Source organism: Gilvimarinus gilvus (assembly GCF_030518155.1).
Classification (GTDB): domain Bacteria; phylum Pseudomonadota; class Gammaproteobacteria; order Pseudomonadales; family Cellvibrionaceae; genus Gilvimarinus; species Gilvimarinus gilvus.
On record NZ_JAULRU010000418.1, the window covers coordinates 57672 to 173014 of the forward strand.

Genomic DNA, 115343 nt, shown 5'->3' on the forward strand with positions numbered 1-115343 from the left:
CCCGTTGGGGGAAGATCGCGAGGCGGGTACACCGGAACGATTTTCCAGCCACCATCATTGCCCCCGTTGCGATGTTAGCTTTGCCAAGGTAACCCCCAGTCACTTTTCGTTTAATTCGCCGATAGGGGCCTGCGACACCTGTCGTGGCTTTGGTCGCGTCATCGGCGTGGACTGGGGGCTGGTGATTCCCGATGAAAACAAAAGCCTAAAAGAGGGCGCCATCAAGCCCATCCAAACCCCGAGCTACGCAGAAGTGCAGCGCGACTTACTCAAGTTCGCCAAAAAGCGCGGCGTACCCATCACCACAGCCTGGAAAGACCTGTCTGCCAAAGATCGCGCCTGGGTCCTCGAAGGTGAGGGCAGTTGGAGCAAAGGGGTTTGGTACGGGGTTCGAGAATTCTTCGACTGGTTGGAATCAAAAGCCTACAAAATGCACATACGAGTGCTGCTATCCAAGTACCGCGCCTATACACCATGCAAAGCCTGTGATGGTGCCCGATTAAAGCCAGACTCATTGTGGTGGCGCATTGGCACCCAACAATCCGCTGAGGCTGCGCTTGCCGGCCGCGCGCATTTCAAACCAGTTGGCAGCGCATTAAGTGATACGCAGTTTGCAGATTTACCCGGGCTTAATATTGCCGATACCATGCGGTTGCCTTTAGCCAATGCACTGCAATTTTTTACCGAGCTGAATGGTGCGACACGCTCGGCGCAAGACGAAGCCACCGAACTTTTGCTTACCGAGATTCGCTCGCGCTTAAACTATTTATGTGAGGTGGGCCTCGATTACTTAACGCTCGATCGACAATCGCGCACATTAAGCGGTGGTGAAGTGCAGCGTATTAATTTAACCACGGCACTGGGAACGTCGCTGGTTAACACATTGTTTGTATTGGACGAACCCAGTACCGGTTTGCACCCGCGCGACATTGATCGCCTGGTCAATGTACTGCACCGCTTGCGCGATGCCGGTAACTCGCTGTTAGTGGTGGAGCACGACCCCCAGGTGATCATGGCGGCCGATCGTATTCTCGATATCGGCCCTAAGCCCGGTCGCAACGGTGGCAACATTGAGTTCTTTGGCACCCCTAAAGCGTTATTGCAGCGCAAAAACAACACCACCGCGCGCTATTTAAACGGTACGGAACAAGTTGCTGTGGTGGCCGCCTCGGTCAATGCTAATGCCGCAGAATTAAACGAGGGTAAGACCGGGCGTGTCGCCGAGGTAGCCGCTCGCTATTTGCCCGCGTTAACCGAACATAAAAAATCCGCGAGTAATTCGGCTGCAATACACATCACAGGCGCGCGCGAGCACAATCTCAAAAATATTGACGTCACCATTCCTTTGCACCGATTGGTGTGCCTCACCGGAGTGAGCGGCTCCGGCAAATCAACCTTAATGCGACAAATACTCTATCCGGCGCTGCTAAAACATTTTGGCGAGCAAACCGAAGCGCCGGGTGAATATTCAGCAATAACCGGGCTCGAGGCGATTGACAAAGCCGTACTGGTTGATCAAAGCCCTATCGGTAAAACCACGCGTTCCACACCCGCCACCTACGTTGGTGCATTCGAGGCAATACGCAAGTATTTTGTGGCCACGCCTCAGGCGAAGGAGCGCAACTACAAACCGAGCATATTCAGTTTTAATGCTGGCAACGGACGCTGCCCCAGTTGCCAGGGCAACGGGTTTGAGCATGTGGAAATGCAGTTTCTGAGTGATGTTTACCTGCGCTGCCCCGAGTGCAACGGCAAACGGTTTCGCGATGAAATACTGGAAATAAAACTGGTTAAAGATAAGCAAGCGGTATCCATTGCCGATGTGCTGGCCATGACTGTCAGTGAAGCCATCCACTTTTTTGCTGACAAGCCCGATGTGTTGCGCACCTTACAACCGCTGGCCGATGTTGGCCTTGAGTACATACAGTTGGGGCAGGCCGTGCCCACGCTGAGTGGGGGCGAAGCGCAACGCTTAAAACTGGCGGGGCACTTAGGGGCAACCCGCAGCAAAGCGCACGAGCACATACTGTTTTTGTTTGACGAGCCTACCACCGGGCTGCATTTTTCCGATGTTGCCACCTTAATGCGCGCCTTTCGTCAGCTGCAAGACGCCGGTCACTCGCTATTGGTGATTGAGCACAATCTGGACGTCGTCCGTTCCTCCGATTGGGTCATTGATATCGGCCCGGAAGGCGGCGATGCCGGCGGCGAGCTTATTGTTGCCGGCACACCGCAGCAATTCATTGAGCAGGGCGGCGATAGCGCGGCTACCACCAGCTTTACCGCGAAGGCGCTGGCGGAATACGTCGCAACCCTGGAACAGGGCGCCGCGCTCAGTGCGATTAACGCATCAACCGCCAGCAACAAGGCCCGCAAAAAATCGAACAACGTGATTAGCGTGCACCATGCCCGCGAACACAACTTAAAGAACATTGATGTCATCATTCCGCGCGATAAGCTCACGGTAATTTCCGGTGTCAGCGGCAGTGGTAAAAGCACTCTGGCGTTCGATTTAATTTTTGGTGAAGGCCAGCGCCGCTACCTGGAATCGTTAAACGCGTACGCGCGCCAGTTTGTGCAGCCGGCCTCGCGCCCGGATGTCGACGCCATTTATGGCATTCCGCCGGCGGTCGCCATTGAGCAGCGCACCAGTCGCGGCGGGCGCAAGAGCACTGTCGCCACCTTAACGGAGATTTACCACTATCTGCGTTTGATGTTTGTAAAACTCGCCACGCAATATTGCCCCAGTTGCGATTTACCCATTGAACCCCAAACCGAGGCGGCCATTGTCGCGCGCCTGCAAAAAGATTTTCGCGGTAAAGAGGTTACCGTGCTCTCTCCTATGGTAGTTGCGCGTAAGGGTATTTATCGCGAACTGGCGCAGTGGGCAGCAGACCGAGGCTTTACCGAGCTGCGCGTGGACGGCCAGTACCAACCAACGGCCGATTGGCCCAAACTGGATCGCTACAAAGAGCACGACATAGAATTACCGCTCGCCACTGTGAAGGTCGGGCCCAGTCAGGTGCAAGCTTTGCAGCAGGCGTTACATCAAGCGTTGGAGCTGGGCAACGGTGTGGTCATCATAGCGCCGGCAAGCAAAGCCAAAGAGCGGCTGTTCTCTACCCAGCGCGCCTGCCCGGGTTGTGGTTGCGGCTTTCCAGAGCTGGACCCGCGCTTATTTTCCTACAACTCTAAGCACGGTTGGTGCACGGGTTGTTTTGGTACTGGGTTAACACTCAAAGGCTTTGACGAAGAGCAAACCGGCGAGGAGTCGGGTTGGCAACCCGAAGACGATGGCATAGAGACTGTCTGTAAAAAATGCGACGGCCAGCGCTTGAACCCCACGGCACTGTCGGTGCGCTTTCGCGACAAAACCATTGCCGAGCTGGCAGCATTGCCTGTGGATGACGCGGAAAAATGGTTTGGCAAACTCAAGCTCAATACCTCAGAGCAGGCCATCGCCCGCGACCTGCTCAGTGAAATGCACAACCGACTGCACTTTTTGCAGAAGGTGGGGCTCAATTACCTCACCCTCGATCGCGCCGCTCCCACGCTCAGTGGCGGTGAGGCCCAGCGCATACGTTTGGCGGCGCAGCTTGGGTCAAGCTTGCAGGGCGTGTGTTATGTGCTGGATGAACCCACCATTGGTTTACACACGCGGGATAACCGCAAGCTTTTAGAAACCCTGCGCGAGCTGCAACAACAAGGCAATACGGTACTGGTGGTTGAGCACGACGAAGACACCATGCGCGAGGCCGACCATATTATCGACATCGGCCCGCGCGCCGGCGTTAATGGCGGTACCGTGGTGGGCGAGGGCAGCGTAGCCAAGCTTATAAAAAACAAACAGTCGCTGACCGGGCAAATGCTGGCTAAGCCCCTGCGCCACCCAATGCCGGGCTTGCGCAACAGCGAAATGCGCAACTTGTGGGACAAGGAATCGCTCGATTTACACGGCGCGACCCAAAATAACCTGAACAATATCGATGTTGCGATACCGCTGCATCAGTTAGTCGCCATTACCGGTGTCAGTGGTAGCGGTAAGAGCACGTTAGTGAGAGGTGTGCTTTACCCCAACCTAAAAACGGTCGTGAGCGGCAAACGCAAAACCAACACAAGTTGGCAGGGCGTAGAGAGTATTGAAGGGTGGCAGTCCATTGACCGCATTCTGGAAGTGGATCAAACCCCCATTGGTAAAACACCGCGCTCGTGCCCGGCGACTTACATCGGTATTTGGGATGCCATTCGTAAACTCTTTGCCGGCACCGTCGATGCCCGATTGCGTGGCTATACGCCCGCGCGTTTCTCCTTCAATGCCGGTGATGGCCGCTGCGACGCCTGCGGCGGTAACGGCATGCAAAAAATCGAAATGAATTTTTTGCCGGATGTACGGGTGCCCTGTGATGTTTGCCAAGGCTGGCGTTTTAACGACGAAACCCTCAGCGTTAAATACAAGGGCAAGCATATCGGTGATGTGCTGGCCATGAACATCGACGAGGCCGCCGAGTTTTTTAAACCAATCTCAAAAGTGCACCACGCCCTGTGTTTATTGCAGGATGTGGGCCTGGGCTATTTAACCCTGGGCCAACAGAGCCCGACCTTAAGCGGCGGGGAGGCGCAGCGCATTAAGCTTGTGGCCGAACTCGCCAAAGCCCGCATGACGCCGGAAGATGCCAAAGGCAAACGCTTTCAGCACAATCTGTATGTGCTGGACGAACCCACTGTGGGCTTGCATATGGCGGACGTGGACAAGTTGCTGCACGTGCTGCATCGGTTGGTGGATGCCGGCAACTCGGTGCTGGTGATTGAGCACAACCTGGATGTGGTGGCCGAGGCGGACTGGATCATAGATATGGGGCCGGAAGGGGGTTCAGGTGGGGGGAGAGTTGTGGCGCAGGGCACGCCGGCGACCGTGGTTAAGCGTAAGAGGTCGTTGACTGGGCGGTTTTTGGGGGAGGTTTTTAAAGGGGGGTAACTTGTTTGTCAGTCGTCCGACTGCAGACATCTAGCTTTGTATTTATGCCCTATTTCGCCGGGCGGGCGAGCTACTTCTTTGATGAGCAAAGAAGTAGCCAAGAAACTCACCCCGCATATCTCAGCCCTGCGGGTTCCCTCACTCCGGCAAATTTGAGCGGTCGGAAAAAATCGCGTTCCCCCGCGCTTTTCCTTAATCGCGCGTCCATGCGCGATTAACCACTCAAATTTACCTGCGTTCGGCTGGATATGATGGGGAAGGGGACTTCGTAGTTTAGTTTGTTTCCATGCCGTCAGACGTCAGCTATCTGTAGTGGCATACTGAATTTGGCCACCTGAGGAATGGTAGATTTGACTTCAGTAAGAGGTTTACCGACGAGGTTAGAGTTTATAACCACAGCATGCAATATGTACCATATGGTGCATGTCAATCTTTCTCATTGCTTGCTAGATTGACCAAGTTTTTGATTGGGCGTCGCATATTCGTATACGACTCAAGCTTGTCTCATATTTCAAGACATTATATCGCGTGTAGCCATGATCCAACAGGTAAATACGTTGCTTCCCATAGGGAGCTAATGACGAAATTTTCGCGTGGTAAAATGTAGCCAATTGAGCCCGATAGATTATTATATGTATAGGGAACGTTAATATGCTTAATTTTAAGATAATTCTAGTGCTACTTTTTGGTTTGGGAGTTCTTAGCCAAAGTGCATTGAGTGGCGAGTATCATGATCAGTATAGTATCCGCTTATTGGGTGGGTTTAACTCCCGTATGCCAAGTGAGGATCTGGCAAATTCAGGTTGTTATCAGATTGAAGTTGCTCTACCTGGAGAGAAGACCCGATTACTGACACCAGATGACGTTGATCGCATAAATAACACCGTTGGCAAAACTCCCCCTCAAGTGAGATTTGTTGATATAAGTGAAATTAGCACGAATGAAAAACTTTATGAGGCTCTGGGGTTATCTATAACTGCCGCTGCAAAGTTTGGATTCGGAAAGGGTTCACTATCAACTGAAATTGAAAGAACTAGTTCGGTTTTAGATCAAACTCTAATTTATCATCTGGGGGCAATAGCCGAGTTTCCCGTAGAGCATTTGGGTAATCGTCCAATTAAATTATCGAAAAATGGTAAATTTGTTCTAGATCTAGCAATTGAGAAGGGAAATCCAGAAGTCTTCTACGCTGCCTGTGGTACCCATGTTGTTACCAGTGTAACTCGTGGTGCTAGGGCGTCTCTTCTATACCAGTTTTTCGCATATCATAGTTCTTTGAAGGAAAAACTAAAATCTTCAGTTGATGCGTCTTTTAAAACTTACAGTGGCTCAATTGACTACCAAAAAGAGGCTCACAGGGTATCGGACAGAATTGACTTTGAGCTTAAAGCGAGAGTTGTAGGGGGAGGGGTAGCTGATGATCAAGAATTGTATGATCTTATTGAGTTAGATCCTGGTGATCTTAAGGGGGCAAAAGCTATTCTTAGTAATGAGGCTAAAAGTTTTGCTAGAAAAAATTCAAAAATAATTGATTTCAATACTCGATCCGTGACTACTCTGCCTGAGTTCATAAGTGCTTTTGGAGTGCAGCCTATTGTATATCAAGGCGAGGACGTTCTTAGGCGCCTGTATGATCTATTTGTTTCGGCTAAATACAATGAAGATCTTGCTGACAAAATTCTTGATTTGAATAGCAGTGATGGGGTGTTTTCTGATATTGAAAATACCCTTGAGAGTAAAGCGCAAATGTATTTCATAAAACAAAAAGAAGTTATGGCTGCTGGACAAAAATGTATAGCGGAGGGAATTTGTCAGTTGCCCTTTAGAAGATTGAGAAATATTGAGCCACAGGAATATATTGAGAAATTCATCATTTTTCGCGGATGGAACAAGGAGGCTCTGTTCGTGCCAGATCGAAACCACCAGGCATACAATTTCAAGGGCCGCATTCGATTGAGTGCTGTATTGAGGCCAACTTTTCCCGAATTTGTTAAATCTGTGGAGTTTCAAGTGGGGGATGAAATTCTGTCGTACGATGTGTCAGATACAATTTTACTTTCAAGTTCTGGAAAAAATATGAAAATATTGGCATATGAAGATAGTGATTTTCCATGGCGTTGGTGTGAGTGGAATGCTCCACGTAAGTGCCAGAATAATTCGGTAAAAGATGCAGAGAGCAGACTCCCTCTACTTTTCGACGGAAGTCGCACTATGAAGATGACAGCGGTGCTACTGAACGGCAAAAGTATTGAAGTAGAATTGCCCAACGAGTAATGCTCTAATTCAGACGCGGCCGGATTAATCAGGCGAAACCAGTCAACGATCAACAGGGTTAAAGTCGATTGACAAACACTAGGACAGCCAGTGCGCCAAGCAAAGCTGGCGCAAAGATTGGAGGTGCAAGTCCTCTATTTGGTAAGGCTTAGCAAGCCGCCAAAGCTTCGAGTCATGGGCGATAAGGGGTAACCCTTATGGTTAAGCGTTGACAGAAGAACACATAGGCGCAGTATTGAGCTCCGAAATCACAGGTTAAGACCGCCGACCATGTTGGGTGAATGGGAAGGCAATAGATGGCGTTGCGTTAAGCGAGTGATGTCATCGGTCTTCGGCAAAACACTAGGACAGCCACAAACTGAAAGAAAACTTTGATTTCGCCATGCCCTGTTTTCAATAGGTCGTTAAATTTAGGGAATGCTTAAAACTCAGCGCCTGCAAAGAGAATTTCAATCAATTCGATGAATTTCAGACATACGGCGCTCTACCTTTCGGCATAATCGTTGATTTTTCGGAAAAGGTTTATATTTAAGCGGGAAACAGTCGTCGGCAGCTTTGAATGCCGCGCATCCATTTTTGATTCAGGGATTCGCAAAGCTCCGTGATTTTGGTGGCAGAGCCTATGGCTTGACTGAATTTTCTTTCAATATGGCAGCAGCTTTCCAGCCAGTCGGTTGAGGGAATGTTGAGTCTCTCAAAAGTTGAGGGCAGTGAGTTGATTATCGCACCGTGCTTGTCATTGCACACCCTTTTTGGTGTCTATCTATTTAAGGACAGACTCCCGTTGTACGGTTGTGTGAGGCGCATAAGGCTAACCATAACGGCGGGATTTCGATTGAATTCTTTGTTATAGTTGTCCATCTGCAACAACTGCTTTGACCTTATCTTATTTATATTATATATCCGCCCCGGCAATAATGGTTAGTTCAGATTCCCCAGTTTGTTAACAGAACAACAAATTTTAGGTAGTAAAGCGCCTAGATTGATGGTCATCAATCAATTAGCGTTATCGTTTTAAGGAGTAATGGATGGAACAAGAAAGTAGTTTTTTGGCAGGAGCTTTAGATCTTAGTGTTGGTAGTATCGTCGCCGGGCTTATCGCGGCGGCGGTTTTGTTTCGTCTATTTTTTAATGACTTCGAGTCATTTATTGAAAGTATCAAATATTGGATAAGCCCAGAATATAGATACGATAGAAGAGAAATGTTTTCGAGTGAGTGGTGGGGGTCCACACGCATTGTGCTGTGGGTAGGGCTGAGTATTGCATAGCCTACGGCGTGAACAGTTTATAAGGGCTATTGAGAGTGATGGGGCGGTCAAGGGCACCGTGTCGCCAATGTCACGTCTTCGTTAGGAGTACACTTACATCACGCCAAAGTATCAAAAGTAAGGCCCGAGCCCCTATGGTCCGGTGGGCCTTACTGAACAGTGAGTGTCCATTTCCTTGCGTATTGTCAATCGCTATCGGGCTCGTCTCCGCGCAGTAAGCTTTCAAAATCGTCGGCTGTAACAGGGCGGCTAAAATAGAACCCTTGAGATTGGTCACAATTGTTGTCGCGTAAAAACGACTCCTGCTCGACCGTTTCGACGCCCTCGGCGATCACGGTAAGGCTCAGGGTTTTTCCCATCGCGATAATGGCCTGGGTGATAGCTTTATCTTCATAATTTGACGGTATATCTCTAATAAACGAACTATCCACTTTTAGCGTATCAATAGGAAACTTCTTAATTTGCGCCAGTGATGAGTAACCAACGCCGAAATCATCAATGGCAAGACGTACACCCAATGCTTTTATTTTTTTCAAAATATCGATAGCCCGCTCGGTGTTTTGCATTACCATACTCTCGGTAATTTCTAGCTCGAGTTTTTCGGGTGGAAGGCCGGAATCCTTCAGGGCAGATTCTATGTCGGAGATTAAATACTCGTCATAGAACTGACGAGGCGACAGGTTAACGGCAATACAAACTGGTAACAGGCCCTGTTGCTGCCAATATGCGCTTTGCTGGCAGGCAGTCCTCAACACCCAGCGGCCAATCATGACAATAAGCCCGGTCTCTTCGGCTAAGGGAATAAAATCAGCGGGGGAGACCACACCCAAAATGGGATGTTGCCATCGCACTAGAGCTTCTACACCGGCCACACGGCCTGTTTTTAAATCGCGTTTGGCCTGATAATTCAAAAACAACTGATCTCTATCTACGGCTAAGCGTAGATGATTTTCTAAATCTAAGCGCTCTAAAGAGCGCGCCTGAAGATCGGGCGAGTAAAATTGGTAGGTGTTTTTACCTTCTTCTTTCGCCCGGTACATGGCTATATCGGCATTTTTCATTAAGCTTTGAGCGTCTAGTGCTTCGCCCGGATACATGCACACCCCGACGCTGGCGGTAATGCGACAATCCTGTCCAAGAATAGTAATAGGGTCGACTGCGGTGGCAATTAACTTTTCTGCGATTTTGCGGGCGTCTTGCTCGGAGTGAATTTCCTGTAACAGCACAACAAACTCATCCCCTCCCAGTCGTGCGACAACATCGCTGGCGCGTAGAGTTTTAGTAAATCTCTGGCCAATTGTTTGCAGTAATTGGTCGCCGGCGTCGTGCCCCAGAGTGTCATTGATATTCTTAAACCGGTCAAGATCAATAAACATGACCGCAAAAATCCGATTGTGTCGTTCGGCTGATTTAATCGCCACCTCTAAAATTTCATGAAACATTAAGCGATTTGGCAACTCAGTCAGACTGTCGTGTGTTGCCAGAAAGTGAACCTTCTCTTCAGATTGGCGTCGCGCTGTAATGTCCTGGCCAATCCCTCTGTAGCCGGTAAACTTACCTCTATCATCAAATACAGGAAGTCCGTTAAGGCTAACAAATCGCGGGGCATCGCCAGATGTATTGCAACGCAGTTCAAAATTTCGAAATGGCTCGTGCCGTTGCTGTGCTGCTTCCACTTCAGTCCAGCTTGCGCTTAAAGGGGCGCAATTGGGTAGCGTAGCAATGGTATGCCCAAGAATCTCGGCTTCTGTGAAACCAGATTTGTTGTTCGGATCAGTAAGGCCGGTAAATTCGCCATTATTGTTTTGCTCCCAATACCAATCCGATGAAAGTTCTGTCAGGCTACGGAATCGGGCTTCGCTATCTCTTAGTGCTAATTCAGCAACACGGCGGCGGCTAATATCGCGCCCGATACCTACCAAACCAATAATTTCTTCACTGTCGTTGTAAATTGGGATTTTAGTGGTAAGCAGCCACCGAGTGCGACCGGAAGACTTATCGAGGGCCGGCTCCTCACGCTCGCGCAAGGAATCACCGCTAAAAAGGACTTTCTTCTCATCTTCCAGATACTGTTGTGCCAACGGAGCAGGAAAATAGTCAAAATCAGTATGCCCTACAATATCTACAGGTGTGGTCCCCATGCTTTCAGCAACAGCGCGATTGGCTAATAGAAAGCGACTACTAAGGTCCTTAGCATAAATGTTGTCGGGTAGGGCATCGATCAGTGTTCGCATCAACTGCCGCTCTTTTCCCAGCGTAGCGGCCAACTGCTCGAGCTCTGCGGTGCGTTTGGTGACTCTTTTCTCCAACTCGCGATTGAGCTCCTGCGTCCTCGTTGTGCTAGCGCGATTGGTGGTAATGTCGCGAGTAATCCCCATCAGGCCGATTATTGTTCCCTCACTGTCACGCAGTGGAACCTTGGTGGTGGAGTACCATCGATACTGGCCGGTTTTGATGTCGAGCATCTTCTCTTCACGATCGACAATAGCCTCACCTGACTGAATAACGCTCTGATCATCTTGATAGTAGGCTTTGGCGAGTTCTTCCGGGTAAAGGTCGAAGTCGCTTTTTCCGAGCATTTCGTCGGTGGAGGCGAGACCATAGAGGTTGGCAAGCGCGACATTGACAAACAAGAAGCGGCTATCAAGATCTTTGGCGTATACCAGATCCAGAGAATTTGCCGCAAGGGTGCGCAACAGAAGTTGATCCATAGAGGTGGTTGCAGTTGGGGGCATCAGATCCTCAGTTGCTTATTAGAATAGTTGAAATATCCTGCCTGATAGCGTGTGTTTTGTCATTACTATTTCGTGGTTTATATGTATTTAATCTAAGGAATCTCTGATCAAGTATCCAGCGGTCTCTGTAAGCCCCGCTGTGCGCGGCCAAAACACTCCCTTCGTTGCGTTGTTTTTCTTGCCAAGGGCGACGGCCATTACCTGCGAAGCCCGGTCTTAGGTACTGAGCGTTTTGGACTCGCGCACAGACGACTGGAGACTTACGAGAGGATCCCTCAATGCGGAGCGAGAAATTACGCGAAATTGATAACAGAGGCCGTGGCGAGCTTTGAGATATGCCGAAAAAAACCGGCGTCTTCTCAGGCGCCGACCTTAGTTACTCTGTGAAAGAGCAGTGCTTGCTAGACAATATTACTGGTACTCAACACGCCACAATTGTGGTGCGCCGCTCCAGTATTCCCACTGACGAATGTCGCCGCCGTCTTCGGTACTCCACTCGAACACGTCCAGGGCTTTGCCACTGAAACGGGAAACAATACCAAAGGTGCCGTTGCCCTCGTCGATGATTTGCCATTGCTGGTTTTCACCGCCGAAGTATTCCCACTGGCGAATTTCACCGCCGTCTTCAGTACTCCATTCGTAAACATCCAGCGATTTTCCGCTGTGTGCTGCGCGAATCGAATAGTAACCGTTGTTGAGATTCACGATATCCCACTCTTGGTTGGCGCTGCCGTTGTCTTCCCATTGCACAACATTGGCACCATCGTCATGGCTACCAGAGGCAACCTCTAGCAATTTGCCGCTGTGTACAGACGAGAATGATACACGGCCATTGGGTAGTATGCCGCTTGGCTCATCAGCCAGGGTGAAGTTGCGTGTGAATGTTGGCCAGCCATTGGAGAAATTGATTTGCATGATATCCATGCGGGCGGGCCAGCCGTTAGCGGTTGTACCGTCGTAGTAGTGGAAGTTTGCCAAGTGTTGGCCGTAGTTGTTCAGGTAACCAAAATGACCGGGGCCAATGTAGACGCCTTCGGTGGCGAGAACAGTGCTGCCGCCGTAATTCCACAGGTCAACGCCGCCGCGGTCACGAAATGGCCCGGTTGGGCTGGTAGAGCGTCCCATAACGACATAATAGTTGCTGGAGTTGCCTGCACAGCAATCGCCCAGGTTGGCAAACATGTAGTAGTAGCCATTCATATATTGAACTTGCGCGGCTTCAAACTCGTGCCAGGCGCCGTTGTTGCCAACCACAGGGTAGCGGTTACCGTTCAGCAAGTGGCCCGTGTTTGGGTTAATTGGGCGTACGTAAATCCCCGCGTAGTGCGAGCCATATACCATCCACACGTTATTGTTGGCATCGCGGTACAGACCGGCGTCAATAACGTTAACGGGTTGGCCACCAGAGTAAGGCTCGTCAACGGTTGAGACAACCATACCCAAATCTCGCCAGTTCGGATTGTTGAGCGAGTCGGTTACCATTACACCAATTGCCGACTTCATGCCGGTGGCGGTTGAAAATGCCGAATAGTACAAATAGTAGCGGCCATTCATTTCAATGATATCGGGTGCCCAGAAGTTTCCGTCAAAGCCCGGAACTTTACTGTTAATCCAGCTGGGATATGTGTTGGGTGGCACCGGTGAGGGGCCGCGCGACCAATTTACCAAATCGGTCGAGTAGAGGGCATTAATTGGAAAATTGGATGCTCCGGCACCAGTGCCGAATGTCCAATAGGTATCACCATCTTTAACAATGGTGGAGGGATCGTGGATGTCAGTTGTGCCGTTTAAATTAATTGCTTGGGCTTGCAGGGCAACGAGAAACCCAAAGCATAGGCATGCGAATTTTGACATGTAGTTCGTTACTTTCATTGTACTCTCCGTAATTAATTATTGTGTCGGGAGCACGCGGTACCTATAGCGTGATCATTACCCATCGAAGATAGGTACTATTATCGTACAATATATTTGAAGTAATCGTAATGCTCCGGGTGCGAATTTCTCCCGCTGCATATATCGTATTGACATATACGGCGCGAGCCTGGTGAGTAGAATTGGCATATAAGCGCTTATATTTGTCTCGATTTACTGCAACCCCACCTAAATCCTCACAACCAAGGAGGTTGGCCGCGCTCGTTGCTAATTTCCCAATTTAACTAATCACAACTTATATATATTAATATAGTACTAGTGACCATATGGCTTGTTGGCGCTTGCAGTCAAAGTCACAGCTTTCCGTTGAATCTAACAGGAAGCTTCGGGTAGTGTGAGTCGGGTTGCCATTGGAGCAACACATTAGAAATACGACAAAAAACAGGAAGTGAAACAGCATGATGGAACCCGTGCACCGAATAGACGGAGTCGATGCAAGCCCCGTTAGGGGACGTGTCGTGTATGACCGTCCCAAAATGTTGTGGAATTTATCGATAATTGCCGGCGCCGTGGTTTTTGCACCACTTACGTTTAGCTGGTCGATGTTTCTAATATTTATCGTCTCTACTTATCTTACCCTGCTGATCGGTCACAGCGTCGGCTTGCATCGCATGATGATCCATCGCGCGTTTGATGGCAGCAAGACCGTAGAAAGACTGCTGATATATATTGGGGTAATAGTCGGTATGGCGGGGCCCTTTGGGGTCGTGCGCATTCACGATCAGCGTGACTGGGCTCAACGACAACCGCGGTGTCATCAGTTTTTTTCTCATAAGGCGGGCTTTATTAAAGACCTGTGGTGGCAATTAACCTGTCACTTCGAATTTGATGCGCCGCCTCGGTTTAAGATTGAATCGAAATTCGCGGATGATCAATTCTTGCAGGGGCTGGAGTCTACCTGGCGACTGCATCAATTGGTGTTGGCGATTGTGTTGTTTCTTGTGGGTGGCTGGGCTTTGGTCGTATGGGGCGTCTTCGCTCGTGTCGCAATATCTATTGTCGGTCACTGGACAATAACTTACTTTTGCCATAATCCCGGTGCGGGGCGCTGGGCTGTCAAAGGGGCGTCTGTGCAGGCTTCGAATTTACCCGGCCTTGGAGTGCTCACCTACGGAGAATGCTGGCACAACAACCACCATGCATTTCCAGAGTCTGCGCGTATAGGGTTGGAACCCGGACAAACAGATCCCGCTTGGTGGTTAATTTGTGTACTCAATCGGTTGGGCTGGGTTTTCAATGTAAAACAACCTCGCGACCAATCACAGCGTGAAGATTTAGTTAATAAATACTGGCAATAGATCTGAGAACAAACACAATGTGAGCTTACCGCTCAGTAACGGATGGCAATATATATGGGTTTTTGTGAGGAAGAGAAATCGGCACTGCTAGCGCTAAAGGGCGTTGGCCCTACAGTGATTCAACGCTTTGAGGAAATTGGCATCAATTCATTTCAAGAGCTGAGCGCCTATAGCGCCGAGGATATCGCGGAAATGGTCGCAGGTATGCTCAATACAACCTGCTGGAAGAACAGCCCACAAGCAAAAAGTGCGATCAATGCCGCCATTGCACGGGCAAAACTTCAAGCCCAATAGAGGAAGGTTTACACCAGGACAAGTACCGAGAGAGCCAAAGTTCAGGTGTCATCGGCGTGAACCTTAGCGTACTGATTACCCGTCGTTTGAAATAAGGATTGTGGGCTTTACTCTCATCGTCACCATCGACCAAATCAAGCTCAGTAGGTTTTTAACTTGCGCGGTCTAAAAAAGTAGGGGCGTAAGACATGTGGGCCATCCACAAGCGTGATTGTGGCTAAAACAGTGCTACTAAGGGCCTGGGCGGTGGTTTTGGCGGGCAGGTACGATCGATCCTTAGGCTTAAACAGGTAGCTGCCAACACAACTCTATTATCCTATAATATTAAACATGGTTGCGCTACCATGGTATGATCAGAACATGAGTATGTAAGGGTGTTTTCTCAAAGCCTCCTGTAAGTAAGGATTACAAATAATAAGGTATAAAAATGAGCCAACCCAAAATTAGCACTAAAGAAAAGTTCGGCTATGGCCTAGGTGATGCAGGTAGCAACATCGTTTATCAGGCCGTACTCAACATGCTGTCCTACTTCTACACCGACATCTTTGGTATTGAGGCGGCGGCTGTCGGCACTTTGATGTTGGTGGTTCGACTGTTTGATACTTTTACCGACCCTGCCATGGGTGCCATTGCTGATCGGACGCGAACTAAACACGGGCGCTACAGGCCCTGGCTATTGTGGATCGCCATTCCCTATGGGATTTTGGCGGTTGCCGCTTTTGTGACGCCCGATTTTGAAAGCGCCAGAGACAAATTGATCTACGCCTACATCTCCTATGGCTTATTAATGACGGCCTATACCGCCATTAACATTCCTTACTCCGCCCTGGCGAGTGTGATTACCTCCGATAAGGATGAGCGCTCCAGCTTGCAATCCTGGCGTTTTGGTCTGGCGATGATGGGTGGCTTCCTTGTCACTTCAATCACTTTGCCTCTCGCGAGATACTTTGGTGGTGGCGGAGAGAACCCAGACATGCAGTACGGAATGCCCATCGCAATGGGTATTCTCGCAGCGGTTGGGATCTTATGCTTTATCGGTTGTTTTAAATTTACCAAAGAGCGCGTGTACCCAGAGGATATCGCGCAAACGGCCGGTGAAAAACAAGGCATCTTCAGCGATATTAAAATGATGTTTTTCAATAGCCAATGGGTCATTGTGACCTTGGCAATGTTTATTATTCAAATTCGTGGTGGATTGTTTGGCGCCATCAAACCCCATTTCACCAAGTACTACATGATTCATGACCTCACGGGTTTTTGGGGCCAGAACGAAAACTTTATTGGCCTTGTGCTTGGCTTGACTATGTTGGCAGGGGTGGCGGGTGTTATTGCGGCTAACCGCCTATTTATGGTCTTGCAGTGGTGCAAAGTGTCTGTCATGAAGTTGGCCCTATTTGGCTCGCTGATACCTTACGGTTTGATTTTCTTTGTACCGCGCGAATGGTGGGAAGCAACTTTATTTTTGATTTTGCTCGCTAACTTCTTCCATATGATGTTTATCCCCTTGTTGTTCGCAGCAATTCCAGATGTTGTGGATTACGGTTTAAAAGTGGTCGGTAAAGCGGCAATCGCTATGTTTTTTGCAGGTCAGCTGTTTGCACTCAAAATGGGTGGCGCCATCGGCGGCTCGATGGCCCTGTGGATTATGGCTTTGTTTGGCTTTCAGCCGAATGTCGCACAATCGGAGGATGCGCTGCTAGGCTTACGGATTGCTTTTGCTGGCATTCCTTTTATCGCTGCAATTGTTGTGGCGATTATTATTCATTTTTACAAGTTAAAAAAAGGCTGGGAGAATCGCCAAAGCGTTATCGGGCCTGGCGTTGAGCCTCAAGCGTAAGAGAAGAGTTGACTATGATTAAAAATCCTATCCTGCCAGGATTTAACCCCGACCCGTCAATAGTGCGGGTTGGGGATGACTATTACATCGCCACCTCTACCTTTGAATGGTATCCGGGTGTGCAAATTCACCATTCCAGAGATTTAGTGAACTGGCGCTTGGTAACTCAGCCCTTAAACCGCGCGGAGTTACTGGATATGCGCGGCAACCCCGACTCTGGTGGTATTTGGGCGCCGTGCCTAACCTGGCACGAGGGTTTATTTCACCTTGTCTATACGGATGTGAAACGCCATGAAGGCAGCTTTAAAGACACGCACAACTATCTAACAACTTGCGCCACGATTGATGGCGAGTGGTCGAATCCCGTTTACTTAAACAGCAGCGGTTTTGATGCCTCAATGTTTCATGACGACGATGGGCGCCAGTGGCTGATCAATGTCGACTGGGATTATCGGCCGGGCATTCACCCCTTTAATGGCATTTTGTTGCAGGAGTACTCGGCAGAGCAGAAAAAGCTGGTGGGCCCGATAAAAAATATATTTCGCGGTAGTGAACTACGTTTGACCGAAGCCCCGCATATCTACAAAAGAAATGGTTTTTACTACTTACTGACGGCTGAAGGCGGTACAGAATATAATCATGCGATGACGATGGCTCGCTCGAAAAACATTGACGGGCCCTACGAGCTTGACCCGATTAGCCATATTGTGACCTCAAAAGATGACCCCACGTTACCGCTACAAAGATCGGGGCACGGCGACTGGGTCGAAACCCCTAACGGCGAAATTTATATCGTTCATTTAACGGGGCGACCACTTTCCCTCAATGGTTGCGAACAAAAGCGCTGCCCGCTCGGGCGAGAAACCGCCATTCAAAAAGGCATGTGGACCAGTGATGGCTGGTTGCGGCTCGCCAACGGTAGCAATAAGCCAGATTTGGAAACGCCTGCGCCGAGCTTAGCTTTGCACCCGTGGCCTCAAGCGCCCGATAAGACGACCTTCGATAGCGGTGAGCTTCCGATTGATTTCCAGTGGCTGCGCGTACCTTGGGACGAGCAAATGTTCACACTCAAGGATAGGCCAGGGTATTTGCGCTTATATGGGCACGAGTCCATTGGCTCCTGGTTTAAACAATCTTTGATTGCACGCCGCCAACAAGCATTTCGTTTTACCGCGAGCACCAAAGTGGAGTTTGACCCATACACCATTCAGCAGCAGGCGGGCTTAATTTGTTACTACAACGCCCATAAGCTGCATTATCTGCATATTGGTTGCCAAGAAAACGGTGAGCGATATTTATCTGTGGTTTCGGTAGCCGGTGACGAGCGTTGGAATTTTAGTTATGACAATGATGCGGCTAATATTAGCCTACCTAAGCAGGGCGCGATTTACCTTAAAGCGGATGTAGACTTTGACAGCCTGATTTTCTCTTGGTCGTTAAACGGCGAAGATTGGCAACAGGCGGGCGGGAAGCTAGATTACAGTCTTATTTCTGATGAAGCGGGGCGGGGTGCCGGTAAAAGTTTCACCGGAGCCTTTGTCGGCATGGCTTGTCATGACATCAGCGGTAGCCGTATTCCAGCAGACTTCGAGTTTTTTGAGTATGTGGAGCGGGATGCGTAGTTTGATCGCTAAAACCTTCCGCGAGATCTGTTCGGCACCTGGCAACAGATTAAGGCTAGCACTTGCGTAGGCTTGTCCCCTAGAGAATAAAAATCAAATAGGGGGCAAGCTTATTCTGATTTTCAGTGAAGTCAGGTTCTACGTTAGTCAATATCGCTAAGATGTTGCGGTTAATGAGCTAGCAGGCTGTGGAAACCCCCAGCGTACTCAGGCTTTACCGCAGGTTAAATTTCTCCCATCCATTGAAATAGATTGACTTTACCTGCAAAGGCCTATACTGTGGATGCAGCTTGAAAGTAATTCAAATTTTATGACCTCCATTTCGTTGCGTTCTTAGTAGTTCCTCGTCCTGTAGCTTTTAAAACTCGGTTTATATTTCCCGCTTATTCGTGCCTAACGAAGGCACTCTTATATTTTTTCTACAGGATAATTATTATGTCTAATTCAACGACTGGCACCGTAAAATGGTTTAACGAATCTAAAGGCTTTGGTTTTATTGAACAGAAGTCTGGCCCAGATGTATTCGCACACTTCAGTGCCATTGTAAGCTCAGGTTTTAAAACCTTAGCCGAAGGCCAATTGGTAGAGTTTAACGTGTCTCAAGGTCAAAAAGGCCCCCAGGCAGAGAACATTGTAGCTATCTAATAGCGCACTGTTTCTTATAAAAAAGGCAAGCCATAGCGGCTTGCCTTTTTTTGTGGCCAAAATATAGTAAACCTCAAATTCAATAAACACATAACCTGATGCAATCGTTATGTTTTTTGTGCTGATCAACCTGAGTTTGAGTAAGCACAGAGTTATGAGGGAAACACAAACACTGCAGCGCAGCGGAAAAAACCGGCCTTTTTAGGGGCCGGATCTTTCTCAACTATTTTTCAAGTAGTGTTTGTGCGGCATGGGTTAGGAATAAGTAACGGCTTCCCATCGGAATCACATACTCATTTTGCCCCCAAAAGAACGGCCAGTTGCTTTTGTTTTCCGGTAAATCTGGTGGCAGTACCAACACCCCCGGAACTACGCCGCCCGGTATATACGAAAAGTCGGCACGGTTTGCGCCGTAGGCTGCGGTTTGCGATTGGGCGCCAATGCCCGATGCAAAAGAGTAGTTGGAGTCTGGGTGGGTACCGAAAATATAATTAAGGCTGCGGTATACCAGCTCTTCTTCAACAATGTCAGGGAAGGCCTTGTTCAGCCAATAATTACTGATACCAAAACTCATCACCGATCCATTGCCTGCCCAGCCACCGCGGGTGATAGGTACACCGTAAGGATTGTCTTTTTCAATATCAGCAACCTGCTTCCGGTACTGCACCGTCAGAGCTTTTAGTTTGTCCGAATAGGCGTCATTCATATGGGGCAGGGCGCCGACGAGCATGGCAATATTCTCGCCGCGGAAGTTGTCTTCGATTTCAGGCAATAACTCGTTAATCGAGTGGGCGTACTTGTCTTCCTTGGTCGTAATGAGCAGTTCTACGGCGGCTTTCAGCTTTTCTTCTTCCAGCCGGCCGCCGGTTGTATTGCCAAACCGATAGGTATTGGGTTCGCGGTTGGCTTCATACTCCCATACTTTTTTCGCCGTTGTTAAGCTTTCGTCAGCTAAGTCTTGATTAATCGGCCCGAGTACACGGCTGGCCGCTGCCAGTGCTGCCGCCGAACCGTAATTAAGCGCAGTGCTATTGGTTGTAAAAGCCCAGCGGTCATCAAACCGGCCGCTGTGCGTGCCATTCTCAGGCATTAAATCTTCACCGGCCGTTGGATCAACCGTCGATGGCTCGTACATTTTGCCAACGCCACGTTCGCTCGCGTGTGGGTCCATACTCGCGTCGTACACCATGTTGTCGGTTTTGGTAGAGCCGTCTCCCAAATGCGGATACTGGTACAAGCGACCGGCGACAATACCCGGAATGGCGTGGCCAATGGCGCGGTGTTGGGCGATTAACGCCAAGGTACCGTGTTCGATTTGTTGCAGTATGTCTTGCTTGCCATCCGGGCGGTTAATTTGCGTGAATTTTTTCGCCTGATCAACCGTGGTGTTGTCGCGTTCAATGCCAAACTCTTCTACGGCATGCACTAAACCTTGCACGGTGTGGTATTGCGATTGGGTGCGAATGTCGTAGTCCCCGGCGTCGTACCAGCCACCGTAATCCAGTCCGTCAATATGCTCGAAGGGTTTGAACTCTGTGTCCAGGTTTTCGCCATGGGCGTAGAGATCAAAATGTTCGTAGTTGGGCGGCGCTTGCAGAGCGTCGTCCATATGCGAGCGACCATGCCATACCCGGTAGGCTTCACGCACCAGCATATGGTCCATTTGCACAGGGAAGAAAAAATCCAAGGTTGGCTGCCACGCTTTGGCGAGTACATCGGTATCGATTGGGAAGGCCGGTGTTGTTTGATTGCCGTAGCGCAGCTGATAAAGCCCGGGCGCTGTAACACCAGAGAAATCAAAGGTTATATAATTGTAGCGCAGGTAGCTTCCCCAGCTCGCAGGCTTGCTTTGTAAAACTTGTTCGCTACTGCCATCGGCATTGATGCGCAATAGCTCAACGGTAGACTCCGGCGCATCGTTTACGTCTAACTCAATAACGGCTTGTTTGCTTTGCGATGGGTGATACCCCACCTGAGAAAAGCCGATGACCGGTTCGCGTACCCAGCCAGGTTTAGCGTTAATATCTAAGGTCCACTCAACCACTTTGCCGGTTTTCTCGGCGGGAATCATGTCGCGCACCACATACCAGCCGTTTTGTGCCTTGGTGCGGCCATCAAACAACATAAGCTCGCCATCGCCCAGTGTTTCGGTGATGGTCACGCGGCGCTCAGGGTCGCCCGGTGCAAATACAAAGCTATTGGCGGAGGCAAAAGCCGTTGGCTCTGTTAGCCCTTGTTCATTGGTAATCATGCCGTAGGGAGTAGATGCTGAGCGCGGGAACTGGCCTGGCTTACCATCGGCTAGGTACGATTTATCCCAGTACTCGGCTGGCACAAACTCCATGTTGAATCCCGCTTTGCCGACCAGTTCTGCCGGTAGCGGGCGATCTAAATGAACGCTCACAACCAGATGTTTGTCCTCTACGGTTGCCTTAACCGCGTAGGAGAAATCCAGCTCGGGGTAGGCGAGTTGGGTGGTTATCGTACCGGTCTCTTGGTTGACTTCTCTGGAGACAAACTGGCCCATGCCGTCCCACTGTTCCGGCGTATGTAAGAGGCGCACATCGCCATTAGTGGCTGTGCGTTCACCGTGATGAATAATTTCAATGCCGGCAGTTTTGGAGTCGAAGAATAGGCCGCCGGGTTTGCTCGAGAACGCAAGCACATCGACTGCATCGGATTCGAAGTACTCTTTCGTATTGAGAGTCAAGGCGCTTGGTGAGTCGGTTTGAGAGTAGGTTGTGCATGCCGACAGTATGGTTGAGCACGCAATTGCGGCGGCTATTGGACGCCAGGAAAAACGTTGGTGCATGAGTGGCTCCTCTTATTATTTGGCTTTATGGCAGCTCCGGGACACCGCCATATATTCATTAGGACTATAACCTGCGATTAAGATACCCCAAATTAAGGGAATATGCGAGTTCATCCCACACTATAGGCAACTGACCTGAACACCGCAGAAATAATGGGAGTGGGCGCATCTTGCCTGCCGTTTACGCTATAAGTATTTGTAAATATTTATCGGGTTTGCGTAAATAATCCGTTGCGGGCCTACCAAACTTGCTCATAGGCAACGCTGGTAAATTCAAAGGCTTGCTTGGTCTACTGCTAGGCTTGGCGACGCAATCCAAGCGCGTTGTTACAAATCAAGGATTTTGGCGAAGTCTTTTTAAACGCCAGAAAAGCGTTAAATGTCAGTGCGTGGTGCGTCCGGTGAGATTTGCGTCGCCACACATTGTTCAAAATGTAGAGATTGTACTGCACTGATTATTTAGGTCGCATTGCACGACTCGGGTTTGTGTTCAGTCTGTCAGCGCGATTATCTCTATGCCATAGGCACCTTGCAAAACCACTTTAACCAGATAACGGTATAGATCCCGATCAAGCATCGGCAATTCAGCTTCGGTCGATTTGAGCATTTCTTGAACACCCCGAGCGGTGATCGGACCTTCCCCCTGATGTTGTTGTAGCACGCACCAGTTATCGACAAGAAATACCGTATATTGTGTAGCTGCATCTGGCGTAATTTGATTTTCTAGCAGTGCAACCGGGCCATCATAGGGCCATGCTTGCAATGCTAGCGCCCCTAACGCTTCCATTAGCAGCACGTTGTGTTGTAAAAAATTGAACTCGCCGGTGCATAAGCCACGGCAACGATGCAGTTGTTTTCCCATACAAGGTGAGTGGCTAATATCCGCATAGGATTTTTTTGAGTTGCTCTCGCCAAAATTTACTAGTACATGGTCACACAGGCCGTTTGATTTTGCGCAATCATTCAAGGCACTCTTGGCTTTTTTAACAGAGGGAAACAACCCATACATTTTTAAACCACGAGATGCATCTTGTGCCTTTGTCACACGGGGCCAAAGTAAGCCTGAGGGGTCTTCACGTAATTGTATTGTGTAGAGTGTACTCAGTCGACGTAGGCGCCGGTTATACAAAGGCTGCTTTGATTTTATTTCATTCGATTCGAGTAAAAGGGCACTTAACTCGCCAGTGGTGGTTTGAGTTTCGATATGGCGTATTTGTTGGCACATGGCCATGGCTTTTTCGCTGGCTTTGTCACCGGTAAAATGCGACATAACACGTTTGCGAATATTAATACTTTTACCGATATACAGAAGGCTGTCGTTCTCGCCAAAAAAGTAGTACACGCCAGCGCAGGTTGGTAGCTCGTCTAACGCCGTAGCGGAGAGCCCCGGCGGCAAGCTGGGGCGGCGCGTTTGTTGTTGAACCGCGGCCATAAAGTCTTCCGGCGACTTGTCCTTTTGCGCGGCACACATAAACTGATAAGTCGCGCGGGCGTCTGCCAATGCACGATGGCGCGCGTCGGTTGCAATATTAAACCTATCTATTAAGGTTTCCAGGCTGTGGCGCTTGTGCTCAGGGTAAAGCGCTCGCGACAATTTTACTGTACATAACAACTCCAGTTTAAGTGGGTAGCCTAAACTGGCAAACGCGTTGCGGATAAATCCGTAATCAAAGCGAACATTGTGAGCAACGAACGTTTTACCTTCAAGGCGCGTGATAATGTCTTTAGCCACTTCCTCAAACAGTGGCGCATCGGCCACCATATCATCGGTAATACCGGTTAGCGATTGAATGGTGCGGGGAATGGGTACTTGCGGGTTGATAAATGTGCTCCACTCACGAACCCCATCGGCATCGACCTCGACAATGCCAATTTCGGTAATGCGGTCGCGGCCCGCGCTGCCGCCGGTCGTCTCGATATCGACAATAGCCAGTGGTTTGTCTAGCCCAGGAAATAGGTTTGGGATACGGGACAGTTCCATTGCGTCATCTTTAGTTGGCATACGGCGCTATCTAATTGTGACTGGATTAAGCCTAGGCCAATGTTTCATGCAACCACTTCAGAAACTCGGGGTAGGGTAGACTGCCTGCTTGCTGTGCGATGGGTTGCCCTTGCCTAAAAACCATCAGAGTGGGAATGCTGCGAATACCAAACTGGGCAGCGGTTTGTTGCGCCTGCTCAGTATCGACTTTGATAAATCGAGCCATAGGTTCGAGTGTTTGCGCGGCCTTGGCGAATGCCGGCGCAAAGCTCTGACATGGCCCGCACCAGGTGGCCCAGAAGTCGACCACAAGAGGCAGCTGTTCTCTATTTACCCAAGTGTTGAATTGGCTGTCATTGGCCGTAACCGGAGCGTGGGTGTAAATTGGCTCATGACATTTACCGCATTTGGGGCCGTCGTTAAGCCGAGCGGCGTCGATTCGGTTTGCCGTTAAGCAGTGAGGACAGAGTGTTTGAATTTTTTCCATTGGCAGGGGCTGTATACGTAGCGGAGAATGAACGCTCAGTCTATACCAATGACTGTGTCCATCGCTACAACCTCTACTGTATAGCCACCTCGAGCGCTGGCCCCAAGGGTTGCGCATAATAAGTATATGCGCAAGCCCAAGGGTGGTGGTGAGCAGTGTTACGAGTTACTGAGCGCTAACGTCTACGCCCACGGTATCCAGATAGTAATTGGTGTAGGTATTGAACTGCCCACGCGACCAAAGTATGAGTTTGGTGTCCCCTTCGCTGACAACCATGGGGCGAATATTGTGGCGTTTATCGTCGAAACTAATCCGTTGCCAGTCAACATTGTTTGTCGTGTCAGTATCGGCGATTCGCGCTTTAAAGATTTGATGTTTTCCGCCCAGAGGCTCGCCTGAGTTAGGATCGACATCGGTTGATATGACAACGTTTGATGGGTCAGTGGGGTCGAGAGTGATAAGCCCTGTGTAGCTTGCTTCACGCTCATACAACCGAGTACCGGCAAAGGCGACTTCGCGGTCAATCCATTGGCTGCCGTCCCAAGACGCTATACGGTAGCGTTGATCGGTGTTACTCAAATAAAGTGAGTAGGCGATATGTGGGTGGCCCATAGAATCGATTGCTACTGAGCTGGTCCAGGCACTTTTCTCCGCACTCAGTTTATGGCCTCTAAAGCCACCGCCTCCACCCGCGAATATTTTTTCGGCTTCGGATGGTTTCAGTGGGCCATCCTCGTTAAGGTTTTTAATGAAAGTGCCATCGGCCAGATAAAAGTTACCGTTGCGAAACTCGGCGTAGTAAATACTGGTACCGTAATCCCGCGGGTGGGCATCGGTAAACGAAATGCCAATCGTATCTTTGCCGTTGCTGGTGTAACGGGTGTAAGGGCGGTGGCGGCCTTCAACCTCATTTTGGATGAAATGTTGCTCTTTACCCCAAGTGGCACCGTGGTCAGTTGATACAACCATTGTGGGGTTCCAATCGATGCCCCGATAAAAATTGTATAGTTTGTCATCCGCACTCAAATGGTACAGGTTCATGTAGGTCACCGCATCACTGTACTCAACGGTTTGCTCTTCACCCCAGTTCAAATAATCCGACTTTTCGGAGATTCGGTAGTAGTGAATGTTTTCCGTGCTATGACGCGCATAAACGGTCAGTACACTGCCGTCCGGGCGGGCGTAAAATACGGGAGAATTGTGGTCGTCGTGATCGAATTGATCGTGGACAGTGGTTCGGCCGAGTAGGGCGTCGGCCTTCAAGTCATAAACACCAACAGCCGCGTCTCCGCGGCCGTTGCCGGCAACACCACCTATGAGCAGCTTGCCGTTGTGAATAATGGCTCGCGGGTCCTGAAACCAACACCAGCCGCTGTTGTACATATAGGTTTGTACATCAGTTATCTTTTTTTTTGGGCTTTCTCGGGCGTCAGCATTTTGTATAGCTCACTGCCGGCGGCGAGGAATGCACCAACGCCATACACTTCGGTGTAGTCAGCGAAAGAGTCGCCAGGCGCCGCGCCTACCGGTTGAACATGACCCAGTAGCCCTTCATCGGTAACGGCTCCCGTCAATGCTTGCCATGCCCGTAACACAGATGGCTCATAGGTATCGCGATCTAGTATGCCTTGATTGATACCCCAGCTGAGGCCAAAGGTAAAAAAGGACGTACCACTGGTTTCAATAATGGGGTAGCCCTCGGTGCCACCTAGCAAGCCCATCGACCAGGTGCCGTCTGCACGCTGAATTTCAAGCAGTCGAGCCGCCATTTTTTTGTAGAGCTCAACGTAGAAATCTCGACCTTCCCAGTCTTTAGGTAAATCCGGAATCATCAGTGCCAGGCCACCAAAAACCCATCCGTTGCCCCGGGCCCAAAAGATATCTTCGCCGTTCTCTTCTGAATGCTTGAAGAAGCTTGAGTCACGCCAGAACAAATGATCTTTCTCGCTCCACAGCAAATCATAGGTGGCGTGATATTCCCGGTCCATAAAATCGAGGTATTTTTGGTCGCCAGTAATTTTAGCCATGCGGGCCCAAACTGGAGGCGCCATAAACAAAGCGTCGCACCAGCCCCAGCGATCGTGTGCGTGGGTATTTTCTGCTTCCCACTCTAAGGTACCGGTTTTGGGGTTCGCCATAATCCAGTCTAATTGCTCCCGGGTAGGTTCGAGCATAGCGGGATCGTTAAAATCTTCGTACAGGGCGAGATAAAACTGGCCAACAGTGTGATCGTCGGCATGGTAAGGGCGTTTATGCAGTTTCCAATCATTGCGCTCGCCAATATCCTTAAGCCACTGGGTGTACTTTTCAGGATTATCGGCCACTTTACGCCACTGGTTCATGCCAGCGTACAGTGCGCCGTGATGCCACTCCAGGTCGTGATATTGCTCACGATTCGCCCAATCCGGTGGGTTTGTGGGTAGAGCTCGGTACTCACCTTGCTGGTAAAAAGTGTCGATTTGCCAATCCGCCACCTTTTGCGTAAGTGCTTTTACCGATTCAGGGGAGGGGGTATTTACTGTATCGGTAGGCATGGGGGAGCAGGCACAAACCATACTCCAAAGTAGCGTTAACAGCAGAATGCGCATTGGGTAACCTCATCGTTATTGCTTTTTATTTGATCCTCGCCCGTTTAAGCCAGGTCGATCGCATAGTGGTATTATATTACTAATGGGTCTTCAATATAACAATCGCAAATCTGTAATGCATCGATATCGTTCTGCGCCCACACACATTCGAAGGTCGGCTGTTGGTGTTAAATTCCGTTTTGTGTGAGTGAGCCGTGCCTGGCTACTCGTAGCCGCAGCCCTCGGCATACCGCGTAATTACAGGAAGAGCTACCCGAGTATATACACGCGGAACAACGCCATAAAGGGGCACTACTGCTGCTAACCATTCCCTGTAGCGATTGACCTTTCTTTACCTACAGAGGCTGAAAAACTATAACATTAACGGCTAGTATTGAAGCCCTAGTCACCCTTACCGCGATACGGGGCCGGGGTGAGGTGTGCTACTGGCTTCGGTAACATCCGCGGCCTTGGCACATAATAATTAAAACGATAATGGATTTTCTCATGTTTATACAATGGTTCCAGCGGCTCTTGCCCGGATTGCTCTTGTGCGTCGTCTCACACACCTACGCCGCCTCCGAAAACACACCCATGAATGTCATCTATATCCTCACGGATGACCAGCGTTACGACGAAATGGGTTTTATGAATAAGCGCCTTAACACTCCGAATATGGATAAGCTGGCAAACGAGGGCGTTCACTTTCGCAATGCGTTTGTCACCACAGCACTGTGCTCACCCAGCCGGGCGAGTATTTTAACCGGCCAGTACATGCACAATCACGGTGTGGTAGATAACAATAACCCCGCGCGTGAAGGTACCGTTTACTTTCCGTCCTATTTGCAGAAAGCCGGTTATGAAACCAGTTTTTTCGGCAAATGGCATATGGGGGGGCATGGCGACGAGCCACAGCCTGGCTTTGACCACTGGTTGAGTTTTGCCGGCCAAGGGCATTACTACCCCGTAAAAAGATCTAACGGTGAAGTAAATCAGTTCAACATCAATGGTACCCACGTGCCGCAAAAGGGCTATATTACTGATGAGCTAACCGATTACGCCTTGGGCTGGCTTGACAGCAGAGAAAGTAGTAAGCCGTTTTTTATGTACCTTTCGCACAAAGCCGTTCACGCCGATTTCAAACCTGCGCCGCGCCATAAAGACCAGTACGCCGATGTCGACATTGAAGTGCCGGCCAGCCAGGCAAACACGGAAGAAAATTATCACGGCAAACCGATGTGGGTTAAGAATCAACGCAACAGTTGGCACGGCGTTGATTTCCCATATCACAGTGAGCTTGATGTTCAGGAGTACAAACGCCAATACCATCGCACCCTTTCTGCGGTGGATGACAGCATTGGTCGCATCTTAACGTGGCTGGAAGACAACGGCATGGCCGATAACACAGTAGTGATGCTGATGGGCGACAACGGCTTTATGTTTGGCGAGCACGGCCTGATCGACAAACGCAATGCCTATGAAGAATCCATGCGCGTGCCACTGCTTGCCTACGCTCCTGGTTATCTACCAAAAGGAAAAAAGGTCGACAACATAGTGGCTAACCTTGATATTGCTCCCACTGTGCTGGACATCGCCGGCGTTACCACAATGCCAGAGCAATTCGAAGGCGCTAGCTTTCTTCCACTTGCGCAAGGCAAGAGCGTGGAGGATTGGCGCGAAGAATTAGTCTATGAATACTATTGGGAATTCAATTACCCGCACACACCGACCACCTTTGCCCTGCGCTCAGATAAGTACAAGCTAATTCAGTACCATGGCGTATGGGATACCGAAGAGCTTTACGACCTGGAAAACGACCCTAAGGAAATGAATAATTTAATCGAGTCGCCAGAGCACCAAGAACTCATCGCCCAAATGCGGCATGAATTGTTCTTAGGCATCACCAACTCCAACGGAGAGAATGTTATTCCCTACACGGAAAAATATACCCCCGGCGCGGTATACCGCGAGAAAGACCGCTCCGAGGCCGCCGATTTTCCCGAACGTTGGAAGCGCAAGGAGGGTGACAAAGTGCTTAGGGACTTCCTAAAACCTAAACCCAAGCATTTAGTAAATTAGCAAAGGAACAGGGCGCGTGAGCGCCCTGTATTCGTATGGCCAAGTTAATTTTATTCAGACCCGTCGCAATCCTTTACTTACTGATAGCAACAGGAACCTCTGCAATTGCGCAACAAGTACCTCCCAATATTCTGTTGCTGGTAGCTGAAGATATGGGCCCCAGAGTCGGTGCGTTTGGTGATCCAGTAGCTAAAACGCCTACACTCGATAAACTGGCCCAGCAATCTTTACGCTACCCAAACACCTTCACCACCGCGGGTGTATGCGCGCCTAGTCGTGCGGCATTAATAACCGGCGTAAATCAAGTCGAGCTTGGCGCTCAACATATGCGGACCAGCAGCTCCCCCATTGGAGAATATTTGGCCGTACCGCCACCAGAAGTGAAAGCATTTCCTGAGCTTTTGCGTAAAGCGGGATATTATACTTATATTACTGGTAAGCTAGATTATCAATTTAGCCGTTATGGAGCGAATACTGGCCCATTGACGATTTGGGATAAAGAAGGCGTTGCCTTAGATTGGTTGCCAGACAAATTGAGCCAGCCATTTTTTGGCATGTATCACTTTGGCATCACCCATGAAAGCAGAACTTTTGACAAACACTATAACGCAAACCTCGTTAAACAAAAGGTGCAGGACTCTACGGCTCAATCCGAAGTTAAGGTTCCTCCGTATTACCCCGATACAAAAATTGTACGGCGCGACATTTCCCGTATCTACAACAATATTCAAACCATGGATTTCCAAGTGGGTAAGTTGCTCGACCAACTTGAGTCTCGTGGTTTATCAGAAAATACAATAGTCATTTGGACTACAGACCATGGGGATGGTTTACCGCGAGCAAAGCGAGAGCTCTATGACAGTGGTATTAACGTCCCACTGATAGTGCACACGCCTAAGCGTTACCGGAGTTCAATGAGAAGTGATATCGGAGTAGACAACCAGCTGATCAGCTTCGTCGACATCGCGCCCTCCATACTCAGCATGGCGGAAGTTCCAACCCCGTTTTATATGGATGGTAAAGCTCGTTTGACTCATTCAAACGCGCCTAAACGAGAGTATATTTACGCAGCAAAAGACCGGTTAGATGAACACCTATTTCGTGAGCGCGCAGTGCGTTCAAAGCAGTACAAGTTAATTCGCAATTACTTACCCAATAAACCTGGCGCCGTTAGGCTTAGTTACCGCGAACAGCAAGCGTTGATGGGGGAACTTTGGCGCTATATGGACGAACACGCCATAAATCCCGCTCCAGCCATCGCCCATTGGTTTAATGCTCGCCCCGAGTACGAACTTTACGACGTGAGCATTGACCCACACGAGATTAATAATTTGGCGGCCAAGCCAGACTACGCCAACATTTTGCGGCAAATGCAAGGAGCACTTAACGATTGGCAGAGTAGGGTACTCGACAAGGGGCTAATTAGTGAATCAACATTAAGACAGGAATTTTGGCCAGGCGGCAAACAACCGGTAACGGCGGCCCCAACGGTTAGCCGAACCTCCGGTGGGGCGGTCGCGTTAACCAGCCATACCGAAGGAGCCTCCCTAGCGTACCAATTCGAAGGCGAAGATATTTGGCGTGTTTATACGCTCCCATTTACGGCACCAAAGAATGGAAAGGTGTTGGCAAAGGCGGTACGCTACGGCTATGGGCCCAGCGAGGTTGTCGTGGTTAAGGCTACCCGCTAGTGGTGACCATTCGTCGGCTAACGCTGACTGACACATATATGGAGCGTTGAGTCAAAGACATGTTTAATGCAGTATGACTAAGCGCTCTCGCAATACACATACGTATTGTGCAACATTGAATGAAAGCGTGTTGCTAACAAAATATATAATTTAAGTACTCCCGATTGAGGACAATTCGCCATGAGCACAGCCACTAACCCTGTACGCCTCGGCATTATTGGGCTTGGCAATATTGGGCAGCAGCATATTCAACACATTCAGACAGCGGTAACGGGTGGAGAGATTACCGCTTTGTGCTCCCGCCAGCCAACGTCAATCGCGGGTCTTGAGTCCGTCCAACACTTTAGTGACTACCGCCAACTTATAGACTCGGGGTTGGTCGATGCCGTTCTAATAGCCACACCCACCATGGCTCACTTTGAACAAGCAAACTACGCGTTGGCAAAAGGCCTGCATGTACTGATTGAAAAACCCATTGGATTATCCTGTCACGAAGGCGAACAACTTCTTAAACAGCATCAGTCGGAGCAACAGGTTTTTGCGCTCATGCTAAATCAGCGCACGGACCCCTTGTTTGTTGCTATGAAGGAACAAATGGATAGTGGCCGCATTGGCGCTATCCAACGCACACATTGGACCATGACCAATTGGTTTCGCCCCGAAGTCTACTTCCAGGTTAGCGATTGGCGCGCCACATGGAAAGGCGAGGGCGGTGGATTGCTCTTGAATCAGTGCATTCACAATTTGGATATTTTCCAATGGATCTGCGGCCTGCCTGTTTCGGTGCGAAGTTTTTGCAGTTTTGGTAAATACCATGACATTGAAGTCGAGGATGAGGCGACAGCGTATTTGCGCTACCGCAATGGTGCCAGCGGCCTATTTGTTGGCTCTACCGGCGAAGCACCGGGCATTAATCGATTTGATATCGTTGGCGACCTTGGCACCTTGAGTTTTGACGGTGACCGACTAACCCTTTTCACTAACAGCGAATCGACAAGCGGATTTTGTAAATCAACCCGTGACATGTTCGGCACTCCAGCCGTGACTCGCGAAGACATTACCCCAGACCGTCAGGTAAATCAGCACGCGCGGGTGATTCAAAACTTTATCGACGCGATTCGCGAGCAAGCACCTTTGATTGCTCCGGCTGAGCAAGGCCTGCACTCACTCGCATTGGCTAACGCCATGTTACTGTCAAGCTGGGAGAATACTGAGGTCGACCTACCGCTTAATAGTGCCCACTACCAAAAAGTCCTCGAACGACACATCGCGCAGTCTAGCCTGCGTAAAAAAGCGAACATTGACGTTTCGATCGATATGAATAAGTCTTATCGCTAAACACTCTAACAATAACAGCAGCGGAATTTTATGAGCGACTCTTCAACCGATTCAGCCACACTCGGTCAGTCCGACAACGAACAGTCTCAGCTACTCGCGGATATTGCCAAGCGTCCGCCTCTGGCGCGCGCAGTCGGCTATGTACGTCTAAGTGGCCCCGGTTGGCTGCAGGGGGCGATGACCCTTGGCGGTGGCAGCGCTATTGCGTCGCTAACCATTGGCGGTGTGTATGGTTACGAGCTGCTCTGGGTGCAACCATTGGCCATGTTAATCGGCTGCATCATGTTGTTTGCGCTTTCGCACCAAACATTGACCACCGGCGAGAGGCCTTTTAAGGCCATGTCCCGCATTCACCCAGCACTGGCTTGGGGCTGGGCACTGGCTGCGCTGGCATCCAGTATTATCTGGGGATTTTCGCATTACCCGTTAAGCGCCGGCATGGCAGAGGAAGTGGTCACGGTAACCACGGGCTTTCAGTTAGACGATGGCAACGCTCGGGAGTTGTACCTGTTTGCACTGGCCATTATTGTTTGGGCGTTTTGTGCCTACACCGCCTGGCACTACGGCAAAGGCGGAAGTACCGTAAGGCTGTTTGAAAACGGTATTAAATGGCTGAGTATCTTGACTGTGCTCGCCTTCGCTTTCGTCGTGGTGACCGCGAGTTGGAACGGGCAGGTCGATTGGTTGCGGGTATTGCACGGGTTTGTGCCCGGTAACCTACCAACAGACTCGGACGGGGTAATGACCATCATGGCGGCACTGGGCGCAGCCGTTGGCATTAACATGACATTTGTTTACGGCTACACACTTCTGAACCGAGGCTGGGGTAAAGCGCAGCGCGAGCTCTCGCGCTATGACATTATTATGGGGCTGGTATTGCCTTATGTGCTGGTGACAAGTCTTATTTCGATTGCCGCCGCAGGCGCCTTGAGCAGTATTGATACCGATATCAGTGGCAAGCTCAGTCCCGCGATGGCAAGTCAGATTTTTGTGCAGGCAGGGCTCGGTGAAGTGCCGGCTCGATTAATTTTTTCCCTGGGCATACTAGGAATGGCTGTGGGCTCGTTGGTTATGCACATGCTGACCTGCGGTTTTGCCGCAAGCGAAATGTTTGGTTGGCCTACTAATAGTCTACGCTATCGGCTGGCTTTGCTGCTGCCCACTCCGGCGGTACTCGGCGTATTTGTCTGGAGCAGTATGGGAGCTTATGTGGTATTGCCAACCTCGGCCATCTGCGGGGTACTTTTGCCCATCGCCTACATTGGCTGGCTGCTGTTGAATAACCGCCGCGACTACCTTGGCGATGACATGCCCGCGGGTCGCAAGCGGACTATATACAATGCCGCCATGTTGCTGTGTATTCTCACCGTTATTGCCAGTGTTCTGTATACCACCAGTGTAAAATTGGGTTGGCTGTAATACCGCGCAGAAAAGATATAAAGAGTAGGGTAATGAAAAAACATATCGACGTGAAAGACGGTGCTAACTACGCGCCTACAGCGGAAAGCGAAAAAGTCGTTGCCGAAGGCGAGTTTCAATTTGCAGTTGCGCACCTGGACCATGGCCATATTTACGGACAAACCAATGGCTTAATCGATGCGGGGGGGACTTTAAAATATGTATACGACACAGACCCCGCGCGAGTCGAGCAATTTGTCCAGCGCTACCCGCAAGTGCAAGTCGCGAGTGATTTTCAGGAACTGCTCGACGACCCAGATATAAAACTGGTCGCAGCGGCTGCAATCCCCAATCAACGCGCTAGCATCGGTATAGAAGTGATGCGCGCCGGTAAGGATTATTTTACCGACAAAAGCCCCTTTACGACCCTGCAACAGTTAGAACAAGTGGAGAAAGTTGTAGCGCAAACAGGGCAAAAGTACATGGTTTACTACTCCGAACGGCTGCACAACGATGCCGCCTGGCGAGCGGGGGAGTTAATTGCAGAAGGTGCCATCGGGCGCGTGATACAAGTACTCAACCTGGCGCCGCACCGGCTGGCAAAATCAACCCGGCCCGCGTGGTTTTTCGACAAGCAACAATACGGCGGTATTCTTACCGATATTGGCAGCCATCAGGTTGAACAATTTCTTACCTACGCCAACTGCAAAAGTGCCACTGTAAATTATGCCCGTGCAAGCAACTTGAATAATCCGGACCGGCCCGGCCTGGAAGATTTTGGTGAAATATCTCTGACTGGCGATAATGGCAGCTCCTTTTACACCCGTGTTGACTGGTTTACACCAGAGGGTCAAACCAGCTGGGGCGATGGGCGAACCTTTATTGTCGGTACTGAAGGTAGCTTGGAGCTGCGCAAGTATCTGGATGTAGGGCGGCAAACGCCCAGCTCGAAGCTATTACTGGTAAATGCAGAAAGGGAGCAAGAAATTGAATGCCTTGATCAAACCGGCTTTCCGTTCTTTGGCCAACTCATATTGGATGTAATGAACCGCACCGAGCACGCCATGACTCAGGCTCACGCCTTTAAGGCGGCCGAGCTTAGCCTACAAGCGCAACTCCTTGCCGACGCAACAACGCAAAACTAACGCAGCAAAGGCGCTTTGGCCCATTTTCTATGTCGTAGAAAGTAATCGCTTTGCAGCCGGCTGCCAGCAGCTTGAGGCCAGAAACCTCAATGTTCGCTCGGGTGGTAGCAGCAAACTGTTGGAGAGCGTCAATACCAAAGATGAGCACGAAATCACTTACGACATAGCCGCTGGCGTTTAATAAATTAGCCACCTTCGATAGCACCGGAGGTGGCTTTTTACTTTAGTGGGGTGCGTCGCACCGGGTGCACCGCGAGAATTCAAACTCTTCTATTGCAGATCATGCTTAACTCCCCGACGTTGCCATAGCCGTCCCCATAGATCCACTTCCCCAATCCCGCCTACAGAGCGACTGCGCGAGCGATCACAGTGGCAGAATTAGCAACCTTGCACCAATTCCAGCATTACTAGGCATAAAGGAAAATTTCTGTTAATGTTATTATTGTAGGACAATATGACAATAAAAGTTACGGACAACGAAACCTTACATAATGATAAAAGAGGTTGTTTATGCTTTCTTCCGTACGTGATATTGCGCGTAAAACGGCTCGAGTTGGACTTTTGAGCTTGATTAGCTTTAGCAGCATTGCCAGCGCGCTGAACCTATCCGGTATTACTAACTCTCACGATCCATCCACCCTGGTAAAAGACGGTGATACCTATTTTCACTTCACCACCGGTGACGGTGTCTGGTATTCGCGCTCTACCGATATGGTGAACTGGGGCAACCCGGGTACCGTATTCAACAGCGGTTGGCCTAGCTGGATCAATAATGCCGTCCCCGGGTTTGGCGGCCATTTTTGGGCGCCCGATATTATTCAAATGGGCGACTACTTCTACCTGTACTATTCGGCATCAAGCTTTGGTAGTTCTCGCTCTGCCATCGGTGTTGCGCGTACCGCCTCGCTAAAAAAACCAAATTGGGAAGACCTGGGGCCAGTGGTGCAGTCTTATGGTGGTAATAATGAGATTAACGCTATTGATGCGGCCTTATTTCGTGATCACGACGGTCGAGTGTATATGTCTTACGGTTCGTGGTTTGGTGGCTTAGGTGTCGCCGAGGTAAATCAGAGCACCGGTAAGTTGTCTTCATCGGTACAGCATATTTTTGGTGGAGGGCATCAATCCATCGAGGCGCCTTACATTACCCGCAACGGCGATTACTACTACCTGTTCTTTACCCGCGGCAACTGCTGTCAGGGCGTAAACAGTACCTACCGGGTACAAGTGGCGCGCTCAACCAGCGTGTTTGGCCCTTACACAGGCGAGCGCAACTTAATGCCCAATGTCAGCGGCAACCGTAAAGGCCCTGGCCACGTTGGTATTATTAAGCAAGACGGTTGTAACTACACCACCACGCACTACTACGACCTAAACCAGAATGGCACCGCTAAATTAGACATTCAGCGCATGGATTTTGTCGGTGGTTGGCCAACCATGACCAGCAACTTCAACTCGATCCACAGTTGTGGGGGTTACAGCGAAGGCCTGTACCAGTTGCAGTCGCGCAACAGCGGTAAGGCACTGGAAATTGAAGGAGCGGTTACCGACAACGGCACGACGGCGGTACAGTACGACTTTAACGACTGGCTGCACCAGAAGTGGTATTTGGTTGATCACGGTACGGGTACTTACAGCCTGATTAACGCCTGGAGCCAAAAGAGCCTGGACGTATGGGAGCAAAGCTCAGCCAACGGCGCTGATATCGCTCAGTGGGAATACTGGGGCGGCCCCGGACAAAAATGGCGCTTGAACTCAGTCGGCAGCAATATGGTTGAGATTGAGTCCGACATGAGTAACAAGCTGTTGGACGTCAGCGGGCGCAGTACCGCCAATGGCGCCAACGTGTTGCAGTGGCAGCGCACTGGGGCCAGCAATCAACACTGGCGCTTGTTACGTCAATAGTGGCAACGTCCTAAAAGTGCGATGAATTAGAACATTAGAAAAGGAGAAGGCCGCTCTTGCAAGATAGGAGCGGCTTTTTATCACCCAAGGGTAGCGCGCACTAGTGAGAACGTGCACAGCTAGAGGAGTCATAGACAACCTGTAACTTCAGCTGAAAACAAAACCAAGAGTAAATTCAGAAAAATGCTATAGTTTGAAAAAACTCATAATACCAAACACATAATTTAGCATGATTCAATAATGGCTTCAAAAAACAGTTATAGCGAGTTACTCGCATTCATCGAAATAGCTCGTGAGGGCAGTTTTACCCGGGCGGCGGCAAAAATGGGGATTTCAACCTCTGCATTAAGTCACGCCATTCGGGCATTGGAGACGCGGTTAGAAGTACGCTTGTTAACCCGCACCACCCGCAGCGTCTCGACCACCGAGGCGGGCGAGCGTCTGTACCAGCGGATCGCCCCGCACTTTGATGAAATTGATTTAGGCCTGGAGGCCGTGCGCGAGCAGCGTGAAAAACCCGCCGGCACGGTACGTATTACCACCGCCGAGCACGCGGCCAATAGTATTATCTGGCCTAAACTTGCCAAAATTCTGCCGCTGTACCCGGATATTACCGTTGAAGTATCTGTTAATTTCGCCCGTACCGACATCGCCGCCGAGCGCTTTGATGCCGGTGTTCGGCTGGGTGATGAGCTAGACAAGGACATGATTGCGGTGCGCATTGGGCCCGATCAACGCATTGCCGTCGTAGGCTCGCCGGATTATTTTGCCAAACACCCCAAACCCGCTACCCCTTATGAGCTAACCGAGCACAGCTGTATCAACCTTCGCTTGCCCACCCACGGTGGACTTTTGCCTTGGGTTTTTGATGATAAAGACCGACGAGAATTCAAGGTAAAGGTCTCCGGGCAGTGGATTTACAACAGCGTCAGTCCCATTGTGCGCGCGGCGCTGGCCGGACAGGGCCTGGCCTATGTACCGGAGGATACGGTACTGGAGCATATAAAAGCCGGGCGATTGGTGCGTACACTAGACGAGTGGTGTATCCCCTATACCGGTTATCACCTTTATTACCCCAGTCGAAAACAAGCCTCTGGGGCTTTTCCTATCATTGTTGAAGCGTTACGCCACAAAGAGCCATGATTATACAGTGGCAACTCGCATTAATGAGTTTTGCTCAACAACGTATCCCTATTTTTGATCTTGTCTGTTGCCGCCTTGGCTTCTACTATCTCTTAAACCCTTTAAGAGGAGCCAATGGTGCTACCAAGACGGCAACTATTAACACGGCTGATGTCGCTACCCCTATTGGGCGCACTGGGTACTCTGGCCAGCAAAACCACTGCTTTGCCTGATGTAAAGCCACGCCAAAGCACCACGTTAATCGCCTACTTTACCCGCTCGGGCAACACACGGGTGGTGGCCGAGCAGCTTGCACGGAAGCTAAACGCCAACATGTTTGTGATTGCGCCCGCCACACCATACCCCGCTGATTACGAGGCCAATGTCGAGCAAGCCCGCCGAGAGCGAGATGCGGGCTATCAACCACCACTCAAGCAACGGGTTCCCGGTTTCAGTGGTTATGAGCGGGTATTTATCGGGTTTCCGATCTGGGGGATGACCGCACCGCCGGTAATTCGCTCATTCCTGGCGCAGCATGATTTAACCGATAAAACCCTGGTACCTTTTATTACGCACGGTAAATACGGCTTGGGCGACAGCGTGACCGTGCTTAAGCAGCTCGCACCTCGGGCAACGATTCTTGATGCTTATTCACAAGAGTGCGACCAAGAAAGAGATACCATGAATCAGGTAAATTCATGGCTCTCCAGGTTGAGTGCCGACTCTAATCAACACGAACTTACTCATGCAAAATCTTGATAAACACGTTATTTCACAGGCGCTGCAATGGCTACACAACGATGAGCCGATCTGGCTGTGCACCGTACTGGCCACCTTTGGCTCGTCACCGCGCGAGCCCGGCTCGTTAATGGCGGCCACATGCGATGGTCAGCATGTGGGCTCACTCTCAGGCGGGTGCGTAGAGGAGGACTTTCTGCAGCAACTGGGTGACGGGCGCTTCCAAAAGCCGGTCGAGCGAATTCGCTACGGCGCCGAAGGTAATATGGGCAACAATCGGGTTACCTTACCCTGTGGCGGCAGCCTAGATGTATTAATAGAAAATCTCGCGTCCACGCCAGAGAATACCGAGCATCTGCAAAACCTATTGGCGACCCTAGATGGACAAACGGTCAAAACACGCCGAGTGATTCTCGATGATTCAAAACAAAGTAGCGGCGCATTATTACTGCACGATCAGCCCCAAAGCGAGCGCGTCTGGCTAGACCCGGATGAGCGGTTTGTGGATATCCGGGTGGGGCCGGTATCGCGCCTGATTATCGCCGGCGTCTCAAGCGTGTCTATCTATTGCGCCGAGTTTGCCTTAGCAATGGGGTTTGAAGTGATCGTTTGCGACCCGCGCGAAGAGGCCTGGGCGAATGTTAACGTTCCGGGAATACGCGCAGAATACCTACTCCCCTCACTGTTTATCGCAGCAGCGGATAACTGCCATCATGCGACCGCCATTGTTGGTTTAACCCACGACCCACGAATTGATGACTTGGCATTAATGGAGGCGATCCAGACACCGGCTTTTTATATTGGTGTGATGGGCTCTCATAAAACGTCACAAATCCGTGCCGAGCGTTTGCAGCGCATCGGCGGTTTAACCGCGGAGGAAGTTGCGCGTATTCATATGCCAATTGGCCTGGCGCTTGGCAGCAAAACACCCGCCGAAATTGCGTTGGCCGTTATGGCCGACATACTGCGAGTGCAGCGGGGCAAAGAGCGCCATGAGCTTTAATAATACCGATGCTCAAAACGATCAGGTGGTGGCTTTAATCGTCGCGGCAGGCTTCTCAACTCGTTTTGGTAATAACGATAAACGCGCTGCCAAACTTAACCGGCAACAAACGCTGCTGGCGGCCAGCTACCACTGTGCCGCCAGTTTTTTTAAAAACGTCCGGGTGATTATTCGCGATGACGATGATATGAGCACTCTGGGCTTAGCGCCCAATACGCCGGCATACCGAACACCGCATGCGCGACAAGGGCAGGGCGCCAGTATGGCGGACGGCTTTAGGGCACTACTGGCAGACAAGACTCTGAGCGATATGCAAATTGCCGCTGTTTGGCTGGGCGACATTCCCCGTATTACGCCAAACACCTTGATGCAATTATCTTGTAAAGCAAACGCAAATAACATTATTCGGCCAACCTACGCTGGCCAAGTGGGTCACCCGGTATTTTTTGGCCGCCGCTTCTGGCCCGAGCTTGCCGAGCTTGGCGGCGACAAAGGTGCCGTGGAACTGATCAAGCAACACCAAGCGTTTTACCGGAAGGTAGAAGTGGATGATTCAGGAATATGCCGTGACATTGATACACAGGACGATTTAAAAAGCTTTCAATTCCGTTAGCGTCAACCAGAGGAACACGCTATGCCAACTTACACCGTGACAATTAATGAGCAAAAACGAAACATCGAAGCCGATGCCGATACTCCGTTACTGTGGGTCCTGCGCGACGAACTCCAGTTGGTGGGCACTAAGTTCGGTTGCGGTATCGCTCAGTGTGGCGCCTGTACGGTTCACGTTAATGGCAGCGCCATCAGATCCTGTTCGTTTCCGATCTCAGCTATTGGCGAGAGTAAAGTCACAACGATTGAAGGCTTGTCAGAAAACGGCGACCACCCGGTTCAGCAGGCATGGTTAGAGTATGATGTGGCGCAGTGCGGTTATTGCCAAGCCGGCCAGATTATGTCGGCCGCTGCACTGCTGGCGCAAAACGCTAACCCAGATGATGCAGCCATCACTAGCGCCATGTCTGGCAATATTTGCCGCTGCGGAACCTACGGGCGTATTAAATCGGCCATTAAAACAGCGGCTAAAAGCTAGGAGGCACAAATGAACAGTGCAACACAAAATCTTGCAAGTAAATTAAAAACCTCACTAGGTCGCCGCAGTTTCTTAAAAGCCGGTGCTGCAGCGGGTGGTGGGTTAATGATTAATTTTAGCTGGGGCGTTGTGCCCACCGATGCCGGTGATGCCGCTGCTGGTATGATTCCCGACCAACCTTTCGAGCTTAACGCCTACTTGTTGATCGCCTCATCAGGCGAAATTACCGCCATGGTGCCGAACCCGGAATTTGGCCAAAACTTAATGACCTCTATGCCCATGATTTTGGCAGAAGAGTTGGACGCTGACTGGAAAAGCATTACCGCAAAACAAGCCAACTATGATGCCCGTGCCTACGAGCGGCAATTCACCGGTGGCAGCCAATCGATACGTCGCGCCTGGCAAAGTCTACGCATGGCCGGGGCCAGCGCAAGGCATATGTTAATACAAGCCGCCGCGCAGCAGTGGCAAGTACCCGCTGGCGAAATTGCGGCTAAAAACAGTACGTTAACCCACGCTAAAAGCGACAAACAGAGCAGTTACGGTGCGATGGCAGCTGCCGCATCGCAAATGCCCACTCCCGCCGAAGTCAACTTAAAAGACAAAAACAGTTTTAAGTTGATTGGCAAGTCACGTCACAACCAAGAAGGGCAAAAAATCGTCACCGGCCAGCCACTATTTGGTATCGACTATCAAGCCGAGGGCATGAAAATCGCCATGATCGAACACCCACCGGCTTTTGGGAAAACCATAGAGTCGGCCAACCTCGACGAGATCAAAAAAATGTCGGGTATTGTGGATGCCTTTATTTTTGAGTCCATGAAACCCGACTACCAAAAAAACTATTTTGATACCAACGCCTTTCCCCGCCTAATCGCCATTGTCGGTGATAAAACCTGGCAGGTTATGAAAGCGAAAAAAGCACTAAAAGCCCAGTGGAAAGATCTTTCCTCTCGCACAGAAACCATGAACGCCTTTGGCCGTGAGGTAAGCGTGACCATCCCCGGCGGGCTGGAAAACACCACTGATCACGGCAAGAAAATGGATCAGGCCTTGGCGGGTAAGCTGGATACTCTGCGCGAGGATGGTGACGTGAAAAGCGCTTTTGATTCGGCGGAAACCGTCATTGAACGCACCTACCGAGCGCCCTATCTGGCCCATAACACCCTGGAGCCGATGAACTTCTTCGCACAAATCACCGGTGACGGCGTGCATGTGGCAGGCCCTTTACAGGCACCGGTGTTTATTCAAGACACACTGGCGAGTCGTTTGGGTATCGTCAAAGACAAAATCCACATCGAGTTCACTCGCATGGGCGGCGGTTTTGGTCGGCGTGCCTACTCGCACTATTTAGTCGAGGCCGCCGTTATCGCAAAGCAAGTAAAGGCACCTGTGAAACTGATTTATTCCCGTGAAGACGATATGACCATGGGCATCTATCGCCCAAGCTATACCGTGCGCATTAAGGCCGCTTTAGACAAAGACAACAAGCTTGTCGCCTACCATGTGAGCGGTGTGGGTTTGGCCGAGCACTGCGTGCATGAAAACCGGTTTCCGGCCGGCGCGGTCGACAATTACCTGGCGGAGGGCAAAGCCATTGACTCCAACATCACCATCGGCGCATTTCGGGCTCCGCGCTCGAACTTTATGGCATCAGCCGAGCAATCGTTCTTAGACGAACTAGCTGAGGCCGCAGGTGAAGATCCTATCGATTTTCGCCTGGCGCTGCTGGAGCGAGCGAAAAACAACCCTGTGGGCGACAACAACGACTATGACCCGGCGCGTTATGCTGGCGTGCTAAAGCTGGTTCGCGAAAAGTCTGACTGGGACGCCATGCCCAACACAACCCACAAGGGCGTCGCAGCTTACTTTTGTCACAACTCCTACGCCGCGCAGGTTATTACCGTTAAGCGAAGGGAGGGCGAGCCTAAAGTAGACAAAGTATACAGCGCGCTCGATTGCGGCATCGTCGTCAATAAAGATTCCGCCATCAATATGGTAGAGGGGGCTGTGATTGACGGCATAGGCAATGCACTGTTTGGTGAGATGACGTTTACCAATGGCGTGCCAGACAAAAAGAATTTTGACCGTTACCGACTGATTCGTATGAATGAAATGCCAAACAGTATTGACGTGCACTTTGTAGATAATTCAATAGATCCAACAGGTTTAGGTGAACCACCTTTTCCACCGGTATTTCCGGCTCTTGCCAATGCGCTTTATCAGGCTCAGGGCGAACGTCTCTACCAGCAACCTTATTTTAAACCGAAGAAGCCATCGTAGGATCATAAGGAGCATTGAGTGCGAATTAAAACAAAGGTCTATAAAGTCCCGATAACAGCTATTGTATTGGCGGCTTCTGCCTGCAGCTGGGCAGCGTCTGAGCAAATTGTTAGTGCTAGCAATTCATTTACTGTGGTAGAGGCGCCTGCCGATAAGTTTACGGGTGAGGCAAGCTTTACGCGCTTTCCTGTGATGCCTTCAGCGGGTGATGTTGCCCCGACGGTAGTTAACTTTTCTGCCGGCGCCCGCAGCAACTGGCATATACACCCTAACGGCCAGTACTTGATTGTTATTGAAGGGGAAGGGCAGACGCAACAGTGGGGCAACCCCGTACAAACGATTCGTGCGGGCGATACGGTTTGGTGCCCACCGGGCGTTAAGCATTGGCATGGCGCCAGCGAACACAGCGCTATGCGCCACATTGCGATTAGCCCTGTGGCAGGCGAGGGTGAGTCCGTTACTTGGCTGGAAAAGGTAGAGCTAAAAAATACCGAAAAAGATATTGAAAAAAGTAAATATAAGGCTTTAAACGATCGACAGGCGGCGATCGTCCCCATTGCGGCGCTTACTGCGAGCGGTCAGCTCGACAAGCTCAGATTGGCTTTACACCGGGCGTTGGACCAGGGTTTGACGGTCTATGAGGCTCGTGAGGTAATGATTCAATTGTATGCCTACGCCGGCTTTCCTCGCAGTTTAAACGGTTTGAATACCCTGATTGCGGTTATTGATGAGCGAGCAGAGCAGGGGCTGGAGACAACCACAGGTAAAGACGCCAGCCCACTGCCTGCCGACTACGATGCCAACTCCGTCGGCAATAAGGTTCGCAACGAGATTACCGGCCGGGATATGACCAACAACCCCAGTGGTTATGCTCAGTTCGCGCCAATGATCGATGTGTTCTTAAAAGAACACCTGTTTGGCGATATTTTTGTACGCGACACCTTAAATTATAAAGACCGCGAACTGGTCACCATCAGTGCTCTGGCTGCCATGAGTGGCACCGATGCTCAGCTCAACGGCCACCTTCGGGTATCCTTAAATGTGGGTTTAACACGCGATCAGTTACAGGGTTTTGTTGACGTTCTACATAACACAGTCAGCGAGCAGTCAGCGCAACGCGCTCAAATTCTTCTCAACTCCATTCAGTAAGAAGCCCAGAAAATTTGTCGATGAGTGAAACATCTATGTCAGAGTCTTTGTCATCCCCCCTTAAGCGTATTAGCGCATTAGATGCACTGCGTGGCTTTGCCTTGCTTGGCATTATCGTTATGCATATGCTGCAACAATTCGGCTACAGGTTGCCCCCTTCAACGGAAGCGGTCCTCCATTTTCCGCAGCTAGATGCGGCAGTACAGTGGATCGGCAGTAACATCGTTATGGGCCGCTTTATCAATATTTTTGCTTTTCTGTTTGGCATGAGCTTGTTTATTCAAATTGATAAGGCCGCCCAAAAAGGCATAGACTTTCGAGGTCGTTTTGTCTGGAGAATGCTGCTTCTGATGTTTTTCGGCTTGTTCTGTCATTCGTTTTACAGCGTCGAAATCATCTCTGTCTATGCGCTGTTTGGCATACTCCTGCTCGCGCTGTACCGGGTAAAATCATGGGTGCTGCTGGTTTTATGTGCCGCACTCATTGTGGGGGCGCCTCGCATTGCTCAGGTCTACCATCACAATCAACAGCTACCCGATCAGCCGACTCTCATAGAGCAAGAGGGCACCACCGAGCCCAAGGTTACGAGAGAGCAGCCCGAGCACATCGCTAATCCATCTTTTATTAATTCGGCCAAACACAATTATGCCGAGCGCTTAGAAGGCAAGCTTAATTACCAGTTTGGTTTTATTGGCCGCGGCTATGTCACTTTTGCGTTATTTATTTTAGGTTTATTGGTAGGGCGCAGTCGATTTCTGGAACGGGCGCATCAACATCCAAAGCAATTGCTGCTGATGTTTGCGGGCTTCGCCGCGGCCACGGCCGCCATAAGCGTATTACAAGCATTGATGCCCGAGCAAAATACACGCGTGTTTTTTAGAGCCGAAGGCGTCTATTTATCGGGGTGGCTTGTTCTGGCGAAGACTCTTAGTGACATAAGCTTAATCACATTTTCCGGTGCTTTAGTGAGCGGTTTTCTGGCCCTGTATTACTCCGAGCGCTTCAACCAATACCTGGAGCTACTGGCGCCTTATGGTAGAACGGCCCTGACTAATTACATTATGCAAGGCGTCATCGGCTGTATTTTGTTTGCGCCCTGGGCACTGGGCTACACATTCGGCCGATGGGGGGCATTCGGCTTGGTCACTTTGGGGTTATTAATTTATATCGTTCAGGGTGTTTTTAGTTATGTATGGCTTAAGCACTACTTATACGGCCCGCTAGAGTGGCTGTGGCGCAGCGGCACCTATTTATCACTTCAACCCTTTTCAAGAAAGACACTCAATCGGTAAACTTTATTAATGACGGGAAATAATCATGTTAAAACACATTGCACCACTCTTACTGCTAACAATATTCGCGACCCACGCTATTGCCGAAGAACCTATAGCCACCGAACTTAAAGCGTTATCGGCGCAAAAGTGGGTTTGGATGGCCGATAAAGACGTAGAGAAATTGGAAATTCTTTTTCATGATAAAGCAAAGTTTGTCCATATGAGCGGCAGCTGGAAAAAAGATCGAGAATTAGAAATTATTAAATCCGGTAGCATTTGGTACAAGAACGCCAACGTGCACGACATTGCCGTTGAGCTATTTGGCGACACGGCTATTGTCTGGAACCGAATCACTCTGGTTGCCGTCGTGCGTGGCAAAGAGGTATCCAACGAGTTTACAGTGACAGAAGTGTATCAGCGGCAAGAAGATGATTGGAAAATGTTGGATTTAACTTTTAGCAGCGTAAGAGACTCCCACGCAATTGAACACTAGTAGGAACACGCCTTCTCGCTAGTAGCGACAAGGCGCCTTTCCCACTTTAGCTCGCCGATAAATCTGTATTTTTAATCGGAATATTTCGCACACGCTTACCGGTAGCGGCAAAAATAGCGTTGAGTACGGCAGGTGCCGCTACTGCAATCGTCGGCTCACCGACACCACCCCAGAAACCGCCCGACGGCATGGTAATCACTTCCACTTCAGGCATATCGCGCAATTGCATCACTTGGTAAGTGTGGAAGTTTTCCTGTTCAATTCGACCATTTTTTACAGTACATTCGCTGGATAACAAAGGCGATAAACCGTAGACAAACGAGCCGGCGACCTGCGCTTCAATCTGCTGGGGGTTAATGGCGTAACCTGGGTCAGTGGCCGCCACAATGCGGTGTATTTTTAGTTTGCCATCGGTTACGGAAACCTCCGCCGCTGCCGCGACGTAACTGCCAAAACCTTTCACCTGAGCAATGCCTCGGTAAATACCTTTGGCCGGCTTCGTATCCCAACCAATACCTTTGGCTGCGGCTTCCAGTACGGCTAAATGTTTGGGGTGGTTTGCCATTAACTTGCGACGAAATGCCAGTGGGTCTTGCCCCGCGGCGTGGGCCAACTCGTCGATAAAGCTCTCCATGTAGAGCGCGTTTTGGTTTAAGTTCACACCGCGCCAAAATCCGGGGCGAATGTGCGGGTTGACCATCACCTGATCCACCAATAAATTCGGTACGCTGTAGCCAATCGCCATGTCGCCTTCGGGGTCAACCCCTTGGTACATAACCGGGTCGCCTTTACCCCCGATCGCATTGGGGTTTACATGGGCCAGAATGGATTGACCGGAAATACGCATGTGCAGAGCCTGCACAGTACCATCGTCATCCAGCGTTGCGCGCATGCGGCACTGCGTGACCGGGTGAAAATGACCTTGGAGCATGTCTTCTTCGCGCGTCCATAAAAGTTTAATGGGCGTGTCGGGTATTTGCTTTGCGACCAGCGCCGCCTGACGCACGTAGTCTGTCGCTAAACGGCGGCCAAAACTGCCGCCAATACGCATGGTGTGTACTTCACACACTTCTTTGGGTAACTCAGCGGCTTCAGCCAATGCCCCCAACGCGGATTCAGGTACTTGGGTTGCGCCCCACATTTCGCAACCATTTTTCCGCCAGCGCACGGTTGCACTCATCGGCTCCATGGGCGCGTGATTCTGATACGGGTAACTGTAGTCCGCCTCGATAACGTTAGCGGCTTTTGACAAAACGTTGGCGGCATCGCCAATGTTATTGCCCACATAATCGGTTTTCGCACTCAGCCCCTCGTGCAGTTTTTCTGCAATGCTGGCGCTGGACACTTTGGCATTTTCGCCTTCATTCCATTTAACGGGTAGGGCGTCTATGGCTTTTTTGGCGTGCCAAAAAGTATCGGCCACAACGGCCACGGCGTTGTCATCCAGCGCTACCACTTTTTTTACCCCAGGCATGCTTAACACGGCTTTGGCATCAAAGCTTGCAAGCGTGCCGCCGTGCACAGGGCAGGCCTTGGGAATGGCGATCAACATGCCGGGCAGGGTGAGGTCAGAGGTGTACACCATCGAGCCGTCGACTTTTTCTTTCGTGTCTAATCGCTTGAGGGGTTTCCCCGCAATGGTCCACAAAGACGGATCCTTCAGTTCAATGTTTTCGGGTGCTTCAATGCCATTGGCTAGAGCGGCTACGGAACCAAATGTGGTCGAATTATTGGATGCCGAATGAGTAATAACGCCTTTATTAACTTTGCATTCTTGGGCGGGCACTTGCCACTGACGCGCGGCCGCCTCCACAAGAATCGCGCGAGCGGTTGCTCCGCCTTTGCGTAAATATTCGTGTGAGCCCCGTATGGCTGTAGAGCCACCGGTTGATTGCGATTTCCAGACATTATCGCGTTGCAGATTGGCTCCGGGCTTTACCAACTCAAAGCCTACATTGTCCCAGTCACACTCAAGCTCTTCGGCCACCAGTTGCGCCAGGCCCGTAAGCGAACCCTGGCCCATTTCAATCCGCGCAATGCGAATCAGTACGGTTTCATCGGGCTGCACAACGACCCAGGCGTTCACTTCATCGGAACCGGCCTGTGCCAGTGCCGTTTTTGCCAGCGGAAAACTAAAGCCAAATACAAACGCGCCGGTAGCGACTGTCGAGCCTTTCAGGAAATTGCGGCGTGATTCATTACTGGGTGAGTTCAGAAGATCATCCTTTTTACGCGTTGGCATCTTGGCCTCCTGATTCAGCATTGGCTCTGAGTTGTTTAGCCGCTTTCTTGATTCCCTCAATAACACGAGGGTAAGTGCCACAGCGGCAGATGTTGCCCATGCCACGGCGTATATCGTCATCGCTCGGGTCGCTATTTTGCGCAAGCAACGAGGATGCGGCCATAATCATGCCGGACTGGCAATAACCGCACTGAGGTACGTCAATCTCAGCCCAAACGTCCTGAACCGGATGAAACTGCTGAACACCAAGGCCCTCAATGGTGGTTATTTTTTGATCTTCGCGAACGGCGCTAACGGGAAGTACACAGCTGCGCTGAGCCACGCCGTCAATATGAACAGTACAGGCACCACACATTGAAATGCCGCAGCCGTACTTAGTGCCGGTTAGCCCCAGTTGCTCGCGCAACACCCACAACAGCGGTGTGTCGGATTCAACGTCAATATCTTGTGTTTTTCCGTTCACATTGAGCTTCATATTTATTCTCCGTAAGGTTCAGCCGCAATCGCGCACCGCATTACCGAATTTATTAGCTTGTCAGTATAGTGTGAATGGCCGGATTACTGGGCTTAAAAGGGCTAAATTATGTAAATTTGGCCGTGGTGGATGCCACCTAAAAAACGACTTCAATTGTGAGTCGCACAGCCACCACCGCCAATAGGCTGCTGGCGGTGGTAGGCACAAACCGCAATAAACTCGCCCAGAACCGCTAGAAGCAGAAAGCCAGCCAGGGCCAACAGGGCTTGCACCACCCCCGAAGAGGGAGTAGATTTGTGCCAAATGACCCCTAAAAGAACAGGCCACCCAGTACCAAAGGAATTGGACACATGGTGCAAAACACCCCCTCAGACGAGACTTATTCGCTGGCAGGCACGGCGTGCCGTCACTGGCTGTGGAGTGCCTTGAAGGCTTTTTCCATTACGCACAGTGTCAATTCTACCCAAATAGGTCGAGCCGACTTATCGTCAAGCACTAGCAGTAGGTTGTTCAAGGGCTTTTCCCTCCTTCACAACCTCGCCATGAAGTCGAATATTCAGAATTTTTTCTACCGAATATTTTCACTTGGCTCAGCAGACGTATCAGGTTAAAAAGGATTACTACTTTAATGGCATGAATTTTCGTAAACAATATTCAGCTTTCATACAGACATAATCAGCAATTTTTCTCACCGGGAAGAGAGGAGGTTTTTGTGCCCCCAAAGAACAAAAATCGTACAAAACCAAAAAGCACGAAGAAATTAAGTGTCGCCAAAAGAATAATTATTAACTCCAACAACAAAAGGAGAATGCTCGGAAGAAAGCCTGTTCCATTAAGCGTTCAAGAAAGGGAAACTTACGCTGTAGTTGAAATTTTTTCGTCATTATCCCCACAGCAAATTTACTTAAATTTTGACGAGATAGCAAAGAGCAATCTGATCCCCAAGGCCAGCAACTTAACCCTACATAGAGATATTGTTGATTTCTATAGCGCAGCAACACCAAGCGCTACATTAGAACAAAATCTTTCATGGGGTCTAGGACTAATTTCACATCATCGGGATAAATTACAGTTTTTTATCGAAAGACAGAATTTAATAACGAGGGCAATATTAGAGGGAGATAATCACCTGGTCGAATCAATCCTCAGAGAGGTTGACGATAGATGCGGCATATCACTCTGGTCCATAAAAATACGGGCTCAGTTAACATCTTGCATGCAAAATGGCGATCAAGAAGAAAAAAAATATTTGTCCAATGCAGTTGTTGAAAACAGACTGCTATCCTCTTTGGTTGAAAAATGCTCCTTCTTTTGCAACAAAGACTCATTCATTTTATTTTTGGGAACAGAAATAGCAAACATAGAAAGAATAAACAACGAATATGTGAAGAATATTGCATGGTACCACATCGCCCCGAAAACGTTCATACGCAGATGTGACTACTTTCAACTATTAAAAACAGAGAAAAACGCATCTATAATTGACCTGTTTCTAGCAATCACCTCTTATTCCGAATTGCTATCTGAAAAAAAGGAATTAGAGGAAAGCGATCAGTCGAAAGAACTTCTTAGAGTTTTAGATGAAGACTTCCAATCCGTAACCGCAAAAAATATCCGGTATTTAAACAAGCTTATTTGCTTTGATGACCTATCATTGAACGAGAACTTTTTCTTAATCTGCAGCCTACACGAAAAGGGATCACATAAAGAATGCATAGAGAAGGCAATAGATTACGGGCTAACTCGACTACCATTTCCGATTATTGAAATGGTGGCGAAGTCCAATGTAAGAGAAAACCTGTTAAATGGCAGCGGAATCATATACGAGTTAATTGAAAAAATGCAGAGCGTGCTACTTAAAGATAGTGACTGCAATAAATCAATACAAGATCTTGACTACATATCGTATGTTTATAGGTCTATCGACTGGTTCAACGATCTAAAAACATTTATTGATCGAGAAGGAAATTTCTCTAGCAGTGAAAAAATATTTTCCTCTGAAAAGATGCTAACTATACGAAACCCGATGTTTTCTCCATCTCAGTCAACAGTATTTGGAAGTGAATACCTAGTAGAATTAACGAAAACCTTCCCAAACATATGGTTTGTTAGATTTCTTTACGAACTTTCAGTTGAAAAGGGAAGTAAATTGAAACAACTTAACGTTCCTCAAGAAATTCTTTCTCGATACAAAATAAAAGGAATGATAGATAAAGGAATGCACTTCGCCGCCACCGAAAATTTGTACAACTCAGTATCCGGCGGCACGGACAGCTTGATAACACTGGAGTCATACAGACTACTTGTTGATTGCCTTATATATTCAGAAAAACATGACGAAGCCGTAAAAATATTTACCGAAGAAAGCGTGAAAAACTCTAACTACATACCAATATTTGACATCGAGAATGTTATATCTGCCGCACTATTAAAATACAAGCGATCAGAAAAAATTGATTATCCTATATCTTTAGCCATCTACTCAAAAGTCGTTGATGACAGATATGATTCAGATCTTAAGTATAGCTTTGAGCTCTTCCTGGAAAGGAATGGAATGAGTAGACCGGAAGAACTTTTTGGAAAAGAAGATTTCTTTGGGAAAGAAAAGCTGCATTATTTTCTTAGGTGGGTTTGTACCCCTGAGAACATGAGCTTACTCGAAACCTTTTCTGACTTAGACGACATAGAGCTAAGCCGAAGTAGAATATGTAAATATTTAATTAAAAAAACTAAAAACACAAGCTCACTTACACACGAACTTATAGAGATATCCAAAAAAGAGGCCCAACGATTAGCATCAGAAGACGTAGATAAAAGTAAAATATTTGTAGACACCAGCGTGTTTACAGGGAGAGATTCTGAAAAGTTCAGGATTCTTTTTGACCGTTACATTGAACTAAAATCTAAAACCTACCATGATAGCGAGGATGAATTATTATTTGAAGAAATATGCGAAACCACAAGAAGGAATGAATCGTTAAAAGATTCAAGCATTAGCTTTCCCAGCATACTCTCAAGCATCTACATTCAAGGCATGAACTTAAATAAGAAAAACTCGATGTTTTTAGGTTTATGCAAGTTATTTAGGGAGGAATTTGCCTATGGACAAAAAGGTTTAAATAGCCATCTAAGTACTCGGATTCGCCATGGCTATCTACCAACCGCTATTGAAAGACCCTTCAAAGATGAATCAATTCTATTTAAAGACAACCAAGGCAGTCACAGAATTTTCAAAAAGTCAAGATGGTGCGAAGGAAGATTTATATTTTCCGATAACCAGGCAGATCATGTTTACCAAGAGCTTTGCGAGTTCTCAAAACTTCTTCAGGAGCACATAGAGCTAATTAATGACCAATGGCTTCAAATATATACTCTTGACTCCGAAGTATCCCAGATTAAAAATATCGACGAGGGAACAATTGGAAAAATTAATTTTTCAGTATCCCCCATAGAATGCTTTTATGTTGAAAAAAAGCTTCCGATTTCCCCCACTTATGAAGATCTTGTCAAGGTCATGATAGACTGGCTCTGGCAGAAAGCTGACGATAGCTTCTTTGAGATACGAAATAGAATCGAAAATCAAAGCAGGACACACATAGCTTTATTGACAGAAAATCTATTAACAAACATTAAAAGCAAGACTGAAACTTGTTGGGCTCAACACGAACTTTGCAACAGTGTTGTTCGAGCAAAAAATAAAATTAACGCCCAGATTGATTTAATATGTTCATGGCTTGATCGAAAAAGCTCACCCGAAAGCAATCGAGAGCATGATGTTCGCGTAATCCTACAGATGGTTGCAGACTCATTATCAATAGATTTTACATATACAGAAGAATTCAAGTATAAGATATACGGATCATCTGTTAACTATTTTGTTGACATATTTCATATTCTTTTTGAGAATGCCATATCTAAATCTAGAGTTTCTCATGACGAGATTGACATAGAAATAAGTATTAGCGATCGAAAAAATGGAATTCTATTTTCAATGAAGAATAGTTGCTCTCACAACAACAAGGACGCTGAATCTCTCGTATTCTATAGCGATGCATATGGAGATGAGTCGCTAATCAATGACTCGATTCAGCAGGAGGGAGGGACAGGTTTTTTTAAAATATGGAAGATACTAGAAAAGGACATGGAAGTGGAAAGCAATATAAATCTCAGCTATGAAGAAAATCGGTTCGCGATTGTATTGGAAATCGACAACCTCGAAAAACACTTATCAAAATGAAGATTGCTATAATAGAAGATCAGCCAGAAAAACTTCAAGAAATTCTATATTTTTTAGAAGAATTCTATGAAGTTAAGCCCTGCATTAAGATTTGCGAATCGCTCAAGTCCGGATTAATACTTATTAAAAATGATCAGGATTTCGATCTTATATTACTTGATATGAGCATGCCCGTATTGGATGCAAAGCATGACTCTCACGGTCTAAAGCCCGAAAATTTCGCGGGAAGAGAGCTTATGAAACAAATGAAGATTCGAGGCATCTCTGTTCCCGTGGTGGTTGTTACTCAATATGCAGTCTTTGAAAAAGACAACATCACCTTGGCGGAGCTTAATGAAGAATTTGAAAAGAGTTATCAGGATTTCTATAAAGGGTGTGTTTACTTTCAATCCTCATCTGACGACTGGATGCAAGAACTCGCTGAAGTATTAAGAGGTTGTAATGAACAGTTATAGTGTTCTTATTGTAGATGATAGTTACGAAAATCAAAAAAACATATTTGGCGCCATGGAAGGCTGCGAGAGGTATTCACATAATTCCGTCATCTCTATAAAAGATGCCATTACGGCTATGAGAAATGAACAATATGACATAATGTTTTTAGACATCCAAATACCTATGCACCTTTCTGGAGAAATATCGAGTAATGGAGGCCTTGAGCTCCTTAAGCAAATTGGCTTGAGAGATGACATATATATCCCACACCATATCGTCGGTATGACCTCGCACTCCGACTCATACCATACCCATAAGGTATATTTTGAATCGCTAGGCTGGCCAATTTTTCTAAATGCTTCTATAGAAGAAGTTAGAGAAATTTTAAATATAAAGTCAAGGCACAGCCCAAGAAAAAAAATTAAGGTAGATGTGGCCATACTGACAGCACTGCGAAAAACTGAGCTGGATGCAGTTTTGAGCTTGCCCTGCAATTGGGAAAAACTACCCCATAAGGATGTGAATACAATATATTACGTTGGAATATTTAATGATCGCCATGGAGAAAAGAAAACAATATTAGCCACTTCTTGCCCCCGAATGGGTGCTTCTGCGTCCTCATCTATATCCATGAAAATATGCGAAGAATTTTCGCCAGAGCTTTTGGTGATGACCGGAATTGCCGCCGGCATCAAGGGAAAAGTAAATATCGGGGACATACTGGTGGCTGACCCATGCTGGGACTGGGGCAGTGGCAAGATCACCTACAAAAATGGTAAAATTGAATTTCTCAGCTCCCCCCATCAAATGCATATTGAACCCAGATTTAGAACTTTTTTTCAAGACGTTTCAGCCGAAAGAACTTTTTTAGATGAAATATATAGCAACTGGAAACACCCAGGAAAACCCAGTCATTTACTAAGTCTACATGTCGGTCCGATAGCCACTGGATCTGTTGTATTAGAAGATCCCGCTACTGTCGATGGTATAAAAAAACAAAACCGTGATGTAATAGGTGTTGAAATGGAGGGTTATGGTCTCTTTTCGGCTACAAAGTATGCATCTAATTTCGTAGAGCCACTTTTAGTAAAATCTGTTTGTGATTTTGCGGATCCAGACAAAGACGATAGCTGGCAGGCCTACGCGGCATACACTAGTGCAAGTTTAGTGTATAGATTTCTAACCACAAGCTACTAGGACGTAAGATAATTAAAAAAAGGTGAGAAATTATTTCCTACTATTATGGTTAAGTCTTTTCCTCTTTCTATAAAATCACCAAGTTTTTGAGTGGCGCAGCCTGAATCGATGCTCAAAGCGCTTCAGACAGAAATCTGGAATAACCTTAACCTCAAAATCAAACCCCGCCAGCCAGCTGACCTCAACCCCCTCCCAGTTGGAAGCTGGGGCAGGGGAGTGTGCTGCCCTCCCACCAACATCCGCCTATGCATAGAGTCGCATTCACCAGAGCGTTGGTTGCGCCTAGGATATAGTCAGTGGCACAATAAGGAACTAGTATACAAGTTGCGTTAAAGCCTTGCTGGCAACGGCGTGACTGAAGTCCAGTCGCTGAACTGGACTAGGATATCAATTGACCGCAAAGCGTGGTGTTTATGATTCAAATAACAAGGCTCCTAAAAACGCTTACCCTGAGCGTTTTCTCGCTGGCATTGGTGGCCCTGACGGCCTGCGCTGGCAACGTTAAGGAATCGAACTCTGTATCGAACGGGGATTCAAGGGCGCGAATGTTGGTGCTTACCGACATTGAAGCCGATCCGGATGATGCCCAAACCCTGGTCCGGCTCCTGTTATATGCCAACGAAATCGATCTCCAAGGCTTGGTGGCCACAACATCCGTTCACCAACAAACCATGGTGGCCCCCGAATCCATTCACACCATTATTGATGCCTACGAGAAGGTTTACCCCACACTCTCGCAGCATGCACCCGACTACCCCACGGCAAATGAACTTCGAGCCTTGGTCAGCCAGGGATTGCCAACATACGGTATGCAAGGTGTAGGCCCCGGCCATGACTCGCAAGGGTCAGAGAAGATAATCGAATTGTTAGAAAACGACGATGAGCGACCGCTGTGGATTTCCGTCTGGGGTGGTCCCAACACCCTGGCGCAGGCTCTGTACAAACTGCGGGAAACGCGCAGCGATTCGGAGTTGAAGCGACTGGTCAGCAAACTGCGTGTCTATACCATTTCGGATCAGGACGACTCGGCCGCCTGGATGAGGGAGAACTTCCCAAACTTGTTTTATATCGTCAGTCCGGGTGGTTACGGAGCCGCCACCTGGACCGGGATCAGCACCGTCGTGGATGGCTTTGATAATACCACCATCAGCAACCAATGGTTGGCGAACAATATCCAGCAAAACCACGGCCCGCTCGGCGCTCAATACCCAGACGTTGCCTACGGAGTGGAGGGGGATACACCCTCTTGGTTAAACCTTATTCCTAATGGTTTAAACACGCCGGAGCGTCCGGATTGGGGCGGCTGGGGAGGGCGCTACGAGCGTTATGTACCGGAACTCAGCGCGCTGGACCCGGAGGGTTTCACTGGTGGCGTGCCGGTAGAGGCGGAAACCCGCCCCATTTGGACCAATGCCAATGACACCTATGAGCCCCACGTCTATTCTGATTTTGGACGCTCATTGGAGCCTCTGGGAAAAACCTTCGAAGGCTACCGCGTAACGCTCTGGCGGTGGCGGGATGAGTTCCAGAATGATTTTGCCGCGCGCATGGATTGGACCACTAAGCCGTACGAAGAGGCCAATCACCCGCCGGTTCCCGCGCTCAATCATGCCGAGCGTCTCACCGTAAGTTCGGGCAGCTACTACAATCTGGACGCGCGAAACTCCTTTGACCCGGATGGCGACAGCCTTCAGTTTTTGTGGCTGAACTACCCGGAAGTGGGAACGATGCCCACGGAGCCCGTTAACGTGGACAGCGCCGACAACATGGCGCGTGTACACATGCGGGCGCCGGAAGTGGAACAGCCTCAAGAGCTCCACTACATTCTAAAAGTCACTGACCGGGGCAGCCCGCGACTCACCCGGTACAAGCGGGTTATTGTCGAAGTCACTCCAGATTAATACTCGCGTGTTCAAGCCGGCGGCGGTGTGAAATGTCGTCAAGGCAGGGCTCTTCCCGATCTTTCCCGGGAAGAGCTGAGAATAACAACTGTCGTTATAAGCCTTCATCGACACTTAAGATCCTGAATCATTGATAATTTCCGTACTGCTGCGGCTCCTGCCACAAGAGGTAACGTATGCCATCCGATGTAATAAGAAAAATACGAATGGCTTCAAGGCCTGTACTCTATTCAGTGCTGATCACAGTGGTTGGCTGTCTGGTAATGTCGTGTAGCTCTCAACACAATGGCGCCTCGACACCTCTGAGTCTTAACGACACGGTAAGCTTCTCGGGGACGGACTATGTTCACACGTCTAAGCCGGCAAAGGGTGCTTTTCCGCTAGTGAGTAATGGGCATGCCGCACCAATCTGGGTGAGTCAGGCAGATCACACCGGGGTGCTTCAGGTCGCGGAACACTTGCAACAAGATATCAACAGGGTAACCGGCCAGTTGCCGAGGCTAGTGCACGCAGAGGGCGCTACGGGCCCCGTGGTACTGGTGGGAACGCTTGGTAAAAGCCCGGTTATTGATACCCTGGTTGAGGAGGGGAAACTTGACGTCAGTCAAGTACAGGGGCGCTGGGATACTTACGCACTGCAGACCCTTGAAAACCCGCTTCCGGGCGTTGAGCAGGCGCTGGCAATCGTCGGCAGCAACAAACGTGGAACCATCTATGGTATGTACGAGTTGGCGCAAAACATTGGCGTATCACCCTGGCACTGGTGGGCGGATGTTCCGGTCAAAAAGAGCAAGACTCTTTACGTCGAGTCGGGGTTTCATTATTCCGGTGAGCCTGTGGTGAAGTACCGGGGTATCTTTATTAACGATGATTGGGGCCTTATGCCGTGGGCGCAGGAAAAATTCGGTGGTTACAATTCCGACATGTACGCTCACGTGTATGACTTACTGTTAAGGATGCGTGCAAATTACCTTTGGCCCGGAATGCTGGGTAAATCTATTTACCGAGATGATCCAGAGAGTGCTCGTCTGGCGGATGAGCTGGGGATTGTCCTGGGGACCTCTCACCATGAGCCGATGACACGAGCCCACTCCGACTGGAGCAGAGCGAAGAGTGATTATGGTAATGCCGAGTGGAACTACGAGACGAATAAAGAGGGACTAAAGAAATTTTGGCGTGAAGGAATCGAGCGCAATAAGGACCATGAGGTTCTGATCACAATCGGTATGCGCGGTGACGGTGACAAGGGCTTGGAAGGCGACGTCAAGAACAATATTCAGATAATGGAGGATATTGTTTCTGATCAGCGCTCAATTATTGAGGATGTGAAAGGAAAGCCCGCCGAGGAAGTTCCTCAAGTTTGGGCACTCTACAAAGAAGTACAGGACTACTATGAAAAGGGGATGGAAGTTCCCGACGATGTAATTCTTCTGTGGTGTGATGATAACTGGGGCAATTTACGCCGCGTTCCCACCGCTCAGGAGCGCACCCGATCCGGGGGCGCAGGAATTTACTACCACTTTGACTATCACGGGGCGCCCAGATCTTATGAATGGATCAACACCAACCCGTTGCCCAAGGTGTGGGAGCAGATGAACTTGGCGTATGAGTATGGCGCCAATAAAATCTGGGTCGCCAATGTCGGTGACATCAAACCCATGGAAGTTCCGACGGAATTCTTTCTGGAGATGGCCTGGAATCCAAAGGCCATGAACAAAGAAAAGATCGCTGAGTTTACCGTCAAATGGGCTGAGCGAGAATTTGGTGGCGCCTATGCCAAAGAAATAGCGGACATTGTAACGAAATACGCGAAATACAATGCCTGGCGTAAGCCGGAACTGCTATCCCCGGACACATTCAGCCTGGTCAATCATCGGGAAGCGGAGCGGGTTTTGGAAAAATGGACGGCCATTTCCCAGAAAGCGGAGGCTATCTATGAAAAGTTGCCGGCTGAGTACCAGAGTGCTTTCTATCAGTTAGTGTTATACCCGGCCAAGGCGAGTGCAAACGTGGTGGACTTGTACATTACAGCGGGGCGAAATCAGTTGTACGCCCGGCAGGGGCGAGTCAGTGCCAATGTGTATGCCCAAGAGGTTGCCGTAAAGTTTGAGCGCAACGAGAAAATGATCGAGGAATACCATAGCTTGGAGAATGGTAAATGGAATCACATGATGAGCTATCCATTTATCGGCTATACGAGTTGGAACGCCCCGGATAAGAACACCATGCCTGAGGTATCAAGTGTTGATCCGAAAAACGAGGCATCAATGGGGGTTGCCATGGAAGGCAGTGAGTTTTCCTGGGCGGAACAATTAGCCCCAAACACGATCACCTTCGAGCTTGAAGCGTTTTCGGGTCAAGAGCGCTTTTCGCCCTTTGTTGTAATAGCGGATCAGGGTGCGTCCCGGGGAAAGGCCGTCGTTTGGCCGGAGTCCGGTACAGAGGCCGCGATTACTGACCCCGACAGCGATGAGAGTGGACGGTTTGGTTTCACGTTTGAATTGTCCGAGCCTTCCACGCTCACTTTCAAGCTACGGCTAAGCGCCGCCAACACGCACGACGACTCGCTGTTCTACAGACTGAATTCTGGCGAGTGGCAGGTTAAGAACAATGTCGAATCCACCGGCGGGTACTTGGTGGTTGATGTCAACACCTTTAGCGACGTTCCCGCAGGCACTCACACCATAGAGATTATGCGCCGTGAAGATGGTTTGAAGCTGGACAGGGCTTACCTGACGGCGAACAGCGGTCAGGTGTCCAGCGCTCAGGCTCAGGGAGCCGTCCCCGCCGAGTTGCCAACCTTCGACTCGATCAACCAGCAAACGTATTGGGTCGATGTATTCAATCGCGGCACCCAGAATGTTGCGGTTGATATCAAGGCAACCAAGCCCTGGATTCAAATCTCTGACCCGCAGGTTCTCGCGGGGGGCGATACCCGGTACTGGGTTGACGTTGACTGGAGCAAAGCGCCTGTTGGCAAGCACTCCGGAGCGGTCGTCGTGTCAGAGAAAGGGGGCGACAGCGTCACTATTACCGTCAATGCCGTGCGGTCGGACAAGTTTGAGCACGAGCGCTTGAACGCCCATGGTGGCCTAACGGGGCCGATCACGTTTGCGGCCGAGTCCTACCACAAGAACGTGGCCAAACGCGATGTGGCCTGGGAGAAAATCCCTGATTACGGTCGGGGTGTATCGGGTATGTCGGTGTTCCCGGCGCGAAGCGAAAGCGCGATACCAGCAGAGAACGCCCCCTATCTTGAGTATGACGTGTTCATCGCCGAGCCGGGTGAGTATACGGTTGACGTGATCACGGGTATTGCCCTGAATATCCAACCGGACCGTGGTGTTCGATTGGCCGTATCCTTTGATAATCACGATCCCGTCGTAATCGACGCTTTCTCGGGGGAACAATACCAAGACCCCAGTGAGCGGAAAGACAAATCATCACCGGCCATTCTCAGCTGGTATGAGTGGGTTAAAGACAACGCGCGAACCATGAGCAGTCAGCATAAGATCAGCGAACCCGGCATCCACCGTTTGAAGATCTGGATGGTCGATCCGGGAGTGGTTTTGGAGAAAGTCGTCGTACACCGTGGCGATGTGCGCAAGAGCTACCTGGGGCCGCCTGTCAGTGAAATCCACTAGGCTTCCGCTTGGAAAATTCATATCGTTTTGGAATAGTGAAGATGATCAAGAAAATTATATCAACGTATTTAGTTGTTGTGTTAGGGCTCGTTTTAAGCGGTTCAAACTCTGTGTTGGCAGAAGTTAACAGCAAAGCAGACTCGTCTATTCAGCCCTATCACGAGAATCAATGGTATTGGCAGTATAAAGGCGAGCCAATCATGTTGATTGGGGGGAGCAACGAAGACAACCTTTGGCAGTGGACAGGAAAGCAGCTGACCGATCATCTTGATTTGTTACGGTCGGTCGGTGGTAACTATGTTAGATGCACGATGTCAGACAGGAAAGATGGCAATGTGTTTGCGGTTGAAGAAGTCGACGACGGCAAGTATGACTTGACCCAGTGGAATGGCGAATACTGGAGCCGACTGGATTTTTTTCTTAAGCAAACGGAGAAGAGAGGAATCATCGTCCAGCTGACGCTATGGGACTGGTTTGACTTGTTGTACGACCGTTTTCCTGTTCACCCCTTAAACCCGGAAAATAATGTCAACTGGGAGCCCGAAACAATTGGGGATGCGAAAGATTTCTACGGTAAAGCTGTTGAAGAGAAAAACGAGCCGGTGCTGACTTATCAGCATAGGTATGTCGATAAACTATTATCGATTACGCTGAATTATGATCACATTATTTACAACATCCAGAACGAGAGCTCGCTTGGGGCTGAGTGGGAGAATTACTGGGCTAAGTTCCTGAAAGACTCTTCGATGTCGCAGGGAAAAAACATACATGTCACCAGTATGCAGTTACTACCCGGTAATTCAGTCAGGCATGCAATGTCGAATAGAGAATTATACTCCTACGTTGAAGTATCTCAGAACAACCAGAACGCTGCTGGAGCCATTGGATACAAACATTATGAGAACTTAATCCATTGGCGGAGCATGATCGATGCGCAGCAAGAAGGGCCCATGCCAATGAATAATGAAAAAATCTATGGCGCGGCCGCCGGAGAAAACACTTCGGCCGGATCAGCAAATGAGGCGGTCGAGAGGTTTTGGAGAAATATATTTGCTGGCGCTGCGTCTGTGAGATTTCATAGGCCCGCAGGAGACTGGTGGGGGATCGGTCTGAGTGATAGAGCGCAGCATACGATTAAAGCAGCCTCTATGTTTTTAAAAGAGTTTGATATCTTCAATTCTACGCCCTATCCAGGCTGCGAGACGATTGGCCACCACATTAAAGCTGATTATTGTCTGGCGAATGTCGGCGAGGCCTACGCTGTCTACTTCCCTGACGGAAGAACGACGATTGCGTTAGATCCATGGGTCTATATAGATGAGGTCAATATTAAGTGGCTCAACCTCACAAGTGGTGAGTGGAAAGAAGAAACCCAGACGCTGGATTGGACCGAAATTCCTTGGCAAGGGCCCGACAGAGTTTTAACTATTTCCCCCGGCGCTGGTGCTGGTGGCCCTGAAGACGGTTATGGTACGGGCGACCCCTTCATAGGAATTATAGAGCCGACATCGGCTAATTAATAATATAGAGAAATGGTTGTGAGGCTATACGTTTTCCGGTAAAAAACTTAGCCGTCCCTAGCAGGCTAAGGCGCGGTGAAGTCCCACACAGCACGGATAACATGTGGGATCCTTAAAGGGCAGGGGAGACACGCCGATTTTGCGGCAGTAGCCCACGTACTGAATAAAATCGAGCATTAAAAACCGTGGAGTAGCCCGCTAAAGGCTACTCCGTAGTCCACATATAATTAACTGTAAGCGCCCGCCGAATAGGTTAGCTCATAGCTGTGGCTGTAAATTTCTAAAATATTGCCAAACGGGTCTTCCATATAAACCATGCGGTAGGGCTTCTTACCGGGAAAGTATTCGCGTATAGGCATCCGCTGCTTGCCGCCAGCGGCGACAATTTTTTCAGCTAAACCTTCAACGTCCGGATCTTGCACGCAAAAATGAAACACACCGGTCTTCCAGTACTCGAAGTTATTGTCCGGTTTTTCGGCGTTGTTAAACTGAAATATCTCAACGCCGATACGGTCCCCGGTAGACAGGTGTGCAATTTTAAGCGAGCCCCAGCCCGCGCCAAACACATCGGTACACATAACCCCTACGGCGCTATCGTCTTCCTCGATAGTCGTTGGGGGCATAATCAGGTACCAACCTAGTACGTCGGTATAAAATTTTACGGCGGCTTCCAGGTCAGTGACCGATAAGCCTATATGAGAAAAACTGCGGGGGTAGGTCATAACAAATGCTCCGTTGGTTAATGTTCCCCCAGATTAGCCCTAAGCCGCTATAATAAAAACCACGTAGTGCTTATGGCTTTGATAAGGGATTCTTATGCTAAACCCCCAATGGCTCCGAACCTTTGCCGTAGTGGCCGATACCGGTAACTTTACCCGCAGCGCCGAGCGCTTAGGGTTAACCCAGGCCGCGGTAAGCCAACATATCGCCCAGTTAGAGCAACAGCTGGGGCCGATTTTGATTCGCAGACCCAGAAACATGGAGCTGACGCCAGCAGGGCACGCATTACTGGTGTACTGCGCGGAACTTCAGCAAGCCGATCACCGGCTGCAACAACGACTCTCCCGAGGTGAGCGGCACAAAGGCGATATTAGCCTGATCACCCCCGGAAGCAGCGGCCTGTTTTTATATCCGTTATTACTCGATTTACAGCAAAAACACCCTGAAATCACCATAAAACACCGTTTCGCGCCCAACCCCGACATCATCCAGCAAGTGCTGGATAACTCTTTTGAAATGGGCTTAGTCAGCGTTACACCCGATGACACACGACTAACAGCCACTCAGTTTACCGAAGAGCCACTGGAGCTGGTCGTACCGGCCAGTGCCGATATCTCTGACTGGAACGATCTACGGGCACTGGGGTTTATCGATCATCCTGACGGCCTAAATATGGCAACACGCTTGTTAAGCCGGGCTTATCCCGGCGCGGGAACGGTAAAAGAACTACCTGTACGCGGTTTTATCAATCAGGTGGGCTTAATTTTAGAGCCCGTGGCACGCGGGCTGGGTTTTACCGTTATTCCTAGATACGCCCGCAAAGCCTTTGCCAATTCGCGCGCGATTAAAGTCGTAGCGCTGGAACACAAGGTTATGGACGTGCTGTGGCTGATTCACCGCGCCGAGTGGCCATTGTCCGCCAGAGCCCAATTTGCTTTAGATTATTTAACACAGAAAATCACTGCCCTAGAACACGCGGAGGATCACACTGAAGGCGACAGTGACTCACGTTTTTTAAACAACTAGACCCAGGCGTAAACGGTCGTAACATCGACGCTATCTCCGGGGCTCAGTGCCTTCGGGAAAAACGCCCGTTAGTGCTTTTACTACGCTCTCAGAATGCCAAATGAACCTAGAAAACTATTGACCTACCAACTAAACCCGGACATTGCACGGCCTACTAAATCATTGTTTTTAATGGCTTTTTATTTTTTACTTTACAACCAAAGTAGGAAAAATTTGTTGAAAACACAAATTTTGTTAGATCTCATGAGCTTACAACTATAAATGGAAATCAATCGGTCAAGAAAATTGCGGTCCTGTGCCGATTTCATTGTTATCAGTCTACGTTTTTTAATTTGCGCGTAAATTGTTGCATATGACAATGGCCTTGCTAACACTCCTGGGCTAGCGCGCTCAAACAAAAATATTATATTCACGTGTTTAACGCGCCGGACAAAGGTCGCGAAATTCATCATTGTGATGCTTGCTCATAGACACTCCACTTGGGCAATTTATTATCAATCATAAAACCGTCCTCAATACCGACGAAATTCCATACTTTAACTTTAGAGCTTGTAGTTTTCAGCTTGTTGGGACCGCCTTTGGATATTGGTCGCTCCATGTCATAGCAACGTAAAAGTGTTCTTACGGTGAATAACCAATGAGCCTGTTTATTCTAAATGGATATATTCAGGTGTCCAACTATCTAAATAGGGTCGTGTATAATCTCGCCCAAATGAAGATGTGATCATCTTTTTAAGGATTCCCCATGAAAAGGAAAGCAAATTCGTGCCTGAACGACTTATCTAAACATCGAGCAAATCCCCCGCTAGCCAAAAAACATTCGAATACATTCTATATGTGTTTTTTAGGCTCTGCGTGAAATCGCTTACTGCTTTTCTATCGTGCAACTTCCAGGATTTTTTCTCGGCCTCGTATCCATATAGTTGTATATGTACGTCAGACTTATTATTCAAGGTAAAAAGTATGCTTCACCGTACGTTTGTTGTCTTTGTTCTCCTTCTCTTCCCTATCGTAAATGTGCTAGCACAAACGATTGCTGTGATCGAGGCCGAAGACTATTCGTCTATGTCGGGAGTTCAGACTCAAGGCACATCAGACAATGGCGGTGGTGAAAATGTAGGATGGATTGATGCCGGTGACTCACTGACTTACGAAATGGTTGACCTAAGTGCAGGTACGCATACGTTCAATCTAAGGATTGCCTCGCGTGACTCCGGTGGCTCGCTCCGACTCGTATCAGAAGGGCATGTGTTAGGGCAGGTAGATTTTCCTGCAACAGGTGGTTGGCAAGAGTGGGTGACGATTGATACGTCTTTTGTAACAGAGGTCGAGCTATCCAGTTTAACAATTGAAGCCCAGCAGGGTGGCTGGAACATTAACTGGTTTTCCATTGAGACCGAAGCATTTGAGCCCTTGTATTGGGTTGAGGCGGAAGATTACACCGATATGAGCGGTGTACAAACGGAAGAAACCTCAGATATTGGTGGTGGGCTCAATGTAGGCTGGATTGAGGCTGGCGACTCCCTATCGTACGACGCCATAGACTTTAGTGCGGGAATTCATACTCTGAATCTAAGGGTTGCCTCACGTGATGCCAGGGGGGCGCTTCGATTCCTATCCAACGGGCAAGAACTCGGGTATGTCGATTTTCCTGCGACAGGTGATTTTCAAGAGTGGAAAACTATTGATACGTCGTTTGTGACGGATGTCGACCTATCTGGCCTAAAGATCGAGGCGATTCACGGTGGTTGGAACATCAATTGGTTTTCTGTTGAGTACGGCGTGTATGACTCCTTGTATCGGTTTGAAGCTGAAGACTTCACTGATATGTATGGCATCCAAACTCAAGAAACTACCGATATTGATGGTGGAGTCAATGTGGGTTGGATCAATGCAGGAGACACCCTGACCTATGATTCCGTTAACTTCAACCCAGGAGCTCATACGCTGAATCTAAGGGTTGCATCTCGTGACAACGGTGGATCAATTCGACTTGTGTCGGAAGGTCATGTTCTCGGACAAGTTGACTTTCCACCAACTGGAGATTGGCAAAATTGGGTCACAATAGATACTTCTTTCGTGACGGAGGTTGATCTAGCGGGTCTGACTATCGAATCACTCAATGACGGCTGGAATATTAACTGGCTCTCTATTGAAAGTGATGAACTCGACGCCTTGTATCGGATTGAGGCGGAAGATTACACCAGCATGGAAGGCGTACAAACCGAGAACACCGTGGACGTTGGTGGAGGGCTCAATGTAGGATGGATTGATACCGGAGACCAGCTAAGCTATGAATCGGTAGAGTTAACGGAAGGTGATTACCTCTTAAAAGCCAGAGTTGCATCGAGTAGCGCTGGCGGAATGTTCAGCCTCAATGGAGGAGGCGAAGAGCTCGCTCGGTTGAGTTTTGATGCGACCGGTCATTGGCAGCATTGGCAAACTGTAGAATTGAATTTCACTGTCCTGAACTCGGTTTCCGGAATCACGCTTCAGTCCTTGCTGGGTGGGTGGAACATTAATTGGCTTGTCATTGAGTCTATTGCATCCGATAGCTCTTCCAGTTCCAGCAGTTCCGAGAGTTCGACTTCTTCGAGCGAGAACAGCTCATCAAGCGTGTCGAGTAGTTCAAGCGAATCGTCGGTATCGAGCACTTCCAGCTCCGACAGTTCGACGTCTTCGAGCGAAGGCAGTTCGTCTAGCGTGTCGAGTGGTTCAAGCGAGTCATCAGTATCGAGCACTTCCAGCTCCGACAGTTCGACGTCTTCGAGCGAAAGTAGCTCGTCTAGTGAGTCGAGTAACTCAAGCGAATCGTCGGTATCGAGCACTTCCAGCTCTGAAAGTTCGATCTCTTCGAGTGAAAGCAGCTCATCTAGTGAGTCGAGTAGCTCAAGCGAATCGTCGGTATCGAGTGGTTCCAGCTCTGAAAGTTCGACCTCTTCGAGCGAAAGCAGCTCGTCTAGTGAATCGACTAGCTCAAGCGAATCGTCGGTATCGAGCACTTCCAGCTCGGTAAGTTCGTCTTCTTCTACAGACGGCGATATTATAGACGGGCGATATATTATTCATGAAAACGGAATAGTCGAAGATTTGCAAACGGGGCTTGAATGGAAGCGTTGCGCTGAGCCTGCCGAGTGGGATGGTACACAGTGTGTTATGGCTGAAGCTACTAGCCAACTGTATGTGAAATATCAACAGAGAATGCTTGAGGGATTGGTGCTAGAAGATGGCTGGCGTATTCCCTCTTTAGAAGAGTTGGAATCGATAGTTTATTGTAGCGATGGCGTTCTAGAAGGAAATGACGGAGAGTTCTACAAATGTGACTTCGGCTCGTATTCGCCCACCCTCAATCGCGCTGTTTTTTCTGATGATCAACCTGAGCATAATTATTGGAGCAAGACACCAACCACAAGACTGGACGACGCATACTACGGCGTACGATTCGAGAGCGGATTAGTGTGGGAAATTCCTTTGGCTGAATACAATAGCTTGGGGGAACGAGAGTTCTATACAAGTGCCTATTTGAGGCTGGTTCGTGGAATTATGCCGGCTGAGTATAAGTTATCCGTTGCCAGCCAAGGGGAAGGTACTGGAACAGTCACCATTAGTCAGGAAGGTACGGATTGTTCTACTGGGTGTGTGCTTGAGCGCTCCTCCGGCACTGAAGTACAGATTGTGGCAGAGCCAGACCCTGGAATGATTTTTGCCCGCTGGAGCGGCGCATGTCGAAACACGACGAACGAATGCGTTGTAAATTTAGACAGCGATCTAGAAGTTCATGCCCACTTTCTGGTCGACCCGTATGAATTCCCAAGTGACGGAGTCGTTTTCGATACTGACACAGGACTTGAATGGCAACGTTGTGCCTACGGTCAAAAATGGACTGGTGAAACATGTGAGGGTAGCTCACAAAAATTTACGTTAGAGAAACTCGAAAGCCAAGTTTTTCCGGGGGGGTGGAGGCTACCGACTCGTAATGAATTGGTATCCATTGTGTATTGTGACTCTGGGCATCCTTCTTTTGAAGGGGATTATGTCCTTCCCTGCCTCAATGAATATTCAACACCGACAATTTCAGCTTGGGCTTTCCCCAACCCGCTTGAAGAAATTTATTGGTCCTCATCGTTCTACGCCCAGCGTCCGGTCGTCGTAAATTTTGCAACGGGAAGAGCTGGCTATATCAATTCATTCTCAAATTTACCTTTAAGGTTGGTGCGAGACACTGTTCCTCCTGAATCAATTCAGCTGGAGATGAGCGTAATTGGTAGTGGCGCTATTACGGTTGGCGATATGATATGTGATGACGTCTGTACTAATAACTACTCTAATGTCACCTCAATTGTCTTAGAGGCTGCCCCTGTCTCTGGTTCACGCTTTTATCGTTGGAAAGGGCTGTGTAGCGGATTTGAGCCCACCTGTGAGGTAACCAATTGGCACGAGGTCGAACAGGTTAGTGCTGTATTTGTTGCTGATCGATATGAAATTAGAGGCCCGGAAGGGAGTATAGTCTACGATTCTACTACTGACCTAGAGTGGCAGCGCTGTAGCCGCGGTCAAATCTGGACTGATGGGGCCTGCGCTGGAGATGCTGAGAGGGTTTCTCGAAGAATACTTAACGCTAGTTTGCCGGAAGATGGATGGCGCCTGCCTGAAATCGAAGAGTTGAAATCTCTGGTACTTTGTGATTCAGGAGCACCTATGCTGCAGGATCTAATAGACCAGCGGTGCGAAGGAGATTTCACTAGCCCAGTGATTTCGCAAACTGCATTTCCCGATACGGACACCAGTCGTTATTGGAGCAATACGCACTCACATTCAGATTTTTATCGCACTTTGAATTTTGACAACGGAGCCAATGGTACCGCCAGATTTGACTATTACCGCAATGTTCGTTACGTGCGAGATGCTGAAGTTGCAACCAATGATTTGACAGTGACGATTTCTGGAACCGGAAGTGGTACGGTGATGAGCTTGCCGACAGGAATCGAGTGTGGCCAGCAATGTAGTGCGGGATTTACGAACGATGACGAAATTACGCTTACTGCAAATGCGTCTAGTGACTCTAGGTTTGTAGGTTGGGCCGGTGGCTGTTCGGGTGACAGTACTCAATGCGCCTTAACCATGAATGAGTCTAAAGCGGTTGAGGCGATTTTCGAAAGAGAATTACAGGCATTTATTCACTATCCTTCCCAGGTTCTAGCCGTGGGTGGAAGTATGGAGCTGGACGGTAGCGTCAGTACGTCTACAGTGCATGAGATTACCGATTATCAATGGACACTTTTTCCTGAGACTAACGTGATTGGTACCGACGCGGTATTGCCTATTGTCGATTTAGCGCCTGGTCAATATGAATTTGTACTTGAGGTAGAAAACAGTGTCGGACAAATATCCACGTCAAGTGTCATTATTGACGTAGGGTACCCACCGATTGCCGTTGCTCCAGAAAGGGTTGTTGGTTACCCGAATGAAGAGATTCTTATCGATGGTTCTAGCAGTAGTGTCCAGCAAGGCGAGCTCACTTATCAGTGGGTTGTTGATGGGGAGGTGCAGACTCCAGGGCCGAAGTTGCGGCTGAACTTTGAAAATGCCGGGAACTATACCGCTACTCTAGAGGTTGCGTCAGATCTAGGTTTAACGGCTACCGCTACTGTAGCAATTGAAGTATTAAATGACCTTCAGGATTTAGTGTCTTGTCCCGTATTGCCCGTAACGGAAGACCATAACCTTTCGTTGGAATACCCCGAAAATGATATACCTTGGGTGGGTGGTCAGGCTGACAATGTTGCTGATATTCAGCGTGCATTTAACTACGCTAGGAGCGTAGACCCCTCTGTGAGTCAGTATCTCATCATGCCCGCGCAGCCGGAGTGGGATGCGATGAATCTTCAGCAGAAAGGTTTCTTTTTGGTAAACGCTGAACGAGTGGCACGCGGAATCAAGCCGTACAGCGGTTATGACTCGGCAATTACATCGGTCGCCCAAAATTATTCAGATTATATGCTCGATAATAATTTGGAGATTAGTCATTACTATCAAAACTCTACCGCGTTTGAACGAATGATGAGTTCGGATTATTCGGCAAACAATGCTGATGGCTACATTGGTAAAACCGAGTCATTGGCTTCTTATGTAAATAATGCAGAGGGAAGCTCTCCAGAAGCCGCTCTTGTTAAAAGCGTATATAACTGGATCTACCATGATAAGCGGTGGTACCTCGCCTTTGGTTTAACAAGTGGCATTGAGTGGGGGCACAGAGATCATCTTTTACAAACAGGCCTACAAGACAATCATGGTGACCCGAGTACAGAAGGTGTTGGAGGTTTTGGTGTAGCGCCAGGGCTCTATAATCCTTCAGTAGTAACCCCGGACTCTTTCGGTTCCGTTGTAACATTCAATACTCTTGACCAAGGTCCAGACTGGGAGTCTTCGAGAATTGAATCCGTTGATATCAGTCAAGCGCAGGGCTGTATATCCTATGCGATAGGTTTTCCTGGGCAGGGGGCTGTTTTAGAAGGGTTGGAATCTTTACGAGTCGAACCGTCCAGTCTTCATCTCGCCGTGGGCCAATCAAAGATTCTATCTATCATCGGCCGATATACGGATGGCAGTGAAGTCGATTTAAGTTCGTTGGGTAACCTAGAGGCAAATGAGACTTCTGTAGTGGAAGTAAGTTCTGGCATTGTTTCCGCACTCAAGCCAGGACCGGCGACCGTATATGCCAAAATTGGAGGTCTGGAGTCGAATAGGTTGTATGTTACGGTGGGGGAATCGGTTGACACTGCGGTGTTTACAGGTACCGAGGCAGAAGTTGCTGCATCGTACATTGCACCTAATGCCACATTACCTGGTGGGTATTCCCTTACCGAAGCGGGTTCGACAGCCGCCGAGTACAACCCGAAAGCAATGGCAATATATACTGGATTGGTTTTTGACCGATACGGTATTCCATTATCAGATGTAAAAGTAAGCCTACTGGACGCACAAAACTACGGTTCAGTGCTGACCGATAACAACGGCCGTTTCATTTTAGCCGGGCCTGCAGGCGAGCAAACCGCTGTATACCAAAAGCCAGGGCATGTTGTTGTTCAACGTACTCGAATCGGTGCCAGTAGTCAGTGGGCAGCGTATGAAAATATTACTTTGCTAGAGCGAGACTCGAAGAAGACCCTCATAGATCTTACGTCTGGTGTAGCGCAAGTACATGAATCAACGCCAATTGTCGATGAGTACGGAGAGCGCCGTACAACCCTCATCTTTAACGGTGCTACCTCCGCATCCATACACTCTGCTGATGGTTCGATTAGGCATATTGATTCTTTCGAAGTAAGTGCAACAGACTTCGAGACGCCTCAATCAATGCCGGGTGATTTACCTAAGGATGTAGCGTTTACTTGGGCAGCAGATCTTCATGTAGAAGGTGCTCATTACACAGACGAAGTGCATTTTGATAAAAATGTTACGTTGATCCTCGACAATTTCATCGACTTTGAGGTTGGCGAGGTGCTGCCGCTTGGTAACTACAATATGCGTACCGGTCTGTGGGAAGCCTTAGACAACGGCATCGTTGTACAAACTCTTGATGAAAACGGTGATGGCTTAGTCGATGGCTTGGATTATACCGGTGATGCTTTGGCCGATGACCTCAATGGCAACGGCAGCACGCAGGATGAAGCGGTAGGTCTCGAAAACCTTCCTACGGGTAAAACCCTGTGGTGGGCTTCGGTAAGCCATTTCTCTACAAAGGATTTGAATCAGGGACAAGCCGAAGATGAATCACCTGACAATCCAGAAGTTGAATCCGGTGAAGAGAAGCCCGATGATGACGATTGCGTAAATACAGGCTCCTATTTGAAGGCCTTTCAGCAAACTTTTCACGAAGATATTCCGATTGCCGGAACAAACCTGACATTACACTATGCCAGCCAGCGCACTGAAGGCTATAAACATAAAATTTGGGTGCAGGTAAGTGGTAGTGAAGTGCCTGGCACGCTGCTATCCATGGTCGCTAAGCTCGAAATAGCCGGCCATGTTTTTGAGCAACGCTTTAGTCCTGAGCCAAATGTGGAAGCAGAGTTTATCTGGGATGGAACTGCCGTTGATGGTTCACAAATACAGGGATTGGTAAGCGGGAAAGTCAGTATAGGTTTTGAGTATCAAACCGTGTATACCAGCCCCGGCAACGCGGCGGCAGAGGGAAGAGCTCTTGACGATTACCCAAGAGCTTGGGCAACCGTTAGCGATATAACCACGCAGGTTCCAGGGCGGGATCGTTATGTTGCTTGGCAATCCAGCGGCATTACCCTAAAAAATTCATTTGACAGGCAGCTAGCAAATGGCTGGTCGCTGTCTAATGTGCACGAGCTTGATCCATCGGGCAAAGTCTATTTGGGTTCTGGTGCAACCACGGATATTGCTTCGCCCAGTTCAATATTGAAAACTGGTCAAACTTATAGCCACTACGAGGGCGATGATGGTTACTATCAGGCGGGTGGAAATGTCGTGGACTACTCTATCAGCGATGAAAATACCTTGATTGATCATGTCACTGGTCTTGAGTGGCAAAATGAACGTAACCCTTACCGTACTGTTAGCAAACAAGATGCGGCAAACTATTGCCAAAATATCGCCGAGCCCCTGAATTCAGGCTGGCGTTTACCTACCCCCAAAGAAGTAGGGTATACCATTGATAAGTCAGGTGGTACTCCCGAACAACGAATTTACAGTACGGTACAGGCCAGGAATATGTGGCACACCAACACACTCAACAACGAGCTGCGAGAGATACCCGCGGTTTGTGTTCGGGGCGATGTTCTAGATCTAAAAACCGTTGAAAATTTAACTCGTAACTCGAGCAAGGATGTTGTTGTTGATCAAGATAATGGTTTGATGTGGCAAGATGCACCGGACAACGTAGATCTAACCCTAACTTGGGAAGAGAGCATTGACTACTGTGAGGCGTCAACCCATGCGGGATATGATAACTGGCGTTTACCGAATATTAACGAGCTGCTTTTTGTATTGTCGAATAATATATTCGAGTACGAAACGACACTAAATCTCCCTCCCGGTGTGGGATGGAATCAAGATTCTCCTGAAAGAAATCCTTATTGGAGTTCCACCAGCAATATCCGAGATGAGTCACAAGCATGGGTGATTGAAAGTATTTCCTTTAATAGTGATAGGTTTAATAAAGTCGATGAATATCATGTTCGTTGTATTCGAGAGGATTCAAGTGCGGTTCGTTCCCCCTATCGCTTTGACAGCGATGGTCGGCACGTCGCGACAGTGGATGTCAACAGTGGCGTTGTGCTTCAGCATATCGAGTATGACGAGTCTGGCAGACTGAAGGCAGTTTCAGACCAGTTTGAAAACACCATTCTCATAGAGAGAAACTTTGCGGGTGTTCCTGAGCGCATTGTAGCTCCAGACGGTGAAGTAACATGGCTTACGGTCGATCAGTTTGGTGACCTTGATGAGGTGAGTTACGAAGATTCCACCCGTTACAGTTTTAGCTACATAAGTGGTGGCCTGCTTACGAGTAAAATAGATCCTCGTGATAAAACGTTTACCCGCCAATACGACGGTAATGGCCGAATTGAAAAGGTTTGGGATCCTATGGAAGGATTCTGGACCATTTTTGATGAACGTTTGGAAGCAGGAAGTAGTCGTTATGGCTATACAACCTCCGAAAACAATACGCATCAGTCGGTTCGTACGGTACTCGAAAACGGTGATGTGCAAACATCGACCACCACAAAAACGGGTGCGAATATTAGCTACACTCGGAGTGCGAATGACTTAGCGAAAACGACTTCGGCTTATGGTATGACCTATCAAGAGATCAGCATGCTGGATCCAAAAACGTTGCGACCCATTCCTAGCCAAGAGGTTATAACTACCCCCTCTGGAATTGTCCATACTACGGATATTATTAAAACATACGGTGAAAATGGTGCGGATACGTCAAGTTTTACGTATACCGCTAGCACCAACGACAAAGTCAGTACAGTCGCCTATGACTCAGAAGCTGGGCTTGCGACATATACCTCACCAGAGGGGCGAACTTTTAGCCGCCGCTTTGACACAGAGACTCTGCTAGTAGCTGGCATAGATGCTCCAGGCTTGCATTCAGTTGACTATAAGTACGACGTTAGAGGTAGGCTGGAAGAGTCCAAAGTTGGAGCTAGGGTTACCACCTACAGCTACGATGATTCAGATGATCGCGGTAGACTCTCTTCAGTTACTACGCCTGATAATAAAGTCACGTCCTATGACTATGACTCAATGGGCAGGGTTGAGCGGATTGAATATAACGATAGTCACGCTACTGAGTTTCATTACGATGAAAATGGCAATACGACAAAAGTTATCGTACCGACCCTCGCTGAGCATGATATTACGTACAACGATGCCAATCTTCCTGAAACTGAAGGCAGGCCATTATCAGTCGATACAGTTTACGCCTACAATGGGGAAAATCAGCTAGAGAAAATCACTCTTCCTTCAGAGGGAGTGATTGACTTTTTCTATGAAGCGGGAAAACTCGACAAGGTAGTACGACCTGAGTCGACGACAGTCTATCGATACCAGCAAGGCGATCAGATCGACGAGATTGAGACGGGCACGGAGCTTGTTGATTATGATTACGATGGACTCTTACTGACACAAAAGCGGTATGGAGGTGAAATCAATGAAGCTATTGATTATGGATACAATACCGATTTTCTTGTTGACTCTCTAAGTTATGCAGGCGGCACCACTGAGTTGGCCTATGACAACGATGGCTTGCTGACCGGCATTCATGGTTTTACACTCGACTATAAACCTGAGACTAGCTTACCTAAAAGTGTGTCAATCGATACTTGGGGTCAGACAATTCTATGGAATTCCTATGGAGAAGTCAGTGATGTTGCTTATTACCAGTCAGGTAGTGAGCTCTATTCTTATGGTTTGATCTACAACGATGCCGGTCTTATAGAGCAGAAAACGGAAGCTCTATCTGACGGAAGTGTCGATACCTATACCTACGTGTACGATGATCGAAATCGCTTAGACGAAGTTAAAAAGAACGATGTCGTTGTTGAGGACTACGATTACGATGCCAATGGAAATCGTACAGGTCGTACTAGCACTGAATTAGGCGTAGCGGGGCAAATTGCTACTCATAATCCAGGTGATCAACTGGCAACTCAAGGGAACGCGAGTTACCAGTACGATGAAGATGGTCGATTAATGAAAAAGACTGTAGTAGGTGAGTCGGGGTCAGAAACCACCACGTATCAGTACGATAGTGTGGGAGGGCTCGTGTTTGTCACTACACCTACCAGTATCATTGAGTATCGGCACAATGCCTTAGGGCAGCGTGTTGTTAAATTGATCAATGGTCAAGCGGTAGAGAAGTATTTGTGGCAAGACTTGACGACGCTGCTTGCTACATATGACGGGCAAGATAACTTGAAGCAGCGTTTTGAATATACTATAGGTCACACACCTACCTCCTTTACTCAAGATGGTGATCGGTTCTTTATTCAAACGGACCATCTTGGTAGTCCTCGTTTAATTGTTGATGAATCAGGAGGTGTTGTTAAAATCCTCCGATATGATAGTTATGGTAACGTGATAGAAGACAGTAATCCAAACTTTGATCTGCCGTTTGGGTTTGCCGGTGGTCTATTTGACAAAGATACAGGGCTGATAAGATTTGGTTTCCGGGATTACGCCCCAGAGATTGGTCGTTGGACGGCCAGGGATCCTATTGGATTTTCTGGTGGTGATACAAATCTTTATGGGTATGTTTTGGGTAACCCTGTTGGCTTTATAGATAGTAATGGTATGCATTACGAAACAGCAAGCAGTGCACTAAATTCACGATATAATATTGCTCGACAAAGAGGTCGAGAATCAGGCTCCGCGCAGGTATACTTTGTGTATCGTCATTTGCCGGGAATTTTGAATACAATTAAAACGAAAGGGGATCATTGGGCTGGAAATCGTAGCGGAGATTATGCGGTCACTACGCCTACCGATGCGCAGCCCTATGGATCATACTTTTATGATCCTAGCTCAATGGATCCTCAGTACGTTGATACAATTAAAGACCATTTAGTAGTTGCGGCCATAGTGTTTCCGGACCATGCAATCCTGTCTGAAGTATTGAGGATCGCACAACAACTAGCAGACAAGTTGGATGTAAATGTCAAATGGTCTATTGGGGATGCAGATCATGGGCTGGTAAAACCTGACAACTGTCCATAAATGTGAGTATGGTTTGATTATGAAAAAGTGGCTTATTGTAGTTTTTCTATTTGTCTTAATTGTGGCCGGACTTTTTTTGAAAAACATTGAGACTAAGAAGAGCCTTTCATACTTCTACAATGTTCAAATAAGTAATGAGTTGGCAATTATATTGGCTAGGCAAAGGTCTCAAGAGGAGGGTCAACTAAGACAATATTTGGTCTGTCTTCTTTACACCTATGATAGGGTTGTTGAGAGGTATGAGGCAGAGCTAGATGAGCGAATCGAAAGAGTTCCTTCAGAAAAAATGTTCAATTCCTTAGGGGTTTCGGAAGAAGACTTATTTAAGTGCGAAGAAGAATATATGTAGCGTAAAACGAGTTTTGTCAACGGCTTCTCAAGGACGGTTATTGATGATTAGATGGTGACCTTTTCATCTATATATGTCAAATAAGTACAATTATAGGACATATATAATAAGAATTGAAATTTGTTAGTTCGGGCCGATTAGGATTGGAGATTGAGTGGTAGAGCAAGCCTATCAAAACATAGACCGGGCCGCCCTTGGATTGCGTGAAAACTATGTGCTTTCGGTAGCTTTATGAATGACGCCGCGATACTTTCCAGAACAAAAGTAGCCGGCCCAAATATCGGCGTTGAAGCCAGATTGTATCCAATGGGCCCATCGCCCTAGGGCCACCGGTTGGCGAAGTGTTGAACCAGGCCTTTGCATAGCGGCGATTGAGGTGTCAGGCAGGACAATACCGTCGTAGACCTTTGGACCCTCGATCTCAAAGACCTCAATGTGATCCCCAGCCTCCAAAAGAACGAGGCCTTCATATCCAGATTTACCGTCCTGCATCAGCGCCCACATTGCGCCTTCAGCTCCGGTTTCGAAGTATTCAATAAGCAAACCGTGAGAGGAGTGGATGTGTTCATAAGTACGCCAAGTAACTAACAAGATGTATCTCAGTATTACCCGATAGGCCTTGAAACTCAAAGGAAGACGATTTGTTGATTACACCCTTTATCTAACTGCAAGGCCGTGTAACATTGTTCCTATTAAGAGATTAGCTATGGATACGGCGACATTGTCTCAGCGAGCCGTATTCGTTCCTTTTAAAGTAATGCAAGAGTGCTATCCTGAGAAGTTAGCACGAGCCCAACAAATGCCTGTTCAAAGGCGTATTAAGATAGCGAACGGAGTTTATAAAATGGCCTCTATGAAGTTCGACAATATTTTTGATGCTGTTACCGACAATCAGGAGGAGTCGAACAAGCTACAAACTTGTGCCGATCTGATGCTTGTCATTAGGGATATTGCCAACTATAAGGAATGGAATCACGCAGAGATGGCTAAAAATCCTGATTTCGCCCGCAAGCATCACCCTCGTGTAGACAATCCATAAAAAGAACGTATTGTGTTCGACTTTCCATCTGGATCCCACGATATCTGAACTACTTGTTCACTCGGCTGGCCCAATTTCAGCTTTTTGGTAGTTTCGCCGCCCTCAATTCGGTTGAAGCGCCTCGAGAACACCAAGGGGCTTAACCCTAGACGATAGCCACCATTCTTACCCGCATTACTCAAAGTTTGTGCACAAAACAGAAGACTTAAACGAGTCGTCCAGCCAATTCTCTCAAAAAAAATCAATGGCCTAAGAGCATTTGTCGTTTTTCAAGGGATATATGGGGGAATAGCCATAGTTGCAATCGCGTGCATCTATTCAAATTTCACATTCAAATACTTTATAAAAATCAATGACCTATGAGGAGTTTGTTGTTTTTAGGGCAAATATGGGCAAATAGCCGTTCTAGTAAAACCCAGCTTCTAGAAACTCAAAGAGAACTGAATAATGATGGAGCCGGCATGTGGATTTTAGAGGAGGCGCTGTAGTCTTGCAGGCGCCAGAGCAGATGCCCATGCATGCAGCATGCCCAGACTGATCAGGATCATACGGACAAGCCTGTTTAGTGTGGGCTAAAGGGCTGTCCGACAAATTTATTACTTTAGTTGCAAGATATCGACATATTTCTCGCTTTAGTTGTAAATTGCAGACTTTGGTTGCAAATATTTCCACTTTTGGTTGTTCGATCAACTATCCCATGATGAATATTGCGACAATACCGAACACTAATGCGCATAATTGAGGCTTATGTTTAGGCTGGGGCCGCGATGGAAAATGGCCTTGTGCCCTCCAGAGCGGCACCAGTCGCGATTTGCAGCCGTGCATACTGGCGAAGCCTTGCACGGTGAAAAATTGAACATAGGCCACATTATGCGAGGCTTGACGGCTTCGCAGTCATAGCCGGCAGTCTGGGTAGCTACCTCACCACTGATTAACCTGTTTTACGATCTTTCCGCACTCACAGGCCTGATTCAGCAATGCCCACAGGCACCCCGTTAGCACGTCAGGGGCGCTCTTAGCCCCTTACGGGCTGTATCGGGGTCTAGCCCCTGAATAGGGGCGTAGATTGCGTACACGCCAGACTATCAGCTAATGACAGCTGGGTAGCGCCATGTGCGACGCAGGAGCACAGGCGCATCCAGCCGGAATTCTAACGGTCACTAGTAACACCGTTACAAAGTCCCATGGGTGGTACTCGCCAAACTTACGCGATTCTAAAGTCTTGATTTCTAAAGACATTATTTTTTGCTTGTTTTCTTCACATTCCTGATTAATACTTACTGTGTAAGTATTAAATACTTACATATAATTTACTCTGTACTTTAAATGTATATTAATAGGTGCTTTTCATGGGTCCGGGTGCGCTTAAGGAAACTGTTAAATGGCAGAAGGCAAAGATCGACGAACTGGAGGCTGAGATTGAGTCTCTAAAGTCTCCCTCACAACCACCTGCCGATGTTACCTTTATCGAATCTCTTCGCTCGCCGAATGTAAGTAATTCTACGCCTGAGGATTTTTTGGCTGACAATACTACGTTCAATTTTCGTCTTAATGAGGCGTTAAAAAGCGAGTTTTCAGAGCTTTGTCGAAGGGAACATTTAAGTGCTGGTTCTGCACTCAAGCGTTACATGACCGAGTGTGTTCGCTTCGGCATGATTAAGTGATTTATTGTTTTTAAAAGCCGCCGGGGCAGGGTGTCGTTACCACCCTCCCGGCTAATCACAACTGACTGATAAGGAGTCAATTATGACTATTCTTAATTCTACCGACATTCAAGCTAAATTCCTTTCTTTGTTGTCTCAACATTATGAATTTTATTGCTTAGATCCAATTAACCCCATGATGTCTAACCTGGGGAATAAGTATGTGGTTTCTGTTGTTTTTGATCTCGATGGCTTTCCTCAATTAGGCCTTTCTGACACTTTAGAAACAGATGCCATAGATTATTATCATTTCAATAAGCTGCTCATGCTTCCCGTTCACTGATTTTTTTGCCGCTTGCCATGTTCCCATCGCGCAGCAATGCAAGCGCAGGGAGCATGGCTGTCGGCGCCCAATCTTTTCGCGTTACGTTACCAGCAATTCCTTCCGATTACTTAAGGCCCCTGACTGCGCATAATTGGTTGGCTTATGTGCAAAGCTGGCCCGCCTGCACTTATGACAGGCGGACTTTAGTATGGTATCCCATACTTGGCTCGGCGGCTGGCGGGGTGGTACCGGTACTTAGTATCACCGGTACTTAGTCCCCCGTGGGGGAATTTAGGGGAAATCAACGGTACCTAGTAACACCGTTACAAAGTCCCATAGGTGGGACAGAATCACCAAATCCGTGTCACCTATGACACACGGACTTTAATCCGGTTTCCCGGACTAATTCCACTCTATTGCTGTTCTGAGCTAAGCTCTTCAGTTTTCCCTGTTAGTCTGTTTAACCCCAAAAATGACTTGCTGGCCTCTCCAATCAAGTCTTGCATGCTGATGGCTATGCAGTACCTGTCGATGACCTTCAGCAGAACCTGCTTGTCGACGTCCGGAAGCTGTTGAGCCCTTTCTAGGGCCATCTCCATTAGCCCGTCCAAATTTGTCTTCTTAACATCATTGAGAAGGGCGTTTGGGCTACAGCCAAATGCCTCCATAAGCTTGTAAAGAGTATCCAGCTTCGGATCTGCCTCATTCCTTTCCAGCTTCGATATTTGTCCTACTCGAATACCCGCCTTGTCCGCCAGATCGCCCTGCGTCCACCCCGCATCCCTTCTCAAGCGCTTAATATTTTCGCCTAGAGCCACATTAAACCCCTCATATTCATGTTGCAGCATGAATAATAACCCCTTATAGTTCGTCATATGATTGAAAATCATTCTACAGGATTAGTTGAATACATCCTCTAGAGATATTGACAGGGTTTTAGGGGTTGGCCATTTTGTCGGCATTTGATATCAAAAAGGAGTATTTGCACGCCGGCATGATCGACTGGCTTACGCTTCGTCTCGATCTCTCCCACCTCCCTGAACCTATTGCCCGCAAGCTTCAAGCAGCGAACTCTAAGATCTTCAAAGTAAACGCAGTTACTGGTGATATCGATTGGGAGACATACGCTTGGGAATCAGTTAAATCTGACACACACCAAATATGCTTTAGGGTAGGGGGCGGCCTTCAAATACAAGGAAGTCCAGCACGGTTAGGCCTCCCCAATAATGCCTTTGGCTCACTCGATATACAGTACTGCGCCACCAAGATGATAGATTTTGCCAAGCTTCATTTTGATCTTGAGTCGCTACCTCCCTTGAAGCTCTGGACATGCTCGAGAATCGACGTCACCAGAAACTATTTAATGCAGTCAGGCTCTGAGGCCAAGCAGGCACTTGCTTACTTAAAGCAAGCTCCAGAAGGTCGACAAAAACATAGCTTTGAATCTCAAGGGCTTTATATTGGAAAAGGCTCAAGCTTGCACAAAGGGAAAATATACTTAAAAGGCCAAGACGCCAAACGATGCAAAAAAAGTGGTAGAGCAGAATATACTGAAGACCAAATTAAAAAATCTGAAAGATTATTGAGAGCTGAATACACATTAAATAGACACATTCTTAATAGATTTAAAAAGTCGGGCATTCTCTGGCATCAACTAAACCCTCAAATACTTCTAGAGATGCATGAAAACTACTTTAAGGAATACTTTAGTGTTATAGAGGTTACCGATATGGGCGATATACTCGAAAAACTGTTAAAGACGGCACCAACCGAAGGGCGAGCAAAATCCGCATACGATTGTTACGTAAGAATACGCATGATCGGCTATGAGCAAGCCAAAGAGTCTTATAGTAAAACCTGTTGGTATAGGCACTTATCATTCTTAAAAAATGCTGGCCTCACTAGGTCAGATCTTCAGGCAATCAACGTTATTCCTTTAAGAAAACGCTCTATAGAAGTGTCTTACCCAGTTCGCTACTGGGATGACATATCCGCAGCTTAGTCGTGGTTACCAAGTACGTAAGAAGGCATTTATACAAGCTCGATGATATTTATGAGCACCACAGGAAGGATAAGAAAAACCACTTTGCGCCTATGTTTTTTGCTGTTGTCAATGATTACATGGAATACTGGCGAGAGCTTGAAGATCAAGGTTTTTATGGTTTAGCGAATCACGAAAAAGACGAGCTTTATTTTTACTTTAACGAAAAGCTTCTTGATATCGCTCGCGCACATTTAGATCTTTACTGGCTAATCTTTGACTATGATGAGCAGCCAATTTATCGAGACGGTAGGGAGCCTGAGCCATTCTGGAGGACAGGGAAGGTTCAAACCAAACGACGAATAAAAAAACGCGCACTCATGGATTAAGGGGTTAATATGGAAACCAAGCTTCAAGAACTCTACAGCCTGTTTTTAGAATATCAAGAGCTGGCCGACCTCATCCCAATGGACTATCCGGGCAGCCGTATGCTTCCTAGACTTAATAAAGATCTTGCTCGTCTATCAATCGAATTGCTTACGATCAATGAGTCACAGCCTCAGTTCGAGGGCGGCAGTCAGCGCCGCACCGCGGTCGCGACGACGCCCCGAATCGAGGCTGTGAATAAGCCATAACGTAACGCAAAAACACATAAGGCCACAGCAATGATCGACAACAAAGATACACAGACCAAAGACGCCTTTGCTGCTTCTCGTCGCGGCCGCCCAGCATTGGGCAAAGCTAAATCTTCTGCCGAGCGAAAACGCCATCAAAGGGCCAAAGCAAAACACGCTGTTCGTGCGTCGATCTTTGGCCCTGCATCGATCGCCACGATCTCATTGACGTCTTTGCATCACGAGCTGGCATCTGCCGTTCGTTATGGTGATGTTGATGTGGTCCGTTCAATCTCTCAGGAGCTTGAACGGCGAACCATTATTAATCGTGACAGTCACGATTAATATGCTGGCACGAACCAAAGCCGCCAAGGCGGCTAACAGGCGGCACGGATTAGCCTGGCAGAGCGCTGATCTCTGACCGCCGATACCTCGACCACATAGCCAGCTTAGAGCTATCTAGCCCAAGACCTCGATTAATCAGGCGTATAGTCGTCAATCCGCGTCTACAGCGCCAACCGTCAAAACAAGCCAGCTCGCGGCCTAGACAACCAAATACAGCCTTATGGCGATCACGTGCGGTGGCATGCTGGATTATGGGCGTCTGCCGATGGATTACGTCAGGAGGCCGCGCTGCGCAGCTATGCAAGCGGAAGCGGCCCGACTGACGGCATCCGAGCTAAACCTACATATGCGCATAATGTATATTATGTTAAATGGAAGCTTGGTTTAAAACGGGCATTTCTCCCTATTAAAACAAGGCATTAGTCGTTAGCAACTTCAAGCTGTGTGCTAGCAGGCCCTGAATTTCTGCTGCCTGCGCCCACTAACTCTTCAACCAAATCCACAGCATACTCAACTCCACCTTCGGCCAATATAAGTCGCGATATTTTCTCGGCATTGATTTTGTATGCTCTATTCTCTATTAAATCACTCAGGGCTATTCCAAAATTTTTTCTTTGTATTTTGGTCTGTTTTAACGGAGGTGGGCCAAGTTTCATGCGATGTACCAATTTACCCCAAAAGGGTTGGTCACCAAATATAGGACAGATTAGCGTTGGTTTACCCGCCCTTAGGCCTGCCGCCAAAGTACCTGCGCCACCATGATGTACAATGGCCCGTACCTTCGGGAATATCCAGTCGTGCGGTAGAGACTCCACAGTATAGATGTTCGAAGATTGATCAGTACATTGTAAACCTCCCCAGCCAGTCGCCAACACAGCTCGTATATTTAGCTGCCCCAATACGTCGACGATAATGCTAGTAAGTTCACTGGCTTCTGCCAAAGCCATACTGCCAAAACCAATATATACTGGAGGGTTTTCATGCTCTAAGAACTTTACTAGGCTAGCAGGAGGTGTCCAAGAGTTCTTTTGATCCAAAAACCAGAAGCCGGTTGTGATAACCGATGAGGCATAATCTGTCGGTTGAGGGCATAGTTCACCACTATAAGCGTTTAATACAGCTAACGTTCTTTTGCTTTTTTTACTGGATAGATCCAGCCCAGTATACGCAGGCTTCATATCATTCTGCGCCCTCCAGTCTTTAATGTGCTTCCCCCCAAATAGACCACCTAGCAACTCGACCAGCTGGTAGGTAAGCAAGTTGTACCGCGTACCCATAAACTGCATAGGGGGAAACCCCAAGGCTGGAAACTCGTTTGTTGGGATATGCTGAGGAAAGAGAGGAGCCGCAATAGAGGGTATGTCCAATTTTTCGGTAAAGTGGCAAGCGAAGTACGCCTTGGGTGAATAGATGATGGTGTCAAACTGTGAAGACTTAGCGGCCTCCCAACTATCTCGCACAATGTCTTGTTGTATCGGCCCTATTCTTCTAGCGACATTGAACGCAACCTTCAAGAACCCCCAGATATTGGACAGGTTTTCAAGAGAGCGACGCCCTGTCGCAGAGTTGATGAGCCCTGTCATTTGATCATTCATATACCGGTATTGAACACCATTACTCTCAATAAGTACCTTGAATGTCTCGCCCGTACATATTGTTGCCGCATGACCTTTCTTGATGAACCCCCGGGCCAAGGCAACATAAGGAGCTACATCCCCTAGTGAACCATAAGTAATAATCAATATATTCAATGCCATTAATAGCCACCTGCAACCAGGACTCCAACATTTACATGGCTGGCTTTCACTTTGACATTACTCAATCTTTGATCAAGAGACCTTAATCAAACTAAATGAATGCGAGGCATGCATACCAAGGGCGACGCGCTACAAAAAATACGCCAAAAAAGGCGACACTGCGCTACAACTTATCAAGCCTATCCTAAAAAATTCCACTGTTTAAACACTAATATGAATTCAATATTTAGCCGAAAATGGTCCTGAATGCGCAGATACTTTTGAATTAAAACGTTCTAGCATCCAGAACTACTGAACTCATGAAAACAAGTATAAAAATATCTCTTTATCTCTGCCCCCTAACCTATCGCCCTACTTCGACCAACCTACTCCTCCACCAGATGTAAAAATATGAAAAACTTACAGCTAATTCGACAAATACAGAAAGCATCACACCAACACCCACGAAGCCTCGCCAGTACGCTAAAATACCCGTTATGGCCAAGCCAAACATAGCAACGGACATACCTAAGCAAAAAGACTGCCGCAAATCTGAGGGCGGGGCGTCTTGACCGCCCCAAGAAATAATAGATAGACCCAAGAACAATAAAGCGGTCCTTCTCAGCACAAAAATGGCCGATTCGTTTTCTTGCAACTGAAATAAAGAAAATATTGAAGACGAGAAAAACAAAAGAGTGACAAACAGTGTCGCAGATAAAAATGCAGTAAATCTGCAAATATATTTGTAGTTAATCATAGCCCACATTTTCATAAACTGAGAGATCGAATTGGCATATTTCTGTTTGTTACATATACGCTTGGTTCGTTTAGTTGCCCACAAATTTGAATTTATACGTCGTAAATTTACAAATAGTCATTCAGTAGTGACTATTCCTACCCCTCCCCAGCTAGGCTGTCGCTTTTTTACTATTACTCTGTGCTTTTCGGGTGCCATAAATCAGCATTGCCCCCTGAAAAATCAATAGATATGCGCCAGATATTGGCATAATAATCACGGTCAAAAAACCCATAAAAAAGAGCCCCCAACCCAGAGACTCCGGGGGAATAAACCCTTGATTAGCTGATTTCTGCAACATCCATCCAATTAACATCCATAAAAATCCCACATTTAGAAACCAGACAATCGCTTCGCGATCAAACTGAATTCTAGAATCTATAATGGTCGTTGCAAACCAAAATTCTTCATGCATTTCGAGCAATACAGACCAGCCCAAAATTATTCCTGCAAAACTATGGATAAGTCCGGTAAACACAAGGAAATAGCCAGAAAAAACAATAATTTTCATACTAGCGCTCCAAGAATATTTTGGTTCCAAGTGAAGAAATTCGTAACACAGTCTCTATAGAAGGCTTTGGTCGAATCTGTTGCATACCGAGAAAATTGGCATAGCCCATAATGGCTAAATCTTTTGCCATCTCCTTTCGAACCCCCATATCAACATAACAATCGAACAAAAACCTTTGTCTTTCAGTGTCAATCTTTTCTAAGTAGGTCTCAATAATAGGCTCCGTGAATGCCCATGCCCGGATGCAGGTCTCGGCACCGAAGGAGCTCTTTGTGATAACGCTATCCAATTTCTCTAACCGCTCAATAGGAGTGTCTTCGGTATTAGCCTGATCAATGAAATCTAGTGTCATTTTTTTGTACCAATATGACATTAACTCATCAATGAAAGCAGATCTATTTTTAAAGTGATGGTAGAACGACCCTTTACTCACGCCTTTAAGTTCACACAGAGTATCAATTTTTATCTTTTCTGGCCCCTTTTCGACTAGTATTTCCAACGAAAAATTTAGCCAGTCTTCTTTGGCCCTCGTTACTTCTTCAACGTTCATATACGCTTACCCTTTACAGCGCTACTAATGACAGCTCGCGCCACCACGTAGTGAAACGGGCGTATAGCTGCAACGTACAACTTTCCAAAAAGTGTTTTTTGATTGACGAGTGTAGAGATCACTACGAGTTGCTGACGTTTAGCAACCGATAGGTAAAACGTCATATGTTTATCTTCGGCGAATGAAATAATTTCATCACAGTATTTTTCTTTTACCACTAAGAAGCCAGCACTGTCTCCAACTGCTAGCTCACTGTTCTTCGGCGCCATTCCCTCACCTTGTAATTCAACCCCCAGCAGCTGCACAATTCTATTTCTCAACCACATGAGTTTAGTCACCCACTGAGGCATGTACGCGAAAATTGCGTGCTGTAACTCTGCGGGCGTCATATCTGGGAGGCTAATTTTTGCACTTAAAGCGTCACGAAAATGCGTGCCCTGGACGTAAGTGGATAGACGATCAACCTTGTTGTCTATGGGATAGATAGAAATGTGCCTGAAAAACGCCACGACAGAACTCCCTAAATGATTAGTAATATTGCCCAGTAGGTTACATGCTCATCCAGCACAATATGGCAATTAATGACAATCCCAGCCAACCAGGATGCCTCCCTTTAGTGGCTACAAATACCAGAAAACCCGACATCAACGTAGAACACGCAATCGTATTCACTATAAATGGGGCTGGATGTGACAGTCCCGCCAAATGTAACAGCACAGCGCCGTTGGCAAGACCCAATACAGTCGCTAAATGCCAAGTGGCCCAAACAATCCGAATGTTCCTGACCGTCAATGGTTTAGCCGACAAGCTCGGTAAAACTGAACGAAACCGAAGCTGTTTGAAGATGAGCTGCTCTCCAAGTATGGAATGAACCAGACCCACAAGTACGGATAACACAGCCGCTGCTGTTAAGTAAATGGACATCTTTGCCCTTACGATTCAGTTAAGATGAAACCATACTATACCGTATGGTATGGTTCAGCAAGATTATTTTTGTCTAGAATCTGGCTATCGCTCTAATAACCAACCGCCGTGGATTATTGGGTGGATTACAGTGTTTACTGAGCGCCTACCAAATGTCCAAGTAGGCGATTCGCGGCTCACCCTAAGGTCAAACTAGAATATTATTAAACAACGGTATAGAACCTATGGCACAGCAATTAAGACGAGTGCGCCATAAATTACATCTGCCCCACGTGCCCGCCTTTAGCCGTTGTTGCTGTGTGCTGGCCATAACGACACTGCCGTTAAGTGGAAAGTTCATTAATCATTCTATCCTCATAGGGCCGATATATTCTTTGGCGATGACAATGTTATCCATCGCGATGTGTTGGTCGTAGGGAGTATTTTTAACACCGCCGTAATAGAAGCCGAAGTCCGCAACATCGATGTTAATGTAATCCATGTCAGTGAAGCGTATGTCTGTTCGTTCAAAAACTAAACGTCCATCTACCCAGCCTCGGATGACACCATCGTGAGAGCCGGACTCGTTGTGAATATTGGCACCATCACGGGTATTCATGCGTATTTGTTGTTCAAGGCTGTACCATCGCCCCTTTTTGAGGACGCCGTTCGGCGTTAGGGTCCAATCGATCGTGGTTCCATTACCGCTTGTCTGGTCTGCCCAATATAGATAGGTACCCATGGTGGTGTAGCCAGCCAGAGGGTTGTCTATAGACGGGACTATTTCATTATAGCCTCCTCGCGCAGACCAACCGTTGGTGCCATCGGTCCTACGCCCTCCCCAGCCGCCTTCGTAAGGGGTTCGAGAGTAGGTACCGGAAATGCCACCGGGGCGTTTTCCGCCCTGATCCATGAGGTTTTCGCCCCAGGTCTCGCCAAAATAAAGGTACACACGTACGAACAGCTCTTCGACATCCGCGGTGTCAGCAAAGTCTGACACCGGCTTTTTAATGCCATGGCCCCAGTTTCCTGTCCCTTGATAAATAGGGCCTGGCTCGTACTTTAGCCGCATACATAGAGCGTTACCGTCCAGGGTTTGAAATCCGGGAATGGCCGGCGCAGGCTCTGACCAACTACCGTCGGCTTGCAAACCAGAGGGGTAGTTTTCCTCGCAACTCCAGTAGTTTTCTGCGTATAGTAAATCTATGCTCCCGTTGAGCATGTCTTGGCCGCCGTCTTGAGCAGCATCACTATTAAAGTTATACGCTAAGTAGACGTTTTCGTCGTCAGTGATTCCAACATCATTGGGATAATTGTTGGCGATTCCCATTATCGGTGCCGATGTATCCCAATCGTCTGTTACCGTGGCAAATAGGCCGTGGACGGTGTTCGTATTCGTATACTGTGCGATAGACGTCAACTTTAGCTGGGCCGAGGTAATGATCTGTCCGGCAACCGGGCTTATGTCGAACCAAACCAATAGGTTTCTTAAGTTATCAACCTGAAGCTCATCGCGTTGCCCATTTGTCTCTGTTTTTGATTGATGGTATAGATAGGTATCGCCAAGCGCTTGCAGAACATGCGCCCCCTCTTCCTGGGTTTCAATGTGTAACTCTGGGCGGTGAGATAGCTCAGCCGCTTCCTTGCTTGCATAGTCGATAGGCCCTGCTGAACCGTCAATGTGACGAACGTGAAAGCCTCGATTACTCACTTCTCCTGCGTGCCAGGCCTGCACTAATTCCGTCGTATCCCAAAAGATATGTTGTACGGTATTCATATCGATTATGGTTTCACTGGACCAGGCGGTATCGCCTTGTAGGACACCATCCCTATCAACGTAGTCACCGCCCACATTTTTCCATTTCAGCCGGGCGCCACGATTGTAAGACTCCCAAGCGGCCCCGTCGTTATAAGCCGGACCATCACCACCTTCAGCGGGCATCAGCAAACGATCGTCAAATTCTTGGTTAACAATTGTTACTCTGAAAGTAGCTCCTTGCTTTACCGTAAAGCCGTTTTTTAATACCACTTCACTACCAGCGGTTGCTGTGGTCTCGCCGGAGCTTATAACAGCGCCATCATAAGTCACGCTCTCGCAGGCCTCATGGTTATTAGTGCCGCTGAACATTGACGAAAGCGTCAGTTGACCCGAAGAGAATTCACAGGTGTTACCTAACATACCCATTCCGGCAATATCATGCAGTCGCTCATTGCCAGCCAAGATTTGCTTGGCTCCAAAAACAAGCAGGCCAATTGATATAACAAAAGTTATAAACAGCTTGTTGAGTTGCCTCATCGGTAAATCCCTGTCTCTAGTCAGAACTCATTGTCAATGAGCACTGTATTATTATTCGAACTCGACGATCTCAAATGCAGTCAAACATAAATTTCATAAAATGTCATTTACACCGATTCGATCTATAAACAGGAATAACAGTCGTGATCTATTTAAACTGAATTGCCACATTTATATGACAAGCTTGAACAAGCATAAGCAGAACTATAGGAGAAGCGCATCTAAAAGCGGCCATTTTTATTGCCGTTGCTTGCGGGCGTGGCCTGAAGCGCACATCTGCTGCGCCTTGCCTCTAGCAAAGGGAACCACCCTGTCCGTCGAGACAAGACACAACATCTGCACGCTTCAGGCTACGCTGAGCATGCATGGGGTTTTTCAACAGCTGCTAGGCAGTGATGGACACTTTTATACAGTATGGACGCCATAGGTTACTGGATTTTCGTTAGCTCATACTCTGTACAAATGGCCAACTCTGCGAATCAAAATACCACCATACAAACCATGCTGATTTAGGCCAGCAATGATCCTCGGTGTTTAGCTGGCCGATTAAGGGGCTCAATATTTGGAGAAAACTTAAGACATAAATGCAGCCTTAATCTTCGCCAGATTCTCGCATAAAATTGAGCGATACAAATGGCTCTGGGTTAGCACTGAAGCGCCTGGCACGCTGCAGCCAGCGGTTGTAGGACTGAGGTTGTTGCAAAGTTTTGAGTTCGACCAAAAGTTCTCGATAAAAATCTGAGCTATCTGGCTGAATTACCAGTGCCCGGGTGAAGTGCTCAACGGCAAGTTGATGCTGCTGATTTGAACGCGCAATCAAACCCAAATACTTATGCGCACCGGCCAGTATGGGCTGCAACTCAAGCGCCCTTTTCAAATGTTTAGCGGCCTGCTCCGGCTTATTTGCGCGAAACAGCGCCAAGCCCAGATTAAAATGGGCAGAGTCTGTTTCTTCCTGTTCCACCCGCTGTTTAAGCAACGCAATCGCCGGTTCAATTTTTCCCTGCCCTATCAATGCTACAGCATGCTGCTGTAAAACCAGCGGGTCATTGTGCCCCTGGCTACGCACGAACTCGGCGGTTTTTTCCGCCTCCTTAAACTGCTGGTTTTTTAGTTGGCCCTCGAGTAATACCAAATACGGTGTCAGTGTTTCTGGCTGTTGTTGGATTAGTTCATTCTTCATCGCATTTACCGCGTCTGGATACGCTAGGGCTCGCACCACGCTGGCGACTCGATAAAGCGACAACTCCGCTCCTTGGGGCGGATGTCCAAAAGGCAGCGCTTGTACATCCACAATATTGGGTTCGTGCGGCAATACTGGTGCTACCAGTGCCTTGTGGTCGAAAGGCCCTCGGGCAATACGATGATCCGTCATCGTAACCTCGATGACATCCTGTGTGCGGCGGGTTGGCATATGGCAGCTTACGCAGGCGTCAGTCGTTTTTTTCACGCCATGAATTAAGGTCAGCTGATCCTGTGCGTGGCAATCAGTACATACTTCACCAACCTGTTTACGAAACGACGCGGAATCCGGCTTCACGTGCGGGTCGTGGCAGGATATGCAACCGAGAGCACCCGCAGATTTCTGATAACACTTGCTGCCCCACAATCGATAGCCATGGTGATTAATTTCAAAACGCTGCTCAGCGGGTCTATTGGGCTCGGTGATATCCATATGCACCAAATACTCAGACAGGTCTTGACCTGGCCGAAAGGCATAATCCGGCTGCCCGAAGCGTCGCATTCCGATGATAGAAACCGAGGGCAACATATGACATTGAAAACACACTGAATCCCGCCGCAGTGGTGGTAACTTGGCCGGATTGGTAATAGCGGCGCGAATCACCGACAATTCGCCGCCATTTAAGGCCGTTTGAATATGTGAGGCTCCGGGCCCGTGGCAACGCTGACAGCCAGTGCCCTGCGGCAATTGTTCTGGAAAACGATGTGGCCTCGCGGCATGATCACTCCCGGCCTGTACCTCGGGAAAGGCGTTGTGGCAAAACATGCATTGGCGCTTGACCTGGCGTTGCACCCCTGGGTGGTGATCGGACTCAAAACCCGGCGACATACCCCAGGTGTCGGTTTCGGAATACCAGCCCAGCGGCAACTGATACAACTGCCCCCAGTCAGTCTGATACAAATACGAGCGCGCCCGGTTCCCCGAGCCCAGTATCCAATCTATATCCACCGAGAACTGGTTAAATCGGGTGCCATCCGCATCCTGTTGCCAGCGATTAAAGACCAGTCCGATCGAGGTTTTGTCTATCTGGTAATAGCGTTGTGATGGCGCGTGATAGTAGATCTCCCCAAACCTTTCCATTGGCTTAGCTTCTGCAGGGCGCTTGAAGGATTGAGCCATTCCTACGTGCTGATAGCTTTCAAACTTATCGACATGACAAGTGCCACAGCCGGCATCATCTACATACCCTGATGCCGCTCCTGTCGTGACTTGCAGATTTAGCTTGGCAAGCCCATCTTCGCCGAGCGCATTCAGTGAGAAGAGCATTCCAAGACTTAAGCCAAACAAAATCCAGATTAACCACCCTACCGTTAATCCAGATCCTGTGCCCACATAGTAACTCTGCAGCGCTCGCCGCCAATTTGATTGAAACATAAGGTGCATAGTTATAATTGTGAATCCTTTTTGAACTGAAACTTGGGTCACACCGAAAAGCAATATAACCCTAGGTCGTCGGCTATTTGTTTCATTTTATGACCACTCAAAATCTAGAAAGCGAGCACTGCCTGACCGCCGGACAATTTAGTCAAATTATCACCAAACATCAGATTTACAATACGCAATGGAGCCTCTAGGCATTGGCTGGAGGCCAAAACTGCTATTGTAAGCGATCATACGCCCCCCTTAATCTTGTCGCGAGCCCATTAAGAGCGATACTTCGGCTTACTTAGGCTACTTATCGCCTAAAAATTAGGATTAATTCGCCATATTCCGGTAAAATGCGCGGTTTTCTTATTTAGAACGCTTCCGCCGCTTTGAGGTAATTTATGCAAGATCCCGTTGTCAGCATCATTATGGGCTCCCGATCCGACTGGCCTACCATGCGCTTGGCTGCCGATATATTGGATGAGTTGGGTGTGGCCTATGAAACTCAGGTGGTGTCCGCACATCGTACCCCCCAGCGCCTGTGTGAATTTGCGGAACAGGCGCCAGAGCGCGGTATTCGTGTAATCATCGCCGGTGCGGGCGGCGCAGCTCATTTGCCCGGTATGGCTGCCGCCATGACTCATATTCCGGTAGTAGCCGTCCCGGTCTCCAGCCGTCAGCTCAAAGGCCTCGATAGCCTTTTATCCATTGTACAAATGCCAAAGGGCGTAGCCGTTGCCACCCAGGCAATTGGCGAAGCAGGCGCAGCCAATGCCGGCGTGATGGCAGCTCAAATACTGGCCGTTAGCGATGCTGAGTTGAGTCAGCGCTTTATTGAATGGCGTAAGCGTCAAACCGATTCGGTGCCGGTGGAGGTCGAATAATGCACGTTGCCATTCTTGGCTGTGGCCAGCTTGCCAGAATGATGGCACTGGCCGGCATCCCTATGGGTATGACATTTACGTTTTTGTCCGAAAACGGTGAAGATACTGCGCCGGTTGACGGTCTGGGGGCAGTGGTTGCGGCCGATGCCTGCTTAACTGCGGAAGAGCTCTTTGCTGCGGCCGGAAAGCCTGATGTGGTAACCGTAGAGCGTGAGCAGTGTGCTTTGCAGCCTTTGCAGAAATTGGCAGAGCACTGCCCTGTACACCCCAATACCGACGCTATTTACCAGTGCCAAAATCGTCAGCGTGAAAAGCAACTGTTGATTAATTGCAACGTATCCCACACTCCGTTTGTGAGTGTTGCTAGCGCCTCAGATTTAGAGGTTGCTGTCGAGAAGTTGGGCTTTCCCATGGTGGTTAAGCACACCGAACAAGGTTATGACGGCAAAGCACAATGGCGCCTGTACAATACCGGCGATGTTGAAAATTTTGTGACAAACGCCCAATTTAAGCTGCAGTCAGATGAGGCCGCCCCCTACGTAGCCGAACCTTTTATGAATTTTGATCGCGAAGTGTCGTTCGTCGCGGTGCGTTCACGCAGCGGTGAGGTGCGCGTTTATCCAGCCGCTGAAAACGTTCATGACAATAGTGTGTTGTTGCATTCGCTGGCTCCCGCCCCTGGGTTGCCTCAAGCGCTTGTTGATCAGGGTCAAGCGAGCATACGGCGTATCATGGAACACCTGGATTACGTGGGCGTAATGGCTATGGAGTGTTTTGTGACTTCTGATGGACTGTGGGTAAACGAGTTGGCACCACGAGTTCATAATAGTGGCCATTGGACCATGCACTGTGGTGTCGCCAGTCAGTTCCAAAATCATATGCGAGCTATTGCTGGCTGGCCTCTGGGTTCAACAGAGTTATCCGGTGCGGCGGGCATGCTGAATTTACTGGGTGTCGAGTTGAATCAAATTGAGCAACTCGATGATAACGTGGCGCTGGACTGGTACAACAAATCTGTTCGCCCGGGCCGAAAACTTGGCCATTTGGTATTGAAAGATGAGTCTTCCGCCTCTGCCCAAACAAGGCTCTTAACGCTCAAAGACAAAGTGTATCGCAAGTAATATCGTGCATTAACACGAATTCGTTTTTATTGTTTAGGCTGCCGGCTAAAATCAGGCCAGCAGCCTGTCCCTTCAGTAAATCAAACACCCGTTTTCCGGAAATTTTTTATAGACCGTCTACGACTAAACCTAATGTCGAAATACATCACTGCTGGAAATACTACGTCGCATGTATGTGCAAAAAAAATTCATTACCGGTCACATCATTGCGACCGCACCGCGCAATATCGCCTAATGTACTCACTGTGTGTTGGCAGCGCAGCGGCTGTTTTAGAGACAGAGTCTCTTAACAGTTGCATATTTTGTGCAAGAGATTCGCTGGGCACCTGTTCGACTAACTTGTCGTAGTTTTTCGGGTAAATCCCCTGCCCCAACATTACGGCCAACCAGCTGTGCGGGGTAAAGAGATCTTCAGGTGAAGGAATCAGACGGCCACTGCCTTTAAAAATTTCAATCGTGGCTTGCAGAGAGTCGGGAATAGCCATGTTCTTTACATATCGCCAAAATTCGGTGTCCTCACGCTCTGTAGCATTATAGTGCAGGACAATAAAGTCGCGTAAACGCTCGTAGTCTGCGGTCATCACTCGATTGTAATGAGCGATTTCCGCCGGGTTATAGCCCCGGCCGGGCCATAGGTTTAGCAGCCGCTGAATACCCATTTGCGCAAGGTGAATACTGGTTGACTCCAGAGGCTCAATAAAACCGCCGGCAAGTCCAATGGCAACACAGTTCTTTTCCCAAAATTTTTGTCGGTGTCCAGTTCTAAAGCGCAAAGGCTTCGGATCGCTTAGCGGAGCACCTTCGGCCCCCGCCATTAGCTTTTCATAAACGTCGTCTTCACTAGCGTGTGCACTGGAGTAAACGTATCCGTTACCCATTCGCTGCTGCAATGGGATACGCCATCGCCATCCGGCATTGTCCGCTGTTGCTCGGGTGAATGGGTCGGGAGTGCTTATTCCTTCGGTCGGTAGCGCGATCGCCCTGTCGCATGGCAGGTAATGACTCCAGTCGATATAATCACTCGCCATGGCGCCTTCAATCAGCAATGATTTAAAACCGCTACAGTCGATAAAAAAATCTCCGACTATGCGCGTTCCCTCTTCTAGCTCTACGGATGTAATTGTGCCGTTTTCAATATTTTTGTGAACACTAACAACCGTGCCTTCAACTCTTTTTACACCTCTTTTCTCGGCGTATCGGCGCAGCATTTGGCCGTACGCGATGGAATCGAAGTGATAGGCATAGCGCATCGTCGAAAGAATCGCGTCCCCTCCACCCTGCGGTTGCGCAAAGCGTCCAAGCCGAGCTGCGGCAGTACATAGGTTATACTGATTAATATCTTCGGCGGCGTCTACAGTACGACCCTCATTAGCCGCAAGCTCGCGCAGCCGAAGCCATAGCTGATGAAATGAAAACTCGGGAGTGTCCCGCCCAAAAAAACCAAACGGGTGAAAGTACGCCTGCCCCTTTTTGAGCCAATCGACAAAATCAATGCCGAGTTTGAAAGTACCCTGACACTCGCTCAACATATCGCTCTCTTTAATGCCAAGAAAATCGTTGAACTCGAACAGAGTGGGAATGGTCGCTTCGCCGACACCAATTACGCCAATATCTTCCGATTCTACAAGCGTAATACTGGTTTGCGGTGGTGCTATACGGGCAATGCCTGCCGCTGTCATCCAACCGGAGGTGCCACCCCCGACAATCACGACACTATTGACGGGGTTATCACTGCCAAAACCAGCAGAATGTTGTTTATGAACGCTCATCACTTCCCCCCTTGTGGGGGCCGAAATCCATTGGTGACTACGTCTTGAATTAGGTCACGATGTGCCGGAACGGCATTGTTGGCATTGAGGCTTTGTTGTCGAATACTTTCAAACTCTCTTTTTGCATCCTCATAAAAGCGCAGCGCACCAGCTCGGTTGGATATATCGGTTTTGAAGTCCATTCCATAAAGGATATATTGCCAACTGTTTTCATCGAAAATATCGTGACTGGCATCAATGTCTAGAAAAGAAGGTGGCCTGTACTTCCACTGTTCCAGCTTGCCCTTTAAATAATCCGATGCCGATGACGCCTCCCGATTGTCACGCCAGAATGCTGTATCAGTTCTTTGACTCAAATAGTAATGAAGTTTAATAAAGTCGATCACATGCTCAAAACGCTTGGTCATAGCGTCGTTAAACTGCCTGGCAGAGCGTTCGGTATCACCTGACCAAGGGAAAAGGTTGCAGACCATAAGTGCGGCAACTTCGGCAAAGCTAATACCCGTTGCTTCGAGGGGCTCTATAAACCCTACTGATAGGCCAATGCCAATACAGTTTTTGTGCCACTGAATTTTCCGAAAGCCGGCCTCAAAAGATAATTTCTTAGCGGAAAGTTCTTGTGCAGCAGGGCCAATGTGGCGTCGCAGCGTTGCAACCGCTTCGTCATCGCTGCAGTGACGGGAAGAGTAAACGTAGCCAAGGCCGCGGCGATTATGCAAGCCAATATCCCAGGTCCACCCTGCATTTTGTGCTGTGGCATAAGTACATGACGGTATAGGCTGATCGGCCCGATCATAGGGCACTTGCATAGCAACCGCCCGGTCGCAAAAAAGTTGGTCTTTGTAAGATGTGAACTCAGAGCCAAGCGTTTCTCCGATCAGTCGAGACCGGAAGCCGGTACAATCGATATACAAATCTGCGGTAAGTTCACCGTGGTCTCGACCGCGCACGGAGGCAATCGCTCCGGTTTCATCAAGTTTTACGTCGTCTATGGTATCTATTAGCCGTTTAACACCCATCTCCATTGCACGGCGGCGCACGACTTGGGCGAGCTTGCCTGCATCGAAGTGATAGGCATAATTTAACGGTGCGTTGTAATTAGGATGGGTTATAAGTTTGGGGGCAAGCTTGGCGTTTACAACGCTCTCTTGCACCGTGCATGCTTGGGCCCAGGGCACCTGCCCTGCCACTCCCAGCAGCCAATAGGGTAGTAAGTCCATATCCGTATGCTGCGAGCATACTTGAAACGGGTGAAAATAGGTGTCGTTTGGTACGTCAGCAGGGTTATATTTCCAGTTGTTAAACCGAATGCCTTGCTTAAAAGTAGCGTCTGCGTCGCGAATGAGCTCACTTTCATCTAAGCCAATACGACCCAAGGTTTTTCGGATAATGGGAAAGGTACCCTCACCTACGCCGAGGATACCGATCTCATCTGACTCCACTAAAGTAATGGAAACCCCGCCAGGAGTGTCAGCTGCAAGCATCCGCGCCATATAGGCCGCCGTAATCCAACCTGCAGTTCCACCCCCGACAATGAGAACACTCTTGCTCATCTTATTACCTCTTGTCTGTCTTGATGAACAAGAGCGTCTCCTATTCGTTAGTTAGAAGTCAATGCCTAAATGTAGGCTAATACGACGGTCTGTCACGAATACCGCACGATCGACATACCTGCCTTCGAGAATTTCCATTTCCGTCCGCTGGTCTTCGTCAGTGAGATTCTGGACATTTAGCTTTATATTCATACTGTCGCTAATCTGATATGAAAAGCTGGCATCGAGACGGCCAGAATCTGCGGCATAAACCGGCAAACCAATTTGGATTTGATCGCCAGTGAAAGGATCATTATAAGTTCTAGTTGTACCCGAATCGTTCGTCGTTGTCAGGTAACGATCACGCCAATTCCAGGCTAAACGAGCACTAAATTTCTCATAGTCATATAACAACGTTGTTGAGTACGCCCACTCCGAAAGGCCAATAACAGGAACGCTAAGCTTGTCACCATTGATGTCCAATGCAAATGCATCTGGCGAATCATTATCAATGAAAGTAACGTTAGCACTTACACCAAACCCGCTTAGCCAACCAGGCAAAGAGTCAAAGTAGGTGCGCCCGCCTAACTCGAAACCCTTGATGATGGTTTCCTCGTCAGCGTTGAAGTTTGTACGGCTTGAGACCGGACCATCCAGGAACTCGCTGCCGCCACCATCAACCGGGGCTGATTGTGGATAATCTTCAGGCGAGAAGTACTCGTTAGCTGGCGCTGAGAAATTATTGAATGTGATGTAATTGTCTATTGATTTATGGAACAGAGACAAATGCATCGTTGACCCACGATTTGGATACCACTCCAGAGATATGTCGTGGTTAAGCGACACTTCCGGCTCCAGGAAAGGGTTACCACTGGTGTTGGTATAGCCTGAGAATATGGCAGGAATAGAAACATCTTCCGTCGGGTTCAGTGCATCTAGCTCATCGTTAATCGGGTTTTCAGTTGTTTGAATACTCGCCGTTCCCTGCGCTCTGATATCTGGGTAGCGCGGCGCAGTGAGTGTTCTGGTTAAAGCATAACGGAAAACCCAGCCATCGGCTGGCTCAAACTTGATGTTCAATGATGGCAAGAAGTAATCTTTCTCAAAACTCCCGAGACGTTGTTTTTCATAGCCGACACTCTCCAATGTCATAGGAGGTTGCATGCCTTCGTTGTCGGTCTGCCATTGCGCCACATTGTCGATGCCGCCCATTGCTTCAACTGATGCTTCGGCTGCTGCGAGACTTTCGTAATAGCGTGAACCGCCATTGAAAGTAAAGTTCCCTTCACTGGCTATATCATAGTTCACCCAGCGCACACCAATATTACCGCTGAAATTCAACAGCGGGGAATCGCTGTCGTTCGCAAAGCCAAACATTGCGTAAGCAGACTGTGTTTTATGGTCCGTTTCATAGAATGAAGGAAGCTGATCGAAGTTTCGATTGCGGAGAGTATCTTCATTGCTATAAAGGTACGTGGTGGCGTCCGGATCGCTGCACTGATAATGAAGCTCGGGGCCACATGCCAGATAAGTGTCGTAAACACGGTCGAACTGCGCGGAATCATTGACTTGACGCGTACCAATCCAAGCGCCACCTAGGGGAGTTTCTTCGCCCTTAAAGAAGTCAGAAAACTCTTCCAGATAGAAATCACCTTCAGGCGCAGTGTTTGCATACGCTCGCGGCACGCCATTCCAGTTACGACCTGTAGCAGACCACCATGTACCGACAAAATTATCGGACTCTTCGCGGTCTGCGGCGCGCGCGCCAACAGCTAACTTTTTAAAGAAACCATCGCCAATATCAAAGTTTGCGTCCAACTGAAGCGCGTGCGATTCACCTTCATTAGACATGTCAAGCCAGTTAATACGTGAAAGACCTGCCTCACCTGGATCTGTCGAGAGCGGCGTTCCTAAACTTGCATACGGGCGGTCGCCAGACATATCCATATTTGTTTGCACAATTGAAGGAATTACAGCACTACCCAGACTGTATTTCCCTGAGCGAGATTCTGCTTTTACATACTGGTAGCTACCACTCACATCCCATGAGTCTTGCTCGAATTTGAAGCCGGTACTGTGATCTGCGGTGCTACTGAAAGAAGGTGTATAGCTTGAATTGGTACCAACAGCTAGGCCAGATTCCAAGTTGGTGCTGGAAATTGCGCCTCGTACAAAGATACCATCGTCAAATTCTGCACCGTCAAACACACCAACAGACGTGCCTGGCTCCATTGAAACAATCTGGCTTTTTCGGTTACTTTCGCGCTCAGAAATAAAGGTGGTATGGAAAAACTCAAGATTTTCGTTTGGAGCCCACTGAAGCGCACCATAGTAACCATCGCGCACTCGTTCAAACTGATCTTGCGTGTGTCGCACACCCGCCGGCGCGTATACTCGCTCACCATTGTAGTTCGTGGCATGGTATGGAGGAATAATAATATTGCTATCGTGTGATGCGATTTTTGAATAGGCTAAGTCTAGCAACACCCCGAATTCACCAATATCAGTGTCAAAACGGCTTGATATCATTCCGGAAACCGCTGGCGTTACCTCTTCAGAATAGTCGCCGTAATCGGCCGCGATTGCGATATTGGCGTTAAAGCCATCGAAATCGAACGGCATATGTGTTTCAAGGTTTACAGTGCCCGACACACCGCCTTCAATCAAATCGGCACGACTGGCTTTGAATACGGTCACCGATTTTAGCAACTCAGGTCCGACGTCGGCCCAGCTTAGACCGGAGCCACCGTTGGCGGAGAAAACTTCGCGCCCGTTAATAAGGGTTTTAGTCTTATTTAAGCCACGCACCTGTACGCCGGAACCCTCAAAAGCAAAGCCATCAGGGGAACCCTCTGAGCCCGCTCGAATGCGGTTCATTGTTACGCCAGGAGCACGTTCTAGAATTTCCAGAAGTGAAGTACTGGGTACCTTCCCTGCTTCGTCCAACACAATGGAATCGCCGATGGTATCGGAGGCGCGCTTTAAATCGATTGCGTTTTCCAACGCCTGGCGCTGGCCGGTGACAATGACCTCTTCAAGGGTTGTTGTCTCCTGCTCCTCATCGTTGACTTGTGCAAAGGTGGGTGCTGTGCAGGTCATGATTGCTGCCGCTAAAAGCGAACGACGAAAGCCAGGGAATCGGCCTTTGGGGCATATTGCGTTTACATTAGTATTTGGTCTATTCGTTTTCATTATTGTCGAAAGCTGCTTTACCAGCAGCCCCTCCTTATCGGTATTTGCCGTCAGCGTCCTTGAATGTACTGATTAAGGCACCGCCTGCGGCTAATTTATTAGATGTTTACCGCGCATGTGTGGCTTACATCATGCCACCAATATATAGTCACATAGACCATATACACTGTCAACATACTTGTATACTAGTGTAATTAATAATTGAAATTCCAATAGTTATGCACTAGGTTAGCTTCCGGTGAAGCCAATTTTTGGGCTGCACTCAACCCTGACGTCAAATGCCACAAAGTTTTACAAGGTAGGGACTGATGCCGGTTTTTCGACAGCCTGCTAGCTACTCACTATGATTTTGGACGACTGAACATGTTGGGAATTGACAAAAATTTATGTGTAAGTCTAATATGCTCCGAATTCAACAGGGCGACTCCACTTACCAAGTTTTTGTCGCAAATGGTCGCTTTAGCAATTGACGAATTAGCATATAAAACATACAAATAGTTTAAGCCTAGCGAGGCCAGAAACTGTCGGATACGTAGACCTAAAATCAGGCAATCTATTGCAGGAGGTATTGCCTCGAACTACCAGACAGAGGTTTTGAATCTACTTTTTCTAACCAATTATATCTAGCAGGAGCGATAAGGAAGGGATTATTTAGCATGAAGCTTAGCCCCGCTTTAAGCGGGGATTTTTTTGCTATTGAAAATACTCTGGGTGCTCAGCCGGTAAAGTATCCAACACTTTAAATACCTCTCGCAAATGTATGCTCATTGCACTGGCAGCCTTAGACACATCGCCAGACTTTAACGCACGAATTATGGCGCGATGTTGCGCAAGCACCCTCTTGTACTGTCCACTTTTATGCAAACTTAGATTGCGTACCCGATCCATGTGAGCTTTTTCTTCTTCAATCATGCCAGCTACTCTTTGATAGCTAGTGTAGCTTGCCAGCAATTGGTGAAACTTGTCGTCTAACGCTTGAAATAAAAGGGTGTCATCTTTATCTGCGGCACTTTTTTGCTCGGCGATAATGCTTTCGGCTTCTGTGATAACTTTGCGCTCAGGATTGTCTGCCAGGTAACTGACAACAGACACCTCGAGCGCTTCGCGAATAAAGCGCGCCTCTAAGATTTGTTCTAAGCTAAACCGCGAAACATAGGTTCCGCGCTGCGGCCGAACCTCAGTAAAACCAAGGTTGGACAGTTTAATGAGTGCTTCTCGCACTGGCGTGCGGCTGACACCAAACTTCTTGGCCAGGGCTGTTTCTGAAATAAGCTGACCTGGCTCAAGCTGCATACTGACAATTGCATCGCGAATAAAACCGTAAATTTGTCCACTCGCCGGCCTGCTATAGTCAATTTGTCTTCCGTATTGCGCTGCTTGCTCTAAGAATGGAACGGATTCCTGATCCTGACCCAATGCCACACCCCCTTTCACTATTGTTTTAGTTTCGTGCCGCCATTCTAAAGGAAATTGAGCTTTGCTACACGATTGTTGGCACTATTTACCAATTCGGTCGACACCATAAGCGTGAGACTCTCAGTTTCGCTGCAAACCATTAGCACTCATATATGAGACCGCTCAACAGTCTAATGTAGAATAGCTGCAACCATAAATGCGAAGCATTCGTACTGGCGGAGTGGGTGTACGTGATATCAAGTGGAACGATGCTGCGAATCGCTCAAGACATTTAATATACATCTCTTCGGTATCGACCTTCTGCCTGCATGCGCGCGACAGTTTTTAGACCCAGTATATCCTCTAAAACACTATGAACCCCCTCCCCCATTCCTAATCTGCTGCCACACACTAAAATACAGGCATCGCGTTGAAGCCAATGTTCCAATAGGTCTGCATTGGCTCGCATGCGATCTTGCACATACTCTGGGTGAGTCGGATCACGCGAAAACACACAGTCGAGCTGTTCGAGAACACCACAGGCGAGCCATTCAGTCAGCTCACCGGCAAAAGGTCTGTCGGCTTGCGGATCGCGCTCACCGTACAATAGCCAGCACGGCGCGCCGCCGCTGCAGGCTCGATGCTTTAGGTGGGCACGAAGACCAGCGATACCGGAACCGTTGCCAATAAGAATCAGCGGTTTGTCAGCGTCGGGCGAATGAAATTCAATATTTTGCTTTATACAGAACTCCAACTCATCTCCTAGCGAGGTGTGTTCTGTTAAAAAGCCAGAAGCGACCCCCAGTGTGCCATTGTCCGCAATATGCTGTCTGACAACAATTTCTAGTGATTTGTTGTTGCCAGCACTGGCAATACTGTACTGCCTCGGCGCTAGTTCGGGCAAATTATTCAACCATTTCAAGTTGTCAGTTTTATTATTAAGGGAGGGTAAACTGACCCTGTAGAGGTCCCTGGTGGCCGCAATTTCTGTGGCCGTTCGCTTGCCCCCTTGGGTATCGGTTAAAGACTCACCGCCAATCTCTAGTTGGGCTAAAATGGACTCGTACGAGCTGGCATTGTTCTTAGGAAATATTTCAATAATATCGCCAGCCTGGTAACTAACCGCCCCCTGATTAACCGAGAGTGACAGGAAATACATTGGCGCACCGGGGCTGCCAGGGTTTAGCAACCTTCTTTCGCAAATCGCAGCCCGCTGGCGTGTAGGGTGCACGAGTTGGTCGGCCGCTTTAAAGCTAAACACACCGTCACCTGCTTGCAATTGGCGCTGCCATTGGGTCAACACTTGCTGTTCGAGCCTGGGGTTCGCGGCATCCATTTCCAGGAGAGTGCATAGTGGTGTAGCACCACGCGCGTGGAGAGTGCCATACAAGCTTTTCGCAAAGGCACAAAACTCGGGGTAATGCGAATCGCCGAGCCCTAGAATGGCAAACTCGAGAGCCGACAGCGCATTGGGTTGCAGTTGTTGTACAACGCTCGAAAAAGCAGCGCCATTATCAGGCGGCTCTCCCTCACCGTATGTACTCGCTACAACGTAAAGTGTTCGAATACCACAAACATCTTCGGCGGACAGCTGATTCAGAGCGCACAAAGACGCCGCTCCGGTGAAAGCTTCAGCCGTTTTAGTGGCTAACAAATGCGCACGCCCACTTTGACTGGCGTACGCAACAACTATGTCGGAGGTGATTGTCGCGGCGCCGCGGCGCCTAAATAAGAACCAGCAAATCACACTATAAAAAAGCGCTAGCATTGCTGCCAGCGCCCATTTCTCGATTTCAATCATTATCGTTACAGCGGTAACACTTCCAGTGTCGCAATGTATTTGCCGCTGCGCGTGGTAGCTGGGGGCTTAGCTTTACTATCTTCATACTCGGCTTCTAGCCAGTACCGACCTGCGTGTGGCCAATCCACTTTTACTTTGCCATCAGCATTTGTCGCGAGCTCCAATGCTTGCTGTGAATCGCGGTAACGCATACCGTCAGGAATGATTACTACGCTTGCTCCAGCGACAGGAGCTCCATCCATAAAGAATTGCAATGTTACCGGCTCGCTGTCGACTAAATCATTAGGGTGGGTCGACAGCTTCATTTCGAGGCCCTGGTTGTTTAACGTCAAGACCGTATCCGTTGGGGCGCCGGCCGTTATAAACGCTTCAAGCTTTGTGGAGGAATACCCCACTTTGAGATTCTTTGCCTGCTTAGGTACTTTCTTTTCAAAGTCACCAGGCTTTGGTTTTTCTCCGCGCCCGGGCCAAAATTTACGATCGCCTTGCTCTGTTTCCCAGCTCGCCCGAAGACCACTGGTATTCATCAGTACTTTGTAGGTACCTTCTTGCTTGAGATTCAGATCAAAAGTAGTTCGATGTTTACCCTCTGCGACATTGTGCATTTCGCCACCAGTTCCATCGGGCCTTACCACCGATAGAAAATTGGCTCGCAGTGGGAAGTGATTAAAATAGAAGATGTCGTTTGACACGGCTGCATCTACGGTCACCCAAGGATCATCCCCCGATAAAATTGTTGCTGCGGGTAGAACCCAATAACGATGGGCCTCAGCGGCCATGGATGTCGATAGGGCCAACAATAACGCTGCGGTCTTTTTGAACTTCATGCGCAATTCCTTTTCGTTTGTGCTAATAGTCAAATGTCAAAATATTTTAGGGCTGGAGAGTGACAACAATGTCACCGAGCTCTGTTTCGCCCTGAACGGTTAAGGATTGAGCCTGTTGCACGGGCCAGTCAAACTCAACGCTTAGTAGCTCCCGCCCACCTACCTCGCGCGCGGCTTCAATATACAACTGATTTGGCCCTGGCTTAAGCTCGCCAGTGATATGGTTTAGATCAATGTTATAAGTGCCTGGCTTATGGGTAGCAGCGGTGACACCGTCGATGGGTACATCCAAGGATCGCCCGGTACGCCGCCACCAGAGACGCATATCTTTCAGCCATTTTTCTCCTTCTGCATTTTCGTCAATTTGATACCAAACAGTGCCGTTGGTAATCTCCCGACTTGCGCTATGCATAATCCATACAGCTACATAAGGATTGTGATACTCAGCGACATTCATTGAGGGTATTTCCAATGTTATTGATAACTCTGTTGCCTGAGCATTGACACACAATCCTGTCACGAGGGCGATAAATAAGCGTTTAACTGACACCATGAATACTCAACTTCCTTAACGAGACTAATGAACAAATAATATAATGATGATTAAGGGCAAAAATAGCCCCAAGGCGATTGCCGGCCATGTGGCCGGACGGTTTTTTTGCAGTCGTAGTAACAACCAAAGTCCTGTAATAGAAAAAATCACACAGGCAACTGCAAACACATCGATAAACCAACTCCAGGCAACACCGGTATTTCTTCCCTTGTGCAGGTCGTTAAGATATGCCACCGCACCACGAGTATTTTTTTCATACAGTACCGCTCCACTCACCAGATCGATGCTCAACCAAGCATCGCCACCCGGGCGCGGCATGGGTACGTATATTTCCTCCTCATACCACTCTGCCTGAACCCCCGGCGGAACATGAACATCGATGCTTCTTTTGAGCTGATGCCGAACGCTGACAGGCAATGGAGCCGAATCTCCGACCGGTGGCGTTAGGGACTTAAGCAACTCCAAATCCAATTGACCGTCACGACTGACTGTTGAGTTTTGTGCCGGTATTTGATGAGCGTGATTGAGAGTGACGCCGGTTATAGCAAATAGCAGGATGCCCACCAGGCAAACTGCTGAACTGACCCAATGCCACTGGCGTAAAGTACCGAAATGTAACCCCATAACCTTCTCAAGACTCGCAGTTGGCCGTACACCCCGTACGCGGAGACTTTCGCTTAGGTGGCCACATCATTTTGATAATGATTCTCATTATATGGATCGGAATGACCTTCTGCAACTTTAATTATTAACGTTTGATCACTATTCACAATGGCGCTGTCGGGGCCGCTTCTTAAGCAGGGTGCTAGAGTTATAGCAAGTAGATTGACGTACAGGGTTAAACCCTGCCAATGTGGAGCTTATGACTAAGACCAGAATCGAACGCGACAGCATGGGCGAGCTAGAGGTTGCCAGCGGTGCACTCTACGGCGCACAAACACAGCGGGCTATTAACAACTTCCCTATCAGTGGACAGACACTGCCCAGGCCATTTATTGAAGCCGTGCTGTTAATAAAAGCAGCATCGGCCAAAACCAATGCTGAACTCGGTGTTTTGGATGGCAAGCTAGGCGCACAGATCGCAAAGCATGCTCTGCAGCTAATTGAATCGGCTGACCTAATGCAGCACTTCCCGGTGGATGTATACCAGACCGGCTCGGGCACCAGCACGAATATGAATGCCAACGAGGTGCTCGCACATTTAGCGAGTCAGTCGCTTGCCCAAAAAGTCAGCCCTAACGACCATGTAAACTGCTCACAGAGCAGTAATGACGTTATTCCCACAGCCATACATATCAGCACGGCTTTGACTCTCGATAAACAGTTGATACCGGCGCTGCACCACCTGAAAGAGGCCTGTGAACGCAAAGCGCGGTCCGTTAGGCATATTGTTAAAACTGGCCGTACCCACCTTATGGACGCCATGCCCGTGCGCATGAGTCAGACTTTGAATGCCTGGGCAAGCCAAATCGACGCGCTAATAGTAGCGCTTGCCGCACAGCAAAGCGCCCTGCGCCAATTGGCCCAAGGAGGTACTGCCGTCGGCACCGGGGTGAACACCCCAGAGCATTTTTCCTCCCACTTTTGTAAGCATTTGAATACTCTTACGGGAGATAATTTCATACCCGGTGACAACTTATTCCGTTTGATTTCAACGCAAGACACTAGCGTAGCCGTTTCCGGCGCATTGAAAGCGATCGCGGTAAGCCTAACCAAGATCGCCAATGATTTGCGCTGGATGAACTCCGGCCCTTTGGCCGGCCTGGGTGAAATTGAGCTTGAGGCGTTACAGCCGGGCTCAAGTATCATGCCCGGCAAGGTAAATCCGGTTATTCCTGAAGCAGTTGTCATGGTGGCCGCCGATGTGATCGGTAAAGATACCGCCATAACGCTCGCCGCACAGTCCGGGAACTTTGAGCTCAACGTTTGTTTGCCCGTTATTGCGAATAATCTGCTGGTTAGTATACATATCTTAAGTACAAGTCTTACGCTTCTGGCTGATAAGGCCGTTGCAACCTTTAAAGTGCGCGAGGCCAATATTGCTGCGCCGTTGGCGCGCAACCCAATATTAGTGACGGCTCTCAACGAAGCCGTTGGTTATCTAAAAGCCGCGGAAATAGCCAAAGAGGCCTACCGATCTGGCCGACCAATATTGGATGTGGCACAAGAGCTAACGGATATTTCTCGCTCTGAGCTTGAAGTTTTGCTGGATCCCGCCACGCTCGCTGGTGATACCTAACAGGCTGCTGAAAAACCCCAAGCGTACTCAGGCTTTCAGGAAGGCTCGTAATCTATGAGCATGCACGGGGTTTTTCAACAGCCTGCTAGTGGGGCGGGCGTTTAACGTCTGCGCACCACAACAGGGCGAGCCGCTGTCTGCGAGGTAGCTTTTCAGGCTCAAAAATGTCATTCAGATTCAACATACTAGCGTTAACATAACAATATCTTACAGGCGGCACGACTGATGCTAGATTAAATCAGTAGCAATGCCTTCTTTTACATGGGCACGCACTCTCGACGGAGCTTGGTTGTCACTAGCGGTAAATATATGAAGCGATCCAAAGCAACACTGGAACAAGTTTATCAAGAGATCAAACAGGTAATCCTCAGTCGTCAGCACCCGGTGACGGGGCTGTTGCCAGCGAGTACCGCTGTGACGAGTCACGGTGACTATACCGATGCCTGGGTCCGCGATAACGTTTACTCCATTATTTCGGTGTGGGCACTGTGTCTGGCAATGAAACGCGACGGTCAAAAAAACCGTCACGACCTGCTGGAGCAGGCCACCATTAAGTTAATGCGCGGCCTGCTGCAAGCGATGATGCGCCAGGCCGATAAAGTTGAAACTTTTAAACACACACTCGCCCCAGAGGACTCACTTCACGCTAAATACGATACGGCCAGCGGCTTGACGGTTGTTGCAGATGACGCCTGGGGGCACCTGCAGATAGACGCCACCTCTATCTATTTGTTAATGCTGGCACAAATGTCCGCCTCTGGCTTGCGGATAGTTTGCACAGGTAGCGAGGTAGATTTTGTTCAAAACCTGGTTTATTACATTGCCAGCGCCTATCGTACGCCAGATTTTGGCATTTGGGAGCGCGGCAATAAAATCAACAATGGCCAAACGGAAATCAATGCAAGCTCGGTAGGAATGGCCAAAGCAGCATTGCAAGCCATGGATGGGCTCAACTTATTTGGCCCTGACGCGAATAAGCGTGCGGTCATACACGTTATACCCGATGCCGTTGCTCTGGCTCGCAACACCTTGGGAGCATTGTTACCGCGTGAGTCCTTGTCTAAGGAGGTGGATAGCGCCCTACTCTCTATCATTGGATTTCCCGCTTTTGCGGTAGGCCGAGCTGAGTTGCTTACCAAAACCCGCGATACGATACTGTCAAAGCTTGGCGGTAACTGGGGCTGTAAGCGATTTTTATGGGATGGCCATCAAACGGTTATTGAGGAAAGCACACGTTTGTACTACGAGCATTCGGAACTGGCCGGCTTCGAGCATATTGAGTCAGAATGGCCCCTCTTCTATTGTTACCTGTACGTTAATGCATTGTTTGACGGTCTGGATACAACGGCCAAGCACTACCGCAAGAAAATCGAATCACTGATGGTTCAACGCGGCGGCATAGGCTTAATACCTGAGCTTTACTACTTGCCGAAGGAATACATTGGCGTTGAAAAACGACAACCGCGCTCACAATCTCGCTTGCCCAACGAAAATATACCTTTGGTGTGGGCTCAAAGTTTGTTTTATACCGGCCGCTTATTGGATGAAGGCTATCTCAGTAATGAAGATCTTGACCCCCTTTATATACGCCGACGCTCAACTCGTTTCACTCAAGCGCAAATTGCATTGGTGGTGCTGGCAGAGAATGAACAGGTAAAGGCAACACTATCGCAAAATGGCGTTATTGCCGAATCGCTCGAAGATATAAAGCCAGTCGCTGCGCTTACCGCTCCTCACTTGGTTGATGCGTTTAGCCGGGTCGGCGCCAACGAGGCGCTGGGATTAACCGGTCGCCCTAAAAGACGGCTACAAAGTTTGGCAACATCTCACAGCTACAAGATAAACAATAGAACATGCCTTTGCTTGTCTTGGTTGCAGAGTGAAACCCGCGACTACAGACTGTATGATGCGGAGTTTTTTAGCGAGCTTCTGATCAGCGAGATCACTCACATTCGCAAACACTGGAATGTGCCTGAAGTGGCGGTATTTACACTGAAGATCGGTGATGAGCTGTGCGCTATTCCCGGCGCAGCTATTTTGTTTAAAACCTTAAAGGACTTACAGCTTCGCAATACCCACGAGCATGTTGGCAATGCTTCCGCCAGCCTCGCCGTGCGCGCTTCACGTACGACGGAGCTGATATTGCCAGATTTCTCTGTGCTTGCCCTCACGACACAGCATCACAAAATTTCCACCAGCCTTGAGATTGATACTGACGATTTACTACCACCGTTCAGCAGCCTAACCGAAGCGGTAATACGCGACGCACCGCCGTGCGATTTAGTGCACGAATTTAAAAGTTCACTTACCCAGGGTGAACTAGAACAATCTATTAATATAGATGGTTCATTGTCCGCAAAAGCATTACTGCAGGAAATTGCACGCTTTGCCCAACAAACCAATCGGTGGGCACTGTGCCGCTTGTGCTTTGCTTACCTCGATCAGGGGCACCTCGACCTTGCCGAAAGCATTACCCTGCTTGCCGCCCGCCATTTAAAGTTGGCAATTGGAGAGGATAAACGCTCAGAAATGCTGATCAGTTCTGGACTCAGCAACCAAGAGATACTCGATGGCCTGGAGCAAGTTTTTGTCGATCCTCTGGAGCAGTCGCTGGCGCAGGAGGTGATCGTTGCTATCGGCAGCTTATTGCGTACCGAGCCGTTTTTGTTTGAAGGCTTGCGCTCGATTCAGCTGCACAACTTTATGCTTCTGTGTTCACATTACAGCGACCAGGGGGAAGGCTTAACGCCGATAGAATGGCTGGCAAAGCAGCCCCCCAGCTACCTGTATAACAAGTTGCGAAATGTGTTTAGCTCCCAGCGCAAGATTTTCAATAAGGGAGTTGACCACATTTTCCACACGGGGCACGAGCAATCTAGCTTGTTAACCGGTAGTGATGCTGTAACGGCAAAAGCCGTCGATGCCGACTGGTTTGAGTGGCGCGCAGCACGCGGCTTTATCACCCGTTTTGACGACAACTTCCTGTCAGCGATTTGGCAAAGTTTAGCCAGTGCGCGCCTATTGGTTTTCGGCGACAGTGAAAGCGATGGCTTTATAATAGATTGCGAGTTGGTGCGCAGCTCGATGACATCGCAGGAAGAGAGTTTTGCGCAGTTACTGGACCAGGTTACCCAGCGTTTGCATCCGAGCTACTACAAAAGTGCAGTCGTCGAGGCCCTACTTGCGTTTACTCAGTTTAGCGAAATGCATGAGGATGTCTATTTTGCCGAACCGATAGAGTTTAGTCGAGTGCTTGAGAATGCGGCGAATCATTGGGAACGTATGTATCCCAGCGAACATCCCCAAGGTCGACGTGTCGACACATTACTGCAGCAAACGCCGCAGGACTTGCAGCGAGCGGTGATGCTTGCCCTGGAGGAGCTGGCCGGGATCGAGACACACACACCCGACCCCGATCAGTTACAGGTCAGTTAAGTGCAACACGGGCGACGCGATAGGCTTTTATCGCGCCAGCCCTTATACTCTTTGCCGCGCTAATGCGCGTCGTTGAAATACGCGTTGAAACTGCTGGTGGCCGGGTATAATGAGTTTTGCACCGTTTATAAAAGAAATTTCTTACTTCACAGATACCAGTCGATATTTCGAGATCATTCGACCACTGAAACACCCCATTTGGCTAGACAGCTGCCAGTCACCCGAGAGGGCTGGCTCACCAAGCGGCCGTTACGATATATTTTCCGCATGCCCGACGCACTATTTGCAAACGACTGGAGCCAACACCAAGGTACAGTCTTTTAAGCCGTTTGATGAGCTGATAACTGCCGACGCGCGGCCTGCGAGCGTGGAGAACTTTGCAGATGATCCGTTTGCGCTTGTCGAGCGCTATTTGCCAAACTCGCCACCTGCCATGTTGGCCGACAACGAATCGCTGCCTATGTGTGGCGGCGCTATTGGCTTTTTCGGTTACGACCTTGCCCACCGTTTAGAGCGGTTACCCCGGCTTGCAACCCGCGACAGCTCACTACCTGACATGGCCATTGGCATATACCCCTGGACCGTTATCGTCGACCATGCACGTCAAAAAGCCTATATCACGGCTAAAAGTAGTGAGTATGGAGAGGCGCCCTATCGCTATTTGAACCACCACCTTAACTTAAAGCAATTTCTAGAAAAGCCAAAAGAACCTTTTAAAATCAGTGTGTTCGAGTCATTTATTAAAGCCAATTCTTACTTCGAGAAATTCGATGCGATTCATAAGTACATATACGACGGCGATGTTTACCAAGTCAACTTTGCGCAGCGTTTTCAAGCGCAGTTTAGCGGTGACCCGCTTGTCGCCTATCTGCATTTGCGCCAGATCAACCCGGCTCCGTTCGCGGGGTATATACCCTTGTCCAGCGGTGCAATCATAAGCCTATCTCCCGAGCGCTTTATTGCGTGCGATGGCGACCGGGTAACGACGAGTCCGATAAAAGGCACTATCGCTCGCGGTGCCAGCGTGCCCGAGGACAAGAAGGCCGCCGATACCCTGGTAGCAAGCCGCAAAGACCAGGCAGAAAACCTGATGATTGTAGACTTGCTGCGCAATGATTTAAGCCAAACCTGCAATCAAGTCAGCGTTCCGCGCCTGTTTGAGCTGCAATCGTTTACCAATGTGCATCACCTGGTGAGCACGATTGAGGCCAGATTAAAACCAGGCCACACAGCCTTAAGTCTGTTGCGTGCCGCTTTTCCCGGTGGATCCATAACCGGAGCACCGAAAATACGCGCCATGGAAATCATAGAGTCTCTGGAATCTCATGGCAGAGGCCCCTACTGTGGCAGCCTTGGCTACATCAGCAGTTGCGGCAAAATGGATACCAGTATTACGATCAGGACGTTGGTCGCCGAAGGGCAGCGCATCACCTGCTGGGGTGGCGGCGGAATTGTAGCTGACTCAGACGCCCAGTCGGAGTACCAGGAGAGCATCACCAAAGTTGCGATACTCTTAAGGTCTCTGGAAAGCGAATTTGGCGAGGCTTAACGGGTAAATTAACGGTTAAATAAAAGCGGAACCAATCAGTAGCAAGAGGCCACCAATCACTATCCATTTTCCTGCATAGTAGGCTTTACGGTTTTTCTTCTTGATGCTTTTCAACACTTTTTGGTAAGCGAGCAAGCCCTTACCGAGCTTATTGCCAATTCCTGTATTGCTGGCGTCGACGTTATCGATCATAAACAGCCGGTTGAAAAATCGACCAAAATACCAATAGCCTTTTTGCACAAACCCCAATCGTAGCGGGCGATCAATGTCCGTCATAAGGATTACACGCGGCATTTCCGTGTCGTTATAGGCACTATGCAGGTAGGTTTCGTCAAAAATAATGCTGTCGCCATCGCGCCACGTATAACGAAAGTCGTCGATCTGCAGGCCACACTTCTCACTATTAGGTGTGCTTAGACCGAGGGAATAGCGCAAGGTATAGGCAAAGGGATCGTGGTGCTGGTTGAGCTTTTTACCGGGCATCAAAACCGCAAATAATGCCAAATTGAGGTATGGCACTTGATCCAGTAGCGCCATTGTTTTCGGCGCCAAATCATAGGCCGATGGAATACGATTGTCGTACAGCTTAAGGTAGAAGCTGGTCCAGCGGTTGTCTTTGTAGAAGCTACTGGCAGGAAGGTCTTCTTTGGCGGTAATCTTACCGCCCTCATAGAGCGCCAGCGCCTCATCACGGATAACCTCCCAGTTGTCCTCGATCACTCTGAGCTCGGGAAAGTGCTCTTTTGACACTCGCGGGGTCGTCTCAACCTTCGATAGACCGTAAGCAGGTAAGTTAAATGGCACCATGAATGTCGAAAAATCCGACAACTGGCGGCTCAGTGGGAATGTGACTCGATTGCGCGTGCGTACGAATACAATGCAAGCTACATAAATTATGATAACGCCCAAAATGAAGCCCATTGCCACCTACCCTCTGAATTCAATCGCGGGCCGTATGATACGCAATTGTAACGCTACGACCAAGGCCTATTACTTGAGCTCTTGGCGCTCGCGCTCATATTCCTCGTAAGATTGCGACGCTTGTTGGCGGCACCGCTCCTGGGCGGGTGGTGGCTCCTGTTGGCAGCGCCAGCGTTGGTCACTCTGAACATTGTCGTATATCGCCTTGTTTGTACAAGCACTTATCGCCATTGCGGCCGCCACTATCAACATCCAACGTTTATTCACTATCGTACTCCAGTAAGTAATCCACCCTAACACCGGCTTTTTGGAGTCTGGAAACGCCGCCAAGTTCCGGCAGTGCGACCACAAAGCACGCGTGGGTCACCTGAGCCCCCACCTGCTCAACCAGCTTTACAACGGCTAAGGCGGTGCCGCCAGTGGCAATCAAGTCATCGATGATGAGCACCCGGTCACCCTCTTGCAAAGAGTCACGGTGGATATGCAGCGTATCCTGACCGTACTCGAGCTTGTACTGTTGTTGCAAGGTGGCGCGGGGAAGCTTACCCGGCTTCCTCGCCAACACCAGGGGCACGCTGAGCTCTTGTGCCAAAGTGGCGCCAAATATAAACCCTCGCGCCTCTATTGCGACGATCTTGTTGCAATCGATATCAATACACTTGTGCCCTAGTTTTTCAACCGTAAGTCGCGATGCCTCCGGGCATTCCAGCAAGCTTGTGATATCTCTAAACTGAATTCCGGGTTTGGGGAAGTTGGCAATGGTCGTAATGGCATTTCTAATTTTTTCCATACACATATTGCACCGCCGACATTAAGACAAAAAAAAGGGTGAGCTCATCGCCCACCCTTTCTGAACTCAGCAATCTAAAATCACAGAGCTACTATGTTTTCGGCCTGAGGACCCTTTTGACCTTGAGTTATTGTAAACTCAACTTTTTGGCCTTCAGTCAGGGTGCGAAAGCCCGAACCTTGAATAGCGCTAAAGTGCGCAAAAACATCTGGGCCAGACTCTTGCTCAATAAAACCAAAACCTTTGGCTTCGTTAAACCATTTTACGGTACCGGTAACGGTAGACATAAGTTATTCCTCAATCATTCAATCGTGCTCTGCTCCAATCCGGAGCGGTTTTTGCTTAAAGTGTTGCTATTCCTTATGACTGATGGAACCAGAAACTTAGGTGATACCGCAGTTTTGGCAATGCACAAAATAGAACTAACTTTCAAGCACAATCGAGTATATACCGCTGTTTTACCAAGTCAACTGCCTCTCTGGGCATTTTTTTATGGTTTCAAAACATCCCATAGTGGCGATTAATGACGGCGCAAAGTGAGAGCGATTCCGCTTACCACCGTTACCATCGATAACAGCAACGCGACGGACAATGCCTCTTTGACAACGACCACTCCCCCCAAAGCCGCTATCACTGGCACACTCAATTGCACAACCGATGCCTGAGTAATCGTCAGCTTTGCTAACGCTTGATACCAAACAGCGTAACCTATAGCCGACGTTAAACCGCCTGACAATAGGGCGAACCCCCAGCCAATAAGTGTTGCGCCGTCCGCGTGGAAAACAAATGGTGTGATGCAGATAATTGCGAGCAGAGCCGCCCGTACAAAATTACCGCAGGTGCTGGCCAGCGGGTTAGCAACTCCTCGTCCCAGCAAGGTATAACCGGCCCACCCAACGCCCGATAAAACCATGACAATGGCGCCGAACAAATCGGGCCGGGAAGCTTGAGGCAGCAGCAGAATTGCCACACCGGCTAACGCTACAAGCATTCCGGCAATTTCGCGCAAGCCGGGCTTGGCCTCTGACATTGCACTGGCAGATAAACTTGCTAGCTGTACGGTCGCAAACAAAATCAAAGCGCCCTCCGCCGTGCCCACTTTGACGTAGGCGAGCGAAAAACAAAGCGCGTAAACAAAAAGGGCAATGGCGCTAGGCCAACTGCCAAGTTTGCTGCTTGCAACCTGTGAACGTCGCTGCACCAGCGCAAGTAAAAACACCAAAACAATGGCGCCACTAACGAGACGCACTAAGGTAAAAGTAAGCGGATCAATACTTCCGGAGCCCAACGCGTAGCGGCACAGAATAGAGTTGCCAGCAAAGGCTAACATTGCAAATATGGTTAGTAGTGCCGTCCTCACTTAACTTTCCCGCCCCGATACGCCATCTTAATGATTAATTTTGGTCACCCGTCTACACGGTTTGCATCAGGGGTGAGAGGCATAGCCTGAGGGTATTTCGTGGGCGTGTCCAGCGGTTATATAGCCAAGGAACTTTCTTAACGACTCCAATCAGCAGCTTAAAATTTGAAATTTAGTTTAGGCAACAATAGCCGATTAACACCTATTACTGCACAAGGCTTTCGAGCACCTACAAAAAAGCTAAAAAATTTGTATCAACAGTATAATCAACATGCACGCCAGTTAAATCCTTCGTTAACTGGCGTACATTTGGAGCCACACGACAGACTTAAAAAATACCCGCATCAGTGGATACGGGTAGTCGGATCAACTCGATGTTAATTGTTCATCACTGAGCAAGCTTTACGAAAGTTAGCAAAATTAGAACTACAACTTCCAACTGAACTTAAGGCCCATGGTGCGAGGACGCCCCCAAACCGCGTAGCCCCAATCGCTTCCTAACGTGTTTTGGTAGGTGAAATACTCCTCTTCCAAAACATTGTTAACAAAAGCGTCTACCGTGTAGCGACCATCCAGCGAGGTCCAGCTGACCTTAGCATTGGCAATTCCGTAGCTGTCGTGATGTGAGTAAGGGTCGTTTTCAACTTGCAGGAAGTGCTCATCTTGCCAGCTGTAATCGGCTTGCAACGCTAACTCTCCCGTATCCCCCATCGGTATGTAATACCGCAGAACCGTGTTGAAGCTCAGCTCTGGCGCTGATGGTAATTCATTGCCATCGTAATAATAGGTATCACCCGCTACTGGGCTAGATTGATCTGATTCCATTTCTGTAGACAAATACCCAGCGCCGGCAATCACCTCAAAATTTTCGGTGACCTGGGCCGTCAACTCGGCCTCCAGGCCGTGACCGGTGATATCACCAGCATTAAGGATTCGACCGCCATTTGCCAGCGTGTCGAACAGCTGCGCCTGAAAACCTTCCAGCTCATAAGCGAAGACCGCACCGTTAAAACGCATACGACCACCGGCAAACGTTGTTTTTAGCCCGACTTCAAAGTTTGTCATATCCTCGGAGCCGACCGGCTCGAACGCCTCTGGCACGCTGTTGTAACTTGCCGAGAAGCCGCCGCTTCGAAAGCCCGTTGCCAAGCTGGTATAAACCAGTGTGTCATTCGAAGGTTTCCAATCCAGA

General features: G+C 48.6%; 78 protein-coding genes (2 of these 78 cut by a window edge). 45 read left to right on the top strand and 33 right to left on the bottom strand.

Annotated elements, in window-relative coordinates; translation table 11 throughout:
- The 3 genes from uvrA to QWI17_RS07135 form a co-directional block, all read left to right on the top strand.
- Positions 1-4975, top strand: partial view of an excinuclease ABC subunit UvrA gene (gene uvrA / locus QWI17_RS23740; RefSeq protein ID WP_370659594.1) — the 3' portion only. Its footprint begins 668 nt before the window's first position; only the last 4975 of its 5643 coding nucleotides appear in the window; its start codon lies beyond the left edge, outside the window; its stop codon occupies positions 4973-4975.
- A 651-nt stretch (positions 4976-5626) separates the two neighbouring features.
- Positions 5627-7249 carry a hypothetical protein gene (locus QWI17_RS07130; RefSeq protein WP_302721826.1) on the top strand — a complete coding sequence of 541 codons (1623 nt, stop codon included), beginning with the start codon at positions 5627-5629 and terminating at the stop codon, positions 7247-7249.
- Between the two features lie 1028 nt (positions 7250-8277).
- Complete coding sequence (locus QWI17_RS07135) at positions 8278-8517, top strand: hypothetical protein (protein WP_302721827.1); 240 nt, start codon at positions 8278-8280, stop codon at positions 8515-8517.
- A 185-nt stretch (positions 8518-8702) separates the two neighbouring features.
- Here QWI17_RS07135 and QWI17_RS07140 read toward each other — a convergent pair whose 3' ends face one another.
- Together QWI17_RS07140 and QWI17_RS07145 are read right to left on the bottom strand one after the other, a co-directional pair.
- Entirely contained in the window at positions 8703-11228 is a 2526-nt protein-coding gene (locus QWI17_RS07140) for a sensor domain-containing protein (RefSeq protein WP_302721828.1), read from the bottom strand.
- Positions 11229-11663: 435 nt separating this feature from the next.
- Entirely contained in the window at positions 11664-13124 is a 1461-nt protein-coding gene (locus QWI17_RS07145) for a family 43 glycosylhydrolase (protein ID WP_302721829.1), read from the bottom strand.
- 458 nt (positions 13125-13582) lie between these two features.
- Between QWI17_RS07145 and QWI17_RS07150 the strand changes: the two genes are divergently transcribed.
- From QWI17_RS07150 to QWI17_RS07170, 5 genes are all read left to right on the top strand, one after another.
- Positions 13583-14482 (top strand): acyl-CoA desaturase, encoded by a 900-nt coding sequence (locus QWI17_RS07150; RefSeq protein ID WP_302721830.1) that lies wholly within the window; start codon positions 13583-13585, stop codon positions 14480-14482.
- A 54-nt stretch (positions 14483-14536) separates the two neighbouring features.
- Entirely contained in the window at positions 14537-14776 is a 240-nt protein-coding gene (locus QWI17_RS07155) for a helix-hairpin-helix domain-containing protein (RefSeq protein WP_302721831.1), read from the top strand.
- Between the two features lie 427 nt (positions 14777-15203).
- A complete protein-coding gene (locus tag QWI17_RS07160; RefSeq protein WP_302721832.1) occupies positions 15204-16613 on the top strand; it encodes a glycoside-pentoside-hexuronide (GPH):cation symporter in 1410 nt (469 codons plus the stop codon).
- Positions 16614-16627: 14 nt separating this feature from the next.
- Complete coding sequence (locus QWI17_RS07165; protein ID WP_302721833.1) at positions 16628-18235, top strand: glycoside hydrolase family 43 protein; 1608 nt, start codon at positions 16628-16630, stop codon at positions 18233-18235.
- Between the two features lie 435 nt (positions 18236-18670).
- Complete coding sequence (locus QWI17_RS07170; protein WP_302721834.1) at positions 18671-18880, top strand: cold-shock protein; 210 nt, start codon at positions 18671-18673, stop codon at positions 18878-18880.
- A gap of 223 nt (positions 18881-19103) precedes the next feature.
- Here the strand turns inward: QWI17_RS07170 and QWI17_RS07175 are convergent, their stop codons facing one another.
- From QWI17_RS07175 to QWI17_RS07195, 5 genes are all read right to left on the bottom strand, one after another.
- A complete protein-coding gene (locus tag QWI17_RS07175) occupies positions 19104-21692 on the bottom strand; it encodes a glycoside hydrolase family 9 protein (protein WP_302721835.1) in 2589 nt (862 codons plus the stop codon).
- 490 nt (positions 21693-22182) lie between these two features.
- Positions 22183-23694: an exonuclease domain-containing protein gene (locus tag QWI17_RS07180; protein WP_302721836.1), complete on the bottom strand. Its 1512-nt coding sequence runs from the start codon at positions 23692-23694 to the stop codon at positions 22183-22185.
- 31 nt (positions 23695-23725) lie between these two features.
- On the bottom strand, positions 23726-24160 hold the full coding sequence (trxC, locus tag QWI17_RS07185; protein WP_302721837.1) for a thioredoxin TrxC: 435 nt from the start codon (positions 24158-24160) through the stop codon (positions 23726-23728).
- 165 nt (positions 24161-24325) lie between these two features.
- Positions 24326-25543 carry a BNR-4 repeat-containing protein gene (locus tag QWI17_RS07190; RefSeq protein WP_302721838.1) on the bottom strand — a complete coding sequence of 406 codons (1218 nt, stop codon included), beginning with the start codon at positions 25541-25543 and terminating at the stop codon, positions 24326-24328.
- Positions 25544-25560: 17 nt separating this feature from the next.
- Positions 25561-26748 (bottom strand): glycoside hydrolase family 88/105 protein, encoded by a 1188-nt coding sequence (locus QWI17_RS07195; RefSeq protein ID WP_302721839.1) that lies wholly within the window; start codon positions 26746-26748, stop codon positions 25561-25563.
- 486 nt (positions 26749-27234) lie between these two features.
- Between QWI17_RS07195 and QWI17_RS07200 the strand changes: the two genes are divergently transcribed.
- From QWI17_RS07200 to QWI17_RS07275, 16 genes are all read left to right on the top strand, one after another.
- Positions 27235-28806, top strand: coding sequence for a sulfatase family protein (locus QWI17_RS07200; protein ID WP_302721840.1), 1572 nt, complete (start codon positions 27235-27237; stop codon positions 28804-28806).
- 35 nt (positions 28807-28841) lie between these two features.
- On the top strand, positions 28842-30497 hold the full coding sequence (locus QWI17_RS07205; RefSeq protein ID WP_302721841.1) for a sulfatase-like hydrolase/transferase: 1656 nt from the start codon (positions 28842-28844) through the stop codon (positions 30495-30497).
- Positions 30498-30677: 180 nt separating this feature from the next.
- Complete coding sequence (locus QWI17_RS07210; protein ID WP_302721842.1) at positions 30678-31835, top strand: Gfo/Idh/MocA family protein; 1158 nt, start codon at positions 30678-30680, stop codon at positions 31833-31835.
- 30 nt (positions 31836-31865) lie between these two features.
- Positions 31866-33254, top strand: a complete 1389-nt coding sequence (locus QWI17_RS07215) for a divalent metal cation transporter (protein ID WP_302721843.1) — start codon at positions 31866-31868, stop codon at positions 33252-33254.
- 32 nt (positions 33255-33286) lie between these two features.
- The gene (locus QWI17_RS07220; protein ID WP_302721844.1) at positions 33287-34378 is read left to right on the top strand and encodes a Gfo/Idh/MocA family protein; all 1092 of its coding nucleotides are present in this window, start codon (positions 33287-33289) and stop codon (positions 34376-34378) included.
- Positions 34353-34559, top strand: coding sequence for a hypothetical protein (locus tag QWI17_RS07225; protein ID WP_302721845.1), 207 nt, complete (start codon positions 34353-34355; stop codon positions 34557-34559). The genes QWI17_RS07220 and QWI17_RS07225 overlap by 26 nt, the downstream gene beginning before the upstream one ends.
- A gap of 329 nt (positions 34560-34888) precedes the next feature.
- Complete coding sequence (locus QWI17_RS07230; RefSeq protein WP_302721846.1) at positions 34889-36283, top strand: family 43 glycosylhydrolase; 1395 nt, start codon at positions 34889-34891, stop codon at positions 36281-36283.
- Between the two features lie 240 nt (positions 36284-36523).
- Positions 36524-37426 (top strand): LysR family transcriptional regulator, encoded by a 903-nt coding sequence (locus QWI17_RS07235; RefSeq protein WP_302721847.1) that lies wholly within the window; start codon positions 36524-36526, stop codon positions 37424-37426.
- A 114-nt stretch (positions 37427-37540) separates the two neighbouring features.
- Positions 37541-38164 (top strand): flavodoxin, encoded by a 624-nt coding sequence (locus QWI17_RS07240; protein WP_302721848.1) that lies wholly within the window; start codon positions 37541-37543, stop codon positions 38162-38164.
- Positions 38151-39146 carry an XdhC family protein gene (locus QWI17_RS07245; RefSeq protein ID WP_302721849.1) on the top strand — a complete coding sequence of 332 codons (996 nt, stop codon included), beginning with the start codon at positions 38151-38153 and terminating at the stop codon, positions 39144-39146. Before QWI17_RS07240 ends, QWI17_RS07245 begins: the two co-directional genes overlap by 14 nt.
- A complete protein-coding gene (locus QWI17_RS07250) occupies positions 39136-39759 on the top strand; it encodes a nucleotidyltransferase family protein (RefSeq protein ID WP_302721850.1) in 624 nt (207 codons plus the stop codon). Before QWI17_RS07245 ends, QWI17_RS07250 begins: the two co-directional genes overlap by 11 nt.
- Before the next feature lie 21 nt (positions 39760-39780).
- A complete protein-coding gene (locus tag QWI17_RS07255; RefSeq protein WP_302721851.1) occupies positions 39781-40236 on the top strand; it encodes a (2Fe-2S)-binding protein in 456 nt (151 codons plus the stop codon).
- A 9-nt stretch (positions 40237-40245) separates the two neighbouring features.
- Complete coding sequence (locus tag QWI17_RS07260) at positions 40246-42519, top strand: xanthine dehydrogenase family protein molybdopterin-binding subunit (RefSeq protein ID WP_302721852.1); 2274 nt, start codon at positions 40246-40248, stop codon at positions 42517-42519.
- Positions 42520-42537: 18 nt separating this feature from the next.
- Complete coding sequence (locus tag QWI17_RS07265) at positions 42538-43668, top strand: cupin domain-containing carboxymuconolactone decarboxylase family protein (RefSeq protein WP_302721853.1); 1131 nt, start codon at positions 42538-42540, stop codon at positions 43666-43668.
- A gap of 20 nt (positions 43669-43688) precedes the next feature.
- On the top strand, positions 43689-44960 hold the full coding sequence (locus QWI17_RS07270; protein WP_302721854.1) for a DUF418 domain-containing protein: 1272 nt from the start codon (positions 43689-43691) through the stop codon (positions 44958-44960).
- Positions 44961-44985: 25 nt separating this feature from the next.
- Positions 44986-45435, top strand: coding sequence for a nuclear transport factor 2 family protein (locus QWI17_RS07275; RefSeq protein WP_302721855.1), 450 nt, complete (start codon positions 44986-44988; stop codon positions 45433-45435).
- Between the two features lie 46 nt (positions 45436-45481).
- On the opposite strand, the gene QWI17_RS07280 is transcribed toward QWI17_RS07275, so the two are convergent.
- Positions 45482-47677 (bottom strand): xanthine dehydrogenase family protein molybdopterin-binding subunit, encoded by a 2196-nt coding sequence (locus tag QWI17_RS07280; RefSeq protein ID WP_302721856.1) that lies wholly within the window; start codon positions 47675-47677, stop codon positions 45482-45484.
- Positions 47664-48152 carry a (2Fe-2S)-binding protein gene (locus QWI17_RS07285; protein WP_302721857.1) on the bottom strand — a complete coding sequence of 163 codons (489 nt, stop codon included), beginning with the start codon at positions 48150-48152 and terminating at the stop codon, positions 47664-47666. The genes QWI17_RS07280 and QWI17_RS07285 overlap by 14 nt, the downstream gene beginning before the upstream one ends.
- Positions 48153-48864: 712 nt before the next feature.
- Between QWI17_RS07285 and QWI17_RS07290 the strand changes: the two genes are divergently transcribed.
- The 6 genes from QWI17_RS07290 (at position 48865) to QWI17_RS07315 (ending at position 61086) form a co-directional block, all read left to right on the top strand.
- Complete coding sequence (locus QWI17_RS07290) at positions 48865-52389, top strand: GHKL domain-containing protein (RefSeq protein ID WP_302721858.1); 3525 nt, start codon at positions 48865-48867, stop codon at positions 52387-52389.
- Positions 52386-52844 carry a response regulator transcription factor gene (locus tag QWI17_RS07295; protein ID WP_302721859.1) on the top strand — a complete coding sequence of 153 codons (459 nt, stop codon included), beginning with the start codon at positions 52386-52388 and terminating at the stop codon, positions 52842-52844. Before QWI17_RS07290 ends, QWI17_RS07295 begins: the two co-directional genes overlap by 4 nt.
- Positions 52831-54021 carry a phosphorylase family protein gene (locus QWI17_RS07300; RefSeq protein ID WP_302721860.1) on the top strand — a complete coding sequence of 397 codons (1191 nt, stop codon included), beginning with the start codon at positions 52831-52833 and terminating at the stop codon, positions 54019-54021. Before QWI17_RS07295 ends, QWI17_RS07300 begins: the two co-directional genes overlap by 14 nt.
- Before the next feature lie 413 nt (positions 54022-54434).
- Positions 54435-55922, top strand: coding sequence for a DUF1593 domain-containing protein (locus QWI17_RS07305; protein ID WP_302721861.1), 1488 nt, complete (start codon positions 54435-54437; stop codon positions 55920-55922).
- A gap of 206 nt (positions 55923-56128) precedes the next feature.
- Entirely contained in the window at positions 56129-59566 is a 3438-nt protein-coding gene (locus QWI17_RS07310; protein ID WP_302721862.1) for a glycosyl hydrolase 115 family protein, read from the top strand.
- Between the two features lie 41 nt (positions 59567-59607).
- On the top strand, positions 59608-61086 hold the full coding sequence (locus QWI17_RS07315) for a hypothetical protein (RefSeq protein ID WP_302721863.1): 1479 nt from the start codon (positions 59608-59610) through the stop codon (positions 61084-61086).
- Between the two features lie 227 nt (positions 61087-61313).
- On the opposite strand, the gene QWI17_RS07320 is transcribed toward QWI17_RS07315, so the two are convergent.
- On the bottom strand, positions 61314-61808 hold the full coding sequence (locus QWI17_RS07320; protein WP_302721864.1) for a lactoylglutathione lyase family protein: 495 nt from the start codon (positions 61806-61808) through the stop codon (positions 61314-61316).
- A 94-nt stretch (positions 61809-61902) separates the two neighbouring features.
- Between QWI17_RS07320 and QWI17_RS07325 the strand changes: the two genes are divergently transcribed.
- The 3 genes from QWI17_RS07325 to QWI17_RS07335 all read left to right on the top strand — a co-directional run bounded on the left by QWI17_RS07325 (position 61903) and on the right by QWI17_RS07335 (position 75436).
- Entirely contained in the window at positions 61903-62832 is a 930-nt protein-coding gene (locus tag QWI17_RS07325) for a LysR family transcriptional regulator (protein ID WP_302721865.1), read from the top strand.
- Positions 62833-63795: 963 nt separating this feature from the next.
- Positions 63796-75087 carry an Lcl domain-containing protein gene (locus QWI17_RS07330; protein ID WP_302721866.1) on the top strand — a complete coding sequence of 3764 codons (11292 nt, stop codon included), beginning with the start codon at positions 63796-63798 and terminating at the stop codon, positions 75085-75087.
- Positions 75088-75106: 19 nt separating this feature from the next.
- Entirely contained in the window at positions 75107-75436 is a 330-nt protein-coding gene (locus QWI17_RS07335; RefSeq protein WP_302721867.1) for a hypothetical protein, read from the top strand.
- A gap of 210 nt (positions 75437-75646) precedes the next feature.
- On the opposite strand, the gene QWI17_RS07340 is transcribed toward QWI17_RS07335, so the two are convergent.
- Entirely contained in the window at positions 75647-76027 is a 381-nt protein-coding gene (locus QWI17_RS07340) for a hypothetical protein (RefSeq protein WP_302721868.1), read from the bottom strand.
- A gap of 115 nt (positions 76028-76142) precedes the next feature.
- On the opposite strand from QWI17_RS07340, the gene QWI17_RS07345 reads away from it, so the two are divergent.
- The 3 genes from QWI17_RS07345 (at position 76143) to QWI17_RS07355 (ending at position 78461) form a co-directional block, all read left to right on the top strand.
- Complete coding sequence (locus tag QWI17_RS07345; protein ID WP_302721869.1) at positions 76143-76475, top strand: hypothetical protein; 333 nt, start codon at positions 76143-76145, stop codon at positions 76473-76475.
- Between the two features lie 1349 nt (positions 76476-77824).
- A complete protein-coding gene (locus QWI17_RS07350; RefSeq protein ID WP_302721870.1) occupies positions 77825-78139 on the top strand; it encodes a hypothetical protein in 315 nt (104 codons plus the stop codon).
- Positions 78140-78221: 82 nt separating this feature from the next.
- Positions 78222-78461, top strand: a complete 240-nt coding sequence (locus tag QWI17_RS07355) for a hypothetical protein (RefSeq protein ID WP_302721871.1) — start codon at positions 78222-78224, stop codon at positions 78459-78461.
- Positions 78462-78856: 395 nt separating this feature from the next.
- On the opposite strand, the gene QWI17_RS07360 is transcribed toward QWI17_RS07355, so the two are convergent.
- The gene (locus QWI17_RS07360) at positions 78857-79291 is read right to left on the bottom strand and encodes a helix-turn-helix domain-containing protein (RefSeq protein WP_302721872.1); all 435 of its coding nucleotides are present in this window, start codon (positions 79289-79291) and stop codon (positions 78857-78859) included.
- A gap of 104 nt (positions 79292-79395) precedes the next feature.
- Here QWI17_RS07360 and QWI17_RS07365 point away from each other — a divergent pair, with 104 nt between their 5' ends.
- The 4 genes from QWI17_RS07365 to QWI17_RS07380 are packed head-to-tail and all read left to right on the top strand — an operon-like array spanning position 79396 to position 81383.
- Complete coding sequence (locus QWI17_RS07365) at positions 79396-80445, top strand: phage/plasmid replication protein, II/X family (RefSeq protein ID WP_302721873.1); 1050 nt, start codon at positions 79396-79398, stop codon at positions 80443-80445.
- Positions 80446-80447: 2 nt separating this feature from the next.
- Positions 80448-80813 (top strand): hypothetical protein, encoded by a 366-nt coding sequence (locus tag QWI17_RS07370; protein WP_302721874.1) that lies wholly within the window; start codon positions 80448-80450, stop codon positions 80811-80813.
- 9 nt (positions 80814-80822) lie between these two features.
- Positions 80823-81059 (top strand): hypothetical protein, encoded by a 237-nt coding sequence (locus tag QWI17_RS07375; RefSeq protein WP_302721875.1) that lies wholly within the window; start codon positions 80823-80825, stop codon positions 81057-81059.
- A gap of 30 nt (positions 81060-81089) precedes the next feature.
- A complete protein-coding gene (locus QWI17_RS07380; RefSeq protein ID WP_302721876.1) occupies positions 81090-81383 on the top strand; it encodes a hypothetical protein in 294 nt (97 codons plus the stop codon).
- Between the two features lie 419 nt (positions 81384-81802).
- Here QWI17_RS07380 and QWI17_RS07385 read toward each other — a convergent pair whose 3' ends face one another.
- The 7 genes from QWI17_RS07385 to QWI17_RS07415 all read right to left on the bottom strand — a co-directional run bounded on the left by QWI17_RS07385 (position 81803) and on the right by QWI17_RS07415 (position 90750).
- Complete coding sequence (locus QWI17_RS07385) at positions 81803-83140, bottom strand: glycosyltransferase (protein ID WP_302721877.1); 1338 nt, start codon at positions 83138-83140, stop codon at positions 81803-81805.
- A gap of 343 nt (positions 83141-83483) precedes the next feature.
- Positions 83484-83876 carry a hypothetical protein gene (locus tag QWI17_RS07390; RefSeq protein ID WP_302721878.1) on the bottom strand — a complete coding sequence of 131 codons (393 nt, stop codon included), beginning with the start codon at positions 83874-83876 and terminating at the stop codon, positions 83484-83486.
- 151 nt (positions 83877-84027) lie between these two features.
- Complete coding sequence (locus tag QWI17_RS07395) at positions 84028-84426, bottom strand: DUF6463 family protein (RefSeq protein ID WP_302721879.1); 399 nt, start codon at positions 84424-84426, stop codon at positions 84028-84030.
- 1 nt (position 84427) lies between these two features.
- Positions 84428-84976: a TetR/AcrR family transcriptional regulator gene (locus tag QWI17_RS07400; protein WP_302721880.1), complete on the bottom strand. Its 549-nt coding sequence runs from the start codon at positions 84974-84976 to the stop codon at positions 84428-84430.
- Positions 84973-85485, bottom strand: coding sequence for a DUF2867 domain-containing protein (locus QWI17_RS07405; protein ID WP_302721881.1), 513 nt, complete (start codon positions 85483-85485; stop codon positions 84973-84975). Before QWI17_RS07405 ends, QWI17_RS07400 begins: the two co-directional genes overlap by 4 nt.
- 758 nt (positions 85486-86243) lie before the next feature.
- Positions 86244-88175, bottom strand: a complete 1932-nt coding sequence (locus QWI17_RS07410) for a disaggregatase related repeat-containing protein (protein WP_302721882.1) — start codon at positions 88173-88175, stop codon at positions 86244-86246.
- A 592-nt stretch (positions 88176-88767) separates the two neighbouring features.
- On the bottom strand, positions 88768-90750 hold the full coding sequence (locus tag QWI17_RS07415; RefSeq protein ID WP_302721883.1) for a tetratricopeptide repeat protein: 1983 nt from the start codon (positions 90748-90750) through the stop codon (positions 88768-88770).
- Between the two features lie 434 nt (positions 90751-91184).
- Between QWI17_RS07415 and purE the strand changes: the two genes are divergently transcribed.
- Complete coding sequence (gene purE, locus QWI17_RS07420) at positions 91185-91667, top strand: 5-(carboxyamino)imidazole ribonucleotide mutase (RefSeq protein ID WP_302721884.1); 483 nt, start codon at positions 91185-91187, stop codon at positions 91665-91667.
- A complete protein-coding gene (locus QWI17_RS07425) occupies positions 91667-92788 on the top strand; it encodes a 5-(carboxyamino)imidazole ribonucleotide synthase (RefSeq protein WP_302721885.1) in 1122 nt (373 codons plus the stop codon). Before purE ends, QWI17_RS07425 begins: the two co-directional genes overlap by 1 nt.
- A gap of 203 nt (positions 92789-92991) precedes the next feature.
- On the opposite strand, the gene QWI17_RS07430 is transcribed toward QWI17_RS07425, so the two are convergent.
- The 8 genes from QWI17_RS07430 to QWI17_RS07465 form a co-directional block, all read right to left on the bottom strand.
- Positions 92992-94557 (bottom strand): tryptophan halogenase family protein, encoded by a 1566-nt coding sequence (locus QWI17_RS07430; protein ID WP_302721886.1) that lies wholly within the window; start codon positions 94555-94557, stop codon positions 92992-92994.
- A complete protein-coding gene (locus tag QWI17_RS07435) occupies positions 94557-96110 on the bottom strand; it encodes a tryptophan halogenase family protein (protein ID WP_302721887.1) in 1554 nt (517 codons plus the stop codon). The genes QWI17_RS07430 and QWI17_RS07435 overlap by 1 nt, the downstream gene beginning before the upstream one ends.
- Before the next feature lie 51 nt (positions 96111-96161).
- Positions 96162-99188: a TonB-dependent receptor gene (locus QWI17_RS07440; protein WP_302721888.1), complete on the bottom strand. Its 3027-nt coding sequence runs from the start codon at positions 99186-99188 to the stop codon at positions 96162-96164.
- Positions 99189-99974: 786 nt separating this feature from the next.
- A complete protein-coding gene (locus QWI17_RS07445) occupies positions 99975-100697 on the bottom strand; it encodes a GntR family transcriptional regulator (protein ID WP_302721889.1) in 723 nt (240 codons plus the stop codon).
- A gap of 271 nt (positions 100698-100968) precedes the next feature.
- Entirely contained in the window at positions 100969-102477 is a 1509-nt protein-coding gene (locus QWI17_RS07450; protein ID WP_302721890.1) for a sulfite reductase subunit alpha, read from the bottom strand.
- 5 nt (positions 102478-102482) lie between these two features.
- Entirely contained in the window at positions 102483-103304 is an 822-nt protein-coding gene (locus QWI17_RS07455; RefSeq protein WP_302721891.1) for a DUF4198 domain-containing protein, read from the bottom strand.
- Positions 103305-103350: 46 nt separating this feature from the next.
- A complete protein-coding gene (locus QWI17_RS07460; RefSeq protein WP_302721892.1) occupies positions 103351-103857 on the bottom strand; it encodes a DUF2271 domain-containing protein in 507 nt (168 codons plus the stop codon).
- Positions 103858-103881: 24 nt separating this feature from the next.
- On the bottom strand, positions 103882-104481 hold the full coding sequence (locus tag QWI17_RS07465) for a PepSY-associated TM helix domain-containing protein (protein WP_302721893.1): 600 nt from the start codon (positions 104479-104481) through the stop codon (positions 103882-103884).
- Positions 104482-104719: 238 nt separating this feature from the next.
- On the opposite strand from QWI17_RS07465, the gene QWI17_RS07470 reads away from it, so the two are divergent.
- The 3 genes from QWI17_RS07470 to pabB all read left to right on the top strand — a co-directional run bounded on the left by QWI17_RS07470 (position 104720) and on the right by pabB (position 111080).
- The gene (locus tag QWI17_RS07470) at positions 104720-106096 is read left to right on the top strand and encodes a class II fumarate hydratase (protein ID WP_302721894.1); all 1377 of its coding nucleotides are present in this window, start codon (positions 104720-104722) and stop codon (positions 106094-106096) included.
- Between the two features lie 309 nt (positions 106097-106405).
- Positions 106406-109531, top strand: a complete 3126-nt coding sequence (locus QWI17_RS07475; RefSeq protein WP_302721895.1) for a phosphorylase b kinase regulatory subunit alpha/beta — start codon at positions 106406-106408, stop codon at positions 109529-109531.
- Between the two features lie 109 nt (positions 109532-109640).
- Entirely contained in the window at positions 109641-111080 is a 1440-nt protein-coding gene (pabB, locus tag QWI17_RS07480) for an aminodeoxychorismate synthase component I (protein WP_302721896.1), read from the top strand.
- A gap of 15 nt (positions 111081-111095) precedes the next feature.
- Here the strand turns inward: pabB and QWI17_RS07485 are convergent, their stop codons facing one another.
- The 6 genes from QWI17_RS07485 to QWI17_RS07510 all read right to left on the bottom strand — a co-directional run.
- Positions 111096-112001, bottom strand: coding sequence for an aspartyl/asparaginyl beta-hydroxylase domain-containing protein (locus QWI17_RS07485; protein WP_302721897.1), 906 nt, complete (start codon positions 111999-112001; stop codon positions 111096-111098).
- Positions 112002-112070: 69 nt separating this feature from the next.
- The gene (locus QWI17_RS07490; protein ID WP_302721898.1) at positions 112071-112268 is read right to left on the bottom strand and encodes a hypothetical protein; all 198 of its coding nucleotides are present in this window, start codon (positions 112266-112268) and stop codon (positions 112071-112073) included.
- Positions 112261-112791 carry an adenine phosphoribosyltransferase gene (locus QWI17_RS07495; protein WP_302721899.1) on the bottom strand — a complete coding sequence of 177 codons (531 nt, stop codon included), beginning with the start codon at positions 112789-112791 and terminating at the stop codon, positions 112261-112263. The genes QWI17_RS07490 and QWI17_RS07495 overlap by 8 nt, the downstream gene beginning before the upstream one ends.
- Positions 112792-112871: 80 nt before the next feature.
- Complete coding sequence (cspE, locus tag QWI17_RS07500) at positions 112872-113078, bottom strand: transcription antiterminator/RNA stability regulator CspE (protein ID WP_302721900.1); 207 nt, start codon at positions 113076-113078, stop codon at positions 112872-112874.
- A 233-nt stretch (positions 113079-113311) separates the two neighbouring features.
- The gene (locus QWI17_RS07505; RefSeq protein WP_302721901.1) at positions 113312-114151 is read right to left on the bottom strand and encodes a DMT family transporter; all 840 of its coding nucleotides are present in this window, start codon (positions 114149-114151) and stop codon (positions 113312-113314) included.
- Between the two features lie 426 nt (positions 114152-114577).
- A protein-coding gene (locus QWI17_RS07510) for a TonB-dependent receptor (RefSeq protein WP_302721902.1) crosses the window boundary here: on the bottom strand, positions 114578-115343 show its 3' end. It continues 1559 nt past the right edge of the window; only the last 766 of its 2325 coding nucleotides appear in the window; the start codon falls outside the window, past its right edge; the stop codon is at positions 114578-114580.

Coding starts and splice junctions, on each gene's coding strand:
- trxC (WP_302721837.1), bottom strand. CDS start 24,160: ATGGAAAAAATTCAAACACTCTGTCCTCACTGCTTAACGGCAAACCGA.
- QWI17_RS07475 (WP_302721895.1), top strand. CDS start 106,406: ATGAAGCGATCCAAAGCAACACTGGAACAAGTTTATCAAGAGATCAAA.
- QWI17_RS07165 (WP_302721833.1), top strand. CDS start 16,628: ATGATTAAAAATCCTATCCTGCCAGGATTTAACCCCGACCCGTCAATA.
- QWI17_RS07190 (WP_302721838.1), bottom strand. CDS start 25,543: ATGTACAACAGCGGCTGGTGTTGGTTTCAGGACCCGCGAGCCATTATT.
- QWI17_RS07300 (WP_302721860.1), top strand. CDS start 52,831: ATGAACAGTTATAGTGTTCTTATTGTAGATGATAGTTACGAAAATCAA.
- QWI17_RS07215 (WP_302721843.1), top strand. CDS start 31,866: ATGAGCGACTCTTCAACCGATTCAGCCACACTCGGTCAGTCCGACAAC.
- QWI17_RS07400 (WP_302721880.1), bottom strand. CDS start 84,976: ATGAACGTTGAAGAAGTAACGAGGGCCAAAGAAGACTGGCTAAATTTT.
- purE (WP_302721884.1), top strand. CDS start 91,185: ATGCAAGATCCCGTTGTCAGCATCATTATGGGCTCCCGATCCGACTGG.
- QWI17_RS07355 (WP_302721871.1), top strand. CDS start 78,222: ATGACTATTCTTAATTCTACCGACATTCAAGCTAAATTCCTTTCTTTG.
- QWI17_RS07270 (WP_302721854.1), top strand. CDS start 43,689: ATGAGTGAAACATCTATGTCAGAGTCTTTGTCATCCCCCCTTAAGCGT.
- QWI17_RS07485 (WP_302721897.1), bottom strand. CDS start 112,001: ATGGGCTTCATTTTGGGCGTTATCATAATTTATGTAGCTTGCATTGTA.
- QWI17_RS07280 (WP_302721856.1), bottom strand. CDS start 47,677: ATGCCAACGCGTAAAAAGGATGATCTTCTGAACTCACCCAGTAATGAA.
- QWI17_RS07150 (WP_302721830.1), top strand. CDS start 13,583: ATGATGGAACCCGTGCACCGAATAGACGGAGTCGATGCAAGCCCCGTT.
- QWI17_RS07495 (WP_302721899.1), bottom strand. CDS start 112,791: ATGGAAAAAATTAGAAATGCCATTACGACCATTGCCAACTTCCCCAAA.
- QWI17_RS07335 (WP_302721867.1), top strand. CDS start 75,107: ATGAAAAAGTGGCTTATTGTAGTTTTTCTATTTGTCTTAATTGTGGCC.
- QWI17_RS07210 (WP_302721842.1), top strand. CDS start 30,678: ATGAGCACAGCCACTAACCCTGTACGCCTCGGCATTATTGGGCTTGGC.
- QWI17_RS07130 (WP_302721826.1), top strand. CDS start 5,627: ATGCTTAATTTTAAGATAATTCTAGTGCTACTTTTTGGTTTGGGAGTT.
- QWI17_RS07175 (WP_302721835.1), bottom strand. CDS start 21,692: ATGCACCAACGTTTTTCCTGGCGTCCAATAGCCGCCGCAATTGCGTGC.
- QWI17_RS07180 (WP_302721836.1), bottom strand. CDS start 23,694: ATGCCAACTAAAGATGACGCAATGGAACTGTCCCGTATCCCAAACCTA.
- QWI17_RS07285 (WP_302721857.1), bottom strand. CDS start 48,152: ATGAAGCTCAATGTGAACGGAAAAACACAAGATATTGACGTTGAATCC.
- QWI17_RS07230 (WP_302721846.1), top strand. CDS start 34,889: ATGCTTTCTTCCGTACGTGATATTGCGCGTAAAACGGCTCGAGTTGGA.
- QWI17_RS07345 (WP_302721869.1), top strand. CDS start 76,143: ATGGATACGGCGACATTGTCTCAGCGAGCCGTATTCGTTCCTTTTAAA.
- QWI17_RS07240 (WP_302721848.1), top strand. CDS start 37,541: ATGGTGCTACCAAGACGGCAACTATTAACACGGCTGATGTCGCTACCC.
- QWI17_RS07470 (WP_302721894.1), top strand. CDS start 104,720: ATGACTAAGACCAGAATCGAACGCGACAGCATGGGCGAGCTAGAGGTT.
- QWI17_RS07435 (WP_302721887.1), bottom strand. CDS start 96,110: ATGAGCAAGAGTGTTCTCATTGTCGGGGGTGGAACTGCAGGTTGGATT.
- QWI17_RS07145 (WP_302721829.1), bottom strand. CDS start 13,124: ATGAAAGTAACGAACTACATGTCAAAATTCGCATGCCTATGCTTTGGG.
- pabB (WP_302721896.1), top strand. CDS start 109,641: ATGAGTTTTGCACCGTTTATAAAAGAAATTTCTTACTTCACAGATACC.
- QWI17_RS07380 (WP_302721876.1), top strand. CDS start 81,090: ATGATCGACAACAAAGATACACAGACCAAAGACGCCTTTGCTGCTTCT.
- QWI17_RS07170 (WP_302721834.1), top strand. CDS start 18,671: ATGTCTAATTCAACGACTGGCACCGTAAAATGGTTTAACGAATCTAAA.
- QWI17_RS07450 (WP_302721890.1), bottom strand. CDS start 102,477: ATGATTGAAATCGAGAAATGGGCGCTGGCAGCAATGCTAGCGCTTTTT.
- QWI17_RS07250 (WP_302721850.1), top strand. CDS start 39,136: ATGAGCTTTAATAATACCGATGCTCAAAACGATCAGGTGGTGGCTTTA.
- QWI17_RS07325 (WP_302721865.1), top strand. CDS start 61,903: ATGCTAAACCCCCAATGGCTCCGAACCTTTGCCGTAGTGGCCGATACC.
- QWI17_RS07350 (WP_302721870.1), top strand. CDS start 77,825: ATGGGTCCGGGTGCGCTTAAGGAAACTGTTAAATGGCAGAAGGCAAAG.
- QWI17_RS07385 (WP_302721877.1), bottom strand. CDS start 83,140: ATGGCATTGAATATATTGATTATTACTTATGGTTCACTAGGGGATGTA.
- QWI17_RS07160 (WP_302721832.1), top strand. CDS start 15,204: ATGAGCCAACCCAAAATTAGCACTAAAGAAAAGTTCGGCTATGGCCTA.
- QWI17_RS07465 (WP_302721893.1), bottom strand. CDS start 104,481: ATGGGGTTACATTTCGGTACTTTACGCCAGTGGCATTGGGTCAGTTCA.
- QWI17_RS07460 (WP_302721892.1), bottom strand. CDS start 103,857: ATGGTGTCAGTTAAACGCTTATTTATCGCCCTCGTGACAGGATTGTGT.
- QWI17_RS07245 (WP_302721849.1), top strand. CDS start 38,151: ATGCAAAATCTTGATAAACACGTTATTTCACAGGCGCTGCAATGGCTA.
- QWI17_RS07395 (WP_302721879.1), bottom strand. CDS start 84,426: ATGAAAATTATTGTTTTTTCTGGCTATTTCCTTGTGTTTACCGGACTT.
- QWI17_RS07260 (WP_302721852.1), top strand. CDS start 40,246: ATGAACAGTGCAACACAAAATCTTGCAAGTAAATTAAAAACCTCACTA.
- QWI17_RS07360 (WP_302721872.1), bottom strand. CDS start 79,291: ATGCTGCAACATGAATATGAGGGGTTTAATGTGGCTCTAGGCGAAAAT.
- cspE (WP_302721900.1), bottom strand. CDS start 113,078: ATGTCTACCGTTACCGGTACCGTAAAATGGTTTAACGAAGCCAAAGGT.
- QWI17_RS07310 (WP_302721862.1), top strand. CDS start 56,129: ATGGCTTCAAGGCCTGTACTCTATTCAGTGCTGATCACAGTGGTTGGC.
- QWI17_RS07275 (WP_302721855.1), top strand. CDS start 44,986: ATGTTAAAACACATTGCACCACTCTTACTGCTAACAATATTCGCGACC.
- QWI17_RS07320 (WP_302721864.1), bottom strand. CDS start 61,808: ATGACCTACCCCCGCAGTTTTTCTCATATAGGCTTATCGGTCACTGAC.
- QWI17_RS07390 (WP_302721878.1), bottom strand. CDS start 83,876: ATGATTAACTACAAATATATTTGCAGATTTACTGCATTTTTATCTGCG.
- QWI17_RS07140 (WP_302721828.1), bottom strand. CDS start 11,228: ATGGATCAACTTCTGTTGCGCACCCTTGCGGCAAATTCTCTGGATCTG.
- QWI17_RS07235 (WP_302721847.1), top strand. CDS start 36,524: ATGGCTTCAAAAAACAGTTATAGCGAGTTACTCGCATTCATCGAAATA.
- QWI17_RS07200 (WP_302721840.1), top strand. CDS start 27,235: ATGTTTATACAATGGTTCCAGCGGCTCTTGCCCGGATTGCTCTTGTGC.
- QWI17_RS07135 (WP_302721827.1), top strand. CDS start 8,278: ATGGAACAAGAAAGTAGTTTTTTGGCAGGAGCTTTAGATCTTAGTGTT.
- QWI17_RS07315 (WP_302721863.1), top strand. CDS start 59,608: ATGATCAAGAAAATTATATCAACGTATTTAGTTGTTGTGTTAGGGCTC.
- QWI17_RS07430 (WP_302721886.1), bottom strand. CDS start 94,557: ATGAGCGTTCATAAACAACATTCTGCTGGTTTTGGCAGTGATAACCCC.
- QWI17_RS07330 (WP_302721866.1), top strand. CDS start 63,796: ATGCTTCACCGTACGTTTGTTGTCTTTGTTCTCCTTCTCTTCCCTATC.
- QWI17_RS07425 (WP_302721885.1), top strand. CDS start 91,667: ATGCACGTTGCCATTCTTGGCTGTGGCCAGCTTGCCAGAATGATGGCA.
- QWI17_RS07205 (WP_302721841.1), top strand. CDS start 28,842: ATGGCCAAGTTAATTTTATTCAGACCCGTCGCAATCCTTTACTTACTG.
- QWI17_RS07440 (WP_302721888.1), bottom strand. CDS start 99,188: ATGACCTGCACAGCACCCACCTTTGCACAAGTCAACGATGAGGAGCAG.
- QWI17_RS07155 (WP_302721831.1), top strand. CDS start 14,537: ATGGGTTTTTGTGAGGAAGAGAAATCGGCACTGCTAGCGCTAAAGGGC.
- QWI17_RS07255 (WP_302721851.1), top strand. CDS start 39,781: ATGCCAACTTACACCGTGACAATTAATGAGCAAAAACGAAACATCGAA.
- QWI17_RS07220 (WP_302721844.1), top strand. CDS start 33,287: ATGAAAAAACATATCGACGTGAAAGACGGTGCTAACTACGCGCCTACA.
- QWI17_RS07195 (WP_302721839.1), bottom strand. CDS start 26,748: ATGCGCATTCTGCTGTTAACGCTACTTTGGAGTATGGTTTGTGCCTGC.
- QWI17_RS07410 (WP_302721882.1), bottom strand. CDS start 88,175: ATGAGGCAACTCAACAAGCTGTTTATAACTTTTGTTATATCAATTGGC.
- QWI17_RS07295 (WP_302721859.1), top strand. CDS start 52,386: ATGAAGATTGCTATAATAGAAGATCAGCCAGAAAAACTTCAAGAAATT.
- QWI17_RS07305 (WP_302721861.1), top strand. CDS start 54,435: ATGATTCAAATAACAAGGCTCCTAAAAACGCTTACCCTGAGCGTTTTC.
- QWI17_RS07455 (WP_302721891.1), bottom strand. CDS start 103,304: ATGAAGTTCAAAAAGACCGCAGCGTTATTGTTGGCCCTATCGACATCC.
- QWI17_RS07375 (WP_302721875.1), top strand. CDS start 80,823: ATGGAAACCAAGCTTCAAGAACTCTACAGCCTGTTTTTAGAATATCAA.